At 57.8% G+C, this 114871-nt stretch carries 105 protein-coding genes, 2 tRNA genes, 1 pseudogene and 2 riboswitches (2 of these 110 only partly in view); of the genes and pseudogenes, 59 read left to right on the top strand and 49 right to left on the bottom strand.

Annotation, left to right across the window (positions count from 1 at the left end; genetic code table 11):
- Both ACR0MI_RS05880 and ACR0MI_RS05875 read right to left on the bottom strand, forming a co-directional pair.
- On the bottom strand, nucleotides 1-1689 hold the 5' portion of the coding sequence (locus ACR0MI_RS05880; RefSeq protein ID WP_170617371.1) for an acetate--CoA ligase family protein. 327 nt of this gene lie to the left of the window's left edge; only the first 1689 of its 2016 coding nucleotides appear in the window; its start codon is at nucleotides 1687-1689; its stop codon lies off the left edge, out of view.
- Between the two features lie 16 nt (nucleotides 1690-1705).
- The gene (locus tag ACR0MI_RS05875; RefSeq protein ID WP_170617369.1) at nucleotides 1706-2866 is read right to left on the bottom strand and encodes an acyl-CoA dehydrogenase family protein; all 1161 of its coding nucleotides are present in this window, start codon (nucleotides 2864-2866) and stop codon (nucleotides 1706-1708) included.
- A gap of 77 nt (nucleotides 2867-2943) precedes the next feature.
- Here ACR0MI_RS05875 and ACR0MI_RS05870 point away from each other — a divergent pair, with 77 nt between their 5' ends.
- Complete coding sequence (locus tag ACR0MI_RS05870; protein WP_170619856.1) at nucleotides 2944-3891, top strand: GlxA family transcriptional regulator; 948 nt, start codon at nucleotides 2944-2946, stop codon at nucleotides 3889-3891.
- Nucleotides 3892-3903: 12 nt separating this feature from the next.
- On the opposite strand, the gene ACR0MI_RS05865 is transcribed toward ACR0MI_RS05870, so the two are convergent.
- The gene (locus tag ACR0MI_RS05865; RefSeq protein ID WP_480442199.1) at nucleotides 3904-4896 is read right to left on the bottom strand and encodes a sterol desaturase family protein; all 993 of its coding nucleotides are present in this window, start codon (nucleotides 4894-4896) and stop codon (nucleotides 3904-3906) included.
- Nucleotides 4897-4988: 92 nt separating this feature from the next.
- Nucleotides 4989-5744: a class II aldolase and adducin N-terminal domain-containing protein gene (locus ACR0MI_RS05860; protein WP_170617365.1), complete on the bottom strand. Its 756-nt coding sequence runs from the start codon at nucleotides 5742-5744 to the stop codon at nucleotides 4989-4991.
- 113 nt (nucleotides 5745-5857) lie between these two features.
- On the opposite strand from ACR0MI_RS05860, the gene ACR0MI_RS05855 reads away from it, so the two are divergent.
- Nucleotides 5858-6733 (top strand): LysR family transcriptional regulator, encoded by an 876-nt coding sequence (locus ACR0MI_RS05855; RefSeq protein ID WP_170817397.1) that lies wholly within the window; start codon nucleotides 5858-5860, stop codon nucleotides 6731-6733.
- An 88-nt stretch (nucleotides 6734-6821) separates the two neighbouring features.
- Here the strand turns inward: ACR0MI_RS05855 and ACR0MI_RS05850 are convergent, their stop codons facing one another.
- Nucleotides 6822-7256, bottom strand: a complete 435-nt coding sequence (locus ACR0MI_RS05850; RefSeq protein WP_170617361.1) for a VOC family protein — start codon at nucleotides 7254-7256, stop codon at nucleotides 6822-6824.
- 126 nt (nucleotides 7257-7382) lie between these two features.
- Between ACR0MI_RS05850 and ade the strand changes: the two genes are divergently transcribed.
- The 4 genes from ade to ACR0MI_RS05830 all read left to right on the top strand — a co-directional run bounded on the left by ade (nucleotide 7383) and on the right by ACR0MI_RS05830 (nucleotide 11757).
- Nucleotides 7383-9185 (top strand): adenine deaminase, encoded by a 1803-nt coding sequence (gene ade, locus ACR0MI_RS05845; RefSeq protein ID WP_170617359.1) that lies wholly within the window; start codon nucleotides 7383-7385, stop codon nucleotides 9183-9185.
- Nucleotides 9182-10645: an AMP nucleosidase gene (locus ACR0MI_RS05840; RefSeq protein ID WP_170617357.1), complete on the top strand. Its 1464-nt coding sequence runs from the start codon at nucleotides 9182-9184 to the stop codon at nucleotides 10643-10645. The genes ade and ACR0MI_RS05840 overlap by 4 nt, the downstream gene beginning before the upstream one ends.
- 130 nt (nucleotides 10646-10775) lie before the next feature.
- Entirely contained in the window at nucleotides 10776-11063 is a 288-nt protein-coding gene (locus tag ACR0MI_RS05835) for an HU family DNA-binding protein (protein ID WP_117871130.1), read from the top strand.
- A 214-nt stretch (nucleotides 11064-11277) separates the two neighbouring features.
- Nucleotides 11278-11757, top strand: a complete 480-nt coding sequence (locus tag ACR0MI_RS05830) for a GNAT family N-acetyltransferase (RefSeq protein WP_170617355.1) — start codon at nucleotides 11278-11280, stop codon at nucleotides 11755-11757.
- 83 nt (nucleotides 11758-11840) lie between these two features.
- On the opposite strand, the gene ACR0MI_RS05825 is transcribed toward ACR0MI_RS05830, so the two are convergent.
- A complete protein-coding gene (locus ACR0MI_RS05825; RefSeq protein WP_170617383.1) occupies nucleotides 11841-13037 on the bottom strand; it encodes a BCCT family transporter in 1197 nt (398 codons plus the stop codon).
- A 190-nt stretch (nucleotides 13038-13227) separates the two neighbouring features.
- Here ACR0MI_RS05825 and ACR0MI_RS05820 point away from each other — a divergent pair, with 190 nt between their 5' ends.
- Entirely contained in the window at nucleotides 13228-14115 is an 888-nt protein-coding gene (locus ACR0MI_RS05820) for a DMT family transporter (RefSeq protein WP_170617354.1), read from the top strand.
- Here ACR0MI_RS05820 and ACR0MI_RS05815 read toward each other — a convergent pair.
- Nucleotides 14091-14612, bottom strand: coding sequence for a glutathione peroxidase (locus ACR0MI_RS05815; RefSeq protein ID WP_170617352.1), 522 nt, complete (start codon nucleotides 14610-14612; stop codon nucleotides 14091-14093). The genes ACR0MI_RS05820 and ACR0MI_RS05815 overlap by 25 nt on opposite strands.
- Nucleotides 14613-14758: 146 nt before the next feature.
- Between ACR0MI_RS05815 and msrB the strand changes: the two genes are divergently transcribed.
- Complete coding sequence (gene msrB, locus ACR0MI_RS05810; RefSeq protein WP_170617350.1) at nucleotides 14759-15205, top strand: peptide-methionine (R)-S-oxide reductase MsrB; 447 nt, start codon at nucleotides 14759-14761, stop codon at nucleotides 15203-15205.
- The gene (gene msrA, locus ACR0MI_RS05805) at nucleotides 15205-15717 is read left to right on the top strand and encodes a peptide-methionine (S)-S-oxide reductase MsrA (protein WP_170617348.1); all 513 of its coding nucleotides are present in this window, start codon (nucleotides 15205-15207) and stop codon (nucleotides 15715-15717) included. The genes msrB and msrA overlap by 1 nt, the downstream gene beginning before the upstream one ends.
- 40 nt (nucleotides 15718-15757) lie before the next feature.
- Here the strand turns inward: msrA and ACR0MI_RS05800 are convergent, their stop codons facing one another.
- The 7 genes from ACR0MI_RS05800 to ACR0MI_RS05770 all read right to left on the bottom strand — a co-directional run bounded on the left by ACR0MI_RS05800 (nucleotide 15758) and on the right by ACR0MI_RS05770 (nucleotide 26964).
- The gene (locus tag ACR0MI_RS05800) at nucleotides 15758-17761 is read right to left on the bottom strand and encodes a hydantoinase/oxoprolinase family protein (RefSeq protein WP_170617381.1); all 2004 of its coding nucleotides are present in this window, start codon (nucleotides 17759-17761) and stop codon (nucleotides 15758-15760) included.
- Between the two features lie 71 nt (nucleotides 17762-17832).
- The gene (gene queG, locus ACR0MI_RS05795; RefSeq protein ID WP_170617346.1) at nucleotides 17833-18870 is read right to left on the bottom strand and encodes a tRNA epoxyqueuosine(34) reductase QueG; all 1038 of its coding nucleotides are present in this window, start codon (nucleotides 18868-18870) and stop codon (nucleotides 17833-17835) included.
- A gap of 78 nt (nucleotides 18871-18948) precedes the next feature.
- Nucleotides 18949-19614, bottom strand: coding sequence for an FtsZ-binding protein FzlA (gene fzlA / locus ACR0MI_RS05790; RefSeq protein ID WP_170617344.1), 666 nt, complete (start codon nucleotides 19612-19614; stop codon nucleotides 18949-18951).
- 58 nt (nucleotides 19615-19672) lie between these two features.
- The gene (mtgA, locus tag ACR0MI_RS05785; protein ID WP_170617342.1) at nucleotides 19673-20407 is read right to left on the bottom strand and encodes a monofunctional biosynthetic peptidoglycan transglycosylase; all 735 of its coding nucleotides are present in this window, start codon (nucleotides 20405-20407) and stop codon (nucleotides 19673-19675) included.
- A 130-nt stretch (nucleotides 20408-20537) separates the two neighbouring features.
- A complete protein-coding gene (gene gltB / locus ACR0MI_RS05780; protein WP_170619854.1) occupies nucleotides 20538-25070 on the bottom strand; it encodes a glutamate synthase large subunit in 4533 nt (1510 codons plus the stop codon).
- A complete protein-coding gene (locus ACR0MI_RS05775) occupies nucleotides 25067-25501 on the bottom strand; it encodes a GFA family protein (RefSeq protein WP_170617338.1) in 435 nt (144 codons plus the stop codon). The genes gltB and ACR0MI_RS05775 overlap by 4 nt, the downstream gene beginning before the upstream one ends.
- 29 nt (nucleotides 25502-25530) lie before the next feature.
- Complete coding sequence (locus ACR0MI_RS05770; protein ID WP_170617336.1) at nucleotides 25531-26964, bottom strand: NAD(P)-dependent oxidoreductase; 1434 nt, start codon at nucleotides 26962-26964, stop codon at nucleotides 25531-25533.
- A 229-nt stretch (nucleotides 26965-27193) separates the two neighbouring features.
- On the opposite strand from ACR0MI_RS05770, the gene ACR0MI_RS05765 reads away from it, so the two are divergent.
- Complete coding sequence (locus tag ACR0MI_RS05765) at nucleotides 27194-27997, top strand: undecaprenyl-diphosphate phosphatase (RefSeq protein ID WP_170617334.1); 804 nt, start codon at nucleotides 27194-27196, stop codon at nucleotides 27995-27997.
- Here ACR0MI_RS05765 and ACR0MI_RS05760 read toward each other — a convergent pair whose 3' ends face one another.
- Nucleotides 27998-28981, bottom strand: coding sequence for a complex I NDUFA9 subunit family protein (locus ACR0MI_RS05760; RefSeq protein WP_170617332.1), 984 nt, complete (start codon nucleotides 28979-28981; stop codon nucleotides 27998-28000). It abuts the gene before it with no gap.
- Nucleotides 28982-29192: 211 nt separating this feature from the next.
- Between ACR0MI_RS05760 and ACR0MI_RS05755 the strand changes: the two genes are divergently transcribed.
- A tRNA-Leu gene (locus ACR0MI_RS05755) sits at nucleotides 29193-29279 on the top strand.
- Between the two features lie 331 nt (nucleotides 29280-29610).
- Here ACR0MI_RS05755 and ACR0MI_RS05750 read toward each other — a convergent pair.
- Entirely contained in the window at nucleotides 29611-30720 is a 1110-nt protein-coding gene (locus tag ACR0MI_RS05750; RefSeq protein WP_480853875.1) for a DUF3604 domain-containing protein, read from the bottom strand.
- A 220-nt stretch (nucleotides 30721-30940) separates the two neighbouring features.
- Between ACR0MI_RS05750 and ACR0MI_RS05745 the strand changes: the two genes are divergently transcribed.
- The 4 genes from ACR0MI_RS05745 (at nucleotide 30941) to ACR0MI_RS05730 (ending at nucleotide 35668) form a co-directional block, all read left to right on the top strand.
- Nucleotides 30941-31876 (top strand): alpha/beta hydrolase, encoded by a 936-nt coding sequence (locus ACR0MI_RS05745; protein ID WP_480442131.1) that lies wholly within the window; start codon nucleotides 30941-30943, stop codon nucleotides 31874-31876.
- Between the two features lie 312 nt (nucleotides 31877-32188).
- Nucleotides 32189-33628, top strand: coding sequence for an alanine/glycine:cation symporter family protein (locus ACR0MI_RS05740; protein ID WP_170612468.1), 1440 nt, complete (start codon nucleotides 32189-32191; stop codon nucleotides 33626-33628).
- The gene (locus tag ACR0MI_RS05735; protein WP_170612470.1) at nucleotides 33606-34565 is read left to right on the top strand and encodes a glutaminase; all 960 of its coding nucleotides are present in this window, start codon (nucleotides 33606-33608) and stop codon (nucleotides 34563-34565) included. The genes ACR0MI_RS05740 and ACR0MI_RS05735 overlap by 23 nt, the downstream gene beginning before the upstream one ends.
- 266 nt (nucleotides 34566-34831) lie before the next feature.
- Nucleotides 34832-35668, top strand: a complete 837-nt coding sequence (locus tag ACR0MI_RS05730) for an amino acid ABC transporter substrate-binding protein (RefSeq protein WP_170816880.1) — start codon at nucleotides 34832-34834, stop codon at nucleotides 35666-35668.
- Between the two features lie 627 nt (nucleotides 35669-36295).
- Here ACR0MI_RS05730 and gcvA read toward each other — a convergent pair.
- Nucleotides 36296-37231 carry a transcriptional regulator GcvA gene (gene gcvA, locus ACR0MI_RS05725; protein WP_170612474.1) on the bottom strand — a complete coding sequence of 312 codons (936 nt, stop codon included), beginning with the start codon at nucleotides 37229-37231 and terminating at the stop codon, nucleotides 36296-36298.
- A 141-nt stretch (nucleotides 37232-37372) separates the two neighbouring features.
- On the opposite strand from gcvA, the gene ACR0MI_RS05720 reads away from it, so the two are divergent.
- From ACR0MI_RS05720 to ACR0MI_RS05705, 4 genes are all read left to right on the top strand, one after another.
- Entirely contained in the window at nucleotides 37373-38014 is a 642-nt protein-coding gene (locus tag ACR0MI_RS05720) for a PNPOx family protein (RefSeq protein ID WP_170612476.1), read from the top strand.
- A gap of 13 nt (nucleotides 38015-38027) precedes the next feature.
- On the top strand, nucleotides 38028-38990 hold the full coding sequence (locus ACR0MI_RS05715; protein WP_170612478.1) for an alpha/beta hydrolase: 963 nt from the start codon (nucleotides 38028-38030) through the stop codon (nucleotides 38988-38990).
- 116 nt (nucleotides 38991-39106) lie between these two features.
- Nucleotides 39107-39946, top strand: a complete 840-nt coding sequence (locus tag ACR0MI_RS05710; protein WP_170612480.1) for a PhzF family phenazine biosynthesis protein — start codon at nucleotides 39107-39109, stop codon at nucleotides 39944-39946.
- A 252-nt stretch (nucleotides 39947-40198) separates the two neighbouring features.
- The gene (locus ACR0MI_RS05705) at nucleotides 40199-40975 is read left to right on the top strand and encodes an alpha/beta fold hydrolase (RefSeq protein WP_170612482.1); all 777 of its coding nucleotides are present in this window, start codon (nucleotides 40199-40201) and stop codon (nucleotides 40973-40975) included.
- Nucleotides 40976-41153: 178 nt separating this feature from the next.
- Here the strand turns inward: ACR0MI_RS05705 and ACR0MI_RS05700 are convergent, their stop codons facing one another.
- The 3 genes and pseudogenes from ACR0MI_RS05700 to ACR0MI_RS05690 form a co-directional block, all read right to left on the bottom strand.
- Nucleotides 41154-41729 carry a lipid-binding SYLF domain-containing protein gene (locus ACR0MI_RS05700; protein ID WP_480853869.1) on the bottom strand — a complete coding sequence of 192 codons (576 nt, stop codon included), beginning with the start codon at nucleotides 41727-41729 and terminating at the stop codon, nucleotides 41154-41156.
- A 443-nt stretch (nucleotides 41730-42172) separates the two neighbouring features.
- Nucleotides 42173-43498 (bottom strand): TAXI family TRAP transporter solute-binding subunit, encoded by a 1326-nt coding sequence (locus ACR0MI_RS05695; RefSeq protein WP_170612486.1) that lies wholly within the window; start codon nucleotides 43496-43498, stop codon nucleotides 42173-42175.
- 67 nt (nucleotides 43499-43565) lie between these two features.
- A pseudogene (locus tag ACR0MI_RS05690) lies at nucleotides 43566-44100 on the bottom strand (transposase); the annotation flags it as partial.
- 281 nt (nucleotides 44101-44381) lie between these two features.
- Here ACR0MI_RS05690 and ACR0MI_RS05685 point away from each other — a divergent pair.
- From ACR0MI_RS05685 to ACR0MI_RS05610, 16 genes are all read left to right on the top strand, one after another.
- Nucleotides 44382-45398 carry a substrate-binding domain-containing protein gene (locus ACR0MI_RS05685; protein WP_170612488.1) on the top strand — a complete coding sequence of 339 codons (1017 nt, stop codon included), beginning with the start codon at nucleotides 44382-44384 and terminating at the stop codon, nucleotides 45396-45398.
- A gap of 98 nt (nucleotides 45399-45496) precedes the next feature.
- Entirely contained in the window at nucleotides 45497-47011 is a 1515-nt protein-coding gene (locus ACR0MI_RS05680; RefSeq protein WP_170619046.1) for a sugar ABC transporter ATP-binding protein, read from the top strand.
- A 14-nt stretch (nucleotides 47012-47025) separates the two neighbouring features.
- Complete coding sequence (locus ACR0MI_RS05675) at nucleotides 47026-48021, top strand: ABC transporter permease (protein ID WP_170612492.1); 996 nt, start codon at nucleotides 47026-47028, stop codon at nucleotides 48019-48021.
- Nucleotides 48021-49001, top strand: coding sequence for a sugar-binding transcriptional regulator (locus ACR0MI_RS05670; RefSeq protein WP_170612494.1), 981 nt, complete (start codon nucleotides 48021-48023; stop codon nucleotides 48999-49001). The genes ACR0MI_RS05675 and ACR0MI_RS05670 overlap by 1 nt, the downstream gene beginning before the upstream one ends.
- Nucleotides 48991-49986, top strand: coding sequence for an aldo/keto reductase (locus ACR0MI_RS05665; RefSeq protein WP_480853865.1), 996 nt, complete (start codon nucleotides 48991-48993; stop codon nucleotides 49984-49986). The genes ACR0MI_RS05670 and ACR0MI_RS05665 overlap by 11 nt, the downstream gene beginning before the upstream one ends.
- A gap of 33 nt (nucleotides 49987-50019) precedes the next feature.
- A complete protein-coding gene (locus ACR0MI_RS05660; RefSeq protein WP_170612498.1) occupies nucleotides 50020-51741 on the top strand; it encodes a glycerol-3-phosphate dehydrogenase/oxidase in 1722 nt (573 codons plus the stop codon).
- Nucleotides 51732-52574 carry a class I fructose-bisphosphate aldolase gene (locus ACR0MI_RS05655; RefSeq protein WP_170816877.1) on the top strand — a complete coding sequence of 281 codons (843 nt, stop codon included), beginning with the start codon at nucleotides 51732-51734 and terminating at the stop codon, nucleotides 52572-52574. Before ACR0MI_RS05660 ends, ACR0MI_RS05655 begins: the two co-directional genes overlap by 10 nt.
- Nucleotides 52567-54078: an FGGY-family carbohydrate kinase gene (locus ACR0MI_RS05650; protein WP_170612501.1), complete on the top strand. Its 1512-nt coding sequence runs from the start codon at nucleotides 52567-52569 to the stop codon at nucleotides 54076-54078. The genes ACR0MI_RS05655 and ACR0MI_RS05650 overlap by 8 nt, the downstream gene beginning before the upstream one ends.
- A gap of 4 nt (nucleotides 54079-54082) precedes the next feature.
- Entirely contained in the window at nucleotides 54083-55093 is a 1011-nt protein-coding gene (locus ACR0MI_RS05645; protein ID WP_170612503.1) for a zinc-binding alcohol dehydrogenase family protein, read from the top strand.
- Between the two features lie 19 nt (nucleotides 55094-55112).
- Nucleotides 55113-56726: a GMC family oxidoreductase N-terminal domain-containing protein gene (locus tag ACR0MI_RS05640; RefSeq protein ID WP_170816875.1), complete on the top strand. Its 1614-nt coding sequence runs from the start codon at nucleotides 55113-55115 to the stop codon at nucleotides 56724-56726.
- Between the two features lie 3 nt (nucleotides 56727-56729).
- Entirely contained in the window at nucleotides 56730-57014 is a 285-nt protein-coding gene (locus ACR0MI_RS05635; RefSeq protein ID WP_170612507.1) for a putative quinol monooxygenase, read from the top strand.
- 356 nt (nucleotides 57015-57370) lie between these two features.
- Complete coding sequence (locus ACR0MI_RS05630) at nucleotides 57371-58387, top strand: substrate-binding domain-containing protein (protein WP_170816874.1); 1017 nt, start codon at nucleotides 57371-57373, stop codon at nucleotides 58385-58387.
- 215 nt (nucleotides 58388-58602) lie between these two features.
- The gene (locus tag ACR0MI_RS05625) at nucleotides 58603-60111 is read left to right on the top strand and encodes a sugar ABC transporter ATP-binding protein (RefSeq protein ID WP_480490920.1); all 1509 of its coding nucleotides are present in this window, start codon (nucleotides 58603-58605) and stop codon (nucleotides 60109-60111) included.
- Nucleotides 60108-61136, top strand: a complete 1029-nt coding sequence (locus ACR0MI_RS05620) for an ABC transporter permease (RefSeq protein WP_170612513.1) — start codon at nucleotides 60108-60110, stop codon at nucleotides 61134-61136. Before ACR0MI_RS05625 ends, ACR0MI_RS05620 begins: the two co-directional genes overlap by 4 nt.
- A complete protein-coding gene (locus ACR0MI_RS05615) occupies nucleotides 61136-62158 on the top strand; it encodes an ABC transporter permease (RefSeq protein ID WP_170612515.1) in 1023 nt (340 codons plus the stop codon). Before ACR0MI_RS05620 ends, ACR0MI_RS05615 begins: the two co-directional genes overlap by 1 nt.
- Complete coding sequence (locus tag ACR0MI_RS05610) at nucleotides 62155-63123, top strand: sugar-binding transcriptional regulator (RefSeq protein ID WP_170612517.1); 969 nt, start codon at nucleotides 62155-62157, stop codon at nucleotides 63121-63123. Before ACR0MI_RS05615 ends, ACR0MI_RS05610 begins: the two co-directional genes overlap by 4 nt.
- On the opposite strand, the gene ACR0MI_RS05605 is transcribed toward ACR0MI_RS05610, so the two are convergent.
- From ACR0MI_RS05605 to ACR0MI_RS05590, 4 genes are all read right to left on the bottom strand, one after another.
- Complete coding sequence (locus ACR0MI_RS05605) at nucleotides 63109-63312, bottom strand: hypothetical protein (RefSeq protein ID WP_170612519.1); 204 nt, start codon at nucleotides 63310-63312, stop codon at nucleotides 63109-63111. The genes ACR0MI_RS05610 and ACR0MI_RS05605 overlap by 15 nt on opposite strands.
- Nucleotides 63313-63467: 155 nt before the next feature.
- Nucleotides 63468-63986, bottom strand: coding sequence for a GNAT family N-acetyltransferase (locus ACR0MI_RS05600; protein WP_170612521.1), 519 nt, complete (start codon nucleotides 63984-63986; stop codon nucleotides 63468-63470).
- Between the two features lie 79 nt (nucleotides 63987-64065).
- Nucleotides 64066-64650 carry a VOC family protein gene (locus ACR0MI_RS05595; protein ID WP_170613137.1) on the bottom strand — a complete coding sequence of 195 codons (585 nt, stop codon included), beginning with the start codon at nucleotides 64648-64650 and terminating at the stop codon, nucleotides 64066-64068.
- Between the two features lie 408 nt (nucleotides 64651-65058).
- Complete coding sequence (locus ACR0MI_RS05590) at nucleotides 65059-65415, bottom strand: hypothetical protein (RefSeq protein ID WP_170816873.1); 357 nt, start codon at nucleotides 65413-65415, stop codon at nucleotides 65059-65061.
- Between the two features lie 91 nt (nucleotides 65416-65506).
- Here ACR0MI_RS05590 and ACR0MI_RS05585 point away from each other — a divergent pair, with 91 nt between their 5' ends.
- The 5 genes from ACR0MI_RS05585 (at nucleotide 65507) to ACR0MI_RS05565 (ending at nucleotide 72482) form a co-directional block, all read left to right on the top strand.
- Complete coding sequence (locus ACR0MI_RS05585) at nucleotides 65507-66334, top strand: arsenate reductase/protein-tyrosine-phosphatase family protein (RefSeq protein WP_170612525.1); 828 nt, start codon at nucleotides 65507-65509, stop codon at nucleotides 66332-66334.
- A 1-nt stretch (nucleotide 66335) separates the two neighbouring features.
- The gene (locus tag ACR0MI_RS05580; RefSeq protein WP_170612527.1) at nucleotides 66336-67334 is read left to right on the top strand and encodes an ArsJ-associated glyceraldehyde-3-phosphate dehydrogenase; all 999 of its coding nucleotides are present in this window, start codon (nucleotides 66336-66338) and stop codon (nucleotides 67332-67334) included.
- Nucleotides 67331-68596, top strand: a complete 1266-nt coding sequence (gene arsJ / locus ACR0MI_RS05575) for an organoarsenical effux MFS transporter ArsJ (protein WP_170612529.1) — start codon at nucleotides 67331-67333, stop codon at nucleotides 68594-68596. The genes ACR0MI_RS05580 and arsJ overlap by 4 nt, the downstream gene beginning before the upstream one ends.
- Nucleotides 68593-69615 carry an ACR3 family arsenite efflux transporter gene (arsB, locus tag ACR0MI_RS05570; RefSeq protein ID WP_170612531.1) on the top strand — a complete coding sequence of 341 codons (1023 nt, stop codon included), beginning with the start codon at nucleotides 68593-68595 and terminating at the stop codon, nucleotides 69613-69615. Before arsJ ends, arsB begins: the two co-directional genes overlap by 4 nt.
- Nucleotides 69616-69917: 302 nt before the next feature.
- Entirely contained in the window at nucleotides 69918-72482 is a 2565-nt protein-coding gene (locus ACR0MI_RS05565; RefSeq protein WP_170816872.1) for a M10 family metallopeptidase C-terminal domain-containing protein, read from the top strand.
- A gap of 114 nt (nucleotides 72483-72596) precedes the next feature.
- Here the strand turns inward: ACR0MI_RS05565 and dxs are convergent, their stop codons facing one another.
- The 6 genes from dxs to ACR0MI_RS05535 all read right to left on the bottom strand — a co-directional run bounded on the left by dxs (nucleotide 72597) and on the right by ACR0MI_RS05535 (nucleotide 77855).
- Nucleotides 72597-74525, bottom strand: coding sequence for a 1-deoxy-D-xylulose-5-phosphate synthase (dxs, locus tag ACR0MI_RS05560; RefSeq protein WP_170612535.1), 1929 nt, complete (start codon nucleotides 74523-74525; stop codon nucleotides 72597-72599).
- 16 nt (nucleotides 74526-74541) lie between these two features.
- On the bottom strand, nucleotides 74542-75408 hold the full coding sequence (locus ACR0MI_RS05555) for a polyprenyl synthetase family protein (protein ID WP_170612537.1): 867 nt from the start codon (nucleotides 75406-75408) through the stop codon (nucleotides 74542-74544).
- Nucleotides 75409-75651 carry an exodeoxyribonuclease VII small subunit gene (locus ACR0MI_RS05550; protein WP_170612539.1) on the bottom strand — a complete coding sequence of 81 codons (243 nt, stop codon included), beginning with the start codon at nucleotides 75649-75651 and terminating at the stop codon, nucleotides 75409-75411.
- The gene (locus tag ACR0MI_RS05545) at nucleotides 75648-76574 is read right to left on the bottom strand and encodes a histone deacetylase family protein (protein ID WP_170612540.1); all 927 of its coding nucleotides are present in this window, start codon (nucleotides 76572-76574) and stop codon (nucleotides 75648-75650) included. Before ACR0MI_RS05545 ends, ACR0MI_RS05550 begins: the two co-directional genes overlap by 4 nt.
- Before the next feature lie 70 nt (nucleotides 76575-76644).
- A complete protein-coding gene (locus tag ACR0MI_RS05540) occupies nucleotides 76645-77346 on the bottom strand; it encodes a response regulator (RefSeq protein ID WP_170612542.1) in 702 nt (233 codons plus the stop codon).
- Nucleotides 77343-77855 carry a MarR family transcriptional regulator gene (locus tag ACR0MI_RS05535; protein ID WP_170612544.1) on the bottom strand — a complete coding sequence of 171 codons (513 nt, stop codon included), beginning with the start codon at nucleotides 77853-77855 and terminating at the stop codon, nucleotides 77343-77345. Before ACR0MI_RS05535 ends, ACR0MI_RS05540 begins: the two co-directional genes overlap by 4 nt.
- A gap of 157 nt (nucleotides 77856-78012) precedes the next feature.
- Here ACR0MI_RS05535 and ACR0MI_RS05530 point away from each other — a divergent pair, with 157 nt between their 5' ends.
- The 3 genes from ACR0MI_RS05530 (at nucleotide 78013) to ACR0MI_RS05520 (ending at nucleotide 80429) form a co-directional block, all read left to right on the top strand.
- Entirely contained in the window at nucleotides 78013-78879 is an 867-nt protein-coding gene (locus ACR0MI_RS05530; protein ID WP_480527184.1) for a branched-chain amino acid aminotransferase, read from the top strand.
- A gap of 125 nt (nucleotides 78880-79004) precedes the next feature.
- Nucleotides 79005-79955, top strand: coding sequence for an AraC family transcriptional regulator (locus tag ACR0MI_RS05525; RefSeq protein WP_170613139.1), 951 nt, complete (start codon nucleotides 79005-79007; stop codon nucleotides 79953-79955).
- A 108-nt stretch (nucleotides 79956-80063) separates the two neighbouring features.
- Entirely contained in the window at nucleotides 80064-80429 is a 366-nt protein-coding gene (locus ACR0MI_RS05520; RefSeq protein WP_170612549.1) for an SPW repeat domain-containing protein, read from the top strand.
- Between the two features lie 395 nt (nucleotides 80430-80824).
- Here ACR0MI_RS05520 and cobO read toward each other — a convergent pair whose 3' ends face one another.
- The 5 genes from cobO to ACR0MI_RS05495 all read right to left on the bottom strand — a co-directional run bounded on the left by cobO (nucleotide 80825) and on the right by ACR0MI_RS05495 (nucleotide 84775).
- Nucleotides 80825-81424, bottom strand: coding sequence for a cob(I)yrinic acid a,c-diamide adenosyltransferase (gene cobO, locus ACR0MI_RS05515; RefSeq protein WP_170612551.1), 600 nt, complete (start codon nucleotides 81422-81424; stop codon nucleotides 80825-80827).
- 56 nt (nucleotides 81425-81480) lie between these two features.
- On the bottom strand, nucleotides 81481-82416 hold the full coding sequence (locus tag ACR0MI_RS05510) for a DMT family transporter (RefSeq protein ID WP_170816871.1): 936 nt from the start codon (nucleotides 82414-82416) through the stop codon (nucleotides 81481-81483).
- Nucleotides 82417-82461: 45 nt separating this feature from the next.
- Nucleotides 82462-83124: an HD domain-containing protein gene (locus ACR0MI_RS05505; protein WP_170612555.1), complete on the bottom strand. Its 663-nt coding sequence runs from the start codon at nucleotides 83122-83124 to the stop codon at nucleotides 82462-82464.
- Complete coding sequence (aroC, locus tag ACR0MI_RS05500) at nucleotides 83108-84208, bottom strand: chorismate synthase (RefSeq protein ID WP_170619049.1); 1101 nt, start codon at nucleotides 84206-84208, stop codon at nucleotides 83108-83110. Before aroC ends, ACR0MI_RS05505 begins: the two co-directional genes overlap by 17 nt.
- Before the next feature lie 126 nt (nucleotides 84209-84334).
- On the bottom strand, nucleotides 84335-84775 hold the full coding sequence (locus ACR0MI_RS05495) for a 6,7-dimethyl-8-ribityllumazine synthase (RefSeq protein ID WP_170612559.1): 441 nt from the start codon (nucleotides 84773-84775) through the stop codon (nucleotides 84335-84337).
- 128 nt (nucleotides 84776-84903) lie between these two features.
- Nucleotides 84904-85051, bottom strand: a riboswitch (FMN riboswitch).
- Between the two features lie 53 nt (nucleotides 85052-85104).
- On the opposite strand from ACR0MI_RS05495, the gene ACR0MI_RS05490 reads away from it, so the two are divergent.
- A complete protein-coding gene (locus tag ACR0MI_RS05490) occupies nucleotides 85105-85719 on the top strand; it encodes an FMN-binding negative transcriptional regulator (RefSeq protein ID WP_170612561.1) in 615 nt (204 codons plus the stop codon).
- Between the two features lie 13 nt (nucleotides 85720-85732).
- Here the strand turns inward: ACR0MI_RS05490 and ACR0MI_RS05485 are convergent, their stop codons facing one another.
- Nucleotides 85733-86176: a cytochrome c family protein gene (locus ACR0MI_RS05485; RefSeq protein ID WP_170816870.1), complete on the bottom strand. Its 444-nt coding sequence runs from the start codon at nucleotides 86174-86176 to the stop codon at nucleotides 85733-85735.
- A 487-nt stretch (nucleotides 86177-86663) separates the two neighbouring features.
- Between ACR0MI_RS05485 and petA the strand changes: the two genes are divergently transcribed.
- The 3 genes from petA to ACR0MI_RS05470 are packed head-to-tail and all read left to right on the top strand — an operon-like array spanning nucleotide 86664 to nucleotide 89394.
- Nucleotides 86664-87248 carry a ubiquinol-cytochrome c reductase iron-sulfur subunit gene (petA, locus tag ACR0MI_RS05480; RefSeq protein ID WP_170612564.1) on the top strand — a complete coding sequence of 195 codons (585 nt, stop codon included), beginning with the start codon at nucleotides 86664-86666 and terminating at the stop codon, nucleotides 87246-87248.
- Nucleotides 87249-87259: 11 nt separating this feature from the next.
- Entirely contained in the window at nucleotides 87260-88591 is a 1332-nt protein-coding gene (petB, locus tag ACR0MI_RS05475) for a cytochrome b (protein ID WP_170612566.1), read from the top strand.
- A 17-nt stretch (nucleotides 88592-88608) separates the two neighbouring features.
- Nucleotides 88609-89394, top strand: a complete 786-nt coding sequence (locus ACR0MI_RS05470) for a cytochrome c1 (RefSeq protein ID WP_480853848.1) — start codon at nucleotides 88609-88611, stop codon at nucleotides 89392-89394.
- Between the two features lie 141 nt (nucleotides 89395-89535).
- Here the strand turns inward: ACR0MI_RS05470 and mtaB are convergent, their stop codons facing one another.
- Complete coding sequence (gene mtaB, locus ACR0MI_RS05465) at nucleotides 89536-90792, bottom strand: tRNA (N(6)-L-threonylcarbamoyladenosine(37)-C(2))-methylthiotransferase MtaB (RefSeq protein WP_170619050.1); 1257 nt, start codon at nucleotides 90790-90792, stop codon at nucleotides 89536-89538.
- Nucleotides 90789-91631 carry a diaminopimelate epimerase gene (gene dapF, locus ACR0MI_RS05460; protein ID WP_170612571.1) on the bottom strand — a complete coding sequence of 281 codons (843 nt, stop codon included), beginning with the start codon at nucleotides 91629-91631 and terminating at the stop codon, nucleotides 90789-90791. The genes mtaB and dapF overlap by 4 nt, the downstream gene beginning before the upstream one ends.
- 209 nt (nucleotides 91632-91840) lie before the next feature.
- Between dapF and ACR0MI_RS05455 the strand changes: the two genes are divergently transcribed.
- The 8 genes from ACR0MI_RS05455 (at nucleotide 91841) to ACR0MI_RS05420 (ending at nucleotide 99250) form a co-directional block, all read left to right on the top strand.
- Nucleotides 91841-91916 (top strand) — tRNA-Lys (locus ACR0MI_RS05455).
- A gap of 601 nt (nucleotides 91917-92517) precedes the next feature.
- Nucleotides 92518-93864 carry a substrate-binding protein gene (locus tag ACR0MI_RS05450; protein ID WP_170612573.1) on the top strand — a complete coding sequence of 449 codons (1347 nt, stop codon included), beginning with the start codon at nucleotides 92518-92520 and terminating at the stop codon, nucleotides 93862-93864.
- Between the two features lie 103 nt (nucleotides 93865-93967).
- The gene (locus ACR0MI_RS05445; protein ID WP_170612576.1) at nucleotides 93968-94999 is read left to right on the top strand and encodes a branched-chain amino acid ABC transporter permease; all 1032 of its coding nucleotides are present in this window, start codon (nucleotides 93968-93970) and stop codon (nucleotides 94997-94999) included.
- A gap of 3 nt (nucleotides 95000-95002) precedes the next feature.
- Complete coding sequence (locus ACR0MI_RS05440; RefSeq protein WP_170612578.1) at nucleotides 95003-96208, top strand: branched-chain amino acid ABC transporter permease; 1206 nt, start codon at nucleotides 95003-95005, stop codon at nucleotides 96206-96208.
- A gap of 10 nt (nucleotides 96209-96218) precedes the next feature.
- A complete protein-coding gene (locus ACR0MI_RS05435) occupies nucleotides 96219-96974 on the top strand; it encodes an ABC transporter ATP-binding protein (RefSeq protein ID WP_170612580.1) in 756 nt (251 codons plus the stop codon).
- Nucleotides 96975-96983: 9 nt separating this feature from the next.
- Nucleotides 96984-97739, top strand: coding sequence for a branched-chain amino acid ABC transporter ATP-binding protein (locus ACR0MI_RS05430; RefSeq protein WP_170612582.1), 756 nt, complete (start codon nucleotides 96984-96986; stop codon nucleotides 97737-97739).
- Between the two features lie 414 nt (nucleotides 97740-98153).
- Nucleotides 98154-98453 carry a hypothetical protein gene (locus ACR0MI_RS05425; protein ID WP_170612584.1) on the top strand — a complete coding sequence of 100 codons (300 nt, stop codon included), beginning with the start codon at nucleotides 98154-98156 and terminating at the stop codon, nucleotides 98451-98453.
- 173 nt (nucleotides 98454-98626) lie between these two features.
- Nucleotides 98627-99250 (top strand): hypothetical protein, encoded by a 624-nt coding sequence (locus tag ACR0MI_RS05420; RefSeq protein ID WP_170612586.1) that lies wholly within the window; start codon nucleotides 98627-98629, stop codon nucleotides 99248-99250.
- Nucleotides 99251-99351: 101 nt separating this feature from the next.
- Here the strand turns inward: ACR0MI_RS05420 and ACR0MI_RS05415 are convergent, their stop codons facing one another.
- From ACR0MI_RS05415 to ACR0MI_RS05400, 4 genes are read right to left on the bottom strand one after another with little or no spacing between them, the layout of a single operon-like run.
- Nucleotides 99352-100455 (bottom strand): dimethylsulfoniopropionate demethylase, encoded by a 1104-nt coding sequence (locus ACR0MI_RS05415; RefSeq protein WP_170612588.1) that lies wholly within the window; start codon nucleotides 100453-100455, stop codon nucleotides 99352-99354.
- 1 nt (nucleotide 100456) lies between these two features.
- A complete protein-coding gene (locus ACR0MI_RS05410) occupies nucleotides 100457-102070 on the bottom strand; it encodes an AMP-binding protein (protein WP_170816869.1) in 1614 nt (537 codons plus the stop codon).
- 16 nt (nucleotides 102071-102086) lie between these two features.
- Entirely contained in the window at nucleotides 102087-102896 is an 810-nt protein-coding gene (gene dmdD, locus ACR0MI_RS05405) for a methylthioacryloyl-CoA hydratase (RefSeq protein WP_170612592.1), read from the bottom strand.
- 21 nt (nucleotides 102897-102917) lie between these two features.
- Nucleotides 102918-104681, bottom strand: coding sequence for an acyl-CoA dehydrogenase family protein (locus tag ACR0MI_RS05400; protein WP_170612594.1), 1764 nt, complete (start codon nucleotides 104679-104681; stop codon nucleotides 102918-102920).
- 112 nt (nucleotides 104682-104793) lie between these two features.
- Between ACR0MI_RS05400 and ACR0MI_RS05395 the strand changes: the two genes are divergently transcribed.
- Complete coding sequence (locus tag ACR0MI_RS05395) at nucleotides 104794-105822, top strand: AraC family transcriptional regulator (RefSeq protein WP_170612596.1); 1029 nt, start codon at nucleotides 104794-104796, stop codon at nucleotides 105820-105822.
- A 45-nt stretch (nucleotides 105823-105867) separates the two neighbouring features.
- Here the strand turns inward: ACR0MI_RS05395 and ACR0MI_RS05390 are convergent, their stop codons facing one another.
- From ACR0MI_RS05390 to ACR0MI_RS05370, 5 genes are read right to left on the bottom strand one after another with little or no spacing between them, the layout of a single operon-like run.
- Complete coding sequence (locus ACR0MI_RS05390; RefSeq protein ID WP_170612598.1) at nucleotides 105868-106524, bottom strand: ABC transporter ATP-binding protein; 657 nt, start codon at nucleotides 106522-106524, stop codon at nucleotides 105868-105870.
- Nucleotides 106521-107303 (bottom strand): cobalt ECF transporter T component CbiQ, encoded by a 783-nt coding sequence (gene cbiQ / locus ACR0MI_RS05385; RefSeq protein WP_170816868.1) that lies wholly within the window; start codon nucleotides 107301-107303, stop codon nucleotides 106521-106523. The genes ACR0MI_RS05390 and cbiQ overlap by 4 nt, the downstream gene beginning before the upstream one ends.
- Complete coding sequence (locus ACR0MI_RS05380; protein ID WP_170612603.1) at nucleotides 107303-107884, bottom strand: cobalt ABC transporter permease; 582 nt, start codon at nucleotides 107882-107884, stop codon at nucleotides 107303-107305. Before ACR0MI_RS05380 ends, cbiQ begins: the two co-directional genes overlap by 1 nt.
- On the bottom strand, nucleotides 107881-108492 hold the full coding sequence (gene cbiM, locus ACR0MI_RS05375; RefSeq protein WP_170612605.1) for a cobalt transporter CbiM: 612 nt from the start codon (nucleotides 108490-108492) through the stop codon (nucleotides 107881-107883). The genes ACR0MI_RS05380 and cbiM overlap by 4 nt, the downstream gene beginning before the upstream one ends.
- A 6-nt stretch (nucleotides 108493-108498) precedes the next feature.
- On the bottom strand, nucleotides 108499-109284 hold the full coding sequence (locus ACR0MI_RS05370; protein ID WP_480853840.1) for a DUF4198 domain-containing protein: 786 nt from the start codon (nucleotides 109282-109284) through the stop codon (nucleotides 108499-108501).
- Nucleotides 109285-109413: 129 nt separating this feature from the next.
- A riboswitch (cobalamin riboswitch) is annotated at nucleotides 109414-109613 on the bottom strand.
- Between the two features lie 357 nt (nucleotides 109614-109970).
- On the opposite strand from ACR0MI_RS05370, the gene ACR0MI_RS05365 reads away from it, so the two are divergent.
- Both ACR0MI_RS05365 and ACR0MI_RS05360 read left to right on the top strand, forming a co-directional pair.
- The gene (locus ACR0MI_RS05365; protein WP_170612609.1) at nucleotides 109971-110996 is read left to right on the top strand and encodes a LacI family DNA-binding transcriptional regulator; all 1026 of its coding nucleotides are present in this window, start codon (nucleotides 109971-109973) and stop codon (nucleotides 110994-110996) included.
- A 4-nt stretch (nucleotides 110997-111000) separates the two neighbouring features.
- Nucleotides 111001-112215 (top strand): DNA glycosylase AlkZ-like family protein, encoded by a 1215-nt coding sequence (locus ACR0MI_RS05360; protein WP_170612611.1) that lies wholly within the window; start codon nucleotides 111001-111003, stop codon nucleotides 112213-112215.
- A gap of 3 nt (nucleotides 112216-112218) precedes the next feature.
- On the opposite strand, the gene ACR0MI_RS05355 is transcribed toward ACR0MI_RS05360, so the two are convergent.
- Entirely contained in the window at nucleotides 112219-112917 is a 699-nt protein-coding gene (locus tag ACR0MI_RS05355) for a fumarylacetoacetate hydrolase family protein (RefSeq protein ID WP_170612613.1), read from the bottom strand.
- A gap of 211 nt (nucleotides 112918-113128) precedes the next feature.
- Between ACR0MI_RS05355 and ACR0MI_RS05350 the strand changes: the two genes are divergently transcribed.
- The gene (locus tag ACR0MI_RS05350) at nucleotides 113129-114544 is read left to right on the top strand and encodes a pyridoxal-dependent decarboxylase (RefSeq protein ID WP_170816866.1); all 1416 of its coding nucleotides are present in this window, start codon (nucleotides 113129-113131) and stop codon (nucleotides 114542-114544) included.
- Between the two features lie 3 nt (nucleotides 114545-114547).
- Here ACR0MI_RS05350 and ACR0MI_RS05345 read toward each other — a convergent pair whose 3' ends face one another.
- Nucleotides 114548-114871, bottom strand: the 3' portion of a protein-coding gene (locus ACR0MI_RS05345) for a DUF3095 domain-containing protein (protein WP_480853835.1). 819 nt of this gene lie beyond the right edge of the window; only the last 324 of its 1143 coding nucleotides appear in the window; its start codon lies beyond the right edge, outside the window; its stop codon occupies nucleotides 114548-114550.

The raw sequence follows: 114871 nt of genomic DNA, 5'->3' as shown, positions 1-114871 counted from the left end.
CGTGACGCCTATCAGCAACTCGGCAACACCGCCATCCGCCATTTCCTCGATCAGTATGTCGTCGGTGCCGATCTTCTCTGCCACGGCGGTCAGAGCATCGGAACTTACGCCCAGTTGAACCGCGCCATGTTCGGACTTGTGTGCCAGGCCAATGCCTTTGACCGCAAAGGGGCCACACAAATCGACTGCGGCCTCGGCCACGCTGCTTTTGCAAGCTACAACACGCCGCGGCACCTTCACGCCGTGACCTGCCAAAGCCTCTTTTGCTTGCGCTTCGGTCAGAACCTGATCCGGGTCAGAGTTTGAGGGCAACAAAACCGGTTCGGCCGGTTCAGGTACGACGCGCGCCGCCGCCTCGATTGCGGCCAGCGCCTCGTGCAGGCCGGCAAAAGGGACAACACCACCGTCGACCAGTTGTCGCGCCACGTCCTGCGGCATCAGTTCGGGCAGGGTCGCTGTTACCGCAAAGGGGCGACCCGTGTGCGCGACGCAGTTCAGCGCCGCCTGCGTGGCGCAGGCCCAGTCGGTCGCATCGGTATGGGGATAGTCGACAATCGACATCGTCAGCGCCTTGTCCGGCCCGGTCAATCCGGTCCAGGCGCGGGTCATCGCGTCGGTGTCGCGCCAGATATAGGTGTGATAGTCCAGCGGGTTTGCCAAAGCCACCATCGGCCCCAACGCGGCGCGCAAATCGGTCTTTTGCCGGTCTGTCAGCGGCGGGAAATGCAGATCGCGCCCCTCGGCCATATCCGCGCCCAGGCTCGCCTCGCCACCAGAGCAGCTGATCATGCCCAGACCGTTGCCATCCAGACTTCCGGTGACATGCAGCAGTTTCAGGCATTCCAGAAAGCTCGGAATGTCACCCAGCCGGGCAATCCCAAGGCGGTCCAGAAAAGCCTGTGCTCCGGCGTCGCCTCCTGCCAGGGACGCGGTATGCGAGATCGTCGCCGCCTGTGCATGCGCGGAACGCCCCATCTTTAGAGCGACGATCGGCACCCCGCGCACGTGCGCCTTGGTGGCCAGCGCCTCCCATTTGCGCAGATCGCCAAAGCCTTCGATATGCACGCCGATGGCGGTGATCCGGTCATCGTCCAAAAGGGCCGACGCGATATCGGCCTGATGCGTCTGAGCCTGATTCCCGCAGGTCAGGATAAAGGCCAACGGAAGGGCACGGCGCTGCATCGTCATGTTGATGGCCATATTCGAGCTTTGCGTCAGGATCGCCACACCACGATCAACAGGCTGCATTCCATGCTGATCCGGCCAGACCGCAGTTCGGTTCAGGCCATTCACAAAGCCATAGCAATTGGGCCCGAGTATCGGCATATCTCCGGCGGCAGAGACCAGTTGCGATTGCAGATCGGCAGCCTGATCGTCTTCGGCCCGCGCTTCGGTGAAGCCCGAGGCGAAGCAGACCGCTCCGCCCGCGCCGCTTGCAGAAAGGGCTGCAACCGCGGATACGGTTGCATGACGGTTGATCCCCACGAAAGCCAGATCGGGGGGGCGGGGCAGATCCTCAATCGACGCATAAGCCTGTAAACCCGCGACTTGCGCAGCCTTGGGATGAACCGGCCAGATTTCTCCCTCAAATCCGAACTTGCGGGCCTGCGAAATCACTTCGGCGCACCACGCACCGCCACCGATGACCGCCAGTGTCGAAGGGTTCAGAACGCGCGCCAAAGCACCCATCACACGAGCTCCGGCGTCATGCGCCCAGCGCCCGCAACAGATCGCGGCTGATGATGTGGCGCTGAATTTCGCTGGTGCCGTCCCAGATGCGTTCAACGCGGGCATCGCGCCAGAACCGTTCAAGCGGGTAGTCGTCCATCAGCCCCATACCACCATGAACCTGAATCGCGGCGTCGGTCACCCGCGCCAGCATCTCCGACGCATAAAGCTTGGCCGAGGCGATCTCGCGGTTGCTTGGCAAACCCTGGTCCAGCCGGTCGGCGGCGGCCAGCGTCAACAAATCGGCTGCGTCAATCTCGGTGATCATGTCGGCGATCTGGAACGAAACGCCCTGAAACTTGCCGATCTTCTGCCCGAACTGTTCGCGCGTCGCGGCATAATCCAGCGCATAATCAAAGGCACGGCGGGCGCGCCCCACGGACATGGCCGCAACGGTGATACGGGTGGCATAGAGCCATGTGTTCATGACCTCGAACCCGCCATCGACCTCACCCAGAACCTGAGCATCGGGCAGTCGACAATCGTCAAAGTCCAGAACCATGTTCTTGTAACCGCGGTGACTGACCGACTTGTAGCCGTCCCGAATCGTGAAACCCGGAGTCCCACGATCCACCAAAAACGCCGTAATCCGCTTTTTAGGGCCTTTTGGCGTCTGATCTTCGCCTGTAGCGATGAAGACGATGATAAAGTCGGCATGCTCGGCGCCCGAGATGAAATGCTTGGTCCCGTTGACAACCCAGTCACCGCCGTCACGCACAGCTGCACATTTCATGCCACGCACATCCGAACCCGCGCCGGGTTCGGTCATTGCCAGCGCATCCATCCGCTCACCGCGCACGGCAGGCATCAGGTAGCGTTCGATCTGTTCCCCTTCACAGGCCATCAGAATATTCTGCGGCCGCCCGAAGAAATGGTTCAGCGCCATCGAACCCCGCCCCAGTTCGCGCTCGACCAGGGCAAATTCCAGATGGTTCAGCCCGGCGCAACCGACACTTTCGGGAAAGTTGCAGGCATAAAAGCCCAGTTCCAGAGTCTTGCGTTTGATGTCCTCGGCGATCTCGTGCGGAACTTCACCGGTCCGTTCGACCAGTTCTTCGTGCGGGTAGATCTCGTTCTCGACAAAGCTGCGAACGGTTGAGACGATCATCTCCTGTTCGTCGGACAGGCCATATTGCATCGGTTCACTCCACATTTGGACTTTGCGCTATCCTGACGTGGCTTGAAATCACGATCATACAGAATTAGACGATTATCATGCCGAAGTGGAAAAAATCTCCTCCTGCAACGCAGCGACTGGGCGTTCTGCTGTTCGACGGGTTTTCCAACCATTGCCTTGCCAATTCGGTCGAACCGCTGCGCGCGGCGAACACCCTGTCGGGGCGAACCCTTTATGACTGGACATTCCTGTCGCTGGATCCTGGGCCCGTTACATCCTCGTCCGGCCTGCAGGTCGCACCGCATGAAACGCTGCAAAAATCTCATGGCGACATGTTGTGGGTTATGCCGTCATACGGATTTCAGGCCCATGGCGGCTGGCGTACGCTGGCCGGACTAAGATCGGCTGCAGAAAGGTTCCAAACACTGGCAGGCCTGGACACCGGTAGCTGGCTGCTGGCGCGGGCCGGCTTGCTGGACGGACATCGCGCCACCATCCACTGGGAGGAACTGACAGGTTTTACCGAACGCTTCCCCGAAGTCACGGCCCTGCGTGAGCGATATGTCATCGACCGCAACCGCATTACCTGTTCAGGCGCCATGGCAGCTTTCGATTTGGTCCTGTTTCTGATCGGGCGGGATCACGGGCAGGCCCTGGCCCTGGAAGTGTCCCAATTGTTCATGACCCGCGACTCCGCACGCTCTCATACCGGCGGGGCCGGTGCAACCAGCGGCTATGTGAACAAGGCTTTGGGCCTGATGCAGGAAAACCTGGAATCACCTTTGTTAGTGTCTGATATAGCCCGGCGCGTGGGGCGTTCCCAAAAGGCGCTTTCAATCCGAATGAACTCTGAACTCGGCGCGGGGCCGGCACAGGTTTATCGGCGGCTGCGACTTAATCTGGCGCGCAAACTGGTTTCCGAAACCGATCTGAGCATCGCCGAGATCGCCTTGCGCACGGGCTACGATGATCCCAGCGCCCTGACGCGCGCGTTCAGGGCCGAGTTCGGTGAGACACCGCGCGCCCTGCGGACGCGCGGAACCTGAAACCGCCGCCAGTCAGCCGAACATCTTTTTCTTGCGCGCCCGGGTAACTTCGGTCGCCTCGGGCGAGCCGTCATGAAAAGTTCCGAACCAGCGGTCCCAAGGCATTTCCTGATTGCCGTAGTTGCATTCGTAATACCGATGGTGGAGCTGGTGGTAGAACGTGCCCAGAGCCAGCCGTTTTCTATCCTTCACCAGCAACTCCTCGTACCCGGTATGGGTCATCGCAGCGCCCGGGCCCTGAAACACGATGTGGAAATACAGGTGGATCGGATGGGACGGAACAATCCAGTGAATGCACAGGGTCGAGAGATAAAAGAAATGCTCGACCGGATGCATCGAGAAACCTGACCAAGGGCCGATATTGACGTTTCGGTGATGCAGGCTGTGGACCTTTTTATAGAGGAACGGCTGATGCAGCAGACGGTGCACCCAGTAAAAATGAAAGGCCGACCACATTGGCAGCAGGATCAGCCAAAGGATGAACCAGACCGGATTTTCAGCAAAGGTGATGGTTGGCGTATATCCGTTGGCCATCAACCACATGGTCACGGCCTGAAACCCGGTCAGCTGCAGAACGCCCGACCCCAGAGACCAGAACATGTTGTCCAGCACCTGATCGCTGAAATTCCACAGCTTGTTGTTCTTGCCCTGCTCGCGCCGTTCGAACTTCAGCTTCTTGCCCTGCGCCTTGCGCATATAGAAGTACCAGTGCAACCCTCCGGCGACGATGAAAATCATGGCAAAATTCACCAGCCAGATCTGAAAAATCCAGCCAAACGCAAAAGTCCTGACGGTTTCCAGCGATGGGTAGAAAAACGCCCACAGCGCAACGGCCAATCCCAGCATCAGAACCCGTTCGCTAAGGGTCAGCCAGTTCCGGGCGAGCCAGCCCGCCAAATACGCCGGATCAGGTGGCCAGCGAAACACCGAAGGATTCTGCAAGGGCAGATCAGGGTGGTAATTCCACTCGCGGCTCATGTCCTGCATCTGAGAATTGTCTGTCACGTCGATGTATCCTGTGGTTGGGATCGGCAATATTCAGGGCTCCGGCGCCGTGCAGACACGTCCGGTTGCTCTGCCCGTCAGGAGGGTCTGGTTCAGGTGGCGTAGTCCGAGCCTTCGGCGTCCAGCACGGCCTTGATTTCGCGCATATGCGCTTCGGCCTGCCCGGGATAGTCATCAAGCTCTTGCGCCGTTTTCTCGGCGATCTCGTCCGGAAGAACCCGCAACTTCTGTCCCGTTTGAAGCGCGCGTATGTAGGTTTCCGCAGCTCTTTCGAAGTAATAGAGCCTGTTGAACGCGTCCGCAGGATCGCTGCCGATCACCAGAACACCATGATTGCCCATGATCATGACTTTCTTTTTCGGGTCCGCCAGCATCGAGGCACAGCGTTCGCCTTCACTCTCGAAGGCCAGACCGCCAAATTCCTCGTCAACAACGTAGCGGTTGTAAAACGTGGCGGTGTTCTGGTCGATCGCAGGCATCGTGCTGTCCGCCAGCGAGGCCAGTACGGTGGCAAAGATCGAATGCACATGCATCACGCAACGCGCATGTGGGCAATGTCGATGAATCGATCCGTGCAGGCCCCACGCGGTCGGGTCCGGTGCACCGGGCTGGTCCATCACGTTCGGGTCATTTGCGTCCAGAAACAACAGATCCGAGGCCCGTATACGGGAAAAGTGCATCTGATTGGGATTCATCAGAAACTGCGTGCCGTCTTCGTTCACCGCCAGGCTGAAGTGGTTCGCGACCGCTTCGTGCATGTTCAGCCGTTCGGTCCAGCGGAATGCGGCGGCCATGTCCACACGTTCGGGCCAGTGGTCAATATTAGGGCGCAGGCTGGCAACGGTCATGTCAGAAACTCCTGTATTTCGGGTCTGCGTGGAACCGTGCCTTTTGCAAACGGGTTTGACCAACGAAAAATTCGCGGTTAATCCATTAGCTCAGCTAATGCCAGAGTTATGCAATGCAAAAACTGCTTCCACCTTTGGGCTGGCTGCGCACTTTTGAAGCGGCGGCCCGCCATCTTTCCTTTACCGGGGCCGCACGTGACCTGAACATGACGCAAAGTGCTGTCAGCCAACAAATCAAGGCGCTGGAATGTCACCTGGGGCGGCCCCTGTTTCTGCGTCGTCACCGAGCGCTGGAGCTGACCGAGGCCGGAATTACTTATTTGCCTGTCGTTCGTGACGCTTTTCGCACCCTTGTCCGGGGCACCCAGGCCGTTACGGGTGCACAGCAGAACGCGGTGCAGGTGCAATGCAATATCACCTTTGCGGTAAACTGGCTGGCCCCCCGTCTGCCGCGGTTCCGCGCTTTGCACCCTGATGTCCAACTGAATATCTTCACCGAACTTTGGGAACCCCGGGAAATGGCCGAGGGCGCGGCGGTCGAGATCCGTTATTCCTTGCGTCCGGCAGATACCGTGAGGACCGAGTTTCTATGTTCCGACGCCTATTATCCGGTATGTGCTCCGAATTATCCGGTCACTTTGGAGACCCTGCAACAGCAGCCCCTGTTCGACTGTTCGAACCTCATGTCAAACTGGGCAAGCTGGGCGGAAGATCAGAGCCTAAATTGGAAAAACCCGCCCATTACTTATGCCACCACCTATCTGTTTGGCCTGTCCGTCGCGATGGCTGGCGGCGGGTTGTGCCTGGCCCATGACGCCATTGCCAAACATCTGATTGAGAAAGGAAGCCTGATCGCCCCCTTCGCACATCGTGCCGCGATGCCTGAGGCGTACTACCTGTTGCTGTCACCTCAGGCCGAAGAGAATTCAGGGGCAGTTGCGTTTGCTGAATGGCTGCGAAAGGAAATTGCCGAACCCGTTCCGAGCTGATCCCGGCGAGTAGATCTCCCGCCCATCGTCTATGCCCGTTGGGCATCTCCTTTGGTTGGGCCAGGCAGCGCTGCGCACTGCTGGCAGCTCAGTCTTGATTTACGTCCTTCGGGCGGCTGGGAACCCAGGCATACCCGTTTTCACAGAGGATATAGGCCTCGCGCAATCCGTGCGGTTTATCCGTTGGGGCCTGCAGAACGGTGCCCCCTGCCCCTTCTGCACGGGCGGATGCATCGTCCGGATCTGTTTCGTACAAGCGAATTTCAACACCGGCCCCGCGCGGGGGATTCTCGGGCAGCAATCCAAGCAGGGGATTCGATTGGTATGTCCCGTCCGAGTGCAACTGAAAGACGTGCGTTCCGTAGGTGACGATCGCAAAATCTGCGGTCACTTGGTGGCTGGTCATGTTAAAAACAGCCTCTAAGAAAGCGCATTCCGCCGGTACATCGCGAACCAGCAGGTTCAGACCGATCCCACTGAGGCTGCGTCCAAAACTGTCTGCATCTATTGCGTCATAATCCATGGCACCATGCAAAACCCGAACCGCGGCGCATTGCAAGTGCTCAGCCGCATCCGGCAAATTGTGATGGTTTCATGATACCCGACCGCCGGGGGTTGCACCTGACCGCGCATTCGGGAAAGTTGAGCCATGGAATACACACCTTTCCCAAGCTGGCCCGATGTCGCCCCCCGTTTGATCTCAGTTGCCGCCGGGCGCGAAGCTGCGGACATGGTCATCCGCGATGGTATCTGGGTGAACGTACACAGCCGCGAACTGCTCGCCAATCATTCCGTCGCCATAGCCGACGGGCGCGTGGCTTATGTCGGGACAGACGCGTCACACTGCATCGGCCCCGAGACGCGAATCATCGAAGCAAACGGGCGATATATCGTTCCGGGCCTGTGCGACGCGCATATGCATATCGAATCGGGGATGCTGACCCCGGCCGAATTTGCCCGGGCCGTGATTCCGCACGGCACCACCTCGATGTTCACCGACCCGCATGAGATTGCCAATGTTCTGGGTTTGGACGGCGTGCGTATGATGCATGACGAGGCGATGATGCAGCCGGTGAACATCTTTACGCAGATGCCGTCCTGCGCACCGTCCGCACCAGGGCTGGAGACCACCGGCTATGAAATCACCCCCGATGATGTAGCCGAGGCGATGTCCTGGCCAGGCATTATCGGGTTGGGTGAAATGATGAACTTTCCCGGCGTGATCCATGGCGACCCCAAGATGCTGGCTGAAATCGCCGCCACGCAGCGGGCGGGCAAAACCGTCGGCGGGCACTACGCTTCGCCCGATTTAGGGTCTGATTTTGCGGCCTATGTCGCAGGCGGCCCGGCAGATGATCATGAGGGCACATGCGAAGCGGATGCCATTGCCCGCGTGCGCCAGGGGATGCGATCCATGATGCGGCTGGGTTCAGCCTGGTATGATGTCGAAAGTCAGATCACTGCCCTGACGCAGAAAGGTCTGGACCCCCGCAATTTCATTCTGTGCACGGATGATTGCCATTCGGGCACGCTGGTCAACGACGGGCATATGAACCGCGTTGTCCGTCACGCCATTGCCTGCGGATGCGATCCGCTGATCGCGCTGCAAATGGCAACAATCAACACCGCAACCCATTTCGGGCTTGAGCGGGAAATAGGGTCCGTAACCCCCGGACGGCGGGCCGACATTATTCTGAGTTCGGATCTGACCGAATTGCCTGTCGAGATGGTCATCGCGCGCGGGCAAGTCGTGGCCGAAGCCGGTAAAGCCACAGTGGAATGCCCGCACCTTAACTGGCCGGACAAGGCCCTTAACACCGTTCACCTGGGACACACTCTGACGGATGCCGATTTTGAGATCGCAGCCCCAGCAGGCGCAAACAGGGTACGTGCCAATGTGATCGGAGTGGTCGAAAACCAGGCTCCGACCAAAGCGCTGAAGGCCGAGTTGCCAATCATCGGCGGGCTGGTCGAAGGCGAAGATGATGTCTGTCAGATCGCGCTGGTTGAAAGGCACAAGGCCACTGGCGGGGTAACTAATGCCTTTGTGTCCGGGTTTGGATACCAGGGCAACATGGCAATGGCGTCGACCGTGGCCCATGACAGCCACCACATGATCGTCGTCGGCACCAGCCGCGAGCAGATGGCGCTGGCCGCCAACCGCCTGGCCGAGGTGGGCGGTGGTATCACCATTTTCCGCGAGGGCGAGGAGCTGGCACTGGTTGAGTTGCCCATCGCCGGCCTGATGTCGGACCGGCCGGCCTCGGAAGTGGCCGACAAGGCGCAAAAAATGGTCGCGGCGATGGAAGCCTGCGGCTGTAAGCTGAACAACGCGTACATGCAGCATTCACTGTTGGCCCTGGTGGTGATCCCGGAACTGCGGATTTCCGACCTTGGGCTGGTGGATGTGCGGACGTTTGAGAAAATCGACCTTTTGGAACCACTTGCATGACAATCATAAAAACACCGGATGCACCTGATCCGCAAAGCTTCACCGACCCCGAGGCCGCAGTTGCGCGGCTGGAGGAGTTGTACAATCAGGCTACAAGGTTTCTGTGCGACAGCTTTGCCAAAACCATGGGACACGGCGCTCCGACTGAGCGATTCAGAGCCTATTACCCCGAAATTCGCATCAAAACCTCCTCCTATGCACATGTCGACAGCCGCCTGAGTTTTGGTCATGTTTCGGAACCGGGTGTTCACGCCACCACGGTGACCCGTCCCGATCTGTTCCGGTCTTACCTGACACAACAGATCGCGCTGCTGATCCGAAACCATGACCAGCCTGTGACTATCGGGCCTTCGGATACGCCGATCCCGGTACACTTCGCCGTGGCCAACAACCCGGAACTGGTGGTGCCGCAGCAGGGTGCTGCCGGATTCACGCTCAGGGATGTGTTTGACGTTCCTGATCTGACCACCACCAATGACGATATCGTCAACGGGGTGCATGATCACGAAGATCTGGCAGGACCGTTGTCGCTTTTCACCGCGCAACGCGTGGACTACTCGCTGGCGCGGCTGTCCCACTATACAGCGACCGACCCCAGCCACTTTCAGAACCACGTCCTGTTTACAAACTACCAGTTCTACGTGTCCGAGTTCGAGAACTACGCGCGTGAACAACTGGCCGATCCGGAAAGCGGTTACACAAGCTTTGTCTCGACCGGCAATGTCGAGATCACCACACCGGATGCCGCCCTGGAGCAACCGCTGAAGCTGCCCCAGATGCCGACCTACCACCTGAAGCGCGCAGACGGTTCCGGCATCACTCTGGTCAATATCGGTGTCGGCCCTTCCAACGCCAAGACCGCCACCGACCACATCGCGGTTCTGCGGCCCCATGCATGGCTTATGGTCGGTCACTGCGCCGGATTGCGGAATACGCAGGCGTTGGGGGATTTCGTGCTGGCACATGCCTACCTGCGTGAGGACAAGGTGCTGGATGACGACCTCCCGGTCTGGGTGCCGATCCCGCCGCTGGCGGAAGTGCAGGTCGCGCTGGAGCGGGCTGTCGCCGAGGTCACCGAACTGGAAGGGTACGAGCTAAAGCGCATCATGCGCACCGGCACCGTTGCATCTGTCGACAACCGAAACTGGGAACTGCGCGACCAGTCCGGACCGGTTCAGCGGCTCAGCCAGTCTCGGGCCATCGCGCTGGATATGGAAAGCGCCACCATTGCCGCCAATGGCTATAGGTTCCGGGTCCCCTACGGCACTTTGCTGTGCGTGTCAGACAAACCCCTGCACGGTGAATTAAAGCTTCCCGGCATGGCTTCGGACTTCTATACAACGCAGGTAAGCCGCCATCTGGCCATTGGCATTCGTGCGATGGAGCACCTGCGCGGCATGCCATTGGAGCGTCTGCACAGCCGGAAATTGCGTTCTTTTGACGAAACGGCCTTCCTCTGACGCAAAAAAGCAACGTTTTCCCCATATTTTTAGGGTTTTCCGCGCTACTATTCGTTGTGTTCCAACACAATATCCCGTTACAGTTACGCGGTGAGGCCCAAGAGATCGGGCACGTTAAGGAGACCAAGAAATGGCAAAGCCTATGACAAAGACTCAGCTGGTTGCTGCTCTCGCTGAGGAAATGGGGACCGATAAGAAATCCGCGAACTCCGCGCTGGAGGCCATCACAGGCCTGATCACCCGCGAAGTTTCGGCCGGTGGCGCAGTAACCCTGCCCGGCGTCGGCAAAATCTACTGCCGTGAGCGCCCCGAGCGTCAGGTCCGCAACCCGGCCACTGGTGAGACATTCACCAAAGAGGCCGACAAGGTTGTGAAAATGACCATTGCGAAGGCGCTGAAGGACAGCGTGAACGGCTGATCGGATCACCGATGAAGATTCAAAGGGGTCGCGTTTTCGCGGCCCTTTTTTGTGCGTGGCACCTGTAAGCTCCCACCAGGTCCAAGACTTGTCCGGGTCTCGCATGCTCACCACCAAGCAGTCATCGGATTTGAACCGGCGCGGTATCATCGCGACCGGTGTTTTTGGCGTGGACCTCTTTGTGTGCGCAAGCACCCTCCCTATATCCCGTTTTATGAAACAAGAAATTTCTTTCACCCGGCTTACCCAGATCTCGACCCCGGAAATACTGGCTCATATGAAGAACCCGCGACTTGCGGAACACATGCCCCTGCTGACGCAGGACTGGGATGAAGAGACTGTCAATGAGTTCGTGAAGGCGAAAGAGGCCTATTGGGCGCGTGATGGGCTTGGCCATTGGGCCTTCCTGCACGGTGGCGACTATGTGGGATGGGGCGGCTTTCAAAAAGAGGGCGAAGAGTGGGATTTCGGCCTGGTCCTCATGCCCGGAGCATTTGGATTGGGGGCCAGAATAACAAGGCAAGCCATGGAGTTTGCAAAATCCGACGAACGGATAACGTCGGTGACATTCTTGCTGCCGCCCTCACGCAAGAAACTTGGCGCACTTAGAAAACTGGGCGCGTGTCCCGTAGGCGAAGTTGATTACGGTGGCGAGAAGTTCCTCAAATACCGTCTCAATATCGACGCAAGCTAGCGCTCGAAGGCGGAAAGACTTTGCCTTTACAAAAAAGGGCCCCGAAATCGGGGCCCTTTTCCTGTTTGTTGTTTGAAAACCGATCAGTGAACTGTCTCAACCTTGTGGAAGTCCAGATCACGATCTTCGGGCATGGAATCGATGCTCAGCACCTCATTGCGCTTGGCGAGCAGGATATAGACCACACAGGCCAGATAGAGACCCACCACGACCGCGCCGATCCACTGGATCTGCAGCCACTGGCTCTGGAACAGCAGGGTCAGGACGAACAGCAACGCCACGTTGCCCGCCACGTAAGCCGCCTTGCCGAACCTTTCGACTGTCATGTTCAGATTGTCGGTATAGAGTCTAATCAACGAGTCCAGCGAGTTGATGACGAAGGTCACGCCCACGATCACCATCGCGATGTTGGTCACGCCTGCGGTGCTGATGCCGTTCAGGTGGTAGTAGTAGAGAACGGTGAACCAGATCGCCAGCGGGATCGACGGAAAGATCAGCAGCGCGGCCAACAGTTGCCACGTGGTCAGACCGCCGACAAAGCGCGAGGTAAACTGGCCAATCATGATCGACCATGCGAACCACCAGAACAGGTAGAAGGCGTGATAGTCGGTCAGCGGCAGGACGAACTTGTGCAGGTTAGCGAAATACGCACTGATGTTGCTGCCAGTATCAACGAACCCGGTCATACCCATACCGGCCGCCGCCCACATCCCAAGGATCAGAGCCAGGAACAGGAAGGTCGATCCCACCGACAGGATACGCACGTATTTCAAATCGGTCGACGAATAGGCCGCCGCCAGAATCACCACGAACACGATGATGTAGAAGGTGGTGACCACGGATTCGCCGTCTCCGACCTCGGGCAGGTAGCCGGGCAGGTAGATCAGGAACAGGCTGGCGGTGAAAGCACAGGTGCCGATGATGACCACGTTGTTGATCAGCTTGACCAGCGGGATCTCAAAGAACTTCACACGCGGTTCGATGACGCAGAAATAGAACGCGGTCAGGAAGTAGAACGCCCAGATCAGAAAGCCCCAGAACCCGAATTCGATCGCCAGCGGGTTGGCGAATGCATAGGCCGGGTCTTCGGCATAGCCCCCGAACTCGGTCAGAGGGAACATGATCAGGCCGACATCCAGCCCGGATGTGAACAGGATCGCGATAAACGTGAACAGGTGGACAGGCGTCACGCCGACGCAGCGCAGGTTCCACCATTTCACGACGAAGAAAGCGACCAGGCCCAAGGCCAGCAGGACGCCAAAAGACAAGATGTATTCCAGGAACACCGACAAACCTCCCTTGATTGGTCAGATTTGGCGCGAATAACTTTAATTGGCCGGTCAATCAATAAAAACGAAAGTCCAAGAATTCTTGCACGGCACATGTGGCTTTTTTGACGCTGAACCCCCGCAGCGCTTGCGGCCTGATCGGAATTCGGCAACAGTCCCGGCGTTCCGGGATGGAGGTTTCATGGATCTGCGCGCCATAGCCATGGGGCTGACATTTGCCCTGATCTGGTCGTCGGCCTTTTCCTCGGCGCGGATCATTGTTGCCGATGCTTCACCGCTGTTTTCACTGGCCCTGAGGTTCCTGCTATCCGGCATCATCGGGGTGGCGATTGCGCGATCCATGGGACAAAGCTGGCATCTGACAAGGGACCAATGGCGGGCGACCATTTTGTTCGGCGTTTGCCAAAATGCCCTTTATTTGGGTCTGAATTTCTACGCAATGCAAACGGTCGAAGCCTCGGTCGCCGCGATCATCGCCTCGACAATGCCGTTGCTGGTTGCCGTCGCGGGTTGGTTGTTCTTCCGGGAAAAACTGCGACCCATGGGATTTCTCGGGTTGCTGTCTGGTTTCTTCGGCGTCGCCCTGATCATGAGCAGCAGGATCAACGCAGGTGTCGATATGTTTGGCGTGCTGCTGTGCGGGATCGGCGCCCTTGCCCTGACCTTCGCGACACTGACGGTCCGCGGTGCGACATCGGGCGGGAACTTCATGATGGTCGTCGGGTTGCAGATGTTTGTCGGCTCAGCCGTACTGTTTGTGGCTGCGCCATTCTTTGAGACGATCTATGTCCATCCAACGCTGCCCCTGCTTCTTGCGTTCACCTACACCACCCTTGCCCCCGGGCTGCTGGCGACCTTGATCTGGTTTATGTTGCTGAACAGAATCGGTGCTGTCCGGGCCGCAACCTTTCACTTCCTGAACCCGGTGTTCGGTGTCGCAATTGCTGCACTGCTGCTTGGTGAAAAGCTCGGGCCCATGGATGCGGTCGGAGTAGGCATTACCACGCTGGGGATTTTAGCTGTTCAGCTATCCAGACAACCGGTTCAGCGCAGCAAAGCCTCGACCTGACTCAATAGTTTCCGCGAGTCAGGCCGCACATTCGACCCAAACGTGGCGACAACCTCTCCTGACGGGTCGATAAGGATCTTGTTGAAGTTCCAGCTGGGGACAAAGCCAGTTCGCGCGGCGACAGCCTTGTAGAATGGGTGCGCGTCCACTCCTTTGACTGGCGTTATGTCGGTCATGGGCAGAGTCAGGTCATAGTTCAACTCGCAGAACCGCTTTACCTCTTCCGCGGAGCCCAGTTCCTGTTTGAACGAATCCGACGGGACGGCCAGAACCACCAGCCCCCGGTCCGCGTAAGTGTCATGAATCTTTTGCAGGCCCGCATACTGCTCTGTGAACCCACATAGGGACGCGGTATTCACGATCAGAACCGGCTGGCCTCGCCAGTCTTCGATAGACAACGTGCCGCCGTCGATCGAATCAAACTCGCCGGTCAAAGGCGCAGCTTGCACGGCGCGGGCAATCAACAGCAGGACGAATAGCAGAAGCAGTCTGAACATTGCGGCACCTCCTTTACTGAGAACTACGTGCCCGCCTGGCAACCGGATCACATGCACGAGCGCGCGAGATAGCTGAAATATGATTTTGCTTTTTGCCTCGTTATGCCCAAATAGAAGGCCAAGTCGCGTCAAAAACCGGAGGAGCCATGACCCGCTATACCAAAGATCCCGAGGCCATCGCCGCTCTGTCACCCGAAGAATACCACGTCACGCAGCGCAGCGGTACCGAACGCCCCGGCACCGGCAAGTATCTGGGCAACAAGGAGCCCGGGATTTACGTTGATATCGTCTCGGGAGAGCCATTGTTCGCTTCGACCCACAAATACGAATCCGGCTGCGGCTGGCCGAGTTTCACGAAGCCCATCATCCACGAACACGTGGAAGAGTTTCGGGACGCCACCCTTGGTATGATCCGTACCGAGGTGCGCTCGAAACACGGTGATAGCCATCTGGGGCATGTATTTCCTGACGGTCCGCGCGAACATGGCGGGCTGCGCTATTGCATAAACTCAGCCGCGCTGCGGTTCATTCATCGTGACGAGATGGAGACCGAAGGCTATGGCGAATATTTGATCCATGTGGAGGACATCTGATGACTGAAGAACGCGCCGTACTTGCCGGGGGATGTTTCTGGGGCATGCAGGATCTGATCCGCAAACTTCCCGGCGTTTCCCGCACCCGTGTCGGATATACGGGCGGTGACGTACCCAACGCCACCTACCGCAATCATGGCACCCATGCCGAAGGAATCGAAATCTGGTTCGATCCTGCACAAATATCTTACCGCACTTTGCTGGAGTTCTTTTTCAAGATCCACGATCCCACGACGGTGAACCGTCAGGGCAACGACCTCGGGATGAGCTATCGTTCGGCTATCTACTTTGCCGACGACAATCAGAAGCAGGTCGCGCAGGACACGATTGCCGATGTGAATGCCAGTGGCCTATGGCCCGGTAAAGTCGTGACCGAGGTTGAGCCCGTCGGAGATTTCTGGGAGGCCGAGCCAGAGCATCAGGACTATCTGGTCCGCATCCCGAACGGGTATACCTGCCACTTTCCGCGCCAGGACTGGGTGCTGCCCAAACGCGCGGATGCGGCCGAGTAAACGACGACCTGCCCCGACCCTCTATGAATTCGAAGGGGGGCTAGCCAGTGGCCACTCGTGGTCGGCCACTGGCTTCGACCGTCACAAGGGCTTCGACAAACACATCCTGCGCCTCGATGCGCGCGGTCTTGATGTCCCTGTCGACAATGACCCGGATATCTTCAGCCCCGGCTTCGCGGACCGCGGTTTCAGTTTCTTCCTTCAAAACAGCTTCCAACAGGGCCAAAGCCTGATCTGACGCCGCAAAATCCTGTGGCCCACTGTCCAGATGCACGCGATATCGCCCCTCGGCAGGCGAGGTTACGGTGCCCGAGCGCCGCAAAGTCAGCCGCCCGACAACCGCACCGATGGCATTTGCGACGCCGGTATGCTCGGGCAGGATCATCCGGCATCGCAACCGCTCCCCGACGGCCGGATAGTAGCTGGGCGCCGAAGCGCCAAGGCCCACGACATCGACATTCAAAGCCGTATCCAGAGACAACAGGCCACGATGCCCTGCCAGGCCGCGCCGGGTCAGTACATGACGGGCCAGGTCCTGAGGAGGAACCCCAAAATCATGCCCTTCTTCCGCAAAAGCAGTCTCTAACAAGGTCAAACTGGTCTGTTCGGTCAATTGATCCACGATCATGCCGGCCAGCTGTTCCGGAGACTTCGCCAGAACATCACCCGACCCCACCCTCTTGCGAGACACAAGTTCCAGCACCTTGCGGGCAGCACTTGAATCCCAGGCATCGACCCGGCCCAGAACATGGCTGGCATCCGAAGGCGTGACGCCCGAAACCTGAACAAGCCCGCGGTCCACCAACCGCGTCAGCGCGCCGTTGTCCATTCTGGTCCGCAACAGGCTGCTCAGCGGCAAAACCTGGTCACCAAGCCGCTCCAACACAGCATTCTCGCGCGGCCCGACATCATCAGCACGCATCCCTGAAACTCTTCGGGCAAACCGTGTATCAAACTCACCCACCGTTGTTGCCCGCAGTTGCTCGTCCAGCGCGGCATGCACGACTCCGGGCGCTTCCGACGCGATCAGAGAAACCGGCAGCACCCGCCGCGGCCCCAGGAATACGCCGCCGCCCAAGCCTTCAGTAACCACGTGAACCTGGCTGTCACCGCCCAATCCATGGGTCCGCATCGCCACCGCCTCGACCATGGTGCGGAAACCGCCCACCTGCGCCCCGGCCGGATCAATCGCAGGCTTGCCGTCCCGGATCAAAGCCACATCCGTCGTGGTCCCGCCAATATCAGAGACAAGCGCATTCTCGACCCCGGTCAGCCAGCGTGCCCCCACAATCGAAGCCGCCGGGCCGCTGAGGATCGTCTCAATCGGGCGTTCACGCGCCTGCTCCGCACTCATCAGCGCACCATCACCGCGCACCACCATCATCGGGGCCGTGATGCCCAGCTCGTGTAACCTGTCCTGTGCCCGGCCGATCAGGCGGTCGATCATGCCAATCAATCGCGCGTTCAGAACGGCGGTCACCGCCCGTTTCGGACCGTTCAGCCTAGCCGACAGGTGATGGGAACACGTGACCGGTGCCCCTGTCTTTTCCGCAATGATCCGCGCTGCTTCCAGCTCATGCGCCGGGTTGCGTGTGGCGAATTGCGAAGCAACGGCAAAGCCGGATATCCCTTTATGAGAGTCTAAAAATGCCTCAAGCGCCGCAATATCCAGCGGCGCAGCTTCGCCACCGGCATGGCTGTGGCCACCGGAAATCACAAGCGCCGGGTCGCCTTTAAGCGCATCCTTTAGCCCGTGCTTTTCCAGATCACTGTCCTTGAAGCCGATATACACAAGCGCAACACGCCCGCCCTGCCCTTCGACCAAGGCGTTCGTGGCCAGGGTGGTCGACAGCGACGCCATCGATATCTGGTCGGGTGAAACCCGCGCCTCGTCCAACACGGACGAAATCGCCCTGCCCACACCAATCGCCAGGTCCGCCCGTGTTGTCAGGGACTTGGCCGAGGCAATCACCTCTTTCTCATCCCGGATCAGCACCGCATCCGTGTAGGTTCCGCCTGTATCCACCCCCAAAGCCAACGCCATCGGGTCCTCCATCTGTTCGCTGACAAAGGGTCTAGCGGTTTGCGCCGTCACGTCCAGCCTGTTTGCGGCATTTACGACAGCCGTTTTACCGCCCAGCGCGCCGCGTCGGCCACTGCCGGATCAGGGTCGTCCGTTAGCGCCTGCGCGGCACTACACAGTTCTGCATTGCCCGAATTGCCGATGGCATACAGCACATTGCGCACAAACCGGTCGCGACCAATCCGCTTGATGGGCGAGCCGGAAAACTTCTCCCGAAACGCGGCATCATCCAGTGCCACAAGATCAGTTAACGCAGGCGCCTTAAGGTCATCCCGGGCCGCATACCGAATGTCACTGGCCGCCACCGCGAATTTGTTCCACGGACACGCCGCAAGACAATCATCGCATCCATAGATCCTGTTGCCCAATTTGCCGCGCAACTCTTCCTCGACCGGACCTTTGTGCTCAATTGTCAGATACGAGATACAGCGCCGCGAATCCAAAAGGTACGGGACAGGAAACGCGTCGGTCGGGCAACTATCCAGGCAGGCCCGGCACGACCCGCAGCGGTCAATCTCCGCTGGATCGGCCGGCAAGTCCAAAGTCGTGAAAACAGACCCTATGAAAGCCCAATTGCCCCAATCCCGACTAACCAGATTGGTGTGTTTTCCCTGCCAACCCAATCCCGCAGCCTGACCAAGTGCCTTTTCCGGCACAGGTGCTGTATCGACAAACACTTTCACTTCGCCACCGGCCTCGGCAATCAGCCAGCGCGCCAGTCGTTTCAGACGCTTCTTGACCAGATCATGATAGTCCTTGTTCTGAGCATAGACCGAGATCGCCGCTTTTTCGGGATAGTTCAGAATTTCGGTCGGATCATGCTCGGGCGCGTAGCTTTCGGCCAGCATTATCACCGACCGGGCCTCGGGCCACAAAATCGCCGGATCACCACGCCAATGGGTGCGCTCTGCCATCCATCCCATCTGCCCATGATATCCGGCCTGCAGAAACGCTTCCAACCGGCCCGGAACCTGCGGCACATCCCAGGGCCTGCAAATCCGACAGGACACAAAACCCTCGCTCAATGCCTGGGCGACCAGCTTTTCTTTCAAACCCGATCCGTTCTTCATCTGGCCAAAAATATCCTCGGGGGTGAATTGGCCCGACGGGCCAAGAGGGGGCGGAAGGCCCCCTGCGCCCCGACCCTATCAGAAATCCAGATCGGCGTAATGGGGCGGAGGCCGGAATCCCGGCACCTGATCAGCGAGGATGGACCGGAACGCCGGTCGCGATTTGATCTTGGCATACCAGTCCCTGACCGTCTGGCTGCGATTCCAGTCCACGTCCGAGATATAGTCCAGTGCCGACAGATGCGCGGCAGCGGCGAAATCCGCCAGCGTCATCTGATCCCCGGCCAGCCAGCGGCGTTGATCCAGCAACCATGTCATGTAGTCCAAATGGTACTTGATTGCGCGCGCACCTTCCTTGACGCGCTTGCTGTCCGGATAGCCTTCCCCGGTCACTTTCTTGTTGACCCGCTCGTACACCAGTTTCGATGTCACCTCGTGATGAAACTTGTCATCAAACCAGCCGACCAGACGCCTTACTTCATAGCGCGCTTCGGGCGTTTTGGGCATCAGCGCGGGTTCGGGGCGGGTTTCCTCGATATACTCGCAAATCGCCGCACTTTCCGACATCACCTGCCCGTCCAGGCGCAATACGGGAACCTTTCCTGCGGGGTTTCGACGCAGAAAATCCGGATCTTTCTCCCAGTACCGTTCCTCAACCAGTTCCACTTCGATTTTCTTCTCTGCCAGCGACAGACGAACCTTGCGGCAAAAGGGGGACAGGGGAACGTGAAACAGGCGCGCCATGAGCTTCCAATCAAAGCAGTGAATACAACCAAGCTTTAGCCTTGAGCAGCCTTGGGTTTCAATCCTCGAAACAATCCGCGCGACCATCTGCGCGGATGGTGGCCGCTCCGTCCCGTATCGCGGCGGCCCGACGGCGCGTGCGAACCGACGGATCCGCAACGGATCTGTTCCTGGGCGAGGGCAGAATTGCAGCGATCCGCGCGGCCTGAACCGGCGTCAAATTAGCGGCTGATACGTTGAAATGCATTTGCGCGGCAGCCTCGACCCCGAAAACCCCGTTCCCGGTCTCAGCTACGTTCAGATAAACCTCAAGAATGCGCTGCTTGCTCCAGAACAGTTCGACAACCGGCGTGATCGACGTTTCAAGCGCCTTGCGTACCCAACTGCGTCCTTGCCAAAGGAACACGTTCTTGACGACCTGCTGCGAAATGGTCGACGCGCCGCGTGCGCCACCATCTTCCAGCGCATCTCGGATGGCCTGGATGTCAAAGCCCCAGTGCAGGCAGAAATTCGCGTCTTCTGCAGCGACGACCGATCGCGCCATCACCGGGGAAATCTCTTCGATCGGAACCCAGTCGCGTTCAACTTTGCCCAACCGGCGCCACTCGGACCAGATTGTATGCGTGATCGGCGGGTTGACGACCGAATAGAGCAGCACAAGACCGACTACAAATGCGACACAGGCCAACAACCCACGTGTCAGCCAGCGGCGAATCCGCGATATCGACAGCTTCTTTGACTTTGTTGCCTTTGATTTTTTACCACGCGTTCCGCGCGCTGCTTTTTTTGCCATACCCTTGCTATACGACGCATGAGGCGCGTTTGGAACGGGCTAAATTTCAGCCCCTGTGCCATATGCATGCAAAGGAAAACCCTGCGCGTTTGTGGAAACACGCAGGGTTTTGACCTTGTTTAGGGTCTGTTTACTCCGCCGGAACTGCTGCGATCTCTTCGCTCAGCGGATGGCTGAGTTTATTCAGCATTTCCTTCGGGCACACCTGCAGGAAGTTGGCCTTTTCGACATCCCAGTGTTGCAGGATATCCGCGGCTTTGCGGCTTCCGGTCTCGGCTGCGTGACGTTTGATCAGCGTTTGCAACTGATCGACCCAGTGGCTCACCGTGACCGGACAGGTGACAAGTGTCTCCATGTTCATCAGAAGCTGCGCCTTACCGTCAGGATCGTACAGATAAGCCATCCCTCCGGTCATACCGGCACCAAAATTTGCACCGATGGAACCAAGGATCACGGCAACGCCGCCGGTCATGTATTCACAGCCGTTGGACCCGCACCCTTCGATGACCACCTTGGCACCCGAGTTCCGAACCGCAAACCGCTCACCCGCGCGGCCGGCCGCAAACAGGTGACCGTCGGTTGCGCCGTACAGGACAGTGTTGCCGATAATGGTGTTTTCATCCGCTTTCAGCGGGCTGATCTGCGGCGGACGCACCACGATCGTGCCGCCCGACAGACCTTTGCCTACATAGTCATTGGCATCACCCGACACTTCCAGCTTCAGACCCGGAGCCGCAAAGGCCCCCAAGGACTGACCGGCCGATCCCTGCAATTTCACGTGAAGATGGTCCGGCTGGAAAGTGTTTCGCATCCCGAAATTCTGCACGATATGACTGGAGACACGGGTGCCCACGGTTCTGTGCGTGTTCTGGATGGCGTAGGACAGCTGCATCTTCTCGCCGTCTTTCAGGAACCGCGCCGCGTCGCGGACAATTTCGGCGTCCAGTGTATCCGGCACTGCGTTCCGATCCTTGTCGCGGTCATACACGATGTCATGCGCGCCATCGACCGTGATCAATAGCGGGTTGAGGTCCAGATCGTCCAGATGCGCCGAACCACGGCTGACCTGCGCCAGCAGATCAGCCCGGCCAATGATGTCATCCACGGACCGCGCGCCCAGGCTGGCGAGGATTTCGCGAACTTCCTGTGCGTAGAAGGTAATCAGATTCACAACCTTGTCCGCGTTGCCCGTGAATTTGGCGCGCAGGCTTTCGTCCTGTGTGCACACACCAACGGGGCAGGTATTCGACTGGCACTGACGCACCATGATACAGCCCATCGCGATCAGGGCGGCAGTGCCGATACCGTATTCCTCGGCCCCCATCATCGCGGCCATGACAATGTCGCGCCCGGTCCGAAGGCCGCCATCGGTCCGCAGGGTGACGCGGTCGCGCAGGTTGTTCATCGCCAGAACCTGATGCGCCTCGGTCAGACCCATCTCCCACGGCAGACCGGCATATTTGATGCTGGTCGCAGGTGAGGCACCCGTGCCGCCGTTGTGACCCGAAATAAGGATGATATCCGCTTTTGCCTTGGCCACACCGGCGGCAATCGTGCCAACGCCCGAGGACGCAACCAGCTTGACCGTCACCTTGCAGCGTGGGTTGATCTGTTTCAGGTCATAGATCAGCTGCGCCAGATCCTCGATCGAGTAGATGTCGTGATGCGGCGGAGGTGAGATCAGCGTCACGCCCTTGGTCGAGTGCCGCAGACGCGCGATCAGGTCAGTGACCTTCATGCCGGGTAGCTGACCACCCTCACCGGGTTTCGCACCCTGGGCGACTTTGATCTCCAATTCTTCACACTGGTTCAGATATTCGGCAGTCACGCCGAACCGCCCCGAGGCCACCTGTTTGATCTTGGCCGACGGGTTGTCGCCATTGGGCTCCGGCACGAAATGCGCCGGATCTTCGCCGCCTTCACCCGAGTCCGACTTGGCGCCAATCCGATTCATCGCCACGTTCAGCGTCTTGTGTGCCTCAGGGCTGAGTGCGCCCAGCGACATGCCCGGCGTGACAAAGCGTTTGCGGATCGAAGTGATCGATTCCACCTCTTCAATCGGGATCGGCTTGCCGAGTGGTTTGAAATCCATCAGGTCGCGCAGATGGATTGGCGGATTGGACTGCATCTTGGCCGAATACTGCTTCCACAGCTCATACGAGGCTCTGTTACAGGCCATTTGCATCATATGCATCGAGGTCGCTTCCCAAGCATGGGTCTCACCCGACTTGCGCGCCTTGTAGAAACCGCCGATTGGCAACACATCCAGACCGCTGTCCCAGCCTTTGGCGTGAATCTCCTCGGCCTTGACCCGGATACCATGCACGCCGATGCCCGAGATGCGGCTGGTCATACCGGGGAAGTATTCGGCCACCATGGCGCGGGACAGTCCCACCGCCTCGAAATTCAGACCGCCACGATACGACGACACCACCGAAATGCCCATCTTGGCCATGATCTTGAGCAGGCCCTGGTCAATTGCCTCGCGGAATCGCGCAACATTTTCGGTCAGCGTGCCATCCAGCAAGCCACGTTCGATCCGGTCGGCCAGCGAATCCTCGGCCAGATATGCATTGACCACGGTGGCGCCACATCCGATCAGCACGGCAAAATAGTGGGGGTCGATGCATTCCGCCGACCGCACATTCAGCGAGCAGAACGTCCGCAAGCCTTGACGGATCAGGTGAGAGTGCACGGCGCTGGTGGCCAGGATCATCGGCATCGCCACCTTGCCCGGACCGGAATACTGATCCGTCAGGACCAGATGCCCGGCGCCCGAGCGCACGGCTTCTTCTGCTTCGGCTCTGACACGGGCCAAAGCGTCGCCCAGCGCACCTTCGCCTGGTTCAAATGAACAGTCGATCTCGGCCAGGGTCGCATTGAAATTTTCTGCCAGCTTCTCCCATTGCGTGTTCCCGACAAAGGGGCTTTCCAGCACAATGATCTCGGTCTGGCTGCTGTCTTCGTCCAGCACGTTCTTGAGGTTGCCAAACCGCGTTTTCAGCGACATCACGCGATATTCGCGAAGCGAGTCGATGGGCGGGTTGGTCACCTGGCTGAAATTCTGGCGGAAGAAATGGCTGAGCGGGCGGTATTGCCTTGACAGCACTGCCGAGGGCGTGTCGTCCCCCATCGAGGCCAGCGCCTCTTTTCCGTCCTCGGCCATCGGTGCCAGAATCTGCTCCAGTTCCTCGACCGAATATCCGGCGGCGATCTGGCGCTTGCGCAACTCCTCGCCTTTGAACAGCGGACGCTCGGTCACACCAGCCAAGGTGGCATCCAGATCGTTGATCTTGCCGACCCACTCGCCAAACGGCAGCGCGCGGGCCAGTTTGTTCTTGATCTGAATGTCGCGGAACAGTTTGCCCTTTTTCATGTCAACGGCCAGCATCTGCCCGGGACCCAACGCACCTTTTTCGACCACGGTCGCCTCGTTGATCGGCACCATGCCGGCCTCGGACCCGGCGATGACCAGACCATCGCCCGTCACCACATAGCGCATCGGGCGCAACCCGTTCCGATCCAGACCGGCGCAGACCCAGCGGCCATCAGTCATGGCCAGTGCGGCAGGGCCGTCCCAAGGCTCCATCACCGAGTTGCAGTAGGAATACATGTCGCGCCACGCCTGCGGCAGTTCGACCGCCTGCTTGGACCAGCTTTCAGGCACCAGCATGGTTTTCGCCATCGGGGCCGAGCGGCCCGCGCGCACCAGGACCTCAAAAACAGAGTCTAATGCAGCAGAATCCGACGATCCGCCTGCAATGATCGGCTTGATGTCTTCGGCGTAGTCTCCAAAGGTGCCGCTGGCCATGCGGATCTCATGGCTTTTCATCCAGTTGATGTTGCCCTTCAGTGTGTTGATCTCGCCGTTATGGGCCAGCATGCGGAAGGGTTGGGCCAGCCACCATTGCGGGAAGGTGTTGGTGGAATAGCGCTGGTGGTAGATCGCGAACGCCGATTCAAAACGCTCGTCCATCAGATCGGGATAGAAGACTGCAACCTGTTCGGCCAGCATCATGCCCTTGTAGATGATCGAGCGGCAAGACAGCGAGGCCAGGTACAGGCCGGATATCCCTGCCGCCATTGCCGCCTTTTCGATGCGGCGACGGATCACGTACAGCTCACGCTCGAACGTCTCTTCGTCCACGCCCTTGGAATTCGAAATCAGGATCTGTTCGATCTCGGGCCGTGTCGCGTTGGCTTTGTCACCCAGACAGGTCACGTCAACCGGCACGTGACGCCAACCATAGATGTAATAGCCCATGTGCAGAACTTCGGTTTCCACGATGGTCCGGCAACGCTCCTGCGCGCCGAAATCAGTACGCGGCAGAAAGACCTGACCAACGGCGATAAGTTCGCTCAGGTTGGGCTCGTGACCGGTGCGCCGAATTTGGTCATAGAAGAATTGAACCGGGATCTGCACATGGATACCCGCGCCGTCACCCGTTTTGCCGTCGGCATCCACGGCGCCGCGGTGCCAGATCGCCTTGAGCGCATCGATTCCGGCATCCACAACCTTGCGGCTTTTCTTGCCGTCAACGGAAACAACAAGGCCGACACCGCAGGAAGAATGCTCTTCTTCCTCGGAATAGAGACCGTTTTCCGCCAGCCATTTGCGTTTGGCCTCTTCGGCCCGCACCCAATCGGCATCATATTTGGTCATTGATTGTCTCCTTCTTCCGGCTGGGCAAACATGGCTTCGACCTCGGCTGTGGTCATTTGCTTGCGCTCGCCTGCAAACGCGTACCCATCGGGCTTTTTGTCGATAAAAAGTTCCAGTTGCAGCTTGTGGCCCGTATCTTCGAACAGGCCAGCCGCCATTTGTGTATGTCCGTGCAAATCGCCCGGCAGGGTGATCCGGTACCAAAGTGCCGAACCGCAATCCGCGCAGAAGGCACGCTCGGCCCAGTCGGACGATGCATAAGTCTTTACAGGCCCCAATGCCGCGTAACCGGATTCAGCCTGAAAAGTCATCAGCATCGAACTGGTCCAACGGCGGCATTGATCGCAGTGGCATGCGCCCAGCGATTCCTTCGCCGGAGTAGCGGTCACTGTGACCGCCCCGCACATACATTGGCCTTGCAATTCGGGCATTCTGACCCTCCTGTCGCTGGGCTTTCGGGTTATTCGGCTGCGACGGCAGCCTTGCTGTTGAATCGCTCGATGATTGCGTCGGCACAGTCGCGGCCGTCACGGATCGCCCAGACCACAAGCGAGGCACCGCGTACGATGTCTCCGATGGCATAGACGCCGTCCATCTCGGTCTCACCGGTCTGGAACGCGGCCTTGACGGTGCCCCAGCGGGTTACGGGCAGGTCGGGCTGACCAAACAGTGTGGGCAGGTCTTCAGGTTCGAACCCCAGCGCCTTGATGACCAGATCGGCCTCTTCGACATAGTCTGCGCCTTCGATCACTTCGGGGGCCTGACGGCCCGAAGCATCGGGTTGACCCAGACGCATCTTCTGCACCATCACGCCAGAGACCTTGTCGTCACCAGTGAACCCTTTCGGCGCGCTCAGCCACTCGAACACCACGCCTTCTTCCTCGGCATTCTGGGTTTCACGCTGCGAGCCGGGCATGTTCGCGCGATCGCGGCGGTACAGACATTTGACCGAGGTCGCGCCCTGACGGATCGAGGTCCGAACGCAGTCCATTGCGGTATCCCCACCGCCAATGACCACGACTTTCTTGCCGTCGGCGTTCAGACGACCGTTGTCAAAATCCTCAACCGCGTCACCAAAGCTCTTGCGGTTCGAGGCAGTCAGGAAGTCGATGGCTTTCTCGATCCCGCCCAGACCACTGCCCGGCATGGAAAGATCGCGGGACTTGTAAACGCCGGTCGCGATGATCACGACGTCATGCCTGGCGCGGATTTCTTCGAATTTGTCCGCATCAACGTCACAGTTCAGCTCGAACGCGACCCCACCGTCGGCCAGCAGATCATTGCGGCGCTGAACGATGTCCTTTTCCAGCTTGAAACCCGGGATACCGTACATCAACAGGCCTCCGGCCCGGTCATAACGATCATAAACCGTCACTTGAACACCTGCACGGCGCAGCATGTCGGCTGCAGCCAAGCCACCGGGGCCACCACCAATGATTCCGACACTTTCGCTGCGCTCGGCGCCCGGCGCGACCGGCTTTACCCAGCCTTTCTCCCAGGCCGTGTCAGTGATGTATTTTTCGATCGTCCCGATGGTGACAGTTCCGTGGCCGGATTGTTCAATCACGCAATTACCTTCACACAGGCGGTCCTGCGGGCAGATTCGGCCGCAGATTTCAGGGAAGGTGTTGGTCGCCTGGCTGGTCTGATAGGCCTCTTCCAGGCGTCCGGTTGCGGTCAGGCGCAGCCAATCCGGAATATTGTTGTGCAGCGGACAATGCGACTGACAATAGGGAACACCGCACTGGCTGCAGCGACTGGCCTGCTCGACCGCCTTTTCGGCAGCAAACTCGGCATAAATCTCGGAAAAGTCTTCCTTGCGGTCATCAGCGGCACGCTTTTTGGGCATGACGCGGTCGATCTGCACAAATTTCAGCATCGGTTGCTTGGCCACGGGTCGGACTCCATGAATTGGCTAGGTCGGTTTTCTTTAAGAGATCGCAGGTCGGATGAAAAGTCAATTGTACTGACCCATTTTACGAAATTCGCACGCAGTGGTGAAAAAATTCTGGGGGTTTGTTAGATTTTAGAACCGATTCGGACCTATCTGCCTGCTTTTCTTTTCTTCATCACGCTTATACCCATTGTTCATAACGAAAACACGGCAGCGTCACGGCGGGCGGATGAGCATTTTTCAATTGATTCTTGCGGCGATTATTCAGGGAATAACCGAATTTCTGCCGGTTTCCTCTTCGGGGCACCTGATCCTGCTGCCCAGCCTTACCGGGCTGGATGATCAGGGCCTGGCCATCGATGTGGCCGTGCATGTCGGTACATTGGGCGCTGTTGTTCTGTATTTCTGGACAGATGTTATACAGGCCTTCGCCGGACTTCCCCGAGCACTAAGCGGCCGACTTGATACGCCGCAATCCAGGCTGGCCGCCGGGTTGATCATTGCGACGATCCCGACGGTCATGGTTGGCGCTGTCCTTTACCTGACCGGTCTCAGCCAAAGCCTTCGGTCCATCGCTGTGATCGGCTGGACCATGCTTGGATTTGGCCTACTGCTGTACTGGATGGACCAAAAAGGACCTCAGTCCAAACACGCCGGTGACTGGAGCCTGCGGGATGCGGCGATCATGGGCCTGTGGCAGGTGCTGGCCCTGATCCCGGGCACGTCAAGATCCGGGATCACGATCACGGGCGCACGCCACCTTGGCTACACGCGGGAGGATGGCGCGCGGATCGCCATGCTAATGTCGATCCCGACGATCCTTGCCTCGGGGACACTGCTGTCCGTAGACGTGATCCGAAACGCGGACGCGCAACTGGTCAAAGACGGCGCAATTGCGGCGGCCTTCGCGTTCTTTTCCGCGCTCCTTGCCCTCAGCCTCATGATGCGCCTTTTGCGCAGCGTCAGCTTCACGCCCTACGTCATCTATCGTGTCGTTTTGGGCGTGATACTGCTGGCAATCGCCTACAGTTGATCAGATCCGCAGGTTTCCGGCCGAATTCTGAATGTCGTCATATTGACCGGCCGGGCGGAATTTCCACAAATAATCCGGAAGAACCGACTCAAGTGTTGCAGGCTCAATCCCGAGGTCTGGGAAAGACTTCACACCATCCGAAACAACATTGTCGTGGCGCAGGTTCTTCAGCTGATCACGTGTCAGGATCGTATTTGGAAACAGCTGAAAGCTGACAAACTTCACAATATCCAGAACTCCGGCCATGATACGCGCCGCAAAGAATGGCAACCCGATAATGATGCGCTTCCGGTGGATAACCCCCAGCATCTGTTGCATCAGCTCACGGAACGATTTGACCTCGGGACCGCCAAGTTCGTAAATACCCGCGTCTGCCCGACCCAGAATGCCCAAAACAGCGGCTTTGGCCACGTCATCGACATAAACCGGCTGAAACCGTGTTTCTGCACCGGCCAGGGGTAGAAATGGCCCAAGGCGCGCCATGCCGGCAAAACGGTTGAAGAACTGATCTTCGGTCCCGAAAATAACGGATGGGCGCAATATCACGGCATCCGGCATATGGGCCAGAACGGCCGCCTCGCCTTTGGCCTTGGTTCTCGAATAGACGCTATCCGCTTCCGCATCCGCACCAATTGCCGAGATGTGAACCATCCGGGCCACACCCTGTTCCGCAGCCAGCCGCGCGATCCGTTCCGCGCCCTCAGCCTGCACTTCGTCGAACGTGTTTTTACCCAGCTCGTTCAGAACTCCAACACAGTTGACGACGGCATCGGCGCCCTTCATGGCCAGGGCCACCGAGGCATCATCGCGAATATTGCACAGGATCGGCTCGACCTGCCCCACTGCACCATACGGCTTGACGAACATCGCCTCGTTCGGGCGCCGCACCGCGACCCGAACACGCCACCCCTGAGCCGCCATACGGCGCGCAACGTAGCGACCTACGAATCCCGATCCACCATAAATCGTGACCAGTTTGGACATGAAACGGCTCCTGCTAAATGGGTCCTGATCCGATCTATCGCCCCAGAGCACTGCAAACAAGGCACAATAACGCCGCGCCCCGGCGATAAATCCATTTCAGTGCGGCACCTGTCCCGCGCCTCGGATGCGCGCATCAAAAAACTTTCAAAAAACTTCCCGAATCCTGTTGACGCCCTCCGCCAGTAGGCTTAAACGCCCCTCCACGACACCTGCCCAGGTGGCGGAATTGGTAGACGCGCTAGCTTCAGGTGCTAGTGTCCGTATGGACGTGGAGGTTCGAGTCCTCTCCTGGGCACCAAAACACAAGATAAAATGCTGTAATTTAATGTTTTTCAGAGCAGTAGCTTGTGTATCCCCTGTTTTTTTGTTGATGGATGTGAGCCCAAATTTTCTTGCCATCGTTTCCGTTGATACGCATTCTTCTAGTAAGATTGATGATAGTAAATGTTGGTATTTGTTGGAGTTAGGGCTGTGAAAATGTCCCAACTTTAACGGGCAACCCGACCTAAGTTTAATACCTAATAACGATGCTAGGCTCCGACGGCAGCTTTCATGAACAACGGACGTTTATCGAAATTGGGCGACTGACCGAGTTGCGGACGAAGCAGTCGTTCGGAAAGCGAGTTTGGTTAACTTCCCGGCGTGTACCAAATCGGAGACGTGTAAGCGCGCTCCTGATGGACCATGACAGCATCGTCCGGAAGGTTGAGGTTGCCGTAGTAAGCCTCGTCGTAAGCAAGCCATGTAGGCGTGGGGATTTCTAGAACGCGGACATAGTAGTAAGCGCGTTGCGCCGGATCGAACTCCGGGTCTACCCAGTGCGCAGCGAGTGCGGCAGACCCGATCGTGTTGGTGTAGTCCGCACCGCTTACCGTGTTTCCGACCGGTGGCAGTTTGCCTTCCGCATCGGATGCACGGTCACCCGCCCACCCGGCATCAAAAACTTTGGTCTGAGGGGAGCCGTCTGCATCGACCCAACCTTTGACAATCTGGATGCGGTCGAGGTTAGCGCCGTCGGGATCACGCAATGCACGGACCATAAAGCTGGGCGCTGCACCCTCTGGCCCGGTGAAGAGGTCAGCCCCCATCGGAACACCGCGCGCGTAGCCTTCCGCGGCAAAGTCCGGGCGATGCACCTCTTCTGGCTCAAAATCCCATCCAGCGAAGACACGAACGGTCATCCTCGGACCCGTCGTGGCGTAGACTTCCTTGCGCTTGAAAGCGTCCCAGATCGCTTCGCGTGTATTTTCACGCGCCCAAGCGGCAGCCAGACCCGCAGCAATGCTCTCGTACGCGCGGATCGCGATCGCTTCACCCTGTATGTCAGGTGGAATGATGAACTCGTCGTAGCGTTCTGAGCCGCTGCCTGGTTCCGCAACGCTGGCTTTCCCGAAGAAGTTATCGTCCCGTGCGGTTGCCAGAGACGTATGGCTGTCCGTCGACCCAATCATCCCGAACTTGAACGGATTGACGCCCATCTCTTCTTCGTACTTCAGTCCACGTGTCAGCGCGGAGCGCGCATATTCTGCTGGAAGCATCTCTGGCGTCTTCAGTTCTGAACCGAAATTTCCTCGGTCCCATGTGCCGTAGTCGGCAAATTCATCGTTGGGCGATAGCATGGGATGGGTCTCCCCATCGCCCTTAATTTGAGTGACTTCGTAAAGCGGCTCCCACCGCATCCGGCGTTCCGCATAAGCAGCATCGATGGGCTCGCCGTTCTCCCGCACATCATTGAACATCAGGTCGCCGAGTTCCAGGTCCGCATCGCCGTCCTGAACGGCTACACCGCGCTCGGCATACCCGTCACGGGAGCTGTGGGATAAGTCCGTTCGGGGAAAGGGGAACCTCGGCGTTCAGCCGATTTGTGCAACAGAGCCGATTGCCTCCCTGATGTCTCTTGTGGGCTGGGGCGCAACCGCAAAACAGACATCACTTCCCATCAACGCAGGAGACTCTGAAATGTCCTTCAAACCCGGCACAAACCCCGTCACCTTCAAATCCTTCGGCCTCGATCTGGTGGGCGATCTGTATCTGCCCGAGGACTTCGATCCGGCAAAGAAGTACAAGGCGATTGTTGGTGCCAGCCCCTTCCCGCAAGTCAAGGACCAGATCCCCGCGACCTACGGCCCGGAAATGGCGGCGCGCGGCTTTATTTACCTTGGTTTCGACTACATCGGCATGGGCTCTTCCCCGGCACTTCCGGGCGAGCACAAGCAGTCGCGTTACATGTTCCGCCTTATCGAAAATACCTGGGACGCGGTCTCCTACCTCGGCACCCTGCCTTTCGTGGAAGAAATCCACGGCCTGGGAGTGTGTCAGGGCGGCTCGATCATCGCCTCTGCCGCCGTGACCGACCACCGCATCAAGAAAATCGCCATGGTTTCGGGCATGATGGCAGCGGATCCGTTCCAGTGGACCGACCGCGACATGGTCAATGCTCAGATCGCGGCGGCAAACGCCTCCATGCAGAAAATGTATGAAACCGGTGAGCCCGACTACGTGAACACGATTGGCCTGGATGATAGCCAGTCCCGCGAAGAATTCGTTGGGTCCGGTGTGAACCCGATGGCTGAAGAAACCTATGACTATTACGGCCGTGACGGCGTCAAAGGCCCGGTGGCAGTTCCGACATTCACCAACGCGCATATCGGTGACCAGGGCATGCAATCGCTGATCTCCATCGGCCAGCACTATGCCGACAAGATCGTGCAGCCTTCGCTGACCGTTTACAGCAAGTCGGCTTTCACCGCGATCTGCTCGACCGCATTCGTCGAGAAGCTGACCAACGAGCACAAAGAGCTGGCCTTTGATGAGTTCAGCCACGTGGATTTCTATTACAAGCCTGAGGCAGTGAAAGCATCGACTGACGCCGTGGCTGAGTTCTTCAACGCTTAAACTTATTAGTGGAGGTCGTAGCAATATGACCTCCACCTTCTCCTACAAGTAAGCAGGCATTGGTACGACGCGCAGCATCTGTCACGCCGACCCGAAGCGGCCGTCCGCTGCACTTGGTGTGAGCGACTGCCAGGCGGACTAACCACTGGCTACGTCGTCATAAGTTTGTGGCTCAACTTCAATGATCCGCGCGCCAACCGCCGGGAGACTGCGCAGCATATTCCTGACAATTGCCGCATCTTCGTGCATGATGGAAAACAGGCACACTATTTTTGCCTTCCGGGAAGTGTTTGAATTCTCAAGAGGCGCGCAATGGAAATATTGGTCAACGGCATAAACACGGTTCTTTGGAACTACGTATTGATTTACGGACTTCTTGCGACCGGTATCTTTTTTACAATTCGTCTTGGCGCACTTCAGTTTCTCCATTTTGGGGAAATGGTGCGCGTGCTCACTTCTGCAAGGAGCACGGACAAAAGAGGTATTACTCCTTTTCAAGCCCTGACAGTGAGCCTGGCTTCACGTGTCGGTACTGGTAACCTGGCTGGCGTAGCCGTGGCCCTGACCTTGGGAGGTCCAGGCGCCATCTTTTGGATGTGGATCGTGGCATTGGTTGGAATGGCCACGGCTTATTCTGAAAGTACTTTGGCCCAACTCTATAAAGTCACATCGTCCAACGGAAGGTTCAGGGGAGGTCCCGCGTTCTACATGGCCAACGCCTTGAATGCGCCTTGGGCTGGAGTCGTTTTCTCGATCTGCCTGATTGTCAGCTTTGGTTTGGTTTTTGTCGCCGTCCAATCCAACTCGATTGCCGAGGCTTTCGAGGGCGCGTTCGGGCTGAACAAGTTGGTCGTTGGCATAGCGCTTGCTGCAGCCGCAGCGGTAGTAATATTCGGTGGAATAAGAACCATCGCAAAGTTTGCAGAGATTGTCGTACCGCTTATGGCGGGTCTCTACCTCTTGCTTGCCTGTGTTGTCGTAGTCCTGAACATTTCCGAAGTACCCGCTATGTTGTGGTCGATTGTTGCCGGGGCATTTGGCCTTCAGGAAGCTGCCGGAGGCGTGACAGGAGGTGTCATGGCTGCAGCACTTAACGGCATCAAACGGGGGCTTTTCTCAAACGAAGCGGGCATGGGTTCAGCACCAAACATTGCAGCAGTCGCCACACCTGATCCTCACCACCCTTCCAGCCAAGGATTCGTTCAGGCATTTGGGTGTTTCGTGGATACGATTTTGGTCGCAACGGCCACTGCATTACTAATTCTTCTATCAGGCGCAATCGAAATTGATGGGCCTACCGGAATGCGACTTACTCAAGACGCGGCCGCGGTCCATCTTGGTGAAATCGGCCGCCACTTTATCGCGGTTGCTATCGTCTTTTTTGGTTTCACATCCATCCTGGGTAATTACTCATATGCCGAAAACGCGATGACGTTCCTAAAATTGGAAGGGAAGCTGCCAATTTACGTCCTGCGATTGGGCTGCCTCGCAATGGTTGTCTGGGGCGCTGTGCAAGCTGTTGCCACAGTCTTCAATTTCGCGGATGCGGCCATGGGAATAATGGCAACCATCAATTTGGTTGCGATACTGCTACTGTCCGGCACCGTCTATAAACTGACGGTAGACTATTTCTCGCAACGCCGGCAGAACCTTGAGCCTCGCTTTGTTGCCAGCAAATTTCCCGAGCTTAGTAAAGGTGTAGATCACACTGTCTGGACGGAGGAGATTCATGCCGAAACTCAAAAACACTGACAGCGAAAAGCTTCAGGAAGTCTTGGACGATATTGCAGATCGCATAGCCGGCATGTCTGACAGGGGGAAAGTCGCGCAGTATATTCCAGAACTCGCCACAGTCGATCTGAACCAATTCGGCATTGCCGTTGCACCCGTCAACGGTGCGTTAGTGTCCGCTGGAGATGCTGGCAAACTCTTTTCGATTCAGAGCATCTCAAAAATGTTCTCGCTTACAGTGGCGCTGCAACGGGTTGGCGCCACTTTGTGGCAAAGAGTTGGCCGGGAACCATCCGGCGATCCATTCAATTCCATCGTTCAGCTAGAACACGAGCGCGGAATCCCAAGGAACCCGTTTATCAACCCCGGTGCGATCGTAGTGGCCGATGTTCTGCTCGAAGACCGCTCTTCTGACGAGGCCATCAACGACCTATTGAAGTTGTGCCGAGAGCTTTCAGAGGACGAGTCGATTGAGGTCGATGCGTCAGTTGCGGAATCTGAGATGCGAACTGGATCCAGAAACCGTGCGCTTGCCCATTTTATGCAGGCGGAAGGGAATCTTAAGGCGCCGGTAGAGGATGTTCTGTCTCTGTACTTTCGCCAGTGTAGCATCGCCATGTCTTGTGAACAGCTGGCTTTGGCAGGTCGATTTCTTGCCGCAGCGGGTCAAAATCCGGCCAACGGCTCTGCAGTATTGTCCGCGCAAAGAGCAAGAAGAGTTACTGCACTGATGATGATGTGTGGATCATACGATGCTTCAGGCGAGTTCGCCTTCCGTGTTGGCCTTCCAGCGAAAAGCGGCGTAGGCGGCGGCATCTTGTGCGTTGTACCTGGTATCGCATCTGTAGTCGCATGGAGCCCTGGGCTCGATCCAAAGGGCAATTCTCATTTGGCAACCATCGCATTTCAAGAGTTGGTCCGCGCGACAGGGTGGTCTATCTTCGGACCAAGTGCGTAACCGAAGTTGGGTGAACTGGGTTCAAGTGAATTGAATTTTGCTTCAATGACCGACAATGAACACCAGGGAAGTGAAACCTGTCTCCCAATTTCCAAGTTCAATTCTGTCACGTTCTTTTCGCAGAGAAATACTGCAAGGTGGTTACACAGTCCTCGCCTAGGAACGAAACACGTCACATTTGTGCTGCTTGGATTTGTAGGTGGCGGTATTGCGTAACTAAAGGCAGGCAAATTTCAAAACGTGCCTCGGCTAAAGAAGGAAAACCCATGCGCTTGCTTTCAGTACTTTTTGTTTCGGTTCTATTCACAACCGGCGCAGTTGCTCAGACAATCGAAAGAATAACAAATAATAACGAAATCCGATTTGGTTTTCGAACAGATGCTGCTCCATTGTCTTACGTTAACGACCAAGGTCGGCCGTTTGGTCTGTCACCATTAATTTGCGATCAAGTAGCGCAGGCTGTTGCGAAGAAACTGGATCTAAAGGACTTAAACGTTCAGTTCATTCCGGTCGACTCCAAGGACCGTTTCGACAAAGTTGCCTCCGGAGAGATAGATATACTTTGCGGGGCAGCGACTATCACGCTTTCTCGTCGCGAAATTGTTGATTTCTCAATCCCTACCTTTGTTGATGGTACTTCCATATTGTTACCAATCGAGGCTGAGGGCACCATGAGCGCACTCGCGGGGAAAAAGGTTGGCATGAGAAGCGGCACAACAACTGAAGCCTCCGTACAGAATACATTTGATGCCGCAGGCATCGACGCCAGGATGGTTCGGTTTGCTTCACATCCAGACGGAATCAAGGCGCTCCGAGACGGTAATATCGACGCGTATTTTGCAGATCAGTCGATATTGCTAGTCAACTATATTGCTGCGGGACTGAAAGGCAAATTCAAGTTATCCCAAGAAATACTGACGATAGAAAAGCAAGGGTTAGCCATCGCGAGGGGCGATGATGACTTTCGACTGATCGTTGATACTATTCTGTCCGAAATGTATGCCCGGGGCACTATGGAAGAGATTTTTCGCACCGCGTTGCCAGGGATCGAGCCCAGCGAAGCTTTAAAAGCTCTGTATATTATTGCGCCTACTAATCCTTGAAACGCATCACGTGGAACATGTTTGTTGCGATTTAATTGGCCATTGCAATGGAGGCCGGTTTGCCCGCGCAGCGGTCATTTAGGAACTACTAACGACCGGCCGATTAGGTTCGAGCGCGACTGGCACGCGAGACACCCTCATCCCTCCCGTGTCCATGTGTTCAAAACGATCGACAATGACCTGCCAGCCCGCATCTCTCAGCAGAACAGCAACGCTACGGTAACCGTAGCTGCCGTATTGCCGCGACAGTGCGATCTTGTCAGCTACGAGACGAACTTCGTCTTCCCTTGCACGTGGCTGATACCGTAGTGTCGAACGATGCTGCCCCGGCAGACAAGCCACCATGATACCGACGTCACCGTTTTCCAGGAGACACTGGGAGTTGCCAATGCGACCCTTTGCGTGTTTTCGCGCTACAGTGTGCACGTCGAAGTGTTAGAGGCGGTTAGCCTTGGTTAATCTGGTGTTAAGTAAGTCTCGTTCTTGCCATTGGTTAGCATTTGACCAAGGGCGACTAAGCTGAATTGCGCAGTAGTGGTTAGGAACGGCGGAAGACTGACATTTGCCGCGTTCTCGCAATACTGCCCTCGTCGCCTGCATCCCAGCCATTCGCAGCAAAAGGAAGCTCTAAGATCTGCTCGAACTCACGCTTTCCATTTCGGGGTCTTTGAGCTCTCGCAACATCCAATCGCGAAGCGCGGCAATATTTGGACGTCGAGAATGCGCCTCTGGATAAACAAGGTGAAATGTGGACCCGAGAGGAATTGCCAGATCAAAAAGTTCAACCACGCGCCCGGCCTGGACATCTTTTGCAGAAAGAAACCGCCAACCCAGAACAACGCCAGCGCCATCGATGGCGGCTTGCAGCCCATGATCCGGAAGGCTGAAATGCATCCCACGCGTGGCGTCCACGTCTTGCGTACCGCTGGTGTCCAGCCAAGTCTGCCAAGTTGGCGCGTTGGGATCAAAGTCCATTGAATGATTGTGCAGCAGAACATGTTTCCTCAGATCAGACGGCGTTCTGATCGCATTTGGCCCTTCCAGCAGGCGCGGGCTGCACATCGGGATCACGGATTCATCAAAAAGCTTGATGGCTTCAAGACCGGGCCATTCTCCATGCCCAAGCCGAATGGCGGCGTCAAAATCGTCGCGCTGGAAATCGACAAGACCAAGGCTCGTCGAAATCCGCACGTCGATATCGGGATGCTGAGAATAGAATTTCTGCAGCCTTGGGATCAACCACATGGCGGCAAATGTAGGCGCCACGGTCAACGCCAACGAGCCCCCCTTGTCCGCTTCTGCCACATGCTCCATCGCCTGATCGAGGTTGGCAAACACTGTTTGCAGCTCCTTGGCCAAGAGCTGCCCCGCCTCGACAAGGACCAGGCCTCGCGCTCGCCGTCGAAAAAGAGAAACACCGAGAAACCCTTCCAATTTCTTAATCTGGTGACTGATCGCGGCCGGCGTCACTGACAACTCTTCGGCTGCTGCGACAAAACTGAGATGGCGTGCGGCGGCTTCAAAGGCGCGAAGCGCGTTGAGGGGATAGTTTTTCCGGATCATATCTTTGGCTAAGTTTTTCTAATCCTGCGATAGATATAGTCGTTTGTCAAACCGCCCAGGGGCGCACAAATTTGACACTACAAACGGCCCACTCGGGCGGATCACTTAAAAAAACTAACTAACGTCCGAAAGGAAAACGCTATGGCACGAGCCTTCGCGACCATCGCCTTTACGCCCGCTGTCCGCTTTCAGCAGTCACAAATGGGTTCGGCGGAGACATACAGCAAATTCTTGGCCAACGACGTGGCATACCCCGATGAGCTCGGCCCCCAAGAGGTCCGCTTCATCGCCGAACGAGACGGGTTTTATCAGGCTTCGGTGTCCCAAACTGGGTGGCCATACGTCCAATTCCGCGGCGGCCCGACCGGCTTTCTGAAGGTGCTGTCATCACAAACGCTCGGCTACGCCGACTTCCTCGGAAACCGACAGTACATCAGCACCGGGAACCTATCGGGCAACGATCGGTTATCGATGATCCTAATGGACTACCCCAACCGCCGCCGACTGAAAATCTGGGGACGTGCTCGCCTGATTGAAGGCGCCGACAATCCCGAAGTTCTGGGTCAGTTTCACGACCAATCCTATCCGGCGCGTCCCGAGCGCGCAGTCCTTATCACCGTTGAGGCCTTCGACTGGAATTGCTCCAGCCACATACCGCGTCGCCTCACCGTTGATGAGGCACATGAAGAGATTGCGGTGTTGCGCCGTGAAAACGAGGCCCTGAGGGCCGAATCCATTGCCATGCGTGCCTTCAAAGCGCCCGGCTCTCCAACCAAACCCTGAAAGGAACTGATCAATGACAAAACGGTTGCACCCTCCCGCGCTTGCAGCGCTTCTTGCTGCTACAACACTTTTGCCAGCGGCCCTGCCCAACAATGCTATCGCGGCTGAAAGCCCATTTGCAGTCAACATGAAGTCGATGGATATCGACGGGCACACCATTGCATATCGCGAGGCCGGAGACCCCTCGAACCCTACAGTCCTGCTTCTTCACGGCTTTCCCACTTCATCGCACATGTTCCGCGAACTGATCCCGATCTTGGCCGAAGAGTACCACGTGGTTGCTCCAGACTATCTTGGCTTCGGTGCATCGGACATGCCTTCCGCCGAAAGCTATGACTATAGCTTTGCCAATGCAGCAAACACAGTCACGCGTTTGATCGACGCAAAAGGGGTCGATAGCTACGCCGTCTATCTGATGGATTACGGCGCGCCCATCGGCTACCGGATGTTTGCCGAACACCCCGAACGTGTTACCGGCTTTATCATTCAGAACGGCAATGCTTACGAAGAGGGATTGCGGGAGTTCTGGGACCCAATCAAGACATATTGGGCCGACCCAAGCGCCGAGAACGGCGATGCATTGCGCGGCTTCCTGACCCTTGACGCTACCAAATGGCAATTTACCCACGGTGTTGGCGACGTCTCGACGGTAAATCCCGACAACTTCTGGCACGTCCAGTATCTGCTTGACCGCCCAGGAAACCAAGAAATCCAGCTTGAGATGTTCTTGGACTACGGTGCCAACGTCGCGGAATACCCAAAGTGGCAGGCCCTGTTCAGAGAGCATCAGCCTCCGGCGCTGATTGTGTGGGGAAAGAACGACCACATCTTCCCGGCTGACGGTGCCCACCCCTACAAGGCTGATCTAGATGACGTGGAGTTCCATCTGCTTGATACAGGGCACTTCGCTCTCGAGGAATATGGCGATGTCATTGCCGTCGAGATGCAAGATTTCCTCGCACGCATCAATGAATGACCGTAACCGGCCCTGGCGTGTCACTACGCCGGGGTTTCAATGCGCACGAGCAGAATTGGCTTCGCGGCTCCTGGCTGACTGTTCCAAGGCTGCAACGGCAGAAAAGGACCAAGATCATGAAAGATAAAACGAACCAGCATGTTTTCCGTGTTGCGGCCTTCTCCGATGGCTCCGAAGGTGGCAATCCCGCGGGTGTCGTGGTCGGAGAATCGCTTCCCTCCGAGTCCGAGATGCAACGTCTTGCAAAGGAAATCGGTTATTCCGAAACTGTATTTGCCGCGCCCCAGAATGACGGTTGGCGGGTGCGGTTCTTCTCCCCGGAAGAAGAGGTGGCTTTTTGCGGGCATGCCACGATTGCACTAGGTAGCGTGCTGGCCGAGCACAATGGGCAGGGCTTGATACCGCTCAACATGAACGCGGGCCGCATAACCGTCGAAACAAATGCTGACGGAAGCACCACTCTGACATCGCCCGCCACCCGTAGCGCCGCGGCGGATCCGGCCCTATTGAGGGCTGCGCTTTCTCTATTCGATCTCAAAGAGACTGACCTTGACCCCGCCCTTCCTTCCGCGCTCGCCAATGCGGGAAACAACCATTTGCTAATTGCGCTTCGAGACAGGCGCACGCTTGCAAAGATGTCTTATGATTTGGCCGAGGGGGCGCGGTTGATGCGGCAGTATGATCTGACCACGATCAACCTTATTTGGTCGGAAACGCCGCGCCGTTTTCACAGCCGCAATGCATTCGCAATCGGTGGCGTGTTCGAAGATCCTGCGACAGGAGCCGCCGCCGCTGCGCTGTCGGGGTACCTTCGGGATATCGGCTGGCCTCATGACGGCGAGATCAAAATCGTGCAGGGCGAGGACATGGGAGCAAGGTCATTACTTCATTCAATCATAAGCGCCACGCCGGGTGAAGGAATTCGAGTCTCGGGGAGGACCCGGTTCTTGAAATGATAGCACAGCCCATGCCTTCAGGCCTCCCAGGGCGCTACCCTCAAACATCGCGGGCTTCCCGAAACAGCCGCCCAAGCTGATGACAAAACGGCTTTGTCCGCAGAGCGGTTGTTCGGTTAAACTTGCCCTGGGTCCGCCTTGTAGACGTAGAGGATCAAGGCACCTTGCCGCCAAATTAGATCTGGCAAAATCTAAATGGGCCATCCGACGGCATCGCGTCCGTCTTCTAAAAGTCATCCGTGGAGATTTTGAATGCCGAAAAAAGCCAGGCCTCCGGTACTTCTATTGACAGGTACAAACGCGGCCGCGTGGACGATGGAGAATGTTCGTGCGTCCTATGAGGCATCGGGATATGCCTGCCACAGCATGACCTACCGCTATCATGACCTTCCAACCGGTCCAGAGCGCGATAACAAACTGGTCGGGTTGAGTATCGCGGATTACGTAGATGACGCGAGGCAGTTCATCAAAGAAATCGGCGAGGCTCCGGTTGTCGTAGGTCACTCCCTTGGCGGCGTCGTTGCACAACTGTTGGCGGCTGAACGCGCGGTGAAAGCAGGCGTTCTTCTCAACAGCAGCGTGATGAACGGTGTTTTGGCAACGACTGACGGAGAACGTGATCTGGGAAAACTTTTCATTTCGTCCGGTGCTTTCTGGGAACACGCGCTTGGACAGGACTTAGATCTTCTTTCAAAATACGGGCTGAATACACTGCCGGACGATCTACAGCGCGACATTCACGCACGTCTTGGCACCGAGTCCGGTCGCGTGCTGTTTGAACTTGTCTTCTGGATGTTCGATGCGCGCCAGACGACCCTGATCGATCCTGAAAAGGTAACCTGTCCTTTGCTTTTTGTTTCGGGAACCGAAGACAAGGCAGTTGCAACAAGCACGGCAAGGAACATGGCTTCCCTATATGAAACTGCAGATTTTCTAGTCGCAGAGGGGGCTTGTCACTACCTACAGTTCGACGAAACATGGCCCCAGACAGCCCGGAAGACGCTGGAATGGCTTGAACGGGCTGTCTGAAGACACTGCCGTGGACGAGAAATGTCGCAGCCGTCAAGTGTGGCTCTGAGAAAGCCCCTGATGTTCTTGCGAAGAATCGAACCCGACCTCCCAGTTTTTGAATGCTCGGCACCAACAAGTTTTCGCGGAACTCAGATCTATTTTGGGTTCCGCGAAACTTCGTTTATTACGTTCCGAATTACTGTTCGATTTCGATTTTTTTGAAACGAGACCCTTTCCAGCTCACATCGGCCATCAAACCCTTTTGGCCAAAAATGAAGGATACAATATCGCTTTTGAGGTTAGTGGTATCCAAGTCGCCTCCAGCGCCGACTTTGGCGACGGCCACTGATGCATCCACACCCAATTCCCACTCGCGGTCATTGCTGGTGAACTTTGCCAACGCGTCGTCTGTATTCAGCGCCAAAATCATGGAATGAGACTGTATTCCGGCGATGAACCCTCCCTTTACGCCGAAGGTGTTGTAGTACAGCTTTTCATTGGCTCCGGTGACCAGCACACATCGACCGCCTTCGGCGCCAAAACCAAGGCCGGCTTTGGTGATGCTCGGACAAACCAAAACACCCTTGGCACTCGCCAGCACCTCGTCGGCACCTTTTGCATCGGCTTTGAACTGGGCTAAAGTTGCGTCTGTTTCAGCGTCGAGCTTTGCAGCGTCTTCTGCCGTGAATTTAGCGGATGCCGTATTCGCAAAGGCAAAGACAAACAAAAAGCTAGCAAAGACGACCATCAAACGATTATTGAATGCGTACATTTTTTCCTCCCTAAAGGTCAGGAACCGAGAAATCGGTTTGCGCGTGCAAACTGCACAGAAGTATTAATACCAGACCCCAAATGAGTCACCTAGACAGATACTCAATACATGCGTTCCTCAGAATTCCTCCACGTCTATTAGGTTTGGATTGAGTTCAACGCGGTCGTCTGAGCGCTTCTGTCTGATGCCCAAGAAGCGGCTGAAACCGGACGCTCAATTCCAGTCAGCACTGCGGAAACCTCTGCCTTGACGTCCCACTGACCGCTATACGGAAACCGGACATAGGTTTGAACAGGTCCTACATCCGAATTGCGGGCGAACCGGCTTTTGTTCGAGGCGCGTTTGACGGTGCAACATAACAACTCAGCCACGAGATGCTCCCAACCAGCATTTCTGTCTCCAGACCTCGTGGAGCGAAACGAGATGGTTTACTGCGACAAAAACTAGGGCTCTTGGCGCCTACTGGCGCGGTGGCGTTCGATTTCCTGAGCAATAAGCTCGATGTGCAGCCGCGCGTCGTAGGCCTTCTGCCGGTAAGCGAGTGGCAAGTTCAAATTCGCGAGTGTCGCAGATACGTCATCGAGTTTCTTCGCTACAGCTTCAATCTCCTCGGCCGTCGCAGCGTCCTCGATTTCTGCTTCAAGCGATGCAATGTGTTGATAGTGTCGCCAAACTCTTCGGTTTTGAAACCACACGTAAAGGGCCGGGACGAGACGCAGCAGCGGCGCAAGGAATAAAATCGGCAAGAGAAAAAGCAACACCCGACCAAACTGGGCCGCAACCCAAAATGGAAAGATATCGTGAAGAATGTTGGGCCCAGAGTTGATCATGTGCCAGGCGACGTCATTAATTGGGGCCGGAGGGGAATTGGTGTTTGGAAACTCCTTGGCCGCTCGCAGAACGGTTCGGTCTGCGTGGATCTTGTTTGCGCTATGAACAAGCCTGTCGACAACAGCCGGGTGCAGCTCGTTTGTCGCGATCATCGATGCAGTCAAAGTCAGTATTTTGACATCATGCGCGGGTCGCGGCGGGGCCAAAGAGGTTGACCCGGCTGGAACAACAACGGAATGGCCGCTGACAAATCTGAAAGACAGGGCGTCGATCAAGGCCATTTGGATCAGATCCAACTTGGGATCGACTATGGCCTCTGTCAGGTATGGCGCATCCAGAGGCGACACAAACAACGCTGCATCCGCCTCGCCAGCACGCAACGCGTCTATGGCCTCGAATCCGCCAATTTCCTGCAATTCGATGCCCGAGTCCTGAAGGCCCGCGGCTTCTATGAGTGCCAGTGCTGCGGCACGTGTGCCTGATCCGACTTGTCCAGCAGCCAAACGAATCCCGCGCCAATCTCCGGGATATCGGCCAACTTGCGCGGCGGAACGTCTGAAAATCACCAGCGGTTCAGGGAAGAGAGCCCCGAGTGACTCTAGATTCTCTCCTCTGGGAAGAGGAATGCCGCCCTGCACAAAGGCAACGTCCACATCTCCGTCAATGAGCCTTTGAATGTTCTCGACGGAACCAGCAGTTTCCACCAGCTCTAACGATATGTCGTCCCTGGCAAGCTTGGACTGATACTCGAGGCCAATCCGCCAATACCCGCCGTCTTTTGGCCCAGTGGCAAGCCGAATGTTCTCGGGCGGAACAAGGCTACTGATAAGAAGAATAACCAAAACAACAACGAAGACGGGTACAAGTAGGATATAAAACAGTCGCATCGGTCTTCTTTGAAGTTGACGAGATCTCGACGATGATCTGTTTTGTTGCAACTGTTTGTCAATTATTGAGCGCGTGCACCCCGTATCAATCAGGCGCGTGGATCAGGCGTCGGTCATCAAATAGACATTCGACACGATTGTCGTTCACTCCGCTGCCGGCATCTTTCAGCGAAGCCGCAATCCGGCGACAACCGTGGCGGTCTTATTGTCGGGTGAGTTCGATCATGTCGGCAGCCAGCCGGTCTTAAACGGCACGGCCTCTTGGAACCGTGCGCTGCGTCGAACGGTTTTTACGCAACCCTCGACAGGCCCACGCTCTGAGTTGTGGAACTGACTTCGCACATGTTCAATGCAGGCACGACGACGCTAAGGGCTTAGTAGTTTGCCCGCTCGGCCTCCGAAAGGTTCAATTTATCCAGCGTCGGATCGGACACTGCCTGGCACAGACGCTCATTTTCCTTCTGAAGGCGCTTTAGTTCCTTCAGTTGGTCAGTTCCCATACCGCCATATTACTTCCGCCAGCGATAGTCCTTCTGCTTGGTTATTTGCACTTGGCGAATGGCATCTACACGTCGCATCCCTTGACCGCATAGCACCTCAACCTGCCGTAGTTTCCCGACGATCTCTTCCGGTGTGTGCCGCTTGATACCCATATTTGACCCTCCGTTTCCAACAATACGGGCAGACCGCTTCAGTGGCGGAGAATTACTGAAGTCCGGTACGCTACGTTCCCTTTCAAAGATAGCCATCCAGAGTATGGTGACGAAATAAATTTCAAGGACAAAAATTTTTGTCAAAAATTATTGACGCCACCGGTGCATCACCCTTAGACAGGGAGTGTGCAATAAACATCACACATAGAAATTTCTTGCACAGTTGGTGCTGAACGAACAATGCGCCGCAGTCGCAGGAGCATTCTGCAGGGAGGAAACCAATGAACATCAAGAAGGCAAACAGTATTATTGCGTCCGCCGCGTTGGCGGTTGCCGGGGCTTCTGCCGCGCCAGCGCAGGCCGAAAGCATCATGTGCGAACCCGATGAGACATACATCATGAACGTGATGGTCTCGGGTCATCCCTATTGGGTGCCGGTATACCAGGGCTTCAAACAGGCTGCCGAGGCGTTTGGTTGCAAAACCGTGTTCTCAGGCACGCCGGATTACGACATCACCAAGCAGATCGCCTCGTTCGAGCAGGATCTGGTGAAGCAGCCTGCAGGTGTTCTGTTGCACCCGATGCAGTCCGATCCATTTATCGAGCCGATCAATCGCGCTGTCGACAATGGCACCGAGATCGTCACCTTTGCCGCCGACAGCCCAAGCTCAAAGCGCACCGGCTATATCACCTCGGACAACCATGCCGAGGCGAAGTTCGCGGCTGAAGAGATCGTCAAACAAGTAGGTGACAGCGCCGAATACGCGGTTCTCGAGAATCCGGGACAGTCAAACCACGATCTGCGCGTCACGTCGCTGATTGCATACATGGAAGACAATTATCCGAACATGAAACTGGTCGGACGTCAGGCCACGAACCAGGACAGCAATGCGGCCTACCGCGCGACAGCCTCGATCATTCAGGCCAATCCGAATGTGGCGGCGATCTGGATTCCCGAAGCAGGTTCTGCCGAAGGTGCTGTTGCGGCGAAGCTGGAAGCTGGCTCGGACCTTCTGATCATGCACGCGGATGTGACGCCCACCACGTTGGAACACATCCGAGCGGGCAACATCCACATGTCGCTGAACCCAAACCAGGGTGTACAGGGCTTCATGGGCTTTATGGCGGTGCATCTGGCAAACCGGTCGGACATTTTCGATCCGTTCAACGATTGGCGGACCAGCGGTTTCAACCCGGTACAGATACCGTTCGTGGACAATGGCTTTGCAGTCATCACTAAGGACAACGCGGACAGCTTTGACCTGAACGTCTACATGGAAGGTCGTGATCCGGCCTGATCCGAGAGCTCCCCGACGAGCCGCCCGCGCAGTTCCAAATCAGTTCGCGGGCGGTTCAGGACATCAATCAAAAAAGAGACACCCGAACAGGTGGTGCAATGCAAGACGATGTGATCCTTCGGATATCGAACCTCAGCAAGTCCTTTGGCCCGGTCAAAGCGCTGCGCGGGATCGACTTTGAACTCCGCAAAGGAGAAATCCACGCGATTGCAGGGGAAAACGGTGCAGGAAAATCGACACTGATGAACGTCATTGACGGGATTTTGCAACCGGACAGCGGCCAGATCGTTCTCGACGGCATGCCGGTCAAAATCTCGTCACCCACGATGGCGCAGCAACTGGGTATCGGCTTTGTCCATCAGGAGATCGCTCTGTGCCCGGATGTGTCGGTGGCAGAGAACATCTTCATGGCCAAAACCAATATCAGCCGGTCATGGCTGATGGATTACAAGAAACTGGAGCGTGATGCGGTCGATGTGTTCCGCCAACTCAGCGACATCGATCCTTCGGTTCTGGTTAAGAACCTTTCGATCTCCAACCAGCAACTGGTTGAGATTGCAAAGGCCCTGACGCTGGATTGCCGCATTCTGATCCTTGACGAGCCTACAGCCGCACTCACGGAATCCGAGGCTCGGACACTGTTCGGGATCATGCGCAATCTGGCGGATCAGGGGATTTCCATCATCTATATCTCGCATCGAATGGTTGAGATCTTTGACAACTGCGACCGGGTTTCGGTGTTCCGGGATGGCCAGCACATCGTCACGCGGAATGTGGCCGACATACAACCCGGTGACGTGGTGAATGCAATGGTCGGACGGGTGATCGATGACCTGTACCCCAAGAAACAAGGCACCCCGTCAGACGAGGTGATCCTGGACGTGCGCAACCTTACCGAGGCGACGCGGTTCCGCGATATATCGTTCACCCTGAACAAGGGTGAAATCCTGGGCATTGCAGGACTTATCGGTGCAGGCCGCAGCGAGATCGCAAAGGCAATCTGCAAGCTGGAAGGGGATGCGTCCGGACAGGTTTGGCTGAATGGCGAAGAACTCAGGTTGCGCAACTATCAGGACAGTATCGCCAAGGGGATGGTGTACCTGTCCGAGGACCGCAAAGGCGATGGGGTTTTCCTTGAATTGCCAATCGCCGCCAACGTCTCGGCCCTGAAGCTTGAACAGGTGGCCAACGGACTTGGCCTGATCCAACCCGCAGCGGAAACGGCCCAGGCCGAAGCGCTCGGGCGCACGCTGAACCTGAAATGCGGATCGTTGAGCGACCCGGTGTCCTCGCTTTCGGGCGGAAATCAGCAAAAAGTGGCGCTTGCCAAGATGCTTTCGGTCAACCCGCGTCTGATTTTTCTGGATGAACCGACCCGCGGTGTCGACGTTGGCGCAAAGTCTGAAATCCACCGCATTCTGCGTGACCTCGCGAATGAGGGCGTGGGGATCGTCGTGATTTCTTCGGAACTGCCCGAACTGATTGGTGTCTGCGACCGTGTGCTGGTTGTGCGTGAAGGGCGCATCAGCGGGCAGGTCACAGGCGACAAAATGACGGAAAAAAACATCATGCATCTGGCTTCCATTGCGGAAGTGCAGGCTTCGGTCGCATGAGCGGAGGGACGAATATGGACAACACGGTGAACCTGACCCAAGCGGGAACCGCCGAAAGCATACCGCCGCTGAAACGCCTGTTTCATATGCGCGAAACGGGGTTGATTGTCATCATTCTGGCGTTGTTTTTGATCATGTCCTTCGCCTCCCCCTATTTCCTGACTTGGGCAAATATGCGGGCGATGTCGATGGCCTTTGCGGTGGACGGACTGCTGGTGATCGGCATGACAATCCTGCTGATCTCGGGGGGGATCGACTTGTCGGTCGGTTCGGTCACGGCGCTGGCCATGGTGATCGCGGGGTGGCTTTTCCTGAGCGGGGTGAACCCGTGGGTAGCCTCGGCCATGGCGATCGCGCTGTGTACGGCCATCGGGGCCTTTATGGGGTTCTTCGTAACCCGAGTTGGGCTGCATCATTTCATCGTATCGTTGGCGATCATGGTAATTGCGCGGGGGGCTTGCCTGTTGTTCACGGGTGGACGGCCGCTGGGGCTGTATACTCTGCCGCCCGAATTCAAATTCATCGGACAGGGATCGGTCGGGCCGATCCCGATAGTGATCATCATTTTCCTTGTCTTCGTGATCGCCTTTGATTTCATGCTGCGGCGCACGACCATGTTCCGGAAGGTGTTCTATACCGGTTCCAACGAAAAGGCCGCGGCCTATTCGGGCATCCGCACGAAGAAGGTGATCTTTCTGACCACCACGTTGTGTTCAACGCTCTGTGGCGTGGCGGGTATCATCTACATGGCCCGGTTCGGCTCGGCGCAGCCGACGTTCGGGTTGGGGCTGGAACTGACCATCATCGCCGCTGCCGTGATCGGCGGGGCCAGTCTGAATGGCGGCTCGGGGTCGATCCTTGGCGCAATCCTCGGCGTCATCCTGTTGTCGCTGGTGTCCAGTTCGCTGGCGCTGCTGGACGTGTCGGTCTACTGGCAGGACATCATCCGTGGGTCGATCCTGCTGGCGGCGGTCACCATCGACCACTACCTGAACAAGAGGCGCGGGTGATGGTGGGCAAGAAGAAAGACTTCGAACTGATCCGGCAGATCCACACCGTTCTGGTTCTGCATTACCTGGAAGGTCAGAAGCAGGCCGATATTGCCCGGACGCTGAACCTGTCGAACTCGAAGGTCAATCGCCTGATCACACAGGGCCGCAATATGGGCATGGTAAAGATTGACATCGAAAGCCCGTTCGAGACGTTGATGGATATCGAACGTGATCTGGCCCGGTCGACCGGTCTGAGCGACGCCATCGTCACCCCGTCGGTCGCCGGCAGCGCCGAGACGACCCTGCAGCAGGTCGGCCGCGCTGCCGCCAATCATCTGGTTGAAACCCTGCGGGATGGGGATGTCATCGCAATCACCGGCGGCAAGGCCGTCAGTGCAACAGTCGAGGCGCTGGAACCCGAGCGTGATTTTGACGTGACCGTTGTACCGCTGACGGGGGGTATTCAGGGCAAGTACTACACGGACGTTAACCATCTGGCGACGCAGATGGCAGACCGGTTGGGCGGCAAAACCATGCTGTTGCACGCACCGCTGTTCGCCGAAAGCCGTGAACAGCGCGACATGCTGGAACAGGTCTCCTCGATCCGCGAGGTACTGGACCTGGCCCGCCGGGCAGATGTCGCTCTGGTCGGGGTCGGATCGATCGAGCCGGAAGGCTCCAGCTATTACGACCTGCACCCTGTGCCCGAGGCGGATCGCAAGATGTTGGTGGGCATGGGCGTGATCGGAGAGCTCCTGGCCCATCTCATCCATATCGACGGGTCGGTGTCGAACTATGCCCTGAACTCGCGATTGGTGTCGGTTTCACCATCCGATCTGGCGCAGTGCTCGCGCGTGATCGGGGTCAGTGCAGGGGCGCAGAAAGTGCAGCCAATCAAGGCAGTGCTGAACGGAAAGTTTCTCAACTCGCTGATCCTGGACGAAGATACAGCGACCGCAGTCATACAGGAAATGGAAGGAACACGGGATGTCGCATGAGATGCTGACACGGGAAATCGGAACGTCTGGGATCGAAGCATCGGTCATCGGGCTGGGCACATGGGCCATCGGTGGCTGGATGTGGGGCGGCACGGACGAGGCGAAGTCCATTGCGGCAATTCGGGCCTCGGTCGATGCAGGGGTGACGCTGATCGACACGGCCCCCGCATATGGTCAGGGCGTCGCTGAAGACATTGTTGGCAAGGCGCTAAAGGGGCGGCGCGACAAGGTCGTGCTGGCCACGAAATGCGGGCTGGTCTGGCATACACAGAAGGGCAACCACTTCTTCGACTATGACGGCAAGCCGGTGCATCGCTATCTGGGCAAGGACGCGATCATCCATGAGGTCGAGCAGAGCCTGACCCGCCTGGGCACCGACTATATCGACCACTACATCACCCACTGGCAGGACCCGACAACACCCATTGCCGAGACGATGGAGGCGCTGGAGACCCTGAAACAGCAAGGCAAGATCCGCTCGGTCGGGGCCAGCAACACCTCGGTCGACGAGGTACGGGCCTATGTGGCCGCGGGGCAGTTGGACGCCATCCAGGAAGAATACTCGATGGTCAAGCGCGACATCGAAGGCACTTTGCTGCCGGTGTGCCGTGAGAATGGCGTATCCGTGCTCAGCTATTCCTCGCTGGCACTTGGGTTGCTCAGCGGCAAGATCGGTCCGGATCGTGAGTTTACCGGCGATGATCAACGCAAGGACAACCCGCGCTTTTCCATGGCGAACCGCCAGAAGGTAGCGGACCTGATGGCGACCATCGCACCGATTGCCGAAGGGCATGACGCGACGCTGGCACAGACTGTCATCGCATGGACGGTACAGCAGCCGGGGATCACCTTCTCACTTTGCGGTGCGCGGGATGCAGCACAGGCAGTCGAGAATGCGAAGGCAGGGCAGCTGCGCCTGACCGAAGCCGAGATCGCCGAGATCGACACCCAAGCCCGCGCGCATCTGAGCGATCTGGACAGCTGAACCATCGAAGCCTTCGCGAAAAACAGGACCATCATGTCAGAACAACGACAACAACACCTGACAAAACTGCGCGAGAACGCCGCGTTTGACGTGGTGGTGATTGGCGGGGGCGTGAACGGAATCGGTGTCTACCGCGATCTTGCCCTGCAGGGGCTTCGGGTGCTGCTGGTCGAACGCAACGATTTTGCCTCGGGCTGTAGTGCCGCGCCATCCCGGATGATCCATGGTGGCCTGCGCTATCTGGAAAACGGTGAGTTCGATTTGGTGCGGGAGTCGCTTCAGGAACGCGATGCGCTTTTGGTGAATGCTCCACACATGGTGCGGCCTTTGCCGACGGTGATCCCCGTAACCTCGGTCTTTTCCGGAATGTTCAATGCCGCGGCGAGCTTTGTCGGCCGGCATGGCAAACCCTCCAGCCGCGGGGCGGTGCCGATCAAGCTGGGTCTGTCGCTTTATGACTGGGTGACGCGCAAGCGGCGAATTCTGCCCAGGCATCATTTCAACAGCGTTGGTCGCACACGCAAGGACTGGCCCGCGCTCACACCGAAAGCCACACGTTCAGCGGTGTACTACGACGCGCAGATCACCCATCCCGAACGTTTATGCGTTGAAATGATCCGCGACGTTCAGATCGCGGTCCCGGAATGCGTTGCCCTCAACTACGCGGAGATGGCAACAGATGGCGATGGCTATTCAGTGATCGACAGGCGCAGTGGCGAGACTCTGCAACTTGATCCAAGGGTAATCGTAAACGCGACTGGCGCTTGGCTGGACGATACCGTCCAAGTTCTTGGTGGTAGCTCGGATGAGCAGATGGTCTCGGGCACCAAGGGCTCGCACCTGATAGTCGAAAACCCGGCTCTGTTTCAGGCGCTTGGTGATCATATGGTCTATTTCGAAAACACGGACGGGCGGGTGTGCATCGTGTTCCCCTATCAGGGCAAGGTGTTGGCCGGATCGACTGACATCCGCGTCGAGAAAGCCGCGCGGGTGCGCTGCGAGCCGGAGGAACTCGACTACATCCTCGGCTCACTTCGGTTGGTTTTTCCCAAGATCAAGGTCACGCCCGACCAGGTGGTGTTCAGCTTTAGCGGTATCCGTCCGTTGCCGCGCAGCGATCACGATTTCACCGGTCGAATATCGCGCGGCCATTTCACGCGACGTTTGGACGGAGATGTTCCCCAGTTCTGCATGGTCGGCGGCAAATGGACCACGTTCCGCGCTTTTGGAGAACAGACCGGGGATGAGGTTCTGGCCGAGTTGGGCAAGCCCCGGCAAACTTCGACCCTGGGGCTTGCCATTGGCGGCGGCGCGCTGTTCCCCGACGATCCGCGTACCTTGGAAAGCCGGCTGGAAGAAGAATTCCACGTTACACCTGATCGCGCACAACACCTGATCGGGCACTACGGCAGTCAAGCGGATGATGTTGCGCTGTTCTGCCAGTTGGTTGACGACACGCCTCTGGCGGAAGGCTGCTCTTACACCAGGGCCGAGATCATCTGGCTGATGCGCACCGAATTTGTCGAAACCCTGTCCGACATTGTCCTGCGCCGGACCGCGCTGGCCATCACAGGCCAGATTTCCGAAGTACTGATGGACCGGCTGGGTGGCATCTTTGTCGATGAACGTGGTCTCAGCCAACAAGAGATTACCAATCAGATCCAAGCCCTGATCCACGAATTGTCCGAGTTTCACGGCGTGTCCGCCGAGGCTCTGACCGCACGAAACAAGGAACGGAGAACAGAATGCGTGTAAGCACCAAGGCCCGGATGAACCGGATGTTCACGAACGGGGGATGTCTGGATGTGGCGATCGACCACGGCGTTTGCAACGAGCCCAGCTTTATGGTCGGGCTGGAGGATATGGCGGGTGTTATGGACACGCTGATCGGGGCCAGGCCGGACGCGATCCAATGTGCCTACGGGCAGGCCGATCTGCTGCAATCGCGCCCCGAAAAGGACAAGCCCGCGCTGGTGATGCGGATCGACATGGGCAACCCTTACAACGATCAGCGCCACCGGGTGATGTGGTCGATGCTGCAAAACGCAGACGAACCGATCATCGGCGCGCTGGAAATGGACGCCGCCGCCGTCGTTGTGAACCTGTTCATGCTGCCGGATGAGCCTGAACTGTTCCGCCAATGCGTCGAGAATATCAGCAAGGTGCGCGCAGCCTGCCACAAATACGGGATGCCGCTGATGATCGAGCCCCTGGTCATGCTGCCCAACGATGTGCGCGGAGGCTACCAGGTGGATGGCAATGCCGAGAAGATCGTGACACTGGTGCGTCTGGCCTCGGAAATGGGGGCCGACATCATCAAGGCGGACCCAACCGAGAACCCCGAGGATTTCCACCGCGTGATCGAGGCCGCCCGCGTGCCGGTTTTGGTGCGTGGTGGTGGCAAGGAAGACCTTAAGACCGTACTGATGAAGTCGGCGGCGCTGATGGCACAGGGCGCGCAGGGCATGGTCTATGGCCGCAATATCTATCAGCATGACAACCCCAAGGCAGTTGTGGCCGCTCTGATGGCGATGATCCACAATAACGCAAGCGGTGAAGAAGCGTGGGATATCTATAACAGTGGCTGAGAACGGGTATATTCTGGGGCTGGATGCAGGAAACACAGTCATCAAGGCTGTGCTTTTTGACCTGCAGGGGCGCCCTGTGGCGATGCAGGCGCTGGACGGGCAGTCCTCGACGCCGCAGCCAGGGCATGTCGAGCGTGACCTGAACGAGTTGTGGGCAAATGCCCGGCAGGTGATCGGCGGATGTATCGACAAGGCCGGGATAACCCCTGACCAGATCATCGGCGTTGGCTGTGCCGGGCATGGCAACGGGCTTTACCTGCTGGACAAGGCGGGCGCGCCGTTGATCGGCATCCAATCGCTGGACACGCGTGCCGCATCTCTGGCTCAGGAGCTTTCCGAGGTGGCCGGCGACGCCTTGCACGCGTTGTGCCTGCAAAAGCCGTGGCCGTCTCAGACCCCGGTTCTTCTGGCCTGGATCAAACGGCACCGACCCGAGCTTTATGCGCGGACCGGTACGGTTATGCTGTGCAAGGATTTCGTAACCTACAAGCTGACCAGTGAGCGGGTTAGCGAGATTTCGGACATGTCAGGTTGCGGCCTGACTCGCATGCCGGATTGCACCTATGACGACGGCCTGTTGGCACTTTACGGCCTGAGCGATGCGCGTGAGATGCTTCCGCGCCTGATCGATCCGGCGGATATTGCCGGAACCGTCAGTCAAGAGGCCGCCGTCGCAACGGGTCTGGCCGAAGGCACGCCGGTGATCGGCGGTTATTTCGATGTGGTCTCCAGCGCAATGGGTTCGGGGGTCGTGCGCGCCGGAGAGGCTTCGATCATCGCGGGCACTTGGAGCATCAATCAGGTTTTCTCGGATGCGCCAGCGGTCAATCACGATTTGTTCATGGTGTCGGGTTTTGGTCCGAACCGGTTCGTGAATATCGAGGCCAGTGCCACGTCGGCGGCCAATCTGGAATGGTATGTGCGCGAGTTCGTCGAACGCGGGGGTCATCATGACGACCCGTTCGGACACTGCAATGCCAAAGTGGCCGAGGTTGATCCCGCGCCAGACGATCCGTTTTTTCACCCCTTTCTCTACGGCTCGGGACAGGGGGCGTCTTTCCGGGGTGGGTTCTATGGTGTCGCGGGCTGGCATGGCGAAGGCCACATGCTGCGGGCCCTGTTCGAGGGCGTTTTGTTCGAGCATCGCCGCCATATCGAGGTTCTGAAAACCGCAGGCGTCGGATTCGACCAGGCGGTTCTGTCTGGCGGCGGGTCACGCAGCCCGGTCTGGCCGAAGATGTTCGCGGATTGCCTTGGCGTGCCGATCTATGTGGCCGAGGCGCAGGAAACGGGCGCTTTGGGCGCGGCCATCGGAGTAGCGGTGGCGACCGGAACTTATGAAACATACGAAGACGCGATTGGTCAGATGACCCGCCGCGACTCTGAGTTCCAGCCGAATACGGCGATGCAGCGCCATTACGACACTCGCTACGCCAAGTATCTCGGGTTGATCGAAGCGATGCGCGGGTTCTGGGACGACGCTCAAACGACATTTGAAAGGTAGAAAAATGAAAGCTGTAGGGTTTCTGAAGTCACTGCCGATTGAAGCACAGGACAGCCTGTTGGATGTCGATCTGCCGGAACCGGTCGTGCTGCCAAACGATCTTCTGGTGGAAATCAAAGCGATCTCGGTAAACCCCGCAGATGCGAAACGCCGCATCCGGACAGCCGCCGAGCAGGATCATGCGGAGCCGTTCATTCTTGGATATGACGCGGTTGGGATTGTCCGCGACATGGGCGCAGAGGTCACTGGTTTTTCCAAAGGCGACCGGGTCTGGTACGCGGGTGATGCCAATCGTCCGGGATCATATGCAGAGTTGCAGGCGGTTGATCATCGGATTGCGTCCGTGGCACCGTCCTCGGTCAGCCCCGAAGCAGCAGCGTCGCTTCCCCTGGTGTCGCTGACCGCGTGGGAAATGCTGTTTGACCGTCTGCAAGTGCCCGCCAATGAGACTCCCGCCAGTCTGCTGGTCATAGGCGGGGCCGGAGGGGTCGGATCGATCACTTTGCAACTGGCGCGCAAGCTGACTGGCCTGCACCTGATCGCAACCGCCTCGCGCCCGGAAACCACCGCGTGGTGCAAGGAAATGGGTGCGCATCAGGTGGTGAACCACCGCGATCTTGTCGCCGATTTCCGGGCCGCCGGGCATGATACCGTGGACTACATCACCCAATACGCCGATACCGGGCAGCATTGGGACGCAATGTGCGAACTGATCGCGCCACAGGGACGGATCGGGACCATCGTCGAGACGGATGAAAAGCTGGACATCTCAGCCCTGCAAGGCAAATCCGCCGCGTTGATGTGGGAGCTGATGTTCACGCGATCTCTGTTTGGCACCGCGGATATGGCGCGTCAGGGGCAGATATTGGCGCGGGTTGCCAGACTTGTTGATGACGGGATCATTCGGACAACTGAAACCAAAACGCTGCGGGGCTTGTCGGCGGGCACGCTGAAAGAAGCTCATGGGATCATTGAAACCGGCCGCATGATCGGCAAACTTGTCCTCGCGTATTAATCAGAAAGACCAGAAATTCATGACAGACGCCCGGCAACTTGATGGGGACTACGACTATATCATCGTCGGCGCAGGCACGGCCGGATGTGTTCTGGCGAACCGATTGACCGAAGACCCCAAAACACGAGTTCTGCTGCTCGAGGCAGGCGGGTCAGACAACTACCACTGGGTGCATATTCCGGTTGGCTATCTCTATTGCATCGGCAACCCGCGTACCGACTGGATGATGAAAACCGCGCCCGAACCGGGGCTGAACGGGCGTTCTCTGGCCTATCCGCGCGGTAAGGTGCTGGGGGGATGCACGTCGGTCAACGGCATGATCTACATGCGGGGCCAGGCCGCGGACTACGATCACTGGCGGCAGCTGGGAAATACTGGCTGGGGTTGGGATGACGTGCTGCCCTATTTCCTGAAATCCGAGGATCACCATGCCGGGCGGACCGACATGCATGGGCATGGCGGTGAATGGAAGGTCTCGAAACAGCGTTTGGAATGGGACATCCTTAGGGCCGTGCAGGAAGGCGCCAAGGAGTTCGGCATTCTGCCGCGCGCCGATTTCAACGATGGCAATAACGAAGGAACGGGGTTTTTCGAGGTCAATCAGCGCAAAGGTGTGCGATGGAACACGACCAAAGGCTTTCTGCGGCCGGCGATGAAACGCCCTAATTTGCGTGTTCTGACCCATGCCGAGACCGAGATGCTGTTGTTCGACGGCAAACAGGTAACGGGCGTGCGCTATCAGCATAAAGGCGAGCGATGCGAAGCTTTTGCCCAGGCCGAGGTGTTGCTGGCGGCCGGAGCGGTCAACTCGCCCAAGATTCTGGAACTGTCGGGTGTCGGGCGGGGCGATGTTCTGGCTGATCACGGAATCGCTCTACACCACGAAAGCCAAGGTGTCGGCGAGAACCTGCAGGATCATTTGCAAATCCGGACGGTGTTCAAAGTCCAGAACGCAAAAACTCTGAACACGATGGCGAATTCCCTGGTTGGAAAGGCGAAGATCGCTCTGCAATATGGTCTGACGCAATCCGGGCCGATGTCGATGGCTCCCAGCCAGTTCGGCATGTTCACCAAATCCAACCCGGACCTGGCCACGCCAGATCTGGAATACCACGTGCAGCCCCTGTCCACGGACAAGCTGGGCGACCCGTTGCACCCGTTCCCGGCGATCACCGTATCGGTCTGCAACCTGCGCCCTGAAAGCACGGGCACCTGCCATATTCAGGCGGCGGATACCAAGGCGCAGCCTGACATTCGCCTGAACTACCTGTCGACCGATAATGACAAACAGGTCGCCGTGAAATCCGTGCGGCAGGCGCGGATGATCATGACGGCGAACGCTCTGAAACCCTATCAGCCGCAAGAAATCCTGCCCGGTCCGGTGATGGAGTCCGAAGATGACTTGGTAAAAGGTGTCGGGGATATCGCCACCACAATTTTCCACCCCGTCGGTACCTGCAAGATGGGGTCGGACGCCTCAGCCGTGGTGGGCGCGGATCTCAGGGTGCATGGGCTGAAGGGATTGCGGGTGGTCGACGCGTCGATCATGCCGAAAATCGTTTCGGGAAACACCGCGTCACCTGTTGTGATGATCGCGGAAAAGGCGGCGGATATGATCCGCAAGGGAGTCTGAGAAGTGTCGGAAGTCGTGATCATCGCGCGGATCGTGCCGGAAGACGGCCAGAAGGAAACGCTGCGCGCTGCCATAGATGATCTGGCCGCTGCCAGCCGCGAAGAGGCGGGAAACAAAGGCTATGACGTGTTTGTTCCAGCCAGCCGACCGGCTGAGTTTCTGATCCATGAAATCTGGTCAGATGCCGAGGCGATTGCCAATCACGGGCGCATGCCGCACATGACAAGATTCAAGGAAATCGTGAAGGGAAAGGCCCAGATTTCGGTTCAAAAACTGGCCAAAACCTAAGGCCAAGGGATTCGTTTTTCTGATTTTTTGCTGAGTTTCCGCATAATTTTTTTCTCTGTCATAGTTCTGGTGACAGAGGGGCAATTCGCATGTGGAGTATGCAAGGCATGGGTATAAAAAATATACAATAAAAACAATAATATAAGCGAAAAGTGTACTGGCCGATCTCACGGAACATCTTAGGCGAAAGACCGCCAAAAACGTTGACTGCACACCTCAAAATGATAATAATAACAATCACTGCAATATATTTCAGCTTCAATTCCTGAGGAGGGGCATTGGCTGAGATCGCGGCTCCGGAGCGCTCTGTCCCGGATCGACCGCACTCTGGAGAAAACAAAAGGGAAGAGAAGAAAATGCAGCGGAGGAATGTATTCAAGGCCGGCCTGCTGGCAACTACACTGACGTTTGTTGGAGGCGCCGAAGCCTTTGCCGATGATAGCAAGCGGATCGCGTTCTTTGTATCTGACTTGTCGAACGTGTTTCACCAGTCTCAGGCCGCCGAGGCCGAGCGTTACGCAAAAGAAAAGTACGGCGCTGAGGTGGTGGTGTTTGATGGCCGGGCGGATTCAGCCGTCATGACTCAGAACGTTGACCAAATTGCAGCAGGTGGATTCGATGCTGCCACACTGCACATCTGGGATGCCGAGGCCGCCACACCCGGTGTCGAGGATGCTTTGGCAGATGATATCGTCATGACCTCGTTCTTCAGCCCGATCACGGATACCGGCATTCCGACCGCGCGCAGCGATGAAGCCGCAGTGTCGTTCGAGATGGGCACGCAAATGGCCAAGGCCTGGAAAGAGGCACATCCCGATAAACCTATCGTCATGGTGCAACTGGGTTGGCCAAACCATACCGAAGTCAACTCGGGCCGGACCGCGCCATTTGCCGAAGGTGTCCTGTCGGTTGATCCCGACGCCGAAAATCTGGGCGCGCTGGATTCCAGCAAGGGCCAGGAAGCGGCCAAGCAGATCATCGTCGACCTGCTGACACAGCGCCCCGAAGTGAACCTGATCTATTCCGAAGCATCGAACCTGACCGTGGGAACGATGGCCGGGCTGGCGCAGCTGGGGCGCGGCAAGTTCGACAATGGCAAGCCGCTGACCGAGATTGTGGCCAGTGTCGACTTTGACTCGGTCGAGTTCGAACAGGTTTATGATCCTGCTTCCAGCCTAAAAGTTTCGATGGGTCTGCCGCCTGTGGAAACCGCGCAGGGCCGGATTGACCTGATCATGGATGTGCTGGACGGCAAGATCGAACGGACCTCGGACACGGCGGAAGAGTTTTTCTACAAGGCCTACACTGTTTCCTACTGGTCCATGCCGAAGGAAGAGGCCGAGCAGTGGCTGAAGGACCAGTTCGGTGGCTGATGGACGTTGACTGAACCAGGCTTTGGCAAACAGGTCCGTTGGTCGACAACGGGCCTGATCTGCCCAGCCGGTTCTTTCAATGCTGCCTGCTCAAACACCGCAAACCCGCACGGGGTTCCGGCGCTGGTGGCAACGCATCCAAACTCGGATAAGCTTGATCCAGGGACGCGGCCCTATGCGCCGGTCGGAGGCTTGCGGATTAAAAGGGGATGATCGTGCAGATTGCTTTTGCCGAAAAAGCGCTGTCCGTCAGGGATTTGACCAAGGACTACCCCGGCGTGAGGGCCGTGGACACCGTGTCATTCGACATTGATCGCAACACGGTGCATTGCCTGGTCGGAGAGAACGGTGCAGGAAAATCGACCATCGTGAAGATGCTGACCGGGGCACTGGCCCCGACCAGCGGAACGATGGCCATCCAGGGCCAGGCCTATGAGCCAAACAGCACCCAGGATGCCCGTGAAAGCGGTGTAGGGACGCTGTTTCAGGAATTGCATGTGGTTGATCAACTGACCGTCGAGGAAAACCTGACACTGGGGATGGAAGCCAGTCGCTTTGGTTTTCTGGTCAAGTCAGACCTTGAAGACCGCGTGATCAAAACTCTAGCAGCGATTGAGCCGACAATTGACCCCAAAGCGCGTGTGTCCTCGCTGAGCGTCGCGCAGAAACAAATCGTCGAGATCGCCCGTGCCGCGTCCTCGGGTGCGAGCATCATCATCATGGACGAACCGACCGCAGCGCTGTCGGAGCGTGAAGTGGAGCGCCTGTTCGGCGTGATCAGGCGGCTGCGGGACGCGGATGTGACGGTCATCTATATCTCGCACAAGCTGGATGAGATTTTTGAACTGGGTGACAATGTCACCGTCATGCGCGATGGCAAACACATCGCCACCAAACCACTGACCGAAGTAAACGGCCGCCCTGAACTGATTGAGATGATGGTGGGACGCGCGATCACTCATGATTATGAGCCGCGCGGTGAAATTGCGGATAGTCCGGTGCTGACAGTCAAAGGTCTGAGCAATCACCTGCTGAAAGACGTGTCTTTTCATGTAAATGAGGGAGAGATCGTTGGCTTTTACGGTCTGGTCGGTGCAGGCAAGACCGAGGTCGCCCGGGCGATATATGGGGCCGACAAGGCCGAAGGGCAGATAGATTTCAAGAACCGCAAACGCGCGGCCTCGCCCAAGGAAGCCATCGCGGCAGGGATCGCCCTGGTTCCCGAGGAACGGCGCACGCAGGGCCTGTTCACCGAACTTACGATCCGTCGCAATATTCCGATCATGAACATCCGCAAGCTGGCCCGGTTCGGCATCTTTCAGGATGAGCGCGAAAAAGAAGTCGCTCGCGAGTATGTCGGCAAGTTGGGGATCGCGACGAATTCCATCGAGAAATACGCCGAGAAATTATCGGGCGGAAACCAGCAAAAGGTTGTTCTGTCCAAATGCCTGTTCGCTGATGCGGATCTGTTGTTGCTGGATGAACCCACCCGCGGCGTCGACGTGGGCGCAAAATCCGAAATCTACGATCTGATCCGCGGCCTGGCGAACAACGGCCGCGCGATCTGCATCTTTTCGTCAGAACTGGAAGAGGTGCTGGGCATCTGCGACCGGGTCTTTCTGATGTATGATGGCCGCATCGAGGCCGAGATCAAAAACGGGGCAGAGGTCGACATTCCGTGTATCCTGAATGTCGTTACCGGTGGGGGCGGTGAAAACTCATGACCGATCAGGCAATTCAGGGCCGAAGGCTGGCTGAGCGGGACAACAGTCTGAGTGACGAGATGTTCATCACCTCTCTGGTAGCGGGGGCCGCCATGGCACTTTTCGCGCTCGCCTCCGTTTTGGTGCCCAACTTCTTCCAGTTTCAGAACGTCGTGAATCTGGTGACCAATAACTGGGCAGTGATTTCGCTGGGCGTTGGGGTCACGTTCTTGCTGGTTTCGGGAAACTTCGACCTGTCGGTGGGCGGTATCGTGGCGCTTTCGGGCGTATTAGCGGTGTGGTTCGCGCAGTCTACGGATGGGGCGAATGCACTTTCTTCAGGCTGGGGGATGCCGACATCGCTGGCGATGGTTTGCGCGCTGATCGGGGCAATGCTGATCGGAGCTATCAACGCGATCTTCGTGGTTGTGCTGCGCGTGCCGTCGATCATCGTCACGTTGGGCACCATGATGCTGGCGCGCGGAATTGCACAGGTGATCACCCAAGGCTCGCAACGCAACACCAACCTGCCCTCGGATTTCGGAACGTTGGGGAACATGACCATGTTCGGCACCTCGATCAAACTGCCGGTGGTGCTGATGGCGATTCTGATCCTCGTGGCCGTTTTTGTTGAGCGTAAGACAGTGTTCGGACGGCTGACCTATCTGATCGGCGCGAACCCGGTGGCCTCACGTTTGTCTGGCGTCGACAACGCGCGGCATGTGGTGAAGCTCTACCTGTTCAGCGCCTTTGTTGCCGGGGCCGTGGGGATTCTGCTGGCATCCGAGTTCAAATCGGGCTTTTCCAACCGCGGCACACTGATGGAATTCGACGCGCTTGTCATCTCTCTTCTGGGCGGGGTTGCGATTGCCGGCGGGTTCGGGTCGATTATCGGCATGTTCTTTGGGGCGATCGTTCTGGCCACCGTGACCTCGGCTGCGACGGGTTTGGTGCTGTCACCGGACTGGCAGTTCACCCTCAAGGCCATCGCGGTGTTCATCGCGATCATGGCCCAGACATGGGCTTTGGCGCGGAGGCACGCGTGATGACCGACCTTACCCAAAGCCCGAGGGTCGGAGATCGTGTGAAACGGTTCCTGAAAGACTACTACATCTATCTGGTCCTCATCCTCGTCGTCGTGCTGCTGAGCACCGCCAACCTGGACAAGTTCCCGCTGTTCGAGCGCGGCAACTTTCTGAGCGAGCGAAATATCATCAACATCCTGCGCATCTCGGCCCCGATCCTGACACTGGCAGGAGCTTTCACACTGCTGATGATCTCGGGTTATATCGACCTGTCCGTGGGCAGCGCCATGAGCCTGAGCGCGGTCGTCTACGCCCTTCTGGCCATCAACGGGATACCCTTCCTGCCCGCCTTTCTTGCGACGGTTCTGTTAGGGGTTCTGTTGGGCGCGATTAACGGGTTTCTGGTAATCCGGCTGAAGATCACACCGGTCATTGCAACGCTGATCACACTGAGCCTCTATAAGGGCATTGCGCTGCTGCTGGTCGAAGATGGCGTCTCGGCCATCAAATCCGGCGGTGGGCTGAAAATGCCGAGTTGGTTCAACGACTACGGGCGGGATGGCGTTCTGTTTGGCCTGCCCTGGGCCTTCTGGGTGGCCGTTCTGGTGACGATTGCGATGATCATTGCGCAGGATCGGATGAAGCTGGGTAAATACGCGGCGGCAACCGGAGGCAACCCAACGGCGGCGAAACTCTCGGGCATCAACACGGCCCGCACGGTGATCATCCTTTACGTTCTGGTCGGCATCTGCGCCGCACTGGCCGGGATTGCCCGGTCCAGCTTTATGTCGCTGGGTGATCCGCTGTCAGGCGACGGCATGGAATTAACCGCTATACTTGTGGTTCTGTTGGGTGGTACAGCCTTCAGCGGCGGTGAGGGGCGTGTTTTGAAATCCTTCATCGGCGCGTTGATCATCATGTCCCTGACAGTTGGCATGTTGACACTTGTGCCCGCCTATTTCCAAACTCTGGTCGTGGGCACCGTGTTGTTGCTGGCGGCCGCGTCGAACCATTTGGTGAGCAGAAAGGACAACGAGAGTTGAACGCCAGCGGACCCGATCCCGATACCCTGCGCCTGATTGCCCGCGTCCTGACCTTGCATTTTCAGGAAGGTCAGCTGCAAGCCGAGATTGCGAAGAACCTTAGGCTATCGACCGCCAAGGTGAACCGACTCATCAAGCAAGGCCGCGAGATGGGTATGGTCGAGTTTCGGATCCACAGCCCATTCCAACGGTTGTTTGATCTGGAAAACCAACTGAAGCAGCGATGGTCCGGTGTCGAATTTCTGGTCGTCGATACGGTCACCGAGAATGCGGGCACCACACTGGATCTGGTCGGCAAGGCTGCGGCCCAATACTTTCAGGAAATCGTGCAAGAAGACGACGTCATCGCAATCTCGGGCGGCAAGGCGCTGAGCGTCGTGGCCAACCACCTGCGGCCTAAGAGGTCCACATCAAACAGGGTCATTCCAATGACCGGCGGCGTTCAGGGGCAACACTATACGGATGTAAACCATATTGCGACGCGCATTGCGGACGGGCTTGGCGGTTTGGCTACCCTCATACACATCCCCCTGCACGCCGATACCAAAGAAGAGCGTGACATGCTTATGTCGGTCCGAGCGGTACGGGATGTGCTGAATCACGCGCGAAACGCAAATGTCTCGCTTTTGGGATTGGGCGCCGTGACCGGAGAGGATGCAACCTACTACCAAGCTCACCCCCTGTCAGAAGAGGAACGGATTCAGCTGTATGACAGCGGCGTCAGGGCCGAACTGCTGGGACATCTGGTCAATTCCGCAGGTGAGCTATGCAGCAGTGAACTTAATTCCAGACTGGTAAGCCTGCCGCTTTCAGATGCCAAGTTGGTTCCCATCCGTATTGGCGTGGCAAGTGGAAAAGAAAAGGTTGAGCCGATCCTGGCCGCATTGAATGGCGAACACGTCAATACCTTGGTGGTTGATGACATAACCGCTCAGTCAGTATTGGATAGTTCAGCGAAGGAATAATGTTTCTGCTTCGGTCGGAATCAGCTTGTCTATCGTCAAAAGAACTGCCCTTTTTGGCGGTTCGTTTTCGTTCCGGAAGCGCTGAGGTTCCTTCAAGTCATCAACGCCCATTCCGCCGCATTTCTTCTTCCAGCGATAACAGGTTTGCTCCACAATACTGTTTGGCCGGATCGCTTCCAGACGAGACATTCCTTAACCATCAGAAACTCAACTGTTGCTGTTGGTGACTGAAAATACGGCTGAGACGGACGCAACCAGCCGCCGTAATTCGAACCTCGCATCACACCGCCGATGCGGTCGATGTCCCCCTGAGCCCGAGCCGACCTTCTTGAGCCGGAAAGCTGCTAGCCTTCGGTAAGAGGACGCTCCATGAAATAGACATACGGCTGCCATTCGCTAGGAAATCCCTCGGAATGTGGTGCGTCCACGAAGCCGGCAGCTTCATACATTGATCGGGCGTGCGTGAGAAACTTCGCTGAAGAAAAGCGCACACGTTGATATCCGTCTTTGATCAATTGCTCGAACATGTGGCTCAATAGCTGGCGACCAATTCCAAAGCCACGACCATTGTCGTTCACGAACATGCGGTTAAACTCGGCAAGTCCGGGACGCGCCTCGTTGTACATCACGCATCCAACCGGCTGATCATCGAGCAACGCGAGAAGAATGCCGCCATGTGGTCTGGCATGTAGAGAGGGGAGATCGTCCAGTATCGCCCGAAACCGGACCGGGTCCATCGGGTTTCCTTCGGTTGGCCAGTCGGCTGGGTAGTTTTTCCAATGCCAGTCCAACCACTGTCGGCACAAGTCGCGGACTTGTTCGAATTCGGCCTCACTCGATGCCATTCGTATCAAGACTTCCATTGTTTCAGCCTGCCCACTTCAATCTGTTGGAACACGGTCAATATGATTCAGGCGTTCTCGCAAAGATCCCCTGCATCGATCAGGTGTAGGGGTTTCTGGCCGAGCGGTCTGCGGACAGGCTCTGCTGATCCCTTCGCACCAGAAGCTCAATGGCGTCAGCAAGATGTTCCTTGTCGATATGGTGATCTCCGCGAGCCACCCGGATGCGGTGCGCTTCTATCATAACGTCGGCGTGCCGGCAGCCTTCGGGTGGCTCAAATCGGTACGAGGCCAATTCGATCCGCAGCCCGAGCGGATCACGAAAGTAAATCGAATCCATGAATCCGCGATCGACAGGACCGGTATGCGCGACACCGCGCGCATCAAGCCGTGCTGGGACCTGCCAGAATGTCGCTTGGCTGACGTTCAGGGCAAGGTGGTGCAGTGACCCGGTGTCTTCGGGAACAATGGTTGGGTCAGGCTTGCGGTCCTCATTTGTGAAGACGGTAATCAATCGACCGTCACCGGGATCGAAGTAAAGATGCCCCTCATTCGGATTGTCGAGGTTCGGTTGATCGAAGACAAACGGCATACCCAACACACCTTCCCAAAAGTCGATCGAGGTTTGCCGATCCGCTCCGACAAGTGTGATATGGTGAACTCCCTGGGTTTGGATTTTTCGCAGTTCGTCGCTCTTTTCCATTTCCGTTACCACCCTGTTTGTCTCTTGGTAGCACAGATCGGCAAAACGCGCGAACGAACCGTTGGCTTCGACTGCTTTGCGGACCATCTCACTTGGCGGATTGCCCTGGAAAAAACTCAGCAATGTCCTCCGCAAGGTCAAGTCCGAGCCTATTTGCAGAGTTATGACTCGTTGACTTTCAACGCCGTTAGATGATGGTTGCCGCGAGGGCGATGGTGGAAATGTAGACTTTCGGTTGACTGCCGGATCGGGTCGCGACGCGTCGCGTGTTATTGAGCCAGCCGAACATGGTCCGGAAACTGTTGCGCCGAGTACATCGATGCTTGTCAAGTTTCACGGCTTACTTGCCTTACTTTGGTCCAAGGATGAACCTCCGTATCCCTTGGCCTTTCAAACCTTCTTGGAACCGGCCGATTTAATGGCCTTATTTATCAAGTGGTCAGTCGATGTTGGGCGCGCTGTTCGGGAATGCCTTCGCGCAGACTTGTCCAGCGGACATGAACTGGTCGAGTGGGTGTTGCTTGCTTCTGTAAAAGGTACGTTGATCATTGCGGTTTCCACTTCGCCGGTGAATCGCGCTGTTTTACCCTTGGAATCATCGAAGGTCTTTCCACTCCAGACCCGCCTTTCACTGAAGTGAGGCATTCCATGAGATGTGGGGAAGCAATTCTTAAAATCCACGATCTTGGCACCCGCCAGACGGAATAGATCAGACATCTCCAATGCTCGTTTTGAACCGTGGATCATGAGTCAAACCGGAATCAACGGGTTTCGATTTTAATGCCCACCTTTGTCATGCCGATTGACGCGTTACTATTATTTCTATATTTCATGAAATATGATAGAAAGAATCACAGAACAGTTGTCAATCCTGGGACACCCGCAGCGGATAACCGTTTTCCGCATGTTGATGCGGCGGTTTCCCGATACTGTGCCCGCAGGAGAGCTGGCAACCGAACTGGGCATCAAGCCCAGCACGATGTCCAACTACCTCAACGCTCTGCAGCGGTCGGGCCTGGTGTCGCAGACGCGGTCCGGAACCTCTTTGCTCTATTCGGTTGAAATGACGAACGTACAGCGCATGCTCGACTTTCTGATCGTCGATTGCTGCCGTGGCCGGCCGGATATCTGCATGCCCTTCACAAAAGGAGATGGTGCCAAGACCGAACGCAAGTACAACGTATTGTTTCTGTGTGTCGGCAATTCCGCCCGCTCGATATTTGCGGAGTCGTTGCTGCGGTCCCTTGGACCGGATCGTTTCAATGTTTATTCCGCAGGAACCCAGCCCACCTCTGAACTGAATCCGTTCGCCGTTCAGGTTCTGAAGGACAAGGGACATGACGTTTCGGTTCTGCGTTCCAAACATATGTCCGAGTTCTTCGAGGCCGGCGCTCCGGAAATGGATTTTGTCTTTACCGTCTGCAATCAGGCAGCCAACGAGGAATGCCCGGCCTGGGAGGGCCAGCCGATCAGCGGCCATTGGGGCATGGTCGACCCTGTCAAGGCGCAGGGCACCGACGCGGAGAAAGCGCTGGCCTTTCAGAACGCTTACGGCGCGCTCAAGCGGCGCATCGAAACCTTTATATCGTTGCCGGTCGAAAGCCTCGACCGGATCGCATTGCAATCTGCTGTCGATGACATCGGCAGGAATGTCGCCGGAGAATGAAATGACGACATATGCTGTGAACGGACTGGGCCGGATGGGAAAACTGGCGCTGAAGCCTTTGCTGGACAAGGGCGCCAGGATCGCCTGGATCAATGACGCAGTTGGCGACCCGGCGATGCATGCGCATCTGCTGGAGTTCGACACTGTGCACGGGCGCTGGGACGCAACATTTGCGCATGATGCGGACAGCGTCACGGTCAACGGGACGCGCCTGCCCTTCATCGGAACCAAAGACCTGAACGCCTTGCCACTCGACGGTGTCGATGTGGTGATCGACTGCACCGGCGTATTCAAAACCGAAGCCAAGCTGGCTCCGTATTTTGAGGCGGGCGTGAAGAAGGTCGTTGTTTCGGCCCCGGTCAAGGACGGCCCCACCGCCAATATCGTCATGGGCGTGAACGAAGACACCTATGACCCCGCCACGCATCACATCGTGACGGCGGCCTCCTGCACCACCAACTGTCTGGCGCCGGTTGTGAAGGTCATTCACGAAAACCTCGGCATCCGCCACGGGTCTATGACGACAATCCATGACGTGACCAACACACAGACCATTGTAGACCGCCCCGCCAAAGACCTGCGCCGCGCCCGGTCCGCGCTGAACTCGCTGATACCGACCACCACCGGATCGGCCACGGCGATCACACTGATCTATCCGGAACTGAAAGGGCGGCTGAATGGCCATGCAGTGCGGGTGCCGCTGCTGAACGCCTCGCTGACCGATTGCGTGTTCGAAGTGGAACGTGAAACCACCGCCGAGGAGGTCAACGCCTTCTTCAAATCTGCAGCCGAAGGTGAGCTGAAAGGTATTCTGGGTTATGAAACCCGGCCGCTGGTTTCGACCGACTACACCAATGACGAACGGTCTTCGATCATCGATGCGCCGTCGACCATGGTGGTGAACGGGACGCAGGTGAAGGTCTACGCGTGGTACGACAATGAAATGGGTTACGCACACCGTCTGGTGGACGTCGCAATGATGGTTGGAAACGCGCTGTGACCCAGCGGCCCGAAGGACTGTCGGCCTATATCGCGGTCACGGCGGCCTATTGGGCCTTTATGCTGACCGATGGAGCCTTGCGTATGCTGGTGTTGCTGCACTTTCATACCATGGGGTTCTCGCCGGTGCAGCTGGCATATCTGTTTGTCCTGTATGAAGTCGCCGGGATGGGCACGAACCTGGCGGCCGGCTGGATCGCGGCGCGGTTCGGGTTGGCATCAACGCTTTACGCGGGGCTTTGCTTGCAGGTCGCGGCGCTGCTTGCCCTGACGCAATTAGATCCTAACTGGGACATTCCGGCCAAAGTAGCCTTTGTGATGATCGTTCAGGGGGCGAGCGGGATCGCCAAGGATCTGGCCAAAATGTCTTCAAAATCCGCAGTGAAGCTGCTGGCCCCGGCCGAAGGCGACGGGCTGTTTCGTTGGGTCGCCATCCTCACCGGATCGAAGAATGCGGTGAAGGGGTTGGGTTTTCTGCTGGGGGCCGGGTTGCTGGCGACGCTAGGCTTTATGTGGGCCACGCTGGCCATGGCCATTGTGCTTGCAATCATTCTGATCGCAGTCTTCGTTCTGATGCCGCCCGGCCTGCCCAAAGGACGCAAAGGCGCAAAATTCTCCGAGGTCTTCTCGAAGTCCGCCAATGTGAACTGGCTGTCCTTGGCACGCGTCTTTCTTTTCGGCGCGCGGGACGTCTGGTTTGTGGTCGGTATCCCGATCTATTTCTATGCCGTTTTGTCGGACGGAACTGACGAAGGCAACCGCGCCGCGTTCTTCATGATCGGAACCTTCATGGCTGTGTGGGTGATCCTGTACGGGGCGGTACAGGCCAGTGCGCCGAAAATCCTGCACGCGGCAGAGCGCAGCGAGAGCGACCTGATCCAGGCCGCACGCAATTGGGCTGCGGCCCTGTTCTGCGTTCCTGCGGCTCTAACGCTGGCGGTTCTGCTGTCTTCGGGTCCCGAGACATGGCTGACCGCGACGCTGGTTCTGGGCTTGCTGGCGTTCGGCGCGATCTTCGCCGTCAATTCCGCATTGCACTCCTACCTCATCCTGGCCTTCACCCAATCGGAGCGGGTCACGATGGATGTGGGGTTTTATTACATGGCCAACGCGACGGGCCGCCTGATCGGCACCGTCCTGTCCGGCCTCACCTATCAGGTCGGGGGCCTGCCGCTGGTTCTGGGAACGGCGGCGGTGATGGTCGCCGCTGCTGCTCTGACATCCGGCAAACTCATCGACCAGACGTCCGAGGCCCTCTCATGACTGTTTTTGAACGCTACCTGTCCGTCTGGGTCGCCCTTGCCATGGTCGCAGGTGTTTTGATTGGCCTTGCCGCGCCTGGACTGGTCGGGCTGATTGCCTCGGCCGAGGTGGCCAGTGTCAACCTTGTGGTGGCTGTACTGATCTGGGCGATGGTTTATCCGATGATGGTCGGCGTCGATTTCGGCGCGGTGGCGGGCGTGGCACGCCAGCCCCGCGGACTGATCGTTACCCTGACGGTCAACTGGCTGATTAAACCCTTTACCATGGCGCTGCTGGCGGTCCTGTTCTTCGATTACGTTTTTGCCCCGTGGATCGAACCCGAGGATGCTGCCCAATACACAGCGGGGCTTATCCTGCTTGGCGCGGCGCCCTGCACGGCGATGGTGTTCGTCTGGTCTCAACTGACCCGGGGCGATGCGACCTATACGCTGGTTCAGGTGTCGGTAAATGACCTCATCATGGTCGTGGCTTTCGCGCCAATTGTTGCCTTTCTGCTGGGCGTAACGGACATCTCGGTGCCGTGGCAAACCCTGGTTCTGGCAACCGTGCTGTACGTGGTTCTGCCCCTGATTGCCGGGCTGATCACCCGTCGCAAACTGGGCACGCAAGCGGCGATTGACGCCTTTTCAGCGCGGGTCAAGCCGTGGTCGGTCATGGGGCTGATCGCAACGGTCGTCATCCTTTTCGGCCTGCAAGGAGAGACGATCCTCTCGAAACCGCTTGTCATCTTGCTGATCGCTGTTCCGATCCTGATTCAGAGCTATGGTATCTTCGCGCTTGCCTATGGCGCGGCCTATGCGCTGAAAGTTCCGCATCGCATCGCCGCACCCTGCGCCATGATCGGAACCTCGAATTTTTTCGAACTGGCGGTTGCCGTCGCCATCAGCCTGTTCGGCCTCAATTCCGGTGCCGCTCTGGCGACTGTGGTCGGGGTTCTGGTCGAAGTTCCGGTGATGCTGTCACTGGTTGCTTTTGCCAACAGGACGCGCGTTTCAGTTCAACAGCGCGCAGAAAGCTGAAGTCGCAGAATTGAACAGGTGCGCAAAAAAAGCGCCGGATGACAAATAATATAAGCAGGCCAGTCTTCGGACACAACGCGGTTGACCAAGTCGATGAAAGACAAGGTAATTCCTGAAAACTAGGTAGTTCCAGGGCTCTCGGATACCGGGTTCAGAACGTGCGATTCAATCCCACATCGTTTGGAGGTTCTGGACTTAACGATTTGTTCAGATATTTTTGAATCCGCAATCTTCAATTGCCATGAAAATGACAATTTGAAACTGAATTCAGCTTTGAAACGAATTTTCTTTGAGGTCCTCAGATGCTTACGTTCCCGCCGCAACCCCCGTCATCCTCTCCCCTCAGCGCAATTCAAGGTGACAGAGCTTACGGTGATGGCAACCCGGCGACCGTCACGACGATTACGTATCATTTTGGGGATTTCTACGATAAATTCGGCACTTCGTTTTGGACAGACGCATATAAGAACGAGTTCAAGCAGGCCCTTGCGGTCATAGAATCGGTCGCAAATATCCGATTCTTTGAAACCTCCAACGCCTTTGCCGCCGATCTTGTCGAGTATATCGCCCCGAGCAGTTTCTTTACTGGCCAGGGGTTTTCCCCCTATACACTGGGATATCATTACTACCCCAACTACGGCCCGTCAGAAGGTGCCTTCAACACCAACTGGTGGGCGGCCGGGCCGGGGGGTAACGGCACACCCGGGGCGTATTTTTTCACGACGATCCTACATGAAATCGGTCATGCGCTTGGTCTTGGGCATCCGCATGACACGGGGTTGTCCACAACTGTCATGAGCGGGGTGACGTCGCCCTTCAATGACTACGGCGCAAACAATCTGAATCAGGGCGTTTACACCGTCATGTCCTACAATGACGGCTGGACGCAAGTGAACGGCAATCTATCCCCATACGCGCAGTTTGGCGGATCGACCGGGTTGGGCGCGTTGGATATTGCGGCCCTGCAAGCCCTTTATGGTGCGAATACAACGCACAATTCGGGTAACACCGTTTATACTCTGCCATCAGCCAACGTCAGCGGGACAGGCTATCAGTCGATCTGGGACACAGGTGGCAACGATACGATCCAGCACCTCGGTAGCACAGGCGCGCTGATCGACCTGCGTGCAGCTACGATAGACTACTCAGCGACCGGTGGCGGGATTGTCTCCAACGTCGGTGGCGTTATGGGCGGTTTCACAATCGCTCAGGGCACCGTGATCGAAAACGCCACGGGCGGATGGGGCAACGATACGCTCATCGGGAACAGTGCGAACAATGTTCTGATTGGTACAGGCGGCAACAACACGATTATCGGCGGCGGCGGTAACGATGCTATTTTTGTCGCCTCCGGAACCGGAACAGACACCGTTCAGGGCGGCGACGGAAATGATGTGGCCATCGTCACCAGCAACAACGGCACGTTCTCAGGAGGGGCGGGTACCGATACCGTTCGATTTGTCAGCGCAACAAGCGGTTATCTGCTAATTCAGAACGGCAGCACCTACCAATTCAAAAGCGTCGCGAACGGAGCAACATTCTCTGTTTCGTCGGACGTGGAACAGTTTCAATTCTCGGATGGCGCGCAATCGTTTGACAGCGCCGGGGTTGTAGCGGCCATGGGTGTCGTGAACGTTGAAACGGTCGGCACGGTGCTTCAGCATGCAAATCAAGGGATATACGTACTGGACGGTGGATCGTCGAATGTCGCGCTGACTTACAACGGACAAGCGGTCGGCCAGAACACGCTGGGCGGCTGGCAGGCCATTCACGCCGAGGCCAGCGGTGGTGGCTATCGCGTACTTTGGCAGAACACAGACGGCAGTTACGCCGAATGGATCACCAACGGACAGGGGCATTTTCTCAATGGGTCGATAGTCAGCAACATCTACAGTCTTGAGATCGTATATGGGGCCGATATCAACGGTGATGGCACCACAGGACACGTGGCGATACCTATTGAGAGTAACGGGTCGACAACACTGTCCCTCTGGACCCAGGGCTCCTACCTTATCAATGGAAGTATCCCGGTATCCCTGAACGGCACGACAATTGCACCTGGTAGTCTGGCTGGCTGGGATGCCGTTCAGGTCGAAGCTTCTGGTGGCGGTTACAGACTTTTATGGAAAAACACCGATGGTAGTTACGCCGAATGGATCACCAACGGGCAGGGGCAATTTCTCAATGGGTCGATAGTCAGCAACATCTACAGTCTTGAGATAGTCTATGGGGCTGATATCAACGGTGATGGCACCACAGGACATGTGGCGATACCTATTGAGAGTAACGGGTCGACAACACTCTCCCTCTGGACCCAGGGCTCTTACCTTATCAATGGCAGCATCGCTGTATCGCTGCAGGACGGCACCATTGTTGCGCCTGGTAGTCTGGCTGGGTGGGATGCCGTTCAGGTCGAAGCTTCTGGTGGCGGTTACAGACTTTTATGGAAAAACACCGATGGCAGCTATGCAGAATGGTATCTGGATGGTTCAGGTCAATATGCGGGCGGTGCCCTGGTTCCTGATGTTGTCGCCGTCGAACTCTTTTATCAGTGGGATATCGATGGCAGCGGAACGGTCGGATTTGCACAACCGAAACTGGCCCACCCCGATGCTCTGGAACCTGTTGCAAACCAATTTGTCGCCAATCTGCTTCTGGCGGTCGATGAGGAAGATACGGACAATCTGATCTTTGTCGCGGAACTGGAAGACGCCGAGGAAACGGAGCCCTTCTTCGAGACAGATGGCGAACTGGCCGCACGAAACATTTCGGAAATTCAGCCAGAGCTCGGTGATAGCTTTGATCACCATTCGGAAGATGAGCTGGAAGTCTTTGACCCTCTGGAAGAAGATGCATTCCTGATCTGATCAGAGATCTGATTGCAAGACAAAAGAGAATGGCCGCCGTCAAACAGATGACTGCGGCCATTTTGCAGAAAGCGTAAGAAACCCGGGATCTGGCCTAAAAACCGCCCACTGAAATCAGGCGCGTTTTTCGCCGATTGTCGCGATACCCAGCACATCCAGTACTTTTGCTTCGATATGCTCGGCATTCATTCCGGCCTCGGCATACATATCCACCGGGCTGGCCTGATCGATGAACGTGTCAGGCAAAACCATTGAGCGATACCTGAGGCCGTGGTCGAACACCCCTTCGTCCGAAAGCAGTTGCGCAACGTGGCTGCCGAACCCGCCCACTGCACCTTCTTCGATGGTTATCAGGGCCTCGTGATCCCCAGCCAGCGACAGAATCAGGTCCCGATCCAGCGGTTTGGCAAAGCGGGCATCGGCAATAGTGGGTGAAATGCCCTTGGCTGTCAAAGATTCCGCAGCCTTCTCCACCTCGGCCAGGCGCGTGCCAAATGACAGCAACGCCACGCGCGCGCCCTTCCGGATCATGCGACCCTTGCCGATTTCCAGAATTTCACCGCGTTCCGGCAGTTCTACGCCAACACCTTCGCCACGCGGATAGCGGAACGCGATGGGGCCGTCGTCATGGGCTGCGGCAGTCGCAACCATATGCATCAGTTCCGCCTCGTCAGCGGCGGCCATCACCACCATGCCCGGCAGATTGGCCAGATAAGCGATGTCAAACGAACCGGCATGCGTCGCGCCATCCGCGCCCACCAGCCCGGCGCGATCGATTGCAAATCGCACCGGCAACCGCTGGATGGCAACATCATGAACAACCTGATCATACCCACGCTGCAAAAAGGTCGAGTACATCGCGCAGAACGGTTTCATCCCGCCTGCAGCCAGTGCGGCGGCAAATGTTACCCCGTGCTGTTCGGCAATCGCCACGTCAAAACAGCGCGATGGGTAGCGTTCGGCAAACAGGTTCAGGCCCGTACCATCCGGCATTGCGGCTGTGACCGCGACGATCTTGTCGTCACGCGCAGCCTCTTCAACAAGCGTTTTGCCGAAAACCGAAGTGTAGGACGGCGCGTTGGATGGTGCCTTTTTTTGTTCGCCCGTCACCACGTCGAATTTCGCCGTCGCGTGCCCCCTGTCGCGGGCCTGTTCGGCCGGGGCGAAACCTTTGCCCTTCTTGGTCAACACATGGATCAGGATCGGCCCGGTTGCCCGCGCCTTGACGGTGCGCAGCACCGGCAGCAACTGGTCCATGTCATGCCCGTCGATCGGTCCCACATAGGAAAAGCCCAGTTCTTCGAACAGCGTGCCCCCTACGGCCATCCCCTTCAGCATCTCCTTGGCGCGCTTTGCGCCTTCACGGAACGGTTCCGGCAGCAGCGAGACCGCGCCTTTGGCGGCAGCTTTCAGATCGTGGAACGGTTCTTCGGCGTAAATTCGCGACAGATAGTTGGAGAGCGCACCAACCGGTGGCGCAATGCTCATCTCATTGTCGTTCAGAATGACGATCAGGCGTTTCTTCAGATGGCCGGCGTTGTTCATCGCCTCAAAGGCCATGCCCGCAGACATCGAACCGTCGCCGATCACGGCAATCGCGTCACCCAGACCTTCGGGTGTTACTCCGCCCAGATCGCGCGCCACGGCAAAGCCCAGCGCCGCACTGATCGATGTACTGGAATGCGCCGCGCCAAAGGGGTCATATGGGCTTTCGCTGCGCTTGGTGAACCCGCTCAGGCCATCTTTCTGGCGCAGGGTCCGGATTCGGTCGCGGCGTTCGGTCAAAATCTTGTGCGGATAGCACTGATGGCCGACGTCCCAGATGATCTTGTCGCGCGGTGTTTCGAAAACCGCATGCAACGCCGTGGTCAGTTCGACCACGCCCAATCCCGCACCCAGATGCCCGCCGGTGACGGAAACCGCCGAAATCGTCTCGGCCCGCAGCTCCTGCGCCACCTGATGCAACTGCGCGTCCGAGAACCGCCTGAGGTCCGCAGGGCGGTTCACAAGGTCCAGCAGGGGCGTATTCGGGCGGTCAGACATTTGGCGCGTTCCTGGCTTAGCTGTCCCGGGCAATAACGAAGCGGGCGGCGTCCTTCAAGGTTTCTGCCTGCGGACCATACCCATCCAGCGCGGCACAGGCCTGATTTGCCAGGTCCACGGCACGAGCCTTGGCCGCGTCCAGACCCAGCAGCGAGACAAAGGTCGCCTTTCCGGCCGCCGCATCCTTTTGCAAACGCTTGCCGGCTTTTTCGGCGTCACCTTCTACATCCAAGATGTCATCAGCAATCTGGAAGGCAAGTCCAAGGGCACGGGCATATTGGCGCATCGGCTCTGGGTCGATCTGCGCCAGGCGCGCACCCGCACAGGCGGACCATTCGATCAGTGCGCCGGTTTTGCCCGCCTGCAGGCGCGTGATTTCATCCAGTGTCAGCGGGGTTTCCGCCGTTTCCGCCGCAATATCCATTGCCTGACCCAGAACCATCCCCTGCGCGCCACTCGCCTTGGCCAATGTCACGGCAAGTTCCGCGCGCACCTCGGCGGTTCCAACCTCGGGCCGGGTGCACAATTCAAAGGCCAGTGTCTGCAGGGAATCGCCGGTCAAAAGGGCAGTGCCTTCGTCCCATTTCACGTGCACTGTCGGGCGACCTCGGCGCATATCATCGTCGTCCATGCAGGGCAGATCGTCATGGACGAGTGAATAAGCATGCAACGCCTCGATCCCGGTTGCGGGCCAGATCGCCTGCGCGGCGTCAATTCCATGTAACCGTGCGCTTTCCAGTACCAGGAACCCGCGCAGGCGCTTTCCGCCCTCGGTGGCATAGGCCATCGCCCGGGTCACATCCAGATCGTCCAGCGCCCCCAGCACCAGATCGAACTGGTGCTGAATCCGCGCGGCATCCTGCGCCAGAATGTCCTGAAACATCTACAAACCTTCGACAGAGGTCGTCCCGGTCGGCTGCCCGTCGGCGTCCAGAGTGATCGCAGCCACCTTTTCCTCGGCCCGCTTCAGCTCGTCCTCGCAGCGCTTCTTCAGCTGCGCGCCACGCTCATACAGCGCGATGGATTGGTCCAGCGCCACGTCGCCGCGCTCCAGCTGGCCGACCACGGCCTCAAGCTCTTTCATCGCCTGTTCGAAAGTCATCTGCTCAACTGGGGTATCGGTCATCGTGCTGCCTTCATCAGTTCTTCCACATGGGCGCGTGTCGCCTCGGCCAGTGCGTTCAGATCATATCCGCCTTCCAGAGTCGAGACGATGCGGCCGCCGCAAACCTCATCGGCGATCCTGCACAGTTCGGCCGTGATCCAGGCGAAGTCGCCGGTCGACCAATTGAGATTGGCCAGGGGATCGTTCTGATGCGCGTCGAACCCGGCCGAGATAATGATCAGTTCCGGCTTGAATGCACGCAAACGCGGAAAGGCCTGCGTTTCGTAGGCCCTGCGCATTTCAGGGCCACCCGTACCGGGCGCCAGCGGAATATTCAGGATTGTCTCGAAGGCGCCGGTCTCATCCGGACGACCCGATCCGGGCCACAATGGCATCTGTTGGCTGGTGATCAGCAACGCGCGCCGCTCGTCCCAAAGCAAATCCTGCGTACCGTTGCCGTGATGTACATCAAAATCCACCACCGCCACCCGGCCAAGACCATGATGGTCCAGCGCATGTTTGGCCGCCAGCGCAGCGTTGCCGAACAGGCAGAACCCCATGGCCGTGTCAGTTTCGGCATGATGCCCGGGAGGTCGGATGGCGCAGAAGGCATTGCCGGCGTCTCCCTCCAAAACCATGTCCACGGCCCGAACAACCGCACCGGCGGCGCGATAGGCAGCGTCGATCGAACCCGGAGACAGAAACGTGTCCCCGTCAATCTGGGCAAACCCGTCGACGGGGCGCATTTTGCGCAGGTCGCTGATGTAGCTTTGCGGGTGTATGCGCAAAAGATCGTCATCCGCCGCCAAGGGGGCGGTCACCCGATTCAGGTCCAGGGGTTCAAGCGCATGCAGAATATGCTCCAGCCGTGCGACACGTTCGGGGTGCCCGTCGGGTGTTACATGCCCAAGGCAATCCGCGTGGGTCAAAAGGGCTGTTTTCATGGGGATCCCTTCTTCATCTGGCTAAAAATATCCTCGCCGAAGGCTTCAAGTCGCCGCGCAGCGGCACCTCTCAGTCCGGCGCCAGCATGTACCCGGCCCCGCGCACTGTCTGAAGATAGCGCGGTTGCTTCGGGTCCTGTTCGATCTTGCGGCGCAGGCGGGTGATCTGCACATCCACCGCCCGCTCCTGTGCCTGGCCTTTGTCCCGGCCCAAATCCTCGACAAGTTTGGCGCGGCTGATCGGTTCACCCGGCTGGGCCGAAAAAATCTTCATCAACTGGCTTTCCGTCGCCGTCAGCCGTACCGGGTTCTCGCCCTGCCACATCTCTCCGCGCTCAATATCGTACCGAATGGGTCCAAGTTGCAAAATCTTGGCTGCGCTGTCCTGTGCAGGCGTGTCTGGCATCCGTCTCAGGATCGCATTGATCCGCAGCAGCAGTTCCTTGGGCTCAAAGGGTTTGGACAGGTAGTCGTCCGCGCCCGCTTCCAGCCCGGAAATCCGATGCTCGGTCTCACCCTTTGCCGTCAACAGCAGGATTGGTGTCGCATGAGTTTCGCGCAGGGACCGCGTCAGGCTGACGCCGTCCTCGCCGGGCATCATCACATCCAGAACGATCAGGTCAAAGTCCAGTCCGGACAGCACCCGCCGGGCGTGCGCCGCATCCCGGGCCGCCGTGACCAGAAATCCGTTACGCATCAGGAATTTCTTGAGGAGATCACGAATGCGCTCGTCATCATCGACGATCAGCAGATGGGCGTCCATTTCGCTCATGAAGTCGTATCCCGCAATTTCGTATATGCATGACGCATATCAGCATCCATCATCGCTTCAAGCACTTTGCGAAAGCCCGAGACCGCCTCGGGTCCGGCTTCCTTGTAAGCCGCGCGCATCCGAACGCGCTGCGCCTCGGACAGCGTCGCCTCCAGTGCCCTGCCATTCTCTGTCAGAAATAGGTGTCGTTCCCGTTTGTCCACTGTTCCGACCCGGCTTTCCACCAAACCGTCTTCGATCAAAGTGCGTAAGACCCTGTTCAGAGACTGTTTTGTCACCCCCAGAATGGCCAGCAGATTATTGACCGTTGTCCCCGGCGCGCGGTTGATGAAATGGATGGCCCTGTGATGCGCACGGCCATAGGCCATCTGCGCCAGAATGCGATCCGGATCGGCGGTAAAGCCGCGATACGCAAAGAACATCGCCTCGATCCCCTGCCGCAACTGCTCGTCAGTCAGAAACAGCAGGCTTTCTCCACCAAAGACCTGAGTCGGGCGGGTGTCGGACATATTGCGCCTCATTCGTTACTCGGGTTGACTTTATGTCAGTGATATTGACATTCCAAGTGCACACAGGAATCGATTCCCAGTTTTTGCGCAATTTCATGTCCATTTCAGGCAAAACTTGCGCAACAATCGGAAACAATTACCGGCTCAGGAGGTTCGCATGGCGGGATATGACGATCGTGACGGTGTCATCTGGTTGGATGGCAAACTTGTACCCTGGCGCGAGGCCAATGTGCATATTCTGACCCACGCAATGCATTATGCCTCGTCCGTATTCGAAGGCGAACGGGCGTATAACGGCAAAATTTTCAAAAGTCGCGAGCATTCGAAACGTCTGATCGCCTCGGCCGAGGCGCTGGATATGCCCATGCCTTATGACGTCGATCAAATCGAAGCCGCCAAGGAAGAGGCGCTGAAAGCCAGCGGTCTTCAGGATGCCTATGTACGCGCACTGGTCTGGCGCGGTTCGGGTGACGATATGGGTGTGGCTTCGGCCAGAAACCCGGTGCGGATGGCTGTCGCGGTCTGGCCCTGGGGCGCATATTATGGTGACGCCAAGATGCAGGGCGCCAAGCTGGACATCGCCGAATGGAAGCGGCCCAGCCCGGAAACCATACCGGTTCACGCCAAGGCGGCGGGCCTCTACATGATCTGCACGATCTCGAAACACAAAGCCGAAGCCAAAGGCTGCTCGGACGCCCTGTTCATGGATTGGCGTGGGTTTGTGGCCGAGGCAACCGGCGCCAACGTGTTCTTCGTCAAGGATGGCGAGGTCCACACTCCGTTGGCCGACTGCTTCCTGAACGGCATCACCCGCCAAACGGTCATTCAGATGCTGAAGGACAAAGGCATTACCGTGCACGAGCGCCGGATCAAACCGGAAGAGATGGCCGATTTCGAGCAATGCTGGCTGACCGGCACCGCTGCTGAGGTCACCCCGGTTGGGCAGATCGGCAACTATACGTTCGAAGTTGGCGATCTTACCCGTGAAATCGCGGCAGACTACGAAGCCCTCGTCCGCGCCTAATCCCGAGCCCGAGAACCATTGAAACCCTCGCTTTTGGCGGGAGTTTTTCTATGCAGGTTGTCCGGATTTCCTTGCTGAACGTTCAGCCGGATGGACGATTGCGCAAGGATGTGTACAGTGCTGTCATGTTGGACCTGCTCAGCGATATCCTCACACGCCTGTCCCTGCGCGGGACGTTCTATTTCCGCACATCCTTTACGCCCCCCTTTGGAATTCAGGTTCCGGCCTTTGAAAACGTGGCTCGGTTCCATTTCGTGCAACGCGGGGAATTGAAGGTTCATGTGTCTTCAACCGGAGACACATTGCGCCTCAAACAAGGGGATCTGATCCTTGTTCCGCATGGGGCGGCCCATGCGTTGTTGTGCAACGAGGTCAGACCATTCGATGCGCTGCCACTGGAGCAGGTGCTGCAGCAGTCCGGCTATCAGGGTGACGGTGTTCTGGTCTATGGGGGCGAGGACAAGGATCGCGACACGCAGCTGATCTGCGGGCATTTCTCTTTCACCGCGCCACCGGGGCGACGCGGAACAGGACATATGCTGATTGATCGGCTGCCGCCCTATATTCTGATCGAAAATTACGGCGAAGAGGCGGGCGCCTGGATCGAGGCTACCCTGCGCATGATCGGGTCAGAAGTGAGCGGGGCCCGGATCGGGGGCGACCTGATCGCGCTGAAACTGTCCGAGGTCCTGTTTGCACAGGCAATCCGTGCCTATCTGGAACACCAAAGCCCCAGTAACGCCGCTCTGGCGGGATTTGCCGACCAGCGGGTTTCGCGCGCGCTTACCGCGTTTCACCGCGCCCCCGCACAGGAGTGGAGCGTGGAGACACTGGCCCGCGAGGCAGGAATGTCGCGCACGGCATTCGCACAGTTGTTTGCCGAGAAGATGGGAACGACACCCATGCAGTATCTGACCAACTGGCGCATGCAGATTGCCTGCCATGGCCTGACCGAAAGCCGCTGGAACGTCGCTGATGCCGCCGCCGAAGTGGGTTATGCCTCGGAGGCTGCGTTTTCCCGCGTTTTCAAAAAACAGATCGGCCTATCTCCCGCGGCCTATCGGGCGATGAACTAATACCTCGATCTGCTGAACGATCTGCAAAGAGCTGCGAACGCCAAGAGCTAATACGTCCTGAACTGCACCCTTATCTTGGGGCTACTCCAAGCAAGGAAAGGAAACATCATGTCTCTTCGTTTCGTAACGCGCACCGTGCACGCCTATCTTGATTACCCGGTCGCCCTGGCCCTTATGATCCTGCCTTTTGTTCTGGGATTGGGTCAATCAAACCCGATCGCCTTGTGGCTGTCCGTCACAACGGGCGTCGCCGCATTTGTTCTGACCGTTCTGACCGATCATCACCTTGGGATCTGGCGGGTCCTGCCCTACAAGCTCCATCTCACGGTGGACCTGATTGTCGGGATCACCTTTCTGCTGGCACCCAGCCTTTTTGGTTTCACCGGGCTGGACGCGGTCTTTTACTGGCTGAACGGTGCGGCCGTGGTTGTTGTCATTTCACTCAGCGCGCCCGAGCAAGGCGTCACCGCCTGAGTGCAAATTCAGACTTGAGTATTCCGACTAAAACAGTCAGATTCTTAAGAAGCGCCGGATGCATCTGTTTCGGCATCAGGTTTCGGGGCGGTCTGCGAGCTTAGCGCAGCACAAGGTGACGGCACGCCACCGCCCCGAAAACGACTATGAGAGGTTTGGGATGTGTCGCCCGTTTGATGAACTCATGTCCAAACACGAGGCCGCGACCTCCTGCGGGTGTGGCTGCAATGAAGATTATGCCGCCTATCTCGATCAGAACGGGCCAATCAGTAAAGATACAGACACCCGAGTTTCCGAAGAAGAGTCAGCCCGTCTACGCGAGTCAGTGCGCCGTGTGTTTGAAGCCCGAGCCGCACGAAGCGGCCCGGTGAATGATTGACCAAACCGACCCCGTATCAGAAATCGACGCCGCGCTGGGCTTTGATACCGGCCTGAAACGGGTGTTTTTCCACGTTCATTTCGGTGACCAGATCGGCATAGTCCCGCAGCGCTTGAGGCGCGTCGCGACCTGTCAGAAAGACGCTGGTACGCTCTGACCGGTTCTTCAGCCCGTCGATCACCTGTTCGACCGAAAGGTACTCGTAGCGCAATGCGATGTTGATCTCGTCCAGCACGACAAGATCATAATCTCCGCTGCTCATCAGCTTGCACGCTTTGTCGAAAGCGGCGTTTGCGGCGGCGATATCGCGTTCCTTATCCTGTGTATCCCATGTAAAACCTTCGCCCATGGTGTGCCACGTCACCAGATCGCGCTCTTCGAAAAAGCGCCGTTCACCGGTTTTCCATTTGCCCTTGATGAACTGTACAACGGCAACCTGCTGACCCCAGCCCAGCGCCCTGATCACGACACCAAATGCGGCCGAGGATTTGCCTTTGCCCTTGCCTGTGTTGATCAGAACCAGGCCGCGTTCGGGATCGACCGCCTCGGAAACCTTCTTACGGTGCTCAGCCTGCACCTTTTGCATCTTTTCCTTGTGATCCTGTGCGTCACTCATCGGGAAACCTCGTTGTTTGTCGCGCCCAAACTAGGGAAAGATGGCGAAAGGTAAAGTCACGCTTTGGGGTCCGTGACAGATCTGGCCTTGCCGCGCTCCAGCCCCAGCTGATGCTCGCGCCAGATCACCACCGCATTGCCGGCGATGACCAGAACAGCCCCAAGCAAAATGGCCAGCGTTGGCAGCTCATCGAACCAGACATAGCCGATACCGATGGCAAACAACATGGTGGTATAGTCATATGGGGCCAGCATCGAGGCCTGTCCAAACCGGTACGAGGACGTCACCAGGATTTGCGCGACCCCCCCGGTCAGTCCCATCGCAATCAGTATCGCCAGCTGCTCCCATGTCGGCACGGCCCAGCCCCAGAATACCGTCAGCCCGGACAGGGCGGTCGCCGTAACCGAAAAGTAGAAAACAATCGCTGCCGGATGGTCCACCTGAACCAATTGCCGGATGTGAATCTGCACAAAGGCCCGCGCGATTGTCGCGCCCAGCACGCAAAGCGCACCAATTGTGGCCGCCAGTTCCAGTTCGGTGCTGCCAAGCCGCGGCCACAACATGATCAGAACACCCAAAAGGCCCAGAATGACGGCACCAATACGGATCAAACGGATACGTTCGCCCAACATGACCGCTGCGAGAACCAGGGTAAAAATCGGGGTCGCATAGCCAATGGCAGTCACTTCGGGCAGCGGCAGCAGGCTGAGCCCGGTGAAAGTCAAACCCATTGCGGTCGTGCCCAGAACACCGCGCCAGAAATGACCCATCGGCTTTTTGACCACGAAGCCCTGCGCCAGTTCCCCACGCGATATCAGCCAGATGATGATGACCGGAATGGCAAAGAGCGACCGGAAAAAAACCAGTTCACCCGGTGGAAAATCTTCTGACAATGCCTTGACCAGCGCCGACATCAAGGTGAACAGAAAAAGGGCGCTGAGTTTCAGCGCCACGGCCAGTACGGGTCGATGCGATGTTAAGGGTTTTGCCATCGGCGCGACCCTGCGCCTTTGCGGCGCAAAGATCAACGGCTGGAATCAGCGGTCTGTCCAGCTTGGCGGCAAGGTACTGCCGATCTCTTCCGCGAATTCTTCAAGAAAACGGATCATCCGGCCGATCCGCTGCTGCGCGATCTGTTTTCCGGTCTCGGTCAGCATGTCATTCGGCAGGCTGAGAAGCTTGACTTTCCAATGGTCGACCGAGAAGTGCAGGTCATCCAGAGGCCGGTGTTCTGCAAACGGGTCGGCCGGATCATAAAGCGACCGCCCCAATGCGCCGGAAACAGAAAAGTTGCGGGCTACGCCGATCGCGCCCAACGCATCCAGCCGGTCGGCATCCCGCAGAATACGGGCCTCATCCGTTTCAGGCGTGATGTTGGCCGAAAAGCTGTGGGATTCAATTGCGTGCTGAATGGCGCGGATCTGATCCGGGCGATAGCCCAATTCCCTCAGAACAGTCTCTGATTCCGTCGCGGACCGGCGCGAGGCCAGATGCCGGCAAGGGTCATCTTTTGGCAGGTTCACCAGATCATGCAGATAGCTTGCGGCCAGAAGCACGGCCATATCCGTTTCGCGATCCGCGATGGCCTGCGCATTCACCCAGACCCGGTCTAGGTGGGCCAGATCATGGGCAGGGTCGGTCTCCATCCGCTGCGCAACGATGCCGCGCAGGCGTGTCCGCAGATCAGCCGATCCGTCCACGGTTCTCTCCGATCTGGCCGCGGTGCAGCAGCAGGTGGTCTAGGATCACGCAAGCCATCATCGCCTCGCCTACCGGGACAGCGCGAATGCCGACGCAGGGGTCATGGCGGCCTTTGGTGATGATTTCGGTCTCTTCCCCGGATTTGGTGATCGTTTTGCGAGTTGTCAGGATGGACGAGGTCGGCTTGACCGCGAAACGGACCACAATGTCCTGTCCGGTCGAGATACCGCCGAGAATACCGCCCGCGTGGTTCGAACTGTATTGCGGGCCGTTCTGGCCCATGAAGATCTCATCTGCATTGGCCTCTCCGGTCAGTTCCGCCGCGGCCATACCCTCGCCGATCTCGACGCCCTTGACCGCATTGATCGACATCATCGCGGCGGCCAGATCAGTGTCTAATTTGGCATAAACCGGCGCACCAAGACCGGCAGGAACGCCGCGCGCGACCACTTCGACCACGGCACCAACCGAGTTTCCGGATTTGCGCAGATCGTCCAGAAAAGCCGCCCAACCCTCGGCCGCGTGCGCATCCGGGGTCCAGAACGGATTTTGTTCGATCTGGGACCAGTCGAAATTGTCGCGATTAATCTTGTGGGGTCCGATCTGCGTCATGTAACCGGTGATCTGAACATTGGGGGCAATCTGTTTGATCGCCTCACGCGCCAGACCTCCGGCCGCAACACGAGAGGCCGTTTCGCGGGCCGAACTGCGCCCACCACCGCGATAATCGCGGATGCCGTATTTCTGCCAGTAGGTGATATCGGCGTGGCCCGGGCGGAACTTGTCCATGATGTCGCCGTAATCTTTCGAGCGCTGATCGGTGTTTTCGATCATCAGCTGCACGGGGGTCCCGGTGGTCTGGCCTTCGAACACACCCGAGAGGATTTTCACCTGATCCGGTTCACGCCGCTGAGTGGTGAACTTGTTCTGCCCCGGTTTGCGCTTGTCCAGCCAGTGCTGGATCATTCCCTCGTCGATCGCGACGCCCGGCGGGCAGCCATCGACGGTCGCACCCAAAGCGGGTCCGTGGCTTTCACCCCAGGTGGTGACGCGGAAAAGATGGCCAAAGCTGTTCATCGACATGAGGCGTGCTCCTTTGCGCGATGTGATTAGCGGTCGCGGGGCCCGGCCTCAAGCGGATTTGCTGATTGGTCCGGGGGGCGCTGCCCGATGGGCAGCGCGTTTTGAGTATTTTTGAAAAGATGAAGTTCAGGCGACTTGCGCAATCTCTGCACGGGATTCGGTGATCTTGAGAGCGGCCTGTGCGGCTTCGCGCCCTTTTTTAACGAAATGCGCACGATAGATGGCGTTGTGGTGGTCGGTTTCCTGATACTGGTGCGGCGTGAGCGAGACCGAGAGGACGGGAACGCCCGTGTCCATTCCGGCGCGCATCAGCCCGTCGACCACGGCCTGTGCCACGAAGTCATGCCGGTAGATGCCGCCATCCACGACAAAGGCGGCGCAGGCAACAGCGGCGTAGCGCCCGGTTTGGGCCAGATCGCGGGCCAGCAGAGGCATCTCGAACGCGCCCGGCACGTCGAAAACATCGACCTGATCGGCAGGGATCAGTTCCAGAAACCCGTCGAGCGCCCGGTCAACGATGTCCGAATGCCAGTTGGCTTTGACGAATGCATAGCGGGTGTGTGTCATCAAGATCTCCTTTCGGTTTGGTTGCCAACTGGCTGTCGCGAGAACCGGTTCCCACTTTTCGCTGCCAGCCCGGCATGACACGTCACCCAAGGCGATCACGAGCCGCCGCGCCGTTTGGCGGCGCGCCAGCACGTTCTCTTTCATCCGGACTGTAACCGTCGGCTCTGGCCTCTCACCAGATCTGCTGACACCCCGGTCGCCGGGGCCGCTCGCGGGCTTGCGGGTCGTGACCCGCATACCGCCGGTGGGGAATTCCGCCCCGCCCTGAGAACGCGCGGACCTTGCCAAGGTGCGGGCGGTTCTGCAAGAGATTTCGCAGGAGGATAGACATGCACCCGAACCCTGCCTTCCGCGCTGAAGACACTGCGCGCCATATCGCCTTTGCCCGAGAACGGGCGTTCGGGGTTCTGACCCTTTCCACGGATCAGGCGCCGTTGCTCAGCCATGTGCCTTTCTTAATTAGCGAAGATGGGGCCGTTGCCGACCTGCATCTGGTGCGATCGAACCCGATTGTGCACGCACTGAAACAGCCGCGTGTTGCCCGGATCGCCGTGTCCGGGCCGGACGGGTACATCTCACCCGATTGGTACGGGGCCGAGGACCAGGTGCCGACATGGAACTATGTCGCCGTGCACCTGACAGGCCGGATCAGGGTACTGCCACATTCTGAATTGCGGGATTTGCTGGATCGCCAATCCGCTTTCTACGAAGAGCGCCTGCGGCCCAAGCCGCCCTGGACCGCCGGAAAGATGAACTCGGACGCGTTGGAGCGCATGATGCGGATGATTGTCCCGTGCAGACTGCAGGTGGACGACATTCAGGGCACCTGGAAGCTGAATCAGAACAAAACCGACAAGATGCGGCATTCTGCGGCCGATTACGTTGAAGCGGATGGTTTTGGCAGCGAGACCGGATTGCTGGCCACATTGATGCGGGGAACATGACCAGCCGGATCGGTCATTCGCTGAAGGTCGCCAGATAGGCCGCGATATCGTCGGCGCCCTTTTTCAGCCTGACGCTCATGTTCGGACGCGCGGTTTCGTCATTAAGGTACTCCCTGATAAAGCCAATCGGATCTTGGGAGTAGGCAGAAATGTTCTCTTCGGTCCAGGCCAGCCCTTCTTCGCCCGCCCGTATCATGTCGTCAGTAAACATGCCGATCGGCAGACGCTCGCTGCCATAGCGATAATCATTTTCGGCTCCGGCAACGCGACCTACGACACCAAAGAGATTCGGACCGGTTATGCCGCCTTTGACCAAAACCTCGCCATCTTTGATGATTGCGTGGCAAGAAGAACAGCGGTTGTAGAGTTTTTCGCCTTTTTCCGGATCGCCGGCGGCAGTGGCCTGAGATGCAGCGGCCAGCGCCAGGGTCACGACGGTTGCAAAGAGCTTTGACATAGAGAACGTCCTGTTGCGGGTGAGGTTTCCCCTGCCCTTCCGGGATTCCCGTTAAAAGTGCAATCGAAAACAGCCACATCTATGCGGTTGAAAAATATGTATTTTCAACTCAAAATTTACGTGACGGTGGAGGCCCTTAAAGTGGAAATTTGTGCGGCGAAATCTGGTCAGGAGTATGCAGACCGGGGACCTTGTGGCACGTCCGGTGTCAGCATCAGGACAGGTTCCCCGTTTCGATATGTGACCCCGAATCACGTTGCGCCCGATCTGCGGTGATCGGCAAATTTCCCCGCTTAACCCCACCGCTATCTTGAAAAAATGCCCCTTCGTTGTGACATGAATGCCCAGATGCGGCGTAGTGCGCGCCTATGACCGCTGGACGAACCGTTTTCTCCCGGATAGATAGCCGCGATGAGACGCCGTATTTGATGCGGTGCTGATGCATGTTTGCCCGGTCCACCCGGGCGTCGGAATCGGAGAAAACCTCGTGTCCCACGCAGAAGACCACGAAGGCACCCGCAGAGATTTCCTCTACTACGTCGCTGGCGGCGCAGGTGTCGTTGCAACGGGGGCGGCCGTCTGGCCCCTGGTCAACCAAATGAACCCATCGGCAGACGTTCAGGCGCTGTCCTCGATCCGCGTGGATGTCAGCGGGGTTGAGCCGGGTACGCAGCTGACAGTCAAGTGGCTGGGCAAGCCCGTGTTCATCCGTCACCGCACCGGTGCCGAGATCCAGGAAGCGCAGGAGCAGGACGCCGAAGGCGTTGACGCTCTGCCGGATCCGCTGGCCCGCAACTTCAACCTGAACGCTGATGCGCCGGCAACCGACGCCAACCGCGTCATGCCTTCGCCCGAAGGCGAAGCACCGGGCGCATGGATCGTTCAGATGGGCGTCTGCACCCATCTGGGTTGCGTACCTTTGGGTGATGCCGGCGATTTTGGCGGCTGGTTCTGCCCCTGCCACGGTTCGCACTATGACCTTGCCGGTCGTATCCGCAAAGGCCCTGCGCCTGAAAACCTGCCCGTTCCGCCTGCGGAGTGGACGGATAACTCCACCATCAGACTCGGCTAAGGGAGACCCAGATGTCCGGAATTCCCCACGATCATTACGAGCCGAAGACAAACGGCGAAAAGTGGCTGAACAGCCGCCTTCCCATCGTCGGCCTGCTGTATGACACCCTCATGATCCCGACCCCCAAGAACCTGAACTGGTGGTGGATCTGGGGCATCGTTCTGGCGTTCTGCCTGGCGCTGCAAATCGTCACCGGCATCATCCTGGTGATGCACTATACTCCGCATGTCGATCTGGCCTTTGCCAGCGTCGAACACATCATGCGCAACGTGAATGGCGGCTACTTTATCCGCTATCTGCACATGAACGGCGCGTCGCTTTTCTTTGTCGCGGTCTATATTCACATGTTCCGCGGCCTGTTTTATGGCTCGTACAAAGCCCCGCGTGAGATCACGTGGATCATCGGTATGCTGATCTACCTGATGATGATGGGCACTGCCTTCATGGGCTACGTTCTGCCCTGGGGTCAGATGTCCTTCTGGGGTGCGACCGTGATCACCGGCCTGTTTGGCGCGATCCCGTTCATTGGCGATGCGATCCAGACCTGGCTGCTGGGCGGACCCGCCGTAGACAACGCCACGCTGAACCGCTTCTTCTCGCTGCACTACCTGCTGCCATTCATCATCGCGGCGCTGGTCATCGTGCACATCTGGGCCTTCCACACCACCGGAAACAACAACCCCACGGGTGTTGAGGTGCGTCGTGGCTCGAAGGCCGAGGCAGAGAAAGACACGCTGCCGTTCTGGCCCTACTTCGTGATCAAGGACCTGTTTGCGCTGGCCGTGATCCTGGTAATCTTCTGGGCGATTGTCGGTTTCATGCCGAACTACCTGGGCCACCCGGACAACTACATCGAAGCCAACCCGCTGGTTACGCCTGCGCACATCGTTCCCGAATGGTACTTCCTGCCGTTCTACGCGATCCTGCGGGCGTTCACCGGTGAGGTCTGGGTTGTTCAGTTCGCCAGCTTCATCACAGGCGGTATCGTCGACGCCAAGTTCTTTGGTGTGATTGCGATGTTCGGTGCGATCCTGGCAATGGCTCTGGCACCCTGGCTGGACACGTCGACCGTGCGTTCGGGCAAGTACCGCCCGATGTTCAAATGGTGGTTCTACCTGCTGATCATCGACTTCTTCGCCCTGATGTGGCTGGGTGCGATGCCCGCGGAAGAGCCTTACGCAACCTTCTCGCTGATCGCGTCCGCCTACTGGTTCGCCTATTTCTTCGTGATCCTGCCGATCCTGGGTGTTATCGAAAAACCCGAGGCGCAGCCGGAAACCATCGAAGAAGACTTCAACGCGCATTATGGCAAGGCAGACGCCGACGCCACGCCGGCCGAGTAAGAAGAGGGACCGGAAACATGTTCAAGAAACTTGCAATCGGTGCCGCGTTTGCCATCGCCCTTACCCCTGCTGCGTCCTTCGCGGCAGGCGGCGGCGAGCAGCACATCGAAGACTTCGACTTCTCGTTCGAAGGCCCCTTTGGCACCTGGGATCAAAACCAGCTGCAGCGTGGTCTTCAGGTCTACACTGAAGTCTGTGCGGCCTGCCACGGCCTGAGATACGTACCCCTGCGCGACCTTGAGGCGCTGGGATATTCGGAAGAAGCAGTCATCGCCTATGCGGCTGGCAACTTTGAAGTGTTCGATCCCGAGCTGGATGATTTCCGTCCGGCAATCCCGACGGACCACTTCCCGGCCAATGACGGCGTTGGCGCACCGGACCTGAGCCTGATGGCCAAGGCCCGTGCCGGCTTCCACGGCCCTTACGGGTTGGGCATCAACCAGCTGTTCAAAGGCATGGGTGGTGCGGAATACATCGCCTCGCTGCTGGATGGCTATACCGGTAAGGAAAAGGAAGAGGCAGGTGCGGTTCTGTACGAAAACACCGCCTTCCCGGGTGGCTGGATTTCGATGGCACCGCCGCTGGCCGAAGATCAGGTGGAATTCGCCGATGGCCACCCTGCCACCGTCGAAGCCATGTCCGAGGACATCGCCGCCTTCCTGATGTGGACCGCCGAACCGAAGATGATGGATCGCAAGAATGCCGGTTTCGTTGGCGTTCTGTTCCTGTCGGTGCTGTCGGTTCTGCTGTATCTGGTCAACAAGCGCCTTTGGGCACCCCACAAAGGCAAGAAGCTGCACTAAGCACTGACCCGCAAAGAACGAAGAAACCCCCGCGCCATTGGCAGTGGGGGTTTTTTGTTGTGATCGGAGTGAAGGGGCCAGCCCCTTCTTGGCCTGCGGCCAATTCAACCCCGGGATATTTCTGGCCAGATGAAAAGCGGATCAGGCTGTCAGTTGAGTGTCCGTGTTGCCCCTAATGGTGGCGGTCACGATCTTGCCTTCGGTTTGCGGTGTGGAAAACGTCACTTCGGTGAACTGCTCGGTCCGGCCCATGTTCGGGTTCTCCATCAGGATGTGATGGGTTCTGCCGATCTGGGCGGTCAGGTGTTTGGAGACCTGAACCGCTCCTGCCGCGCGTAAACGGGCGGCGCGGTCTTTGATGACATTGCCGTTGATCTGCTGCGGTATTCGGGCCGCCGGAGTGCCATCGCGTTTGGAATACGGGAAGACGTGCAGCCAGGTCAGGTCGCAATCTTTGACCAGCTTCAGCGAGTTCTCGAAATGCGCTTCGGATTCGGTTGGGAAACCCGCGATGATATCGGCGCCAAAGGTCATATCGGGGCGCAGTTTGCGGGCCTCTTCCGTGAAGCGAATTGCATCATCGCGCAGGTGGCGGCGCTTCATGCGCTTCAGGATCAGATCGTCGCCATGCTGCAACGACAGGTGCAGATGCGGCATCAGGCGCGGCTCGGTCGCGATCGCTTGCATCAGGTTTTCATCCACCTCGATGGAATCAATCGAACTTATCCGCAGGCGCGGCAGGTCCGGTACCAGCTTCAGAATGCGCATCACCAGATCACCCAGCTTGGGCTGCGCCGGCAGGTCTGCCCCCCACGAGGTCAGGTCTACACCCGTCAAGACAACTTCGTTGTACCCCCGCTCCACCAGCCGTTTGATCTGGTCGACCACAACGCCCGCCGGGACGCTACGCGAATTGCCACGGCCATAAGGGATGATGCAGAAAGTGCACCGATGGTCACAGCCATTCTGGACCTGCACATAAGCGCGCGAGCGCGTGCCGAACCCGTCGATCAGGTGCCCGGCGGTTTCGGTCACGGACATGATGTCGTCGACCTGCACGGATTCGGTCTCGCCGATGAAGTCGGCAGCCATGCTTTTCCATGTCGCGGGCTGCATTTTTTCGGTATTCCCGATCACCGCGTCGACCTCGTCCATACTGGCAAATGTCTCGGGCTCGGTCTGGGCCGCACAACCGGTGACAATCAGACGCGCATTGGGGTTTTCGCGCCGAAGCTTGCGGATTTCCTGCCGTGCCTTGCGCACCGCCTCGGCCGTGACCGCACATGTGTTCACGACAACAGCATCTGTCAGCCCTGCCTCCTGCGACAGTTCTTTCATCGCCTCGGTTTCATAGGCGTTCAGGCGGCAGCCCAGTGTGGTGAATTTGGGCGGGTTCATCCCAGCGACCCTAGGAATTCGGGCGTCAACGTACCCGAGAAGACATGGCAGGTCGGCCCGGTCATCCAGACGCCATCCTCGCGCCAGTTGATCCAGATTGTTCCGCCGTCCAGTTCGATCTGAACCTTGCGCCCGGTCAGGCCCCGGCGCGCTGCCGAAACCGCCGTCGCGCAGGAGGACGAGCCCGAAGCCAAAGTGATACCCACGCCACGCTCCCACACGCGCATACGCAAGTGATCCGGACCGATGACCTGCACCACCTGTACATTGGTGCGTTCGGGGTAAAGGGGATGATGTTCGTATCGCGCGCCGAACTCCGTCAGGGGAATCGCCTCGGCATCCTCGACAAAGAAGGTACAATGCGGGTTGCCCATACCGGTGGCGCTCGGGCTGCCCTCGATCGGCAGTTCCAGCGTATCGACCTCTTCTGCGAGCGGAATCTCATGCCAGTCCAACTGCGGAGGCCCCATGTTCACTGCAGTCAGCCCGTCGCCCACATCCCGCGCAACAAGCGTGCCGCGTTCTGTTGTCAGGGTCAGGTTGGATTTTCCGGTCTCCTCCATCAGAAACCGGGCAATGCAGCGGGTGGCATTCCCGCAAGCCGCAGACGTCGACCCATCTGCATTGTAAAACACCAGATGCGCGTCTTCTTCACCTTGCTGAATGACGGCAAGCTGGTCGAAACCCACACCCATCTGACGATGCCCGATTCCCCGCGCCAGGGCGGGCGTCATCTCCACCGACGCCGCACGTGCGTCGAGAATGACGAAGTCATTTCCCAGCCCGTGCATCTTCATGAAGGGCAATCCGGTATCGAGTCTCAGCTGCATGGCGCGCATATAACCCTGCGCAGGACATGAATCCAGTCTGACAGGGAGATTCGTAAAAAAAGGGGTTGACCCCCCTGCGCCACCTGCCTAATTAGGCCGCCTATCGGGTCGCCTGAAACACTGATTTTTCAAGCGGAACGAGGTGCAAAAAAGGTCTTGAACCCAACCGGGAACTTGCCTTAAAGAGCGCCACGGATCGACGAGATCCAAAAAAGAGTGGGCCGTTAGCTCAGTTGGTAGAGCAACTGACTTTTAATCAGTGGGTCGCAGGTTCGAATCCTGCACGGCTCACCACTTTTTCAAAATCAGGCCTGCACGCAGATGGCTGAGGTGAAGTTGAAACCCGGTCGCTCCGCGTCGTGAAAGCCAGCTTCCGAAAGTTCACGCCTTTGGTCTTGATCAAGCCCTGTTTCCCAAACTCCGAACTCGTAGTGCCCAGCTTTCCTTTCGATTTGAACGGCATCCGAGCCATATAATCCGCCTCGAATTTGAATGCTGTGTGATACCTATCTTCTTCGATTGACCCTAAGTTTTTGTCATTATCCGGCGGGGGTGTGCCAGCACCTCTCTCAGAATTCAGCCATGATGACATCAGTTCAATTGGCATTTTCCCTCAGTAATGGCTCTCTGAATTTGTAAGAGTCCGCGTCAGACGGCTGTCACTGAGGGAATTCACATCTAAACATCTGAAGTTCATAGTTACTGTGACAGTGCGCTTCTGAAATTTTTCAAGATCGCCAATTATTCGTAAATTTGTTTACAAAATTTTGTTTCAAATCCAGTTATTTATTGTGAAATTTTCCACTCGCTTTCCATTATTGAAATGCACATAAGTGCGCTTTCGTCTGCTGGAAGAGGAGCCAGACGGCGAAAGAAAGGGAAATGGGAGGAATTAATGACCAACAAATCTGTCACACGCCGCGGCGTGCTGAAGTCTGGTGCCGTTGCAGGTACCGGTCTGGCCCTGCCTACGATCTTCACGGCTTCGTCGGCTGCTGCTTTTACCAACGAACCGACGGGGTCATCCGTCACTTTGGGCTTCAATGTCCCACAAACCGGGCCTTATGCCGAGGAAGGCAATGACGAACTGCTGGCGCAACAGCTTGCGGTCGAGCATCTGAACGGTGAGGGTGATGGCGGCTGCCTGAACACCTTTACGTCCAAGGCACTGAAAGGGAACGGCATCCTGGGCAAGAAGGTCGAGTTCGTCACCGGCGACACGCAGACCAAGTCAGACGCCGCACGCGCATCGGCAAAGTCGATGATCGAAAAAGACGGCGCGATCATGATTAACGGTGGTTCGTCCTCGGGCGTGGCCGTTGCCGTTCAGGGTCTGTGCCAGGAGGCAGGCGTGATTTTCATGGCGGGTCTGACCCACGCCAACGACACGACAGGCAAGGACAAGAAAGCCAACGGTTTCCGCCATTTCTTCAACGCATACATGTCGGGCGCAGCACTTGCACCCGTGCTGGCAGCGGAAATGGGCAAGGAACGCCGCGCCTACCACCTGACGGCCGACTACAACTGGGGCTGGACCCAGGAAGAGTCGATCGTCGCATCGACCGAAGCCTTGGGATGGGAAACGGTCAACACGGTCAAGACACCACTCGCGTCAACGGACTTCTCGTCCTACATCACGCCGGTTCTGAACTCGGGCGCAGACGTTCTGGTCCTGAACCACTACGGCGGCAACATGGTGAACTCGCTCACCAATGCGATCCAGTTCGGCTTGCTGGACAAGGTGGCCAACGGCAAGGACTTCAAGATCGTCGTGCCGCTGTACTCGGAACTGATGGCCGCCGGTGCGGGCGAGAACATCAAAGGCGTGCTGGGTTCGATGAACTGGAACTGGCAGCTGCAGGATGAAGGCACCAAGGCCTTCGTGAAGTCCTTTGGCGAAAAGTACGGCAAACCTCCGTCCAACTCGGCACAGACCTGCTATGCGCAGGTTCTTCTCTATGCGGATGCCTGCGAGCGTGCGGGTACTTTCAATCCGTGCGGTGTTGTTGAAGCTCTGGAAGACTTCGAGTTCGATGGTCTGGGCAACGGTCCAACCTGGTATCGCGGTGCAGACCACCAGTGCTTCAAGGACGTGCTGGTCGTTCGCGGCAACGAGAACCCGACCAACGCTTACGACACGCTGGAAATCGTCGAGATCACGCCGCGTGCGCAGGTCGAGTACGATCCGGAGCATCCGATGTTCGCCGGTGGCGCACTCGGAGAATGCAACCCGGGCGCGTAAGCCCCTGTGTTTGAGTCTGGCCGCCCCATCGGCGGCCAGACATTCGCGGCAGGGCTGATCCTGTCGCACCACACTCCACACTGACCAAGCCTGAGGTGGGCCAATGGACGCCATCCTACTGCAAATCCTGAACGGTCTGGACAAAGGCTCGGCCTATGCACTGATTGCCTTGGGACTGACCCTTATTTTCGGAACGCTGGGCGTTGTGAACTTTGCCCACGGGGCATTGTTCATGATCGGGGCGTTCTGTGCCGTAACCTTGCAAAAGCTCATGAACCTGAGCTTCGTGACCATCGACGAAACCCAAACCGACTTTCTGGGCAACCCGCTGAAGGTCGAAACACCCTATGTCGAGGCCTGGTTCGGTCCCGAGTTCGGCGCGACGATCATCGACTGGTCTGTTCCGCTGGCCATCCTGTTCGCGATCCCGATCATGCTGTTCGTCGGCTATGTGATGGAGCGCGGGCTGATCAAGCATTTCTACAAGCGCCCCCACGCGGACCAGATCCTTGTCACCTTTGGTTTGGCGATCGTGTTGCAGGAAATCGTGAAGTATTTCTTCGGCGCCAACCCGATCCAGACGCCGCCGCCCGACGCACTCAGCGGCTCTGTCGACCTTGGCACAATGATCGGCTTCGATCCCAACGCGATCATCTATCCGATCTGGCGCCTGGTTTACTTCGGATTTGCCGTCGCCATCATCGGTGCCGTCTTCTCATTCCTGCAGTTCACGACCTTTGGCATGGTTGTCCGCGCCGGAATGGCCGACCGCGAGACGGTGGGCTTGCTGGGTATCAATATCGACCGCCGCTTTACCATCATGTTCGGCATCGCGGCCGCTGTGGCTGGCTTGGCCGGTGTAATGTACGGGCCGCTCAACCCGCCAAATTATCACATGGGGATGGACTTTCTGGTCCTCAGCTTTGTTGTGGTTGTTGTCGGCGGCATGGGTTCGCTGCCCGGAGCGGTGCTGGCTGGCTTCCTGCTGGGCGTTCTTGAAAGCTTTGCCTCAACGACCTGGGCCACCACAACAATCCCCGGAATCAACCAAATCATCATCTACCTTATTGCCATTATCGTGCTGCTGACACGCCCGCGCGGGTTGATGGGACGCAAAGGCGTGATGGAGGAATAATCGATGTTGGGACTGAACAAGAAAGACACCAGCCTTCTGATCATCGTCGGCCTTCTTACCCTGCTGGCCCCCTTCATCCTGAACCCGTTCCCGGAAGGCAGCGCCATGGCGCAGTTCAACGCGGGCTATCCGGACCTGATGCAGCGCTTTGTTATCTTTGGCATCTTTGCCATCGGGTTCAACATCCTGTTCGGTCTGACCGGATACCTGTCCTTCGGTCACGCGGCCTTTTTGGGCGTGGGGTCGTATTCGGCCGTGTGGATGTTCAAGCTGCTGAGTTACAACATCATCCCGGCCATAGCGCTCAGCGTAGTGGTGGCAGGGCTATTCTCGCTGCTGATCGGCTTTGTCAGCTTGCGCCGGTCCGGCATCTATTTCTCGATCCTGACGCTGGCCTTCGCACAGATGAGTTTTGCGCTGGCCTATTCGGTGCTGTCGAACCCCAAGTTCAACCTGACAAACGGGGAAACCGGTCTGCAGGTCTATGCCGACGATCCCCAAATTCTGCAGGGGGCCAACGCGCCGGATCTGCCACACTTGTTCGGCCTGCCGATGCGCGCGACCTACACGATGGATGTCGGCGCGTGGAGCTTTGACTTCAACGCGGGCTATTACCTGTGTGCAGTAATCATGATGGTTGTGTTTTATCTTTCGATCCGTATTTTCCGCTCGCCTTTCGGAATGATGCTGCGCGCGGTGAAATCGAACCAGCAACGGATGAACTATACCGGCCTGAACTCCAAACCTTACACCCTGGCGGCCTTTGTCATCTCGGGCATGTACGCTGGCCTGGCCGGTGGTCTGATGGCGGCAATGGATCCGCTGGCAGGGGCCGAGCGGATGCAGTGGACCGCCTCGGGCGAGGTTGTTCTGATGACCATTCTTGGCGGCACCGGCACCTTGATCGGTCCGGTTCTGGGCGCTGGATTCATCAAGTATTTCGAGAACATCTTCTCGAAGATCAACGACAACGTCCTGCACAGCTGGTTCGCCTTCCTTCCCGACGGGCTGGAGGACGCGGTGGTGTTCCTGATCCATCCGTTCATCGGCAAAGGCTGGCACCTTACGTTGGGCATCCTGTTCATGCTGGTGGTGATCTACCTGCCGGGTGGCCTTGTTGAAGGTGGTCAACGATTGCTGAACCGCTTGAAGCGCAAGAAATCGGGTACCGACGATGCGCCGTCGGGCAAAACGGAACCGGCGGAGTAAGGGGCGGACCATGGCAATACTAAGAGTCAAAGATGTCAGCAAACGCTTCGGTGGCCTCAAGGCGCTGACGGATGTGAACCTCAATGTCGAGGAGAACACGGTTCACGCAATCATCGGACCCAACGGGGCGGGCAAGTCGACCCTGCTGAACTGTCTGGTGGGCAAACTGATGCCGGACACTGGTTCGGTGCTGTTCGACAATAACTCGGTGCTGGGGCTTGAACCCTTCCAGATCAACCAGATGGGCATCAGCCGCGTGTTTCAGACGCCGGAGATTTTCGGCGAACTGACGGTGATGGAAAACATGCTGATCCCGATCTTTGCAATGCGGGACGGCGCGTTCCGGATGCACGCCTATGAGACCATTGCCAACGAAAAGGCCATAGTCGAACAGGCCGAGGCGATGCTGGAAGAGATGAACATGGCCGACAAGCGCGAGATGCACGCTGCCGCACTGTCGCGTGGCGACAAACGGCGGTTGGAGATCGGCATGTGCCTCAGCCAGAATCCCCGACTGTTGCTCCTGGACGAACCGACGGCGGGCATGGCGCGGGCCGATACCAACAACACGATTGATCTGCTGAAGCAAATCAAGGACGAGCGCGACATCACCATCGCCATCATCGAACACGACATGCACGTGGTTTTCAGCCTGGCCGAGCGCATCACAGTGCTGGCGCAGGGCACGCCCCTTGTTGAAGACACTCCGGAAAATATCCGCGGAAACCCCAAGGTCCGCGAAGCCTATCTCGGCGAAGCTGCGTAAGGAAAAGCTATGAACGAGAAACCTGACTTCTCAAAAAACGCCAATTTGGCCAGCACTGCGCCTGCATTTCTCTCGGTGTGGGACATGCACTCCTACTACGGAGAAAGCTATATCGTGCAGGGCGTCAGCTTCAACGTGCACGAAGGCGAAATTCTTGCCCTTCTCGGGCGCAACGGTGCAGGAAAGACTTCGACACTCCGTTCCATTGCCAGAGTGGGCGAGCCGGAAGTGCGGCATGGCGAAATCTGGCTGGACCATCAACCGCTCCACAAAATGACAAGTTACCAAGCGGCGGCGGCTGGCCTTGGTCTGGTGCCTGAAGACAGAAGAATCATCCCAGGCCTGACTGTCGAGGAAAACCTGCAGCTTGCGCAGATTGCGCCGCCAATCGGCTGGTCACTGGACCGGCTTTACGAGTTGTTCCCACGACTGGGCGAGCGCCGGAAACAAGAGGGAATAACCTTGTCGGGCGGTGAACAGCAAATGTTGTCAATCGCCAGAGCCTTGGCCAGAGACATCAAGGTCCTGCTTCTGGATGAACCTTATGAAGGTTTGGCCCCGGTCATCGTCGACGAAATCGAAAAAACGCTGATCCACGTCAAGCAGCAGGGAATGACTACGATCATTGTCGAGCAGAACGCAGTTCGTGCTTTGGAATTGGCGGACCGGGCCATTATCCTGGATACGGGAACCATCGTATTCGACGGCACCGCCAAAGAGGTGCTTGAAGACACCAATCTTCGTGAAGAGTATCTGGCGATCTAAATTTGCCTCGAGCTTGAAGGCAGGCGCAATTTTCGGACTACGAGCGGGATTTCTCGAAAGCTCTCGATCCCGGGTCCGGACTGTTCTAGTTTCCTCGGCAGACTGGTATCAACGTGACAACAGCGATGGCTGAAAGACAGGCTGTCGGGGACGTGTCATTGTTTGTTCGTGCGCAAACCTGATCAGTTCAGGCGAAACTGAAACCTGGTTCTCGTGATGAAATCAGGGTCTGCTTTGAGCTGATTCTGAGCACGATTTTGGTACGCGGACCGTCTGTTATGCGGGCGCAGCTGCATATTTTGCGCACGCGCCTTGCTCAGCCAAGATCAACGCATTGACAGTTTTGAATAAGTTTTTTTCACTTGTTGAGCCCGCATCCTGGGTTTTTTGCAGAGCTACGGAAGGAAATTTTCAATGACAAGATTCAGCATATTTACTTTGCTGGGCGCAACGACTTTGGCGCTTTCTGCGTGTGACGAGACCAGTGGCACAAGCGGGTCCACCGAAGTCACTCCTGCGCAACAAGCCTGTTTGCGCGACGTGGCCGCCGCAACCAACAACACGCAAGTTGTTGTGCTTTCGTCCGAGTTCAGCGAGGCCGGAACCCTGGTAAAAGTTGGCGTGGGTCCGGATCAGGCACCATGGAATTGTATCGCTTACAGCGATGGTGCAACGGCGGGTATTGAATCGCTCAGCGACGAAGGCGCGCTTTGAACGTTTGCGTGACTGTCGCAACTTCGAGGCTCGGTCTAGCCGCATGAGACCGTGCTCTTGGCTTTCCAACCCCGGAAAGACGAAGCGAGCGCTTTTGCGGCCTCGCAGGTGCGACACGCTTCGCCGCGTGAACGCGTCGGGACAACCTGTCCGCCAAACAGAAGGGAATTGTGATGTTTAAGAAGTTCTTTTGGGCGCTTGCATTTTTCCCAATGCCCGCGTTTTCCGACATCTCTGATGAGGCGAACGCTTGCATCGATGAGTTGATATCCCGCTTTGGCAATGTGGGCGGTGAGGTCCTTGGCCAGGAATTCAGCGAAGCCGCCATCATGGTCCGGCTTCGCGATGGCAACGGTGTCGAGTATGAGTGCATCGTTTGGTCCGGACCCGAAGTCGCCGACTTGCGACGCGTGGGTGAAGACACTGACACTGCCAATGATGGAGGCGGCGCATTGAATGGTGCCTCTGACACTGCGCCGACAGTTTCAGGGGATCAGGTCGTCAAGTTTGATGCCGGCACAAGTGGCACGACCCTAAGCGCCACACTTCAGGCCGGCACGTCCGTGCGTTACATCCTGGGGGCAAACGACGGGCAATTTTTGAACGTGGATGTCGGATCACATGATGGCGCTCTGGACTACAGGATCTTCAATCCCGACGGCACTTTTCTGTTGGACTTGATTCCTTCGGAGACGCCGTATCAGGGTCAGCTATGGCAGTCGGGCGAACATATCATTGAAGTTGTGAACGCGGGCGCACAACCGGTTGCCTTTGACATCGGGATCGGCATCAACTGACGCCGGAACGACTTGAGCAATTTGGCGCACTATCAAAGTGCGCTCCCCCCAAGAATAATGATGAAACCGCCTGTTCTTGCCTAAGTCGGGGCGGAATGTGACTATCCCCAGAATGCCTTCTGCACCTCGGCCCGCCGATCCCCGGTTGGAGTTCGAACCTCAAGCACCGTCCCGGCGTCCCAGTGGCTGGCATCGACCATGCCAATTGCGACATTTGTTTCGAAATCAGGCGACCAGGCGGCGGACGTGACCTGCCCAACCCGCTTTCCGTCTTTGTACAGCGGCCAGGCCGACCGGGCCGGCGGCACCGGATCACCGGGGATGGAAATCGCGCGAATTTGCCGCGCCGGACCTGCGGTGGCCTCGCGCGATAGCGCGTCCCTGCCGATATGGTCGCTACCCTCTGACGGATTGCAGAATTTGCCCAATCCGCATTCCAATGGCGAGTTCTCCATTGTCATGTCGTTGCCATAGCTCAGCAGGCCGCCTTCGATCCGTTCGATCAGGTTCGGACAGCCGGGGCGCACATTCAGATCTTCGCCCGCCTCGAACAAGGCGTTCCACAGAGGCATCCCATAGGCACCATTTTCAACATAGATCTCGTAACCGCCTTGTTTGGAATACCCTGACCGCGCCACCACAAAGGACGTGTCCTGAAAGGCCAGCCGCTTGTAGCGGAAAAAGCGGATGTCACGCACCTCGTCTCCAAAGATCCGCGCCATAAGGTCATCCGACTTTGGCCCCTGAACGGCCAGGGGTGAGACGTCAGGCTCAAACACCTGCACGTCCATGCCCGCACCCACAGCCAGCCCCTTGACCCACAAAAGCAGGTCGCTGTCCGCAATGGAAATCCACCAGCGATCATCGCTATGCTTGATCGCCACCGGGTCGTTCAACATGCCGCCGTTCTCATCAACGATCGGCACGTAATAGCACTGGTCTTCCTGCATCTTCTCCAGGTTGCGGGGGGTCAGCCGACGCATCAGCCGGCCAGCATCCGGACCGTTCAGCTCGATCTGCCGCTCACAGGACACATCCCAGACTTGCACATGAGATTTCAGGTGCCGGTAGTCGGCCTCGACGCTCTCAAACACCGTGGGCAACAGCATCCGGTTATAGACGGTGTAGGCGGTGACGCCCTTGTCTTCGACCCCTTCGGAAAAGGGCGTCTGGCGCAGGCGGCGGGATTGGGACAGCAGACGCATATCAAAGGTCCATTGATTTGATGCGATCCCGAAGCTGGAACTTCTGGATCTTTCCGGTGGAGGTTTTGGGAAGGGTTTCGAATACAACAGCCTTGGGGGCCTTGAACCCGGCAAGGTGATCTCGGCAGAACGCAATGATCTCGTCAGATGTTGCCCTGGCGCCTTCACGCAGTTCGACAAACGCGCAGGGGACTTCGCCCCATTTCTCGTGCGGCATTGCTACCACGGCCGCAGCCTGCACGGCGTCATGACGATAAAGCACCGCTTCGACCTCGACGGATGAGATGTTTTCTCCGCCCGAGATGATCACGTCCTTCAGGCGGTCGCGGATCTGTATATAGCCGTTTTCGTTTACGACCGCACCATCACCAGACCAAAACCATCCGTCTTCGAAGGCTTTGGCGGTGGCCTCGGCATCCTTGTAATACCCCGCCATGACCGTGTTGCCCCGGATAGCAATCTCGCCCTGCGTGGACCCATCGCGCGTGACCGGCGTGCCGCTGGTGCGGTCGATAACCGAGACGTCTTCGACCATAGGAAAGGCAATGCCCTGCTGCGCCTGTAAATCGGCCTGTTCTGCGGGGCTAAGATCGTCCCACTCATCCTGCCAGAGACACTGTGAAATATGTCCGTAGGTTTCGGTCAGGCCATAGACCTGCATGACGTCAAATCCCATGGATCGCGTCTTTTCCAGCACCGACGGTGGCGGCGGCGCTCCGGCCGTCAATACGCGGATCGCGGGATCAAAGGGGGCCGCACCGCTTTCGGCTTCGGCCAGCATCTGCAACACAATGGGCGCCGCACCAAAATGGGTCACACCATGGGTGCGGATCGCATCCAGAATACGGTCTGCTGCCGGAACGCGTGTGAATACAACCGTCGCCCCAAGCATGGCCATCAACCAGGGGTGCCCCCAACCGTTGCAGTGGAACATCGGCACCACCGACAGATAGACCGGATAGGGCGGCATCTGCCACGCTGTCCCGGTGCCAAGCGCCATCAGATAAGCTCCGCGGTGGTGATAGACGACGCCCTTGGGGCGCCCGGACGTGCCTGAGGTGTAGTTCAGCGCGATCGCATCCCACTCATCTTCGGGCAGGTCCATCGGCAAAGGGGCGGCGTTGGTCAGCGCCTCATAGGTCTGGCCACCAAGGCTTTGGCCTGCTGCAGCGGGATCGACGATCTCGACCACCGGCAAGGTCCGACCAAGCAGATCAAACGCTTGGGACAGAAGCGGCACAAGCTCCCGGTCCACGATCGCCAGTTTCGTGTCCGCGTGATCCAGGATGTAGGCGATGGTTTCCGGCTCCAACCGTGTATTCAGAGTGTTGAGCACTCCGCCTGTCAGCGGTACGGCAAAGTGCAACTCGAACAACTCTGGGATGTTCGGGCTGAGCACCGAAACCGTATCACCTTTCTGCACACCAAGTGCCGCCAACCCACCGGCCACCGCGCGAACGCGGGTGGTGGTCTCAGCCCAACTTCGCCGGATGTCGCCATAGATTACCGCCGTGCGGGCTCCATGCAGGTTTTCGGCGCGGTGCAGAAAAGACAACGGCGACAGAGGCACATGGTTGGCCCGTGTCTTCTGAAGAGCTTCGAAATGGTGACGCATCCCGGTACCGCCTTTATCAGCTGTTAGGCCGCACGCGAGCGGCGGTCTTGTTGGCGAAGGCTTCCAGCCGTTCGCGGGCGGCGGGCTGGGTATTGACCACTCCGCCCACCACAGCTTCTGCATACGCCGCGTCCATGCCGGACATGTTGTTCAGGTGGCTGATTGCCGAGCAGATTGCAAAATTGGTCAAAGGCAGGTTCTGCGCAATTTGTCCCGCCAGCTCCATCGCCTTGGCCATGCTGCCGCCTTCTTCGGTTATGTATTGCGCTAACCCCAGATCGACGGCCTCTTGCCCCTGATAGACACGGCCGGTCAGGATCATGTCGATCATGCGGTATTTGCCGATCATATCCGAAACCCTGATGGTTGCCCCGCCCCCAGTAAAAATCCCACGCTGGCCTTCAGGCAAGGCAAAATAGGTGCCGGGGTCGATCACACGGATATGCGCCGCGCTGGCCAGTTCCAGTCCTCCGCCCACTACCGCGCCCTTCAGCGCGGCGATGATCGGCACACCACCATATTCCATCTTGTTGAACGCTTCATGCCAGCGCAGACAGACATGCATGAAGTCATCCGGGCTGCGGTCGGCCTTCCAATGCTCGACCAGATCAAGGCCCGCGCAGAAGTGGTTTCCTTCGCCGGCCAGAACCACAGCTCTGACACCGGCCATACGCGCGCCGCTGAAAAAGCGGATCAGTTCCTCGATCGTGGCCACATCCAGTGCGTTGCGCTTAGAGGGACGGTTCAGGGTCACGACGTACAGACCGTTCTCACGCTCGGAAATCGCAAGGTTCTCATATGTGTCGGGGTTCACGACGTCATTCATGGGTCAGATCCTATCCAAGCGTTATTCGGGGAAAACCGCGTCAAGCAGACTGCGCGAGCCATGCAGGATGCGGGCGTGTTCGGTGGCACATTCAGGCAGAATGTGCTGAGCAAAGAACAGGGCTGTGGCGATTTTCTGGGTCATGAATTGTGTATCCTGCCCGGCGTCCAGCGCGCTTTGCGCAGCCACGGCACCTTTTGCCAGTTTCCACCCCGCCGCCAGTGTCCCGGCCAGCATAAGGAACGGGACAGAGCCTGCAAAGGCCGCGTCGATGTCCTTTCGGCTGTTTTCCAGCAACCAATCCAGCGCGGCCTCAAATGCGCCGCGCGCCTGAGCAAGACTTGCGCCAATTGCCTGCGCGCTGGCATCTCCTTTTGCCAGTTGCGCTTCAGTCTCGGCTATTCGGGCGGCGAACCGGCGGGCGGTTTCTCCTCCGTCGCGCATCACCTTGCGGCCCAGAAGATCGTTGGCCTGAATGGCTGTGGTGCCTTCGTAAATCGGCAGAATGCGGGCGTCGCGGTAGTGCTGCGCGGCTCCTGTTTCTTCGATAAAGCCCATGCCGCCGTGGATTTGCACGCCAAGCGAGGCGACCTCGACCGCGCGTTCCGAGCAGAAGCCTTTGACCAGCGGGACCATGAATTCGGCCAGCGCAGCGATTGCCGGATCGTCCTGAAGATGCGCGATGTCCAGCAGGCCTGCCGTTGCGGCCGCCATAGCCCGGCCACCTTCGGTCAGGCCGCGCATCCGCATGAGCATACGGCGTACGTCCGGGTGTTCGATGATGGCGACCGCGTCTTTGGCCTGACCATTCACGGGACGGCTCTGCACCCGGTCGCGCGCATAAGCCAGAGCGCGTTGGTAAGCCCGTTCAGAGGTCGCGATGCCCTGAACCCCAACAGAAAACCGAGCGGCGTTCATCATGATGAACATATATTCCAGTCCGCGGTTTTCCTCGCCGATCAGGAAACCGGTGGCGTCTTTGTATTCCAGAACCGCCGTCGGGCTGGCCCGAACGCCCAGTTTGTGTTCGATGCTTACGCAATTGACCGTGTTCTCGACGCCTGGCGTGCCATCCGGCCCCACCAGTTTTTGCGGAACGATGAACAGGCTCAGCCCCTTCGGCCCGGCAGGCGCGTCAGGTGTGCGGGCCAGCACCAGATGAATGATGTTCTCAGTCAGATCGTGCGCGCCATATGTGATGAAGATCTTGGTGCCAGAGACGCCGTAGCTGCCATCCCCACGCTGCGCCGCCCTGGTCGCCACGCGGCCCAGATCACTGCCTGCCTGCGGTTCGGTCAGGTTCATCGTGCCGGACCAGCGCCCTGCGATCAGCGGCTCCAGATACGTGGCTTTCTGTTCGTCCGAACCGGTCAGCAGCAACGCCTCAATCGCACCGTCGGTCAGCAGCGGGCAAAGACCAAAGCTCATATCAGCGGCATTCAGCATTTCAACGGCAGCCGCGCCGACGGCACGCGGCAATCCCATCCCGCCATATTCCACCGGATGGGTCAGCGCCTGCCACCCCATTTCGACGAACTGCGCGTAAGCTTGCGCATCACCTTCGGGCATCGTCACGCGGCCACTGTCGAACTGCGCGCCCAGCGTGTCCCCGATATGTGACAATGGCGCGATCTGTTCGCTGCAGAACCGGGCATATCCCTCGAGAGCGGCACCAATATCCGTCAGGTCGTATTCCGAATACACTTCCACCCGGGACACCTTTTCCCAGTGGGACAAGTGTTCGATGCAAAACATCAAATCCTGTACGGGCGGCTGATAGGACATGCCAGGCTCCCCTGCGGCGACTATGGTTTCGCGTCATCTACCCGCCCAATGGTTTGCCGATAAGCTCATTTCTTGACAAAATGGTATCCGATTACGCCAACCTGAGGTTCAGATGACCAGCCATGACCCCATATCTCTGACGACTGTATCGGCGGGATTTATCCAGGATTGGCTGGATGCGCTGAAGTCCCGTTGCACCCCGGCTGAGATGACATCGCTGTTAGAGCGTTCGGGCCTGCAGGCCAACCAGATGGCACCTTCTCAACGCGTCACACTGAATGAAATCGCCCGGCTTTATCAGCTTGCCGCGCCCGAAACCGGGGACGAAATGATGGGCCTCTGGAGCCGTCCGATCCGGCCCCGCGCCCTGCAGCATCTGGTGACTGTACAGCGCGAAGCGAGCAGCCTGGCCTCGGCACTTTATCGTTTCTCGACATTTTGGAACCTGCTTCTGGATGACTTCCACCTGGACTTGCACAGCAAATCCGACGCGGTGGAACTGGCGTTGGTCCCATATTCGGACGACACCCGCCCGCAGCGTTTCGGCCACATGCTGATCCTGAAACTGGCGCATGGGCTTTTGTCCTGGCTTGGCGGGACGGAAACACCGGTAAAAGCCGTTCGCTTTGCCTTTGCCCGCCCGGAATTTGCCGCCGACTACGCCGTCGTCTTCCCATGCGCGGTCGAGTTTGACGCTCGGCAGACCAGTATCCTTTTCGACCCGCGTCTGTTCACCCGTCCGATAACCCGCAGTTCGGCTGAGGCATCCGTGTTCCTTGAACGTGCGCCGCTGGACTGGATCTTTACCGGTTCGCGCGCGCATACAAACAGCCTTCGCGTCCGCGCGTTTCTCTACGGCGCAACATGGCAAACCTGCCAGCTACCTGATGCAGCGCGTGCCCTGAAAATGACGCCGCGGACCTTGAACAGGCGTTTGAAAGAAGAAGGGACTTCTTTTCAGGACATCAAGGATGCACTGCGCCGCGACATTGCCATCCGCGCGCTTCAGCAAAGTACGCTCAGTATTGAACAGATCGCCTTTGACACCGGGTTTTCGGCTCCGGCGAATTTTCACCGCGCCTTTCGAAAGTGGACCAGCCGGACCCCCGGGTCATACCGCTTGCACGCGCAGGCTTCCTGACGACGGCGCTCTGTCGCGGACATTCGCATAGCTCGTGCGAACAGGTCATTCACTTGGGCTGACAATCCGCCCGTTTCGCAGTTCCAGCGTGTCTGGTGCCAATGCCGCGCGAAACGATGGTGCGTGGCTTACCAGCAGTATAGCCTGCGGCAGACTTCGCAGAATTTCCAGAAGTCGCGCTTCATTTTTGGCGTCAAGCGCATTGGTAGGCTCATCCAAAAGCAGCGCCTCCGGCTCCATCGCCAAAACGGTTGCAAGGGTCACAAGCCGCTTCTCTCCACCAGAGAGCTTGTGCGTAATGCGATCACGCAGACTTAACAGATCCAGATCGGAAAGCACCCTGTCGACGATGGCCAGCGCCTCGGACTTGCTGCGCCCGAGGTTGAGAGGACCAAATGCGATGTCTTCCGCCACTGTCGGACAAAACAGCTGATCATCAGGATCCTGAAAAACCAGCCCGACCTGGCGGCGGACTTCGTGAAAATCCGCCTCGACGCGCCTTTCCTTTCCCAGGACGGTCACGCGCCCGGCGCTTGGTGTTTGCAGGCCAAGGGCAATACGAAACAGGGTAGATTTTCCCGCGCCATTCGGGCCCGCAATCGAGAGGCGCTGCCCCGGTTCAAGCTGCAGCGAAGCGCCGTCCAGCACTGGTGGCTGGCCAGGGTACGCAAAACAAATGTCTTCAAGCTTGAGGATCGTCATAGATAATCCAGGAACAGCAGGCCAAGGCAAACGGTGCACAGCATCGCGGCGAACATGTGATCGCGTCGTGTCATGTTAAAGTCCTGCAGCAACAAAAGACGCCCGGAAAAGCCCCGGCATTTCATCGCCGCCAGAATCCGCTCGGACCGTTCGATCGCGCGCACCAGCATCATGCCGACCAGATACCCGAAGCTTCGGTAGGTGTGCCAGTTTGTGCCGGGGCGAAATCCGCGGATCTTCATCGCAGCGCGCAGGCCCAGGTATTCTTCCCGCAACACCTCGATGTAGCGGATGGTGAACATCAAAAGGTGCACTAGCACCTCGGGGCAGCGCAGCTTGTGCAAAGCGTGTCCCAGCGTCACGGGCTCCATCGTTCCGACCAGAACCATCAGCGCAAGGATGACCGCGTTGGCCGTCAGTGCAATCTCGACAGCTTTCCAAAGGCCCTGCCAACTGGCCGGAAAGCCAAAAACCGTGAACATCGCGTCGCCGGGCATTGAGAATGGCAGCAGCACCAGCATGAAGATGATGAAGCTGTCCATCATGGCCATACGCTTGAGGGTCCGACCGACTGGCAAGCGTGACATCACCAGTAACCCAAGCGAGACGGACAAAGCGCCGATCAGCGCCGGAATGCTGTTGAGGGCAACCGTGACGATGGCAAAGATGCAGGCCAGCACGATGCGCATACGGGGATCGTAGTCTCCGATCATCCCGAAATGGGCGGCTTTGCCTGCCTCGGCCAGTGTTTTGGCCTGTGGTTCCAGCGCATGTGCCATCAGGTGGCCATCTTTTTACGCGCGGCCAGGTAAAAGCCGATGCCGAACAGACCAATGATATAGCCAATACCACCCAAGATGTTCTGCAGATCATTGTGCTCGCGGTAGGCGGCGATCTCGCGCCGCAGTGGGCGGGTTTCGTCGCGCACCGCTTTGGCGATGGCGGCGCGTTCCTCATCCGAGAGCGAAGCCACAGTCACCGCTGCCGCGCCATTCGCAGATGCGACCGGCGTGGCTGTTTCAAAAAGCTCGGCTTCGACCCCCATGATTTCGGCCACTTCGTCGGCCGGCATGGCAACTTCGGCGACGTGCCCTGCACCCAGATCTGCCTTGAATGTATGAGCCACAGCTCTGGTCGGGCTGTAGAGAAAGAAACCGTCCGTATCGGTTACTGTGCGACCCAGTTCAGAGCCATCGGGGCCATAGACGATGACTTCCTGGTCTGCGGCCATATCGCCATTGGAAAACCCCAGCTCGCCTTCGATTGCGTCGCCTGCCGGAAATACGCCTGCAATAACCTTGTGCGCAAGAGCCGGGAGCGGGGCGAGAGCAAGCGTACAAACAAGGATCAACTGTTTCATGTGGACGCAACCTTTACAAAAAGTTCCGGTTTGACCTTGCGGGCCAGAAGAACGGCAAAACCTGTCAGCACGGCCTCGATAGCCATGACGGGAATGTGGGCGAAAAAGACAAGCTTGGCAGCGGGCAGGAACTCATCGCCGGACAGCGCCAGCGAGACCGCGACAAAAGCCGTCGTGGCCGCGATCGAAAACGCGCCGCCGATGCCGCCCCAGATCGCCCCATGAACAGGTGAGCCACGTGCGATCAGGCGACCAAAGATCATCCAGGTCAACACCGCCGGAAGAGCGATATTCACCGTGTTGATCCCCAGCACGGTCAATCCGCCGAAACCAAAGAACACGGCCTGCAGCAGCAAGCCGACAAAAAGGGCCGGAAAGGCGGCCCAGCCGAGCAGAAGCCCGGCCAGACCGTTCAGAATCAAATGCACAGACGACGGGCCAATCGGCACATGGATCAGCGAGGCGACAAAAAAGCTGGCCGACAACACGCCCGCCGTGGGAATGCGATCCAGATCCAGCGATTTCAGGCCCAATGCGATCCCGCCAGCCGCGGCGACCGCACCGCCGATCACGACAGGGTTGGAAAGGGCTCCGTCGACGATGTGCATTCAGGCTTACTCCAGATCCCAGGCGCGGATCCAGATGACCGCATCCTGGCTCAGCTCTTTGCCTTCATGCTCGGTTTCCGGACCCACGCCCAAAGCGGCGAAGCCCCAGTACCCGGCTTTTGGCACACCAAAGTTGAAATATCCGTTGTCATCCGAAATCGCGACCAACGCGCCGCCCGGCAATGGGGACACGGTGGCGCCCTTCGCGCCGGTGCCGGTCATGTCCGGTGCTGCGGCGATGTACTCGATTTCGATTTCTGCGCCGGCGACGGGCTGTCCCTCGCTCAAAACGCGACCGGTAAAGGTTGACCCGGCGATGATGTTGTAAGGCTTGTTCAGCGGCAGAATCTCGGTGGCCAGCCCCTGCGGCTGATCCCAGTCGGTCGGCAGTTCGTTTCGGTTGAGGTAAGCCTTGGTGATCTGCTGGATATAGATATCCTCGGATTCTTCGTAGTAAGGCGCAGGAACTGTAACCACCACATAGTCACCCGAGCGTTTCACCGGCACTGAACCCAGGAACGCTTTGGCAATGTTGTCCGGTCCTTCAAAAGTGGTTTCTTCCAGCGTATCCATCAGATCGGTTTTTTCACCGTTGTGGATTACAAAGAATTCTTCCGGTTTTTCCAAGGTCATCACGTGACCAGCTTCAAACGGGTGCCAGAAAACCAGTTTGACCGGAACGTCACCGGGGCGTTCGATCATCGTGTCGTCGGTATATTCCAGCAGGAAATGGGCCTGCGCCAATGCAGGCATCGCCAAAACAGCCGTGGCAGCCACCAGCAGTTTTTTCACAAATCGAGTCCTTCTCACGTCGCGCCTTCCCCGGCGCAAATTTACTTTGACGATGGGGAACGCGAAGCCATCTGCCTTGTCGGGCAAACAGATCCGGCGCACACCCCGTCGCCGATGATGAACGCCCCTTCCAAGGGCGCATGTTCGGCAGGTCTCCTGACTTGCGGGTCAAAGCGCTAAACTAACCTTCCCGGGATACCCCAGTGGCATTATCAGCCGCGCTCGCCGCCTACAGTTGCGGGGGCAGTTGCAGAGTTGGCGAAATGTGCCGCACTGCATTCCCTATTGCTTCCGAGGATGTCCCCGGAACCGAACATGGCGCGTTCATGCCAGAATATGTAAGATACGGTCAACAATTGATTGCGGCGTTGCATGGGCCATTTGCGAAATCAGGAATTGCATGCCCGCGCTTGCTACGCGGTTTGGTATGCGCCACCGCGAGTGTGTGTATTTTCCTAGATATCTTTCCGCGGTCAATAGTCGTCGGTTCAGTTCGCGGACTTGAGATTTTGGGCCTGAAACTGCGGGCGTTGACTCGCGTGTAAAATTGAACTCGCCGCAAATATGTAGGGTCGCTCCGATGCACAAAAGGTCCGACCCGTCCAGCGTCCGACGCAGAAGCAGAGTTGTTGTATTTGTCGCCGTGTTCACGCTACCATCGGGCAAAACAACAGTGCAGGTGCCTCGTGACCACAGAAACAAAACGCCCGCTTACCCTTCGCGATGTCTCGGAAGCGTCGGGGGTATCCGAAATGACGGTCAGCAGGGTCCTGCGCAATCGGGGTGATGTATCGGATGCGACCCGAACACGGGTTCTGGCCGCCGCAAAAGAGCTGGGTTACGTGCCCAACAAAATTGCGGGTGCGCTGGCATCCAGCCGGGTCAATCTGGTCGCTGTCATCATCCCGTCACTGTCCAACATGGTCTTCCCCGAGGTCCTGACCGGCATCAATCAGGTGCTGGAAGACACCGAATTGCAGCCAGTGGTCGGCGTGACCGATTATTTGCCGGAAAAAGAGGAAAAAGTCCTTTACGAGATGCTCTCGTGGCGGCCTTCGGGCGTGATCATCGCGGGTCTGGAGCACACGGAAGCGGCCCGGGCGATGCTGGATTCCGCGGGCATTCCGGTGGTCGAAATCATGGATACCGACGGCAAACCCGTGGATGCGATGGTCGGCATTTCGCACCGCCGTGCCGGCCGCGAAATGGCGCAGGCCATTCTGAAGGCCGGATACCAGCATATCGGCTTCATGGGGACCAAGATGCCTTTGGACCACCGCGCGCGCAAACGTTTCGAAGGCTTTACCGAAGTTCTGGGCAAACACGGGATCGAGATCGAGGATCGCGAGTTCTATTCCGGCGGCTCAGCACTGGCCAAGGGGCGCGAGATGACGCAGGCGATGCTGGAACGGTCGCCGGAACTGGATTTTCTGTATTATTCCAATGATATGATCGGCGCTGGCGGACTGTTGTACCTGCTGGATCAGGGGATAGACATCCCTGGTCAAATCGGGCTGGCGGGGTTCAACAATGTCGAACTGCTGCAAGGTCTGCCCCGCAAACTGGCAACCATGGATGCCTGCCGGCTGGAAATTGGCCGTCAGGCCGCAGGGATCATCGCCGCACAGCTAGCCGACCCGGAAGCCGAGATTGAAACCCGCGTAACCCTGACGCCAAAAATCAGCTACGGCGACACACTGAAGCGGCGTTAGAGTCTTGGCACTGCCGAAACTGGACAACCGGACAGCCCGTGCGGTGTTCATGGATCGTCACTTGCTGTCCGAAACCCCGTCGGGCAGCGCAAAGGGCGCGGATCTTCTGGACCTGATCCGACGGCTTGGTTTTGTTCAGTTGGACAGTATCAACACCGTGGCCCGCGCCCATGACATGATCCTGTTTTCGCGCAGGTCCACCTATCGCAGCACACATCTGAAGCGCCTGTATGAACGGGACAGGGCGCTGTTCGAGCATTGGACACATGACGCCGCCGTTATTCCGATGGAGTTCTACCGGCATTGGCACCTGCGCTTTCAGCGCGACGCCGATTTGTTGAAAGCCCGCTGGAAGAATTGGCGGCGGGATGGATTTGAACAACAGTTCGCCTCGGTTCTGCTGCACATCCGCGATCACGGTCCGGTATCCTCGTCCGATGTGGGAAAGGACGAAAAGAAAGGATCGGGCGGCTGGTGGGACTGGCACCCGTCCAAAACCGCGCTGGAGTTCTTGTGGCGCTCGGGCGCGCTGACCGTCATTGGCCGGGACGGCTTTCAGAAACGCTACGACCTAACCGAACGGGTGATCGAAACTCATCTGTGCCCCGGTCATGCACCATGCGACGCCGAAAAAACGGTGGACTGGCTGTGCAACGCCGCCCTCGACAGGTTGGGGTTTGCAACATCGGGCGAACTGGCTGCGTTTTGGGATACGGTCAGCGCGGCCGAGGCGAAAGACTGGTGCGCCGCAGCCCAAAAAAGCGGCGAGATTGAAGAAATCGAAATCAGCTGCGCGGATGGCCGTACAAGGAAAGTGCTTTCCCGCCCGGGCTTGGTTGAAGAGGCCCGTGAACTGCCCGCGCCACCGGGCAGGATTCGCGTGCTCAGCCCGTTTGACCCGATGCTGCGGGATCGAAACCGTGCCGAACGCCTGTTCGGGTTTCACTACAGGATCGAAGTGTTTGTGCCCGCGCCCAAAAGAACCTACGGCTATTATGTCTTTCCCCTGCTCGAAGGTGATCGGCTGATCGGCCGGATCGACATGAAGGCCCACAGGGATTGCGGCGAATTGCGGGTACAATCCGTCTGGCCCGAGCGAAAGTTGCGCTGGTCAGAGGCGCGCACCCGGCGTCTGGAGGCCGAGCTGGACCGGGTGCGCAGGTTTGCCGGCCTTGATCGTGTTGAGCTTGCCGACGGCTGGCTGAAAGACCCTAAATAGGCTCTATTCAGCCTTTGACAGGGTCAGGTGGATCGGTTCAAGACCGTCAATTCCGCCATCAATCACATCACCGGCCTGGACCGCACCAACACCGGCCGGGGTGCCTGTCATGATCAGATCGCCCGGACGAAGGTGATAGTAATTTGAAAGATGGCTCACGATCTCATCAATTTTCCAGATCAGCTCATCCAGGGTCGCATCCTGCCGGACTTCACCGTTGACGCTCAGATGAATGCGCTTGTCTTTGTCCGGCGACCAGCTCTCCGACCGGGTCAGCGGCGCAAAAACGGCACCGTTTTCCAGATCCTTGCCCAGATCCCACGGGCGCTGTTTGTTCCGTTCACGGATTTGCAGATCGCGGCGGGTCATGTCCAGCGCGCAGCCATAGGCAAACACCGCGCCCAAAGCCTGCTCGCGACTGACGCGGAACACCGGCTTACCGATTGCAATCGCCAGCTCCATTTCGTGATGATAGTTTTCGGTACCCGGCGGATATGGCACGGTCGCTCCGGTCAGGATGGCGTTTGGTGCGGACTTGGTGAAATAGAACGGCGCCTCGCGGTCCACTGTATTTCCCATTTCAGCCGCATGGGCCGCATAGTTCCGCCCGACGCAAAAAATCCGGCCCACCGGATATTCGGCCTGCTCGCCGACAACCGGTATCGCAACAGGGTCGGGAAGAGAAAACAGCTTGTCCTGCATGACAGCCCCCAGTTTGAAACATCGCCGGGCATCTTAGGTGTCTTCCCATCACTGGCAAGACGTTGGCGACCGGGATGCGCAACGTTTTGACCTGACATTCAAGACTTCGGGTTTCTTAGAAGCATTGACCTTTCGCTCCGGATAACTCTCACTGCCCCGGATATTCAACCACCCGGGACATCCCGGATCAGACGGAAACACGGGGAACAGCATGCAGTGGAACGAATTCGCGGAATGGGGCCGAAAAGTCGCTGACTGGACGCAGAACTACCACGAAACCGTTGGCGACAGGCCCGTCCGGGCACGGTGCGAACCGGGTGAGGTCTTGAATGCGTTACCGTCTGAACCGCCCGAAACCGCCCAGCCCATGGAAGACATCTTCCGGGATTTTGAGCAGATCGTAATGCCCGGCATCACCCATTGGCAGCACCCCCGGTTCTTTGCCTATTTCAACTCGAACGCCTCGGCCCCGTCGGTTCTGGGTGAGTTTCTGGCCAGCGCCATCGCGCCACAATGCATGTTGTGGCAAACCTCGCCCGCTGCAACCGAGATGGAAACCCGGATGATGGATTGGTTGCGGCAGGCTTTGGATCTGCCGGACGGTTTCGCCGGAGTGATTCAGGACTCGGCCTCGTCGGCGACGCTGGCCGCCGTGTTGACGATGCGGGAAAAGGCACTGGCCTGGCAGGGCAACAAACAGGGGCTGTTCGCGCAGAAACCCCTGCGCATCTATTGTTCATCCGAGGTTCACACCTCAATCGACAGGGCCATCTGGGTTGCCGGAATTGGCGAAGACAACTTGGTGCGTGTTCCCATCAAGGGCGACTGGCGCGGAATGGATCCCGACGCGCTGGAAGCGGCCATTCAGGCAGATTTAGACTCTGGTTTGCAGCCTGCGGGCGTCATTTTGTGCGTCGGCGGAACCGGCGTCGGGGCAACCGATCCTGTGGATCGTTGCTTAGAAATCGCCGCCAAATACGACCTCTATTCCCATGTCGATGCAGCCTGGGCCGGGTCGGCCATGATCTGCCCCGAATACCGGCACTACTGGCCCGGGATCGAACAGGCTGACAGCATCGTCTTCAACCCCCACAAGTGGCTGGGGGTACAGTTCGACTGCTGCGCGCATTTCCTGAAGAACCCCGACGATCTGGTCCAAACGCTGGCTATCAGACCGGAATACCTGAAAACACATGGTAAAGACGGGATCGTCAATTACTCGGAATGGTCCGTTCCATTGGGGCGTCGCTTCCGCGCGCTGAAACTGTGGTTCGTGATACGCACCTACGGGCTGGAAGGCCTGCGCCAGCGGATGCGAAATCACGTCAACTGGTCCAAAGCGCTGCATGACAAACTTGCGTCGGAACCGGATTTTCAGATCACGACGGCGCCGATGTGGTCACTCTGGTCCTTTCGGTACATGCCCGAAGGCTGCGCCGACCCGGATGATCTGAATTTGCGGCTGGTCAACGCCATCAATGATGACGGACGGATTTATCTGACACAAACACGTGTGGATGGCGATCTGGTCATCCGGTTCCAGGCCGGACAATTCGAAACCACGGAACAGGACGTGATGATGGCCTATGACGTCATAACGGACATTGCCCGTGGCCTGACTCCTTAGAGACTAAGCCCTCATCCCGGCGGCGGCCTGGGCGTAACCGCCGGATGCACCGTCAACAAAATGCACGTGATCATCGCGAACGGCAGAGGGCACAAAACAGGTCATCATCGCCTCGTCCTGAGCATGGATGCCATAGCGGATCTTGCCCTGCTGGCGCGCCTGTTCCAGCATCTGCCGGATGCGTGCCAGCGTGGCCTGATCGCAATCCAGCGTCATCTTGAGGCCGTCGTCGAATTTGCGGAAGTCCGCATTTTTGCTGACCATTTCCTTGTAATTTTGGGGCTCGAAACTGCCCAGTCGCCTGCCGGACAGAAACAGCAGAAAGAT

Source organism: Ruegeria sp. D4, from assembly GCF_056534475.1.
Note: the sequence above shows the minus strand (reverse complement) of the source record. Positions and strands in the feature narration are given on the sequence as shown.

Excerpts from the sequence above, each read along its gene's own strand:
- ACR0MI_RS05745 (WP_480442131.1), top strand. The coding sequence starts at position 30,941 with ATGTCCTTCAAACCCGGCACAAACCCCGTCACCTTCAAATCCTTCGGC.
- ACR0MI_RS05800 (WP_170617381.1), bottom strand. The coding sequence starts at position 17,761 with ATGGCGTTGGCTTTGGGGGTGGATACAGGCGGAACCTACACGGATGCG.
- ACR0MI_RS05705 (WP_170612482.1), top strand. The coding sequence starts at position 40,199 with ATGCCGAAAAAAGCCAGGCCTCCGGTACTTCTATTGACAGGTACAAAC.
- ACR0MI_RS05700 (WP_480853869.1), bottom strand. The coding sequence starts at position 41,729 with ATGTACGCATTCAATAATCGTTTGATGGTCGTCTTTGCTAGCTTTTTG.
- cbiM (WP_170612605.1), bottom strand. The coding sequence starts at position 108,492 with ATGCACATCGTCGACGGAGCCCTTTCCAACCCTGTCGTGATCGGCGGT.
- ACR0MI_RS05565 (WP_170816872.1), top strand. The coding sequence starts at position 69,918 with ATGCTTACGTTCCCGCCGCAACCCCCGTCATCCTCTCCCCTCAGCGCA.
- ACR0MI_RS05840 (WP_170617357.1), top strand. The coding sequence starts at position 9,182 with ATGACAATCATAAAAACACCGGATGCACCTGATCCGCAAAGCTTCACC.
- ACR0MI_RS05735 (WP_170612470.1), top strand. The coding sequence starts at position 33,606 with ATGCCGAAACTCAAAAACACTGACAGCGAAAAGCTTCAGGAAGTCTTG.
- ACR0MI_RS05380 (WP_170612603.1), bottom strand. The coding sequence starts at position 107,884 with ATGAAACAGTTGATCCTTGTTTGTACGCTTGCTCTCGCCCCGCTCCCG.
- ACR0MI_RS05435 (WP_170612580.1), top strand. The coding sequence starts at position 96,219 with ATGGCAATACTAAGAGTCAAAGATGTCAGCAAACGCTTCGGTGGCCTC.
- ACR0MI_RS05750 (WP_480853875.1), bottom strand. The coding sequence starts at position 30,720 with ATGTTCAATGATGTGCGGGAGAACGGCGAGCCCATCGATGCTGCTTAT.
- ACR0MI_RS05685 (WP_170612488.1), top strand. The coding sequence starts at position 44,382 with ATGAACATCAAGAAGGCAAACAGTATTATTGCGTCCGCCGCGTTGGCG.
- ACR0MI_RS05350 (WP_170816866.1), top strand. The coding sequence starts at position 113,129 with ATGCAGTGGAACGAATTCGCGGAATGGGGCCGAAAAGTCGCTGACTGG.
- ACR0MI_RS05600 (WP_170612521.1), bottom strand. The coding sequence starts at position 63,986 with ATGGAAGTCTTGATACGAATGGCATCGAGTGAGGCCGAATTCGAACAA.
- ACR0MI_RS05710 (WP_170612480.1), top strand. The coding sequence starts at position 39,107 with ATGAAAGATAAAACGAACCAGCATGTTTTCCGTGTTGCGGCCTTCTCC.
- ACR0MI_RS05490 (WP_170612561.1), top strand. The coding sequence starts at position 85,105 with ATGCACCCGAACCCTGCCTTCCGCGCTGAAGACACTGCGCGCCATATC.
- ACR0MI_RS05730 (WP_170816880.1), top strand. The coding sequence starts at position 34,832 with ATGCGCTTGCTTTCAGTACTTTTTGTTTCGGTTCTATTCACAACCGGC.
- ACR0MI_RS05410 (WP_170816869.1), bottom strand. The coding sequence starts at position 102,070 with ATGCGTCACCATTTCGAAGCTCTTCAGAAGACACGGGCCAACCATGTG.
- mtaB (WP_170619050.1), bottom strand. The coding sequence starts at position 90,792 with ATGAACCCGCCCAAATTCACCACACTGGGCTGCCGCCTGAACGCCTAT.
- aroC (WP_170619049.1), bottom strand. The coding sequence starts at position 84,208 with ATGTCGATGAACAGCTTTGGCCATCTTTTCCGCGTCACCACCTGGGGT.
- ACR0MI_RS05535 (WP_170612544.1), bottom strand. The coding sequence starts at position 77,855 with ATGTCCGACACCCGCCCGACTCAGGTCTTTGGTGGAGAAAGCCTGCTG.
- ACR0MI_RS05720 (WP_170612476.1), top strand. The coding sequence starts at position 37,373 with ATGGCACGAGCCTTCGCGACCATCGCCTTTACGCCCGCTGTCCGCTTT.
- ACR0MI_RS05555 (WP_170612537.1), bottom strand. The coding sequence starts at position 75,408 with ATGTTTCAGGACATTCTGGCGCAGGATGCCGCGCGGATTCAGCACCAG.
- ACR0MI_RS05620 (WP_170612513.1), top strand. The coding sequence starts at position 60,108 with ATGACCGATCAGGCAATTCAGGGCCGAAGGCTGGCTGAGCGGGACAAC.
- dmdD (WP_170612592.1), bottom strand. The coding sequence starts at position 102,896 with ATGAATGACGTCGTGAACCCCGACACATATGAGAACCTTGCGATTTCC.
- ACR0MI_RS05415 (WP_170612588.1), bottom strand. The coding sequence starts at position 100,455 with ATGCGTCTGCTGTCCCAATCCCGCCGCCTGCGCCAGACGCCCTTTTCC.
- ACR0MI_RS05815 (WP_170617352.1), bottom strand. The coding sequence starts at position 14,612 with ATGTTCAGACTGCTTCTGCTATTCGTCCTGCTGTTGATTGCCCGCGCC.
- ACR0MI_RS05420 (WP_170612586.1), top strand. The coding sequence starts at position 98,627 with ATGTTTAAGAAGTTCTTTTGGGCGCTTGCATTTTTCCCAATGCCCGCG.
- ACR0MI_RS05680 (WP_170619046.1), top strand. The coding sequence starts at position 45,497 with ATGCAAGACGATGTGATCCTTCGGATATCGAACCTCAGCAAGTCCTTT.
- ACR0MI_RS05640 (WP_170816875.1), top strand. The coding sequence starts at position 55,113 with ATGACAGACGCCCGGCAACTTGATGGGGACTACGACTATATCATCGTC.
- ACR0MI_RS05445 (WP_170612576.1), top strand. The coding sequence starts at position 93,968 with ATGGACGCCATCCTACTGCAAATCCTGAACGGTCTGGACAAAGGCTCG.
- ACR0MI_RS05525 (WP_170613139.1), top strand. The coding sequence starts at position 79,005 with ATGTTGGACCTGCTCAGCGATATCCTCACACGCCTGTCCCTGCGCGGG.
- fzlA (WP_170617344.1), bottom strand. The coding sequence starts at position 19,614 with ATGGCGCGCCTGTTTCACGTTCCCCTGTCCCCCTTTTGCCGCAAGGTT.
- ACR0MI_RS05835 (WP_117871130.1), top strand. The coding sequence starts at position 10,776 with ATGGCAAAGCCTATGACAAAGACTCAGCTGGTTGCTGCTCTCGCTGAG.
- ACR0MI_RS05855 (WP_170817397.1), top strand. The coding sequence starts at position 5,858 with ATGCAAAAACTGCTTCCACCTTTGGGCTGGCTGCGCACTTTTGAAGCG.
- ACR0MI_RS05545 (WP_170612540.1), bottom strand. The coding sequence starts at position 76,574 with ATGAAAACAGCCCTTTTGACCCACGCGGATTGCCTTGGGCATGTAACA.
- cbiQ (WP_170816868.1), bottom strand. The coding sequence starts at position 107,303 with ATGGCACATGCGCTGGAACCACAGGCCAAAACACTGGCCGAGGCAGGC.
- ACR0MI_RS05740 (WP_170612468.1), top strand. The coding sequence starts at position 32,189 with ATGGAAATATTGGTCAACGGCATAAACACGGTTCTTTGGAACTACGTA.
- ACR0MI_RS05665 (WP_480853865.1), top strand. The coding sequence starts at position 48,991 with ATGTCGCATGAGATGCTGACACGGGAAATCGGAACGTCTGGGATCGAA.
- ACR0MI_RS05615 (WP_170612515.1), top strand. The coding sequence starts at position 61,136 with ATGACCGACCTTACCCAAAGCCCGAGGGTCGGAGATCGTGTGAAACGG.
- ade (WP_170617359.1), top strand. The coding sequence starts at position 7,383 with ATGGAATACACACCTTTCCCAAGCTGGCCCGATGTCGCCCCCCGTTTG.
- ACR0MI_RS05430 (WP_170612582.1), top strand. The coding sequence starts at position 96,984 with ATGAACGAGAAACCTGACTTCTCAAAAAACGCCAATTTGGCCAGCACT.
- ACR0MI_RS05645 (WP_170612503.1), top strand. The coding sequence starts at position 54,083 with ATGAAAGCTGTAGGGTTTCTGAAGTCACTGCCGATTGAAGCACAGGAC.
- ACR0MI_RS05510 (WP_170816871.1), bottom strand. The coding sequence starts at position 82,416 with ATGGCAAAACCCTTAACATCGCATCGACCCGTACTGGCCGTGGCGCTG.
- dxs (WP_170612535.1), bottom strand. The coding sequence starts at position 74,525 with ATGTCTGACCGCCCGAATACGCCCCTGCTGGACCTTGTGAACCGCCCT.
- petB (WP_170612566.1), top strand. The coding sequence starts at position 87,260 with ATGTCCGGAATTCCCCACGATCATTACGAGCCGAAGACAAACGGCGAA.
- ACR0MI_RS05440 (WP_170612578.1), top strand. The coding sequence starts at position 95,003 with ATGTTGGGACTGAACAAGAAAGACACCAGCCTTCTGATCATCGTCGGC.
- ACR0MI_RS05775 (WP_170617338.1), bottom strand. The coding sequence starts at position 25,501 with ATGCCCGAATTGCAAGGCCAATGTATGTGCGGGGCGGTCACAGTGACC.
- ACR0MI_RS05400 (WP_170612594.1), bottom strand. The coding sequence starts at position 104,681 with ATGTCCTATCAGCCGCCCGTACAGGATTTGATGTTTTGCATCGAACAC.
- ACR0MI_RS05425 (WP_170612584.1), top strand. The coding sequence starts at position 98,154 with ATGACAAGATTCAGCATATTTACTTTGCTGGGCGCAACGACTTTGGCG.
- ACR0MI_RS05580 (WP_170612527.1), top strand. The coding sequence starts at position 66,336 with ATGACGACATATGCTGTGAACGGACTGGGCCGGATGGGAAAACTGGCG.
- ACR0MI_RS05675 (WP_170612492.1), top strand. The coding sequence starts at position 47,026 with ATGGACAACACGGTGAACCTGACCCAAGCGGGAACCGCCGAAAGCATA.
- ACR0MI_RS05470 (WP_480853848.1), top strand. The coding sequence starts at position 88,609 with ATGTTCAAGAAACTTGCAATCGGTGCCGCGTTTGCCATCGCCCTTACC.
- ACR0MI_RS05585 (WP_170612525.1), top strand. The coding sequence starts at position 65,507 with ATGATAGAAAGAATCACAGAACAGTTGTCAATCCTGGGACACCCGCAG.
- ACR0MI_RS05765 (WP_170617334.1), top strand. The coding sequence starts at position 27,194 with ATGAGCATTTTTCAATTGATTCTTGCGGCGATTATTCAGGGAATAACC.
- ACR0MI_RS05670 (WP_170612494.1), top strand. The coding sequence starts at position 48,021 with ATGGTGGGCAAGAAGAAAGACTTCGAACTGATCCGGCAGATCCACACC.
- ACR0MI_RS05870 (WP_170619856.1), top strand. The coding sequence starts at position 2,944 with ATGCCGAAGTGGAAAAAATCTCCTCCTGCAACGCAGCGACTGGGCGTT.
- ACR0MI_RS05355 (WP_170612613.1), bottom strand. The coding sequence starts at position 112,917 with ATGCAGGACAAGCTGTTTTCTCTTCCCGACCCTGTTGCGATACCGGTT.
- ACR0MI_RS05530 (WP_480527184.1), top strand. The coding sequence starts at position 78,013 with ATGGCGGGATATGACGATCGTGACGGTGTCATCTGGTTGGATGGCAAA.
- ACR0MI_RS05875 (WP_170617369.1), bottom strand. The coding sequence starts at position 2,866 with ATGCAATATGGCCTGTCCGACGAACAGGAGATGATCGTCTCAACCGTT.
- gltB (WP_170619854.1), bottom strand. The coding sequence starts at position 25,070 with ATGACCAAATATGATGCCGATTGGGTGCGGGCCGAAGAGGCCAAACGC.
- msrB (WP_170617350.1), top strand. The coding sequence starts at position 14,759 with ATGACCCGCTATACCAAAGATCCCGAGGCCATCGCCGCTCTGTCACCC.
- dapF (WP_170612571.1), bottom strand. The coding sequence starts at position 91,631 with ATGCGCGCCATGCAGCTGAGACTCGATACCGGATTGCCCTTCATGAAG.
- ACR0MI_RS05520 (WP_170612549.1), top strand. The coding sequence starts at position 80,064 with ATGTCTCTTCGTTTCGTAACGCGCACCGTGCACGCCTATCTTGATTAC.
- mtgA (WP_170617342.1), bottom strand. The coding sequence starts at position 20,407 with ATGGCAAAAAAAGCAGCGCGCGGAACGCGTGGTAAAAAATCAAAGGCA.
- ACR0MI_RS05450 (WP_170612573.1), top strand. The coding sequence starts at position 92,518 with ATGACCAACAAATCTGTCACACGCCGCGGCGTGCTGAAGTCTGGTGCC.
- ACR0MI_RS05655 (WP_170816877.1), top strand. The coding sequence starts at position 51,732 with ATGCGTGTAAGCACCAAGGCCCGGATGAACCGGATGTTCACGAACGGG.
- arsB (WP_170612531.1), top strand. The coding sequence starts at position 68,593 with ATGACTGTTTTTGAACGCTACCTGTCCGTCTGGGTCGCCCTTGCCATG.
- msrA (WP_170617348.1), top strand. The coding sequence starts at position 15,205 with ATGACTGAAGAACGCGCCGTACTTGCCGGGGGATGTTTCTGGGGCATG.
- ACR0MI_RS05860 (WP_170617365.1), bottom strand. The coding sequence starts at position 5,744 with ATGACCGTTGCCAGCCTGCGCCCTAATATTGACCACTGGCCCGAACGT.
- ACR0MI_RS05630 (WP_170816874.1), top strand. The coding sequence starts at position 57,371 with ATGCAGCGGAGGAATGTATTCAAGGCCGGCCTGCTGGCAACTACACTG.
- ACR0MI_RS05605 (WP_170612519.1), bottom strand. The coding sequence starts at position 63,312 with ATGTCTCGTCTGGAAGCGATCCGGCCAAACAGTATTGTGGAGCAAACC.
- cobO (WP_170612551.1), bottom strand. The coding sequence starts at position 81,424 with ATGAGTGACGCACAGGATCACAAGGAAAAGATGCAAAAGGTGCAGGCT.
- gcvA (WP_170612474.1), bottom strand. The coding sequence starts at position 37,231 with ATGATCCGGAAAAACTATCCCCTCAACGCGCTTCGCGCCTTTGAAGCC.
- ACR0MI_RS05830 (WP_170617355.1), top strand. The coding sequence starts at position 11,278 with ATGAAACAAGAAATTTCTTTCACCCGGCTTACCCAGATCTCGACCCCG.
- ACR0MI_RS05540 (WP_170612542.1), bottom strand. The coding sequence starts at position 77,346 with ATGAGCGAAATGGACGCCCATCTGCTGATCGTCGATGATGACGAGCGC.
- ACR0MI_RS05760 (WP_170617332.1), bottom strand. The coding sequence starts at position 28,981 with ATGTCCAAACTGGTCACGATTTATGGTGGATCGGGATTCGTAGGTCGC.
- ACR0MI_RS05850 (WP_170617361.1), bottom strand. The coding sequence starts at position 7,256 with ATGGATTATGACGCAATAGATGCAGACAGTTTTGGACGCAGCCTCAGT.
- ACR0MI_RS05820 (WP_170617354.1), top strand. The coding sequence starts at position 13,228 with ATGGATCTGCGCGCCATAGCCATGGGGCTGACATTTGCCCTGATCTGG.
- ACR0MI_RS05390 (WP_170612598.1), bottom strand. The coding sequence starts at position 106,524 with ATGACGATCCTCAAGCTTGAAGACATTTGTTTTGCGTACCCTGGCCAG.
- ACR0MI_RS05395 (WP_170612596.1), top strand. The coding sequence starts at position 104,794 with ATGACCAGCCATGACCCCATATCTCTGACGACTGTATCGGCGGGATTT.
- ACR0MI_RS05495 (WP_170612559.1), bottom strand. The coding sequence starts at position 84,775 with ATGACACACACCCGCTATGCATTCGTCAAAGCCAACTGGCATTCGGAC.
- queG (WP_170617346.1), bottom strand. The coding sequence starts at position 18,870 with ATGAAGAACGGATCGGGTTTGAAAGAAAAGCTGGTCGCCCAGGCATTG.
- ACR0MI_RS05660 (WP_170612498.1), top strand. The coding sequence starts at position 50,020 with ATGTCAGAACAACGACAACAACACCTGACAAAACTGCGCGAGAACGCC.
- ACR0MI_RS05590 (WP_170816873.1), bottom strand. The coding sequence starts at position 65,415 with ATGATCCACGGTTCAAAACGAGCATTGGAGATGTCTGATCTATTCCGT.
- ACR0MI_RS05715 (WP_170612478.1), top strand. The coding sequence starts at position 38,028 with ATGACAAAACGGTTGCACCCTCCCGCGCTTGCAGCGCTTCTTGCTGCT.
- ACR0MI_RS05485 (WP_170816870.1), bottom strand. The coding sequence starts at position 86,176 with ATGTCAAAGCTCTTTGCAACCGTCGTGACCCTGGCGCTGGCCGCTGCA.
- ACR0MI_RS05550 (WP_170612539.1), bottom strand. The coding sequence starts at position 75,651 with ATGACCGATACCCCAGTTGAGCAGATGACTTTCGAACAGGCGATGAAA.